At 72.6% G+C, this 115,343-nt stretch carries 97 protein-coding genes and 1 tRNA gene (2 of these 98 cut by a window edge); 50 read left to right on the top strand and 48 right to left on the bottom strand.

Annotated elements, in window-relative coordinates; genetic code table 11:
* The 3 genes in view from efeU to LQK89_RS12720 are tightly spaced (each overlapping or abutting the next) and all read left to right on the top strand, a layout consistent with a single transcriptional unit that may run on beyond the window.
* On the top strand, positions 1-355 hold the 3' end of the coding sequence (efeU, locus tag LQK89_RS12730; RefSeq protein ID WP_231049305.1) for an iron uptake transporter permease EfeU. Its footprint begins 1,238 nt before the window's first position; only the last 355 of its 1,593 coding nucleotides appear in the window; its start codon lies beyond the left edge, outside the window; it ends in the stop codon at positions 353-355.
* Positions 342-1,577, top strand: coding sequence for an iron uptake system protein EfeO (efeO, locus tag LQK89_RS12725; RefSeq protein ID WP_175325712.1), 1,236 nt, complete (start codon positions 342-344; stop codon positions 1,575-1,577). Before efeU ends, efeO begins: the two co-directional genes overlap by 14 nt.
* A complete protein-coding gene (locus LQK89_RS12720) occupies positions 1,574-2,854 on the top strand; it encodes a Dyp-type peroxidase (protein ID WP_231049304.1) in 1,281 nt (426 codons plus the stop codon). Before efeO ends, LQK89_RS12720 begins: the two co-directional genes overlap by 4 nt.
* Positions 2,855-3,130: 276 nt before the next feature.
* Here LQK89_RS12720 and LQK89_RS12715 read toward each other — a convergent pair whose 3' ends face one another.
* From LQK89_RS12715 to LQK89_RS12700, 4 genes are all read right to left on the bottom strand, one after another.
* Positions 3,131-5,455: a bifunctional metallophosphatase/5'-nucleotidase gene (locus LQK89_RS12715; RefSeq protein ID WP_231049303.1), complete on the bottom strand. Its 2,325-nt coding sequence runs from the start codon at positions 5,453-5,455 to the stop codon at positions 3,131-3,133.
* A gap of 105 nt (positions 5,456-5,560) precedes the next feature.
* A complete protein-coding gene (locus LQK89_RS12710; protein WP_231049302.1) occupies positions 5,561-7,375 on the bottom strand; it encodes a thiamine pyrophosphate-requiring protein in 1,815 nt (604 codons plus the stop codon).
* Between the two features lie 138 nt (positions 7,376-7,513).
* Positions 7,514-8,428, bottom strand: a complete 915-nt coding sequence (locus LQK89_RS12705; RefSeq protein ID WP_231049301.1) for a sugar phosphate isomerase/epimerase family protein — start codon at positions 8,426-8,428, stop codon at positions 7,514-7,516.
* A gap of 8 nt (positions 8,429-8,436) precedes the next feature.
* The gene (locus tag LQK89_RS12700) at positions 8,437-9,606 is read right to left on the bottom strand and encodes a Gfo/Idh/MocA family protein (protein WP_144804631.1); all 1,170 of its coding nucleotides are present in this window, start codon (positions 9,604-9,606) and stop codon (positions 8,437-8,439) included.
* A gap of 81 nt (positions 9,607-9,687) precedes the next feature.
* Between LQK89_RS12700 and LQK89_RS12695 the strand changes: the two genes are divergently transcribed.
* The 9 genes from LQK89_RS12695 to LQK89_RS12655 all read left to right on the top strand — a co-directional run bounded on the left by LQK89_RS12695 (position 9,688) and on the right by LQK89_RS12655 (position 20,525).
* A complete protein-coding gene (locus LQK89_RS12695) occupies positions 9,688-11,112 on the top strand; it encodes a glucose-6-phosphate dehydrogenase (protein ID WP_175325716.1) in 1,425 nt (474 codons plus the stop codon).
* A gap of 92 nt (positions 11,113-11,204) precedes the next feature.
* Positions 11,205-11,990, top strand: a complete 786-nt coding sequence (locus LQK89_RS12690) for a dienelactone hydrolase family protein (RefSeq protein WP_141862509.1) — start codon at positions 11,205-11,207, stop codon at positions 11,988-11,990.
* A 111-nt stretch (positions 11,991-12,101) separates the two neighbouring features.
* Positions 12,102-12,177: transfer RNA gene (locus LQK89_RS12685), tRNA-Arg, on the top strand.
* 327 nt (positions 12,178-12,504) lie between these two features.
* Positions 12,505-13,878: a purine-cytosine permease family protein gene (locus LQK89_RS12680; RefSeq protein WP_231049300.1), complete on the top strand. Its 1,374-nt coding sequence runs from the start codon at positions 12,505-12,507 to the stop codon at positions 13,876-13,878.
* A 127-nt stretch (positions 13,879-14,005) separates the two neighbouring features.
* On the top strand, positions 14,006-15,562 hold the full coding sequence (locus tag LQK89_RS12675; RefSeq protein WP_231049299.1) for a hydantoinase/oxoprolinase family protein: 1,557 nt from the start codon (positions 14,006-14,008) through the stop codon (positions 15,560-15,562).
* Complete coding sequence (locus tag LQK89_RS12670) at positions 15,559-16,686, top strand: DUF917 domain-containing protein (RefSeq protein WP_231049298.1); 1,128 nt, start codon at positions 15,559-15,561, stop codon at positions 16,684-16,686. The genes LQK89_RS12675 and LQK89_RS12670 overlap by 4 nt, the downstream gene beginning before the upstream one ends.
* Positions 16,683-17,798, top strand: coding sequence for a DUF917 domain-containing protein (locus tag LQK89_RS12665; RefSeq protein WP_231049297.1), 1,116 nt, complete (start codon positions 16,683-16,685; stop codon positions 17,796-17,798). The genes LQK89_RS12670 and LQK89_RS12665 overlap by 4 nt, the downstream gene beginning before the upstream one ends.
* Before the next feature lie 28 nt (positions 17,799-17,826).
* On the top strand, positions 17,827-18,903 hold the full coding sequence (locus LQK89_RS12660; RefSeq protein ID WP_231049296.1) for a DUF917 domain-containing protein: 1,077 nt from the start codon (positions 17,827-17,829) through the stop codon (positions 18,901-18,903).
* Positions 18,900-20,525: a PucR family transcriptional regulator gene (locus LQK89_RS12655; protein WP_231049295.1), complete on the top strand. Its 1,626-nt coding sequence runs from the start codon at positions 18,900-18,902 to the stop codon at positions 20,523-20,525. The genes LQK89_RS12660 and LQK89_RS12655 overlap by 4 nt, the downstream gene beginning before the upstream one ends.
* A gap of 139 nt (positions 20,526-20,664) precedes the next feature.
* Here LQK89_RS12655 and LQK89_RS12650 read toward each other — a convergent pair whose 3' ends face one another.
* From LQK89_RS12650 to LQK89_RS12620, 7 genes are all read right to left on the bottom strand, one after another.
* Positions 20,665-21,303 (bottom strand): pyridoxine/pyridoxamine 5'-phosphate oxidase, encoded by a 639-nt coding sequence (locus LQK89_RS12650; protein ID WP_231049294.1) that lies wholly within the window; start codon positions 21,301-21,303, stop codon positions 20,665-20,667.
* Complete coding sequence (locus LQK89_RS12645) at positions 21,300-22,205, bottom strand: creatininase family protein (protein WP_231049293.1); 906 nt, start codon at positions 22,203-22,205, stop codon at positions 21,300-21,302. Before LQK89_RS12645 ends, LQK89_RS12650 begins: the two co-directional genes overlap by 4 nt.
* Complete coding sequence (locus LQK89_RS12640) at positions 22,202-23,587, bottom strand: FAD-binding oxidoreductase (RefSeq protein WP_231049292.1); 1,386 nt, start codon at positions 23,585-23,587, stop codon at positions 22,202-22,204. The genes LQK89_RS12645 and LQK89_RS12640 overlap by 4 nt, the downstream gene beginning before the upstream one ends.
* 119 nt (positions 23,588-23,706) lie before the next feature.
* Positions 23,707-24,894: an ABC transporter substrate-binding protein gene (locus LQK89_RS12635; protein WP_231049291.1), complete on the bottom strand. Its 1,188-nt coding sequence runs from the start codon at positions 24,892-24,894 to the stop codon at positions 23,707-23,709.
* 111 nt (positions 24,895-25,005) lie between these two features.
* Complete coding sequence (locus tag LQK89_RS12630; protein ID WP_231049290.1) at positions 25,006-25,875, bottom strand: ABC transporter permease; 870 nt, start codon at positions 25,873-25,875, stop codon at positions 25,006-25,008.
* Positions 25,875-26,648 (bottom strand): ABC transporter ATP-binding protein, encoded by a 774-nt coding sequence (locus LQK89_RS12625; RefSeq protein ID WP_231049289.1) that lies wholly within the window; start codon positions 26,646-26,648, stop codon positions 25,875-25,877. Before LQK89_RS12625 ends, LQK89_RS12630 begins: the two co-directional genes overlap by 1 nt.
* 45 nt (positions 26,649-26,693) lie before the next feature.
* Positions 26,694-27,980 carry an amidohydrolase family protein gene (locus tag LQK89_RS12620; protein ID WP_231049288.1) on the bottom strand — a complete coding sequence of 429 codons (1,287 nt, stop codon included), beginning with the start codon at positions 27,978-27,980 and terminating at the stop codon, positions 26,694-26,696.
* A 139-nt stretch (positions 27,981-28,119) separates the two neighbouring features.
* Between LQK89_RS12620 and LQK89_RS12615 the strand changes: the two genes are divergently transcribed.
* Positions 28,120-28,737: a helix-turn-helix domain-containing protein gene (locus LQK89_RS12615; RefSeq protein WP_141862490.1), complete on the top strand. Its 618-nt coding sequence runs from the start codon at positions 28,120-28,122 to the stop codon at positions 28,735-28,737.
* Complete coding sequence (locus tag LQK89_RS12610; protein ID WP_231049287.1) at positions 28,734-29,687, top strand: PDR/VanB family oxidoreductase; 954 nt, start codon at positions 28,734-28,736, stop codon at positions 29,685-29,687. The genes LQK89_RS12615 and LQK89_RS12610 overlap by 4 nt, the downstream gene beginning before the upstream one ends.
* Positions 29,688-29,780: 93 nt before the next feature.
* Here the strand turns inward: LQK89_RS12610 and LQK89_RS12605 are convergent, their stop codons facing one another.
* From LQK89_RS12605 to LQK89_RS12590, 3 genes are all read right to left on the bottom strand, one after another.
* Positions 29,781-31,178, bottom strand: a complete 1,398-nt coding sequence (locus LQK89_RS12605) for an amidohydrolase family protein (protein WP_231049286.1) — start codon at positions 31,176-31,178, stop codon at positions 29,781-29,783.
* Positions 31,179-31,314: 136 nt separating this feature from the next.
* A complete protein-coding gene (locus LQK89_RS18045; RefSeq protein ID WP_331000547.1) occupies positions 31,315-32,757 on the bottom strand; it encodes a GNAT family N-acetyltransferase in 1,443 nt (480 codons plus the stop codon).
* A gap of 30 nt (positions 32,758-32,787) precedes the next feature.
* Positions 32,788-33,372 (bottom strand): hypothetical protein, encoded by a 585-nt coding sequence (locus LQK89_RS12590; RefSeq protein WP_231049285.1) that lies wholly within the window; start codon positions 33,370-33,372, stop codon positions 32,788-32,790.
* A gap of 95 nt (positions 33,373-33,467) precedes the next feature.
* Here LQK89_RS12590 and LQK89_RS12585 point away from each other — a divergent pair, with 95 nt between their 5' ends.
* Positions 33,468-34,763, top strand: coding sequence for an amidohydrolase family protein (locus tag LQK89_RS12585; RefSeq protein ID WP_231049284.1), 1,296 nt, complete (start codon positions 33,468-33,470; stop codon positions 34,761-34,763).
* 140 nt (positions 34,764-34,903) lie between these two features.
* Here LQK89_RS12585 and LQK89_RS12580 read toward each other — a convergent pair whose 3' ends face one another.
* Genes LQK89_RS12580 through LQK89_RS12570 form a run of 3 tightly spaced genes read right to left on the bottom strand, consistent with a single transcriptional unit; the run spans position 34,904 to position 39,632 of the window.
* Positions 34,904-35,899: an XdhC family protein gene (locus tag LQK89_RS12580; RefSeq protein ID WP_231049283.1), complete on the bottom strand. Its 996-nt coding sequence runs from the start codon at positions 35,897-35,899 to the stop codon at positions 34,904-34,906.
* Positions 35,899-38,688 carry a molybdopterin-dependent oxidoreductase gene (locus LQK89_RS12575; protein ID WP_231049282.1) on the bottom strand — a complete coding sequence of 930 codons (2,790 nt, stop codon included), beginning with the start codon at positions 38,686-38,688 and terminating at the stop codon, positions 35,899-35,901. The genes LQK89_RS12580 and LQK89_RS12575 overlap by 1 nt, the downstream gene beginning before the upstream one ends.
* On the bottom strand, positions 38,685-39,632 hold the full coding sequence (locus LQK89_RS12570; RefSeq protein ID WP_175325794.1) for an FAD binding domain-containing protein: 948 nt from the start codon (positions 39,630-39,632) through the stop codon (positions 38,685-38,687). The genes LQK89_RS12575 and LQK89_RS12570 overlap by 4 nt, the downstream gene beginning before the upstream one ends.
* Before the next feature lie 288 nt (positions 39,633-39,920).
* Between LQK89_RS12570 and pucL the strand changes: the two genes are divergently transcribed.
* Positions 39,921-40,862 carry a factor-independent urate hydroxylase gene (gene pucL, locus LQK89_RS12565; RefSeq protein WP_231049281.1) on the top strand — a complete coding sequence of 314 codons (942 nt, stop codon included), beginning with the start codon at positions 39,921-39,923 and terminating at the stop codon, positions 40,860-40,862.
* Positions 40,859-41,479 carry a nucleotidyltransferase family protein gene (locus tag LQK89_RS12560; protein ID WP_231049280.1) on the top strand — a complete coding sequence of 207 codons (621 nt, stop codon included), beginning with the start codon at positions 40,859-40,861 and terminating at the stop codon, positions 41,477-41,479. The genes pucL and LQK89_RS12560 overlap by 4 nt, the downstream gene beginning before the upstream one ends.
* Before the next feature lie 191 nt (positions 41,480-41,670).
* Here LQK89_RS12560 and LQK89_RS12555 read toward each other — a convergent pair whose 3' ends face one another.
* The 5 genes from LQK89_RS12555 to LQK89_RS12535 all read right to left on the bottom strand — a co-directional run bounded on the left by LQK89_RS12555 (position 41,671) and on the right by LQK89_RS12535 (position 47,062).
* Entirely contained in the window at positions 41,671-42,765 is a 1,095-nt protein-coding gene (locus LQK89_RS12555) for an alkene reductase (RefSeq protein ID WP_174777795.1), read from the bottom strand.
* Between the two features lie 53 nt (positions 42,766-42,818).
* Positions 42,819-43,031 carry a hypothetical protein gene (locus tag LQK89_RS12550; protein WP_114850449.1) on the bottom strand — a complete coding sequence of 71 codons (213 nt, stop codon included), beginning with the start codon at positions 43,029-43,031 and terminating at the stop codon, positions 42,819-42,821.
* A 49-nt stretch (positions 43,032-43,080) separates the two neighbouring features.
* Positions 43,081-43,527: a MarR family winged helix-turn-helix transcriptional regulator gene (locus LQK89_RS12545; RefSeq protein WP_231049279.1), complete on the bottom strand. Its 447-nt coding sequence runs from the start codon at positions 43,525-43,527 to the stop codon at positions 43,081-43,083.
* 178 nt (positions 43,528-43,705) lie between these two features.
* Entirely contained in the window at positions 43,706-46,348 is a 2,643-nt protein-coding gene (locus LQK89_RS12540) for an MMPL family transporter (protein WP_231049278.1), read from the bottom strand.
* A 75-nt stretch (positions 46,349-46,423) separates the two neighbouring features.
* Positions 46,424-47,062: a TetR/AcrR family transcriptional regulator gene (locus LQK89_RS12535; RefSeq protein ID WP_231049277.1), complete on the bottom strand. Its 639-nt coding sequence runs from the start codon at positions 47,060-47,062 to the stop codon at positions 46,424-46,426.
* Between the two features lie 194 nt (positions 47,063-47,256).
* On the opposite strand from LQK89_RS12535, the gene LQK89_RS12530 reads away from it, so the two are divergent.
* The 4 genes from LQK89_RS12530 (at position 47,257) to LQK89_RS12515 (ending at position 51,728) form a co-directional block, all read left to right on the top strand.
* Entirely contained in the window at positions 47,257-47,952 is a 696-nt protein-coding gene (locus tag LQK89_RS12530) for a helix-turn-helix transcriptional regulator (protein ID WP_058740548.1), read from the top strand.
* Between the two features lie 90 nt (positions 47,953-48,042).
* The gene (locus LQK89_RS12525) at positions 48,043-48,420 is read left to right on the top strand and encodes a VOC family protein (RefSeq protein WP_231049276.1); all 378 of its coding nucleotides are present in this window, start codon (positions 48,043-48,045) and stop codon (positions 48,418-48,420) included.
* 56 nt (positions 48,421-48,476) lie between these two features.
* Positions 48,477-49,499 (top strand): class A beta-lactamase, encoded by a 1,023-nt coding sequence (gene bla / locus LQK89_RS12520; protein ID WP_231049275.1) that lies wholly within the window; start codon positions 48,477-48,479, stop codon positions 49,497-49,499.
* Between the two features lie 171 nt (positions 49,500-49,670).
* The gene (locus LQK89_RS12515; RefSeq protein ID WP_231049274.1) at positions 49,671-51,728 is read left to right on the top strand and encodes a transglycosylase domain-containing protein; all 2,058 of its coding nucleotides are present in this window, start codon (positions 49,671-49,673) and stop codon (positions 51,726-51,728) included.
* Positions 51,729-51,839: 111 nt separating this feature from the next.
* Here LQK89_RS12515 and LQK89_RS12510 read toward each other — a convergent pair whose 3' ends face one another.
* From LQK89_RS12510 to LQK89_RS12495, 4 genes are all read right to left on the bottom strand, one after another.
* Positions 51,840-52,877 (bottom strand): ABC transporter substrate-binding protein, encoded by a 1,038-nt coding sequence (locus tag LQK89_RS12510; RefSeq protein WP_231049273.1) that lies wholly within the window; start codon positions 52,875-52,877, stop codon positions 51,840-51,842.
* A gap of 91 nt (positions 52,878-52,968) precedes the next feature.
* Positions 52,969-53,895 (bottom strand): ABC transporter ATP-binding protein, encoded by a 927-nt coding sequence (locus tag LQK89_RS12505; RefSeq protein ID WP_231049272.1) that lies wholly within the window; start codon positions 53,893-53,895, stop codon positions 52,969-52,971.
* Complete coding sequence (locus LQK89_RS12500; protein WP_231049271.1) at positions 53,892-55,013, bottom strand: FecCD family ABC transporter permease; 1,122 nt, start codon at positions 55,011-55,013, stop codon at positions 53,892-53,894. Before LQK89_RS12500 ends, LQK89_RS12505 begins: the two co-directional genes overlap by 4 nt.
* A complete protein-coding gene (locus tag LQK89_RS12495) occupies positions 55,010-56,080 on the bottom strand; it encodes a FecCD family ABC transporter permease (protein ID WP_231049270.1) in 1,071 nt (356 codons plus the stop codon). The genes LQK89_RS12500 and LQK89_RS12495 overlap by 4 nt, the downstream gene beginning before the upstream one ends.
* Before the next feature lie 28 nt (positions 56,081-56,108).
* Between LQK89_RS12495 and LQK89_RS12490 the strand changes: the two genes are divergently transcribed.
* Positions 56,109-56,948 carry a siderophore-interacting protein gene (locus tag LQK89_RS12490; RefSeq protein ID WP_231049269.1) on the top strand — a complete coding sequence of 280 codons (840 nt, stop codon included), beginning with the start codon at positions 56,109-56,111 and terminating at the stop codon, positions 56,946-56,948.
* Between the two features lie 42 nt (positions 56,949-56,990).
* On the top strand, positions 56,991-57,368 hold the full coding sequence (locus LQK89_RS12485; protein ID WP_058740502.1) for a VOC family protein: 378 nt from the start codon (positions 56,991-56,993) through the stop codon (positions 57,366-57,368).
* A gap of 254 nt (positions 57,369-57,622) precedes the next feature.
* Here LQK89_RS12485 and LQK89_RS12480 read toward each other — a convergent pair whose 3' ends face one another.
* From LQK89_RS12480 to LQK89_RS12470, 3 genes are all read right to left on the bottom strand, one after another.
* The gene (locus tag LQK89_RS12480; protein WP_114849850.1) at positions 57,623-58,537 is read right to left on the bottom strand and encodes a carbohydrate ABC transporter permease; all 915 of its coding nucleotides are present in this window, start codon (positions 58,535-58,537) and stop codon (positions 57,623-57,625) included.
* 1 nt (position 58,538) lies between these two features.
* Positions 58,539-59,426 carry a carbohydrate ABC transporter permease gene (locus tag LQK89_RS12475; RefSeq protein ID WP_167510197.1) on the bottom strand — a complete coding sequence of 296 codons (888 nt, stop codon included), beginning with the start codon at positions 59,424-59,426 and terminating at the stop codon, positions 58,539-58,541.
* Positions 59,427-59,558: 132 nt separating this feature from the next.
* The gene (locus tag LQK89_RS12470) at positions 59,559-60,926 is read right to left on the bottom strand and encodes an extracellular solute-binding protein (protein ID WP_231049268.1); all 1,368 of its coding nucleotides are present in this window, start codon (positions 60,924-60,926) and stop codon (positions 59,559-59,561) included.
* A gap of 262 nt (positions 60,927-61,188) precedes the next feature.
* On the opposite strand from LQK89_RS12470, the gene arfA reads away from it, so the two are divergent.
* Complete coding sequence (arfA, locus tag LQK89_RS12465) at positions 61,189-62,691, top strand: arabinosylfuranosidase ArfA (RefSeq protein WP_231049267.1); 1,503 nt, start codon at positions 61,189-61,191, stop codon at positions 62,689-62,691.
* 418 nt (positions 62,692-63,109) lie between these two features.
* Here arfA and LQK89_RS18115 read toward each other — a convergent pair whose 3' ends face one another.
* Positions 63,110-64,177 carry a GNAT family N-acetyltransferase gene (locus LQK89_RS18115; RefSeq protein WP_331000546.1) on the bottom strand — a complete coding sequence of 356 codons (1,068 nt, stop codon included), beginning with the start codon at positions 64,175-64,177 and terminating at the stop codon, positions 63,110-63,112.
* Between the two features lie 71 nt (positions 64,178-64,248).
* Positions 64,249-65,274 carry a LacI family DNA-binding transcriptional regulator gene (locus LQK89_RS12450; protein WP_231049266.1) on the bottom strand — a complete coding sequence of 342 codons (1,026 nt, stop codon included), beginning with the start codon at positions 65,272-65,274 and terminating at the stop codon, positions 64,249-64,251.
* A 144-nt stretch (positions 65,275-65,418) separates the two neighbouring features.
* On the opposite strand from LQK89_RS12450, the gene LQK89_RS12445 reads away from it, so the two are divergent.
* The 4 genes from LQK89_RS12445 to LQK89_RS12430 all read left to right on the top strand — a co-directional run bounded on the left by LQK89_RS12445 (position 65,419) and on the right by LQK89_RS12430 (position 70,617).
* Entirely contained in the window at positions 65,419-66,354 is a 936-nt protein-coding gene (locus LQK89_RS12445; protein ID WP_114849845.1) for a carbohydrate ABC transporter permease, read from the top strand.
* Positions 66,351-67,316 carry a carbohydrate ABC transporter permease gene (locus LQK89_RS12440; protein ID WP_058740512.1) on the top strand — a complete coding sequence of 322 codons (966 nt, stop codon included), beginning with the start codon at positions 66,351-66,353 and terminating at the stop codon, positions 67,314-67,316. Before LQK89_RS12445 ends, LQK89_RS12440 begins: the two co-directional genes overlap by 4 nt.
* 65 nt (positions 67,317-67,381) lie before the next feature.
* The gene (locus LQK89_RS12435; protein WP_174777809.1) at positions 67,382-68,722 is read left to right on the top strand and encodes an ABC transporter substrate-binding protein; all 1,341 of its coding nucleotides are present in this window, start codon (positions 67,382-67,384) and stop codon (positions 68,720-68,722) included.
* A 71-nt stretch (positions 68,723-68,793) separates the two neighbouring features.
* Positions 68,794-70,617, top strand: a complete 1,824-nt coding sequence (locus LQK89_RS12430; protein ID WP_231049265.1) for a glycoside hydrolase family 35 protein — start codon at positions 68,794-68,796, stop codon at positions 70,615-70,617.
* 165 nt (positions 70,618-70,782) lie between these two features.
* Here the strand turns inward: LQK89_RS12430 and LQK89_RS12425 are convergent, their stop codons facing one another.
* Positions 70,783-71,085: a hypothetical protein gene (locus tag LQK89_RS12425; RefSeq protein ID WP_058740515.1), complete on the bottom strand. Its 303-nt coding sequence runs from the start codon at positions 71,083-71,085 to the stop codon at positions 70,783-70,785.
* Between the two features lie 44 nt (positions 71,086-71,129).
* Here LQK89_RS12425 and LQK89_RS12420 point away from each other — a divergent pair, with 44 nt between their 5' ends.
* Positions 71,130-72,203, top strand: a complete 1,074-nt coding sequence (locus tag LQK89_RS12420) for a spore photoproduct lyase family protein (RefSeq protein ID WP_231049264.1) — start codon at positions 71,130-71,132, stop codon at positions 72,201-72,203.
* 78 nt (positions 72,204-72,281) lie between these two features.
* Here the strand turns inward: LQK89_RS12420 and LQK89_RS12415 are convergent, their stop codons facing one another.
* The 3 genes from LQK89_RS12415 to LQK89_RS12405 all read right to left on the bottom strand — a co-directional run bounded on the left by LQK89_RS12415 (position 72,282) and on the right by LQK89_RS12405 (position 74,118).
* On the bottom strand, positions 72,282-72,458 hold the full coding sequence (locus LQK89_RS12415; protein WP_174777812.1) for a CsbD family protein: 177 nt from the start codon (positions 72,456-72,458) through the stop codon (positions 72,282-72,284).
* Positions 72,459-72,589: 131 nt separating this feature from the next.
* Positions 72,590-73,684 (bottom strand): SDR family oxidoreductase, encoded by a 1,095-nt coding sequence (locus LQK89_RS12410; RefSeq protein ID WP_231049263.1) that lies wholly within the window; start codon positions 73,682-73,684, stop codon positions 72,590-72,592.
* 35 nt (positions 73,685-73,719) lie between these two features.
* Positions 73,720-74,118, bottom strand: a complete 399-nt coding sequence (locus LQK89_RS12405) for a DUF3253 domain-containing protein (RefSeq protein ID WP_231049262.1) — start codon at positions 74,116-74,118, stop codon at positions 73,720-73,722.
* Between the two features lie 131 nt (positions 74,119-74,249).
* Between LQK89_RS12405 and LQK89_RS12400 the strand changes: the two genes are divergently transcribed.
* Positions 74,250-75,530 carry an alpha-amylase family glycosyl hydrolase gene (locus LQK89_RS12400; RefSeq protein ID WP_231050798.1) on the top strand — a complete coding sequence of 427 codons (1,281 nt, stop codon included), beginning with the start codon at positions 74,250-74,252 and terminating at the stop codon, positions 75,528-75,530.
* A 106-nt stretch (positions 75,531-75,636) separates the two neighbouring features.
* Here LQK89_RS12400 and mmsB read toward each other — a convergent pair whose 3' ends face one another.
* The 3 genes from mmsB to chvE all read right to left on the bottom strand — a co-directional run bounded on the left by mmsB (position 75,637) and on the right by chvE (position 79,591).
* Positions 75,637-76,818: a multiple monosaccharide ABC transporter permease gene (gene mmsB / locus LQK89_RS12395; RefSeq protein ID WP_058740518.1), complete on the bottom strand. Its 1,182-nt coding sequence runs from the start codon at positions 76,816-76,818 to the stop codon at positions 75,637-75,639.
* Positions 76,805-78,358: a multiple monosaccharide ABC transporter ATP-binding protein gene (mmsA, locus tag LQK89_RS12390; protein WP_058740519.1), complete on the bottom strand. Its 1,554-nt coding sequence runs from the start codon at positions 78,356-78,358 to the stop codon at positions 76,805-76,807. Before mmsA ends, mmsB begins: the two co-directional genes overlap by 14 nt.
* A 102-nt stretch (positions 78,359-78,460) precedes the next feature.
* Positions 78,461-79,591 (bottom strand): multiple monosaccharide ABC transporter substrate-binding protein, encoded by a 1,131-nt coding sequence (chvE, locus tag LQK89_RS12385; RefSeq protein ID WP_231049261.1) that lies wholly within the window; start codon positions 79,589-79,591, stop codon positions 78,461-78,463.
* 180 nt (positions 79,592-79,771) lie between these two features.
* Between chvE and LQK89_RS12380 the strand changes: the two genes are divergently transcribed.
* On the top strand, positions 79,772-80,818 hold the full coding sequence (locus tag LQK89_RS12380) for a LacI family DNA-binding transcriptional regulator (protein ID WP_083519745.1): 1,047 nt from the start codon (positions 79,772-79,774) through the stop codon (positions 80,816-80,818).
* A 160-nt stretch (positions 80,819-80,978) separates the two neighbouring features.
* On the opposite strand, the gene LQK89_RS12375 is transcribed toward LQK89_RS12380, so the two are convergent.
* Entirely contained in the window at positions 80,979-82,955 is a 1,977-nt protein-coding gene (locus LQK89_RS12375) for a glycoside hydrolase family 127 protein (RefSeq protein ID WP_231049260.1), read from the bottom strand.
* A 242-nt stretch (positions 82,956-83,197) separates the two neighbouring features.
* Between LQK89_RS12375 and LQK89_RS12370 the strand changes: the two genes are divergently transcribed.
* From LQK89_RS12370 to LQK89_RS12345, 6 genes are all read left to right on the top strand, one after another.
* Positions 83,198-84,184 carry a LacI family DNA-binding transcriptional regulator gene (locus LQK89_RS12370; RefSeq protein ID WP_231049259.1) on the top strand — a complete coding sequence of 329 codons (987 nt, stop codon included), beginning with the start codon at positions 83,198-83,200 and terminating at the stop codon, positions 84,182-84,184.
* 565 nt (positions 84,185-84,749) lie between these two features.
* Complete coding sequence (locus tag LQK89_RS12365) at positions 84,750-86,498, top strand: xylulokinase (RefSeq protein WP_231049258.1); 1,749 nt, start codon at positions 84,750-84,752, stop codon at positions 86,496-86,498.
* Positions 86,495-87,205 (top strand): L-ribulose-5-phosphate 4-epimerase, encoded by a 711-nt coding sequence (locus tag LQK89_RS12360; RefSeq protein ID WP_175325820.1) that lies wholly within the window; start codon positions 86,495-86,497, stop codon positions 87,203-87,205. Before LQK89_RS12365 ends, LQK89_RS12360 begins: the two co-directional genes overlap by 4 nt.
* A complete protein-coding gene (araA, locus tag LQK89_RS12355; RefSeq protein ID WP_231049257.1) occupies positions 87,202-88,725 on the top strand; it encodes an L-arabinose isomerase in 1,524 nt (507 codons plus the stop codon). Before LQK89_RS12360 ends, araA begins: the two co-directional genes overlap by 4 nt.
* 10 nt (positions 88,726-88,735) lie before the next feature.
* Positions 88,736-89,995: a D-arabinono-1,4-lactone oxidase gene (locus tag LQK89_RS12350; RefSeq protein ID WP_231049256.1), complete on the top strand. Its 1,260-nt coding sequence runs from the start codon at positions 88,736-88,738 to the stop codon at positions 89,993-89,995.
* Between the two features lie 244 nt (positions 89,996-90,239).
* The gene (locus LQK89_RS12345; RefSeq protein ID WP_231049255.1) at positions 90,240-91,106 is read left to right on the top strand and encodes a cation-transporting ATPase; all 867 of its coding nucleotides are present in this window, start codon (positions 90,240-90,242) and stop codon (positions 91,104-91,106) included.
* Positions 91,107-91,127: 21 nt separating this feature from the next.
* On the opposite strand, the gene LQK89_RS12340 is transcribed toward LQK89_RS12345, so the two are convergent.
* Entirely contained in the window at positions 91,128-92,084 is a 957-nt protein-coding gene (locus LQK89_RS12340) for an ArsR/SmtB family transcription factor (RefSeq protein WP_175325069.1), read from the bottom strand.
* Between the two features lie 55 nt (positions 92,085-92,139).
* Here LQK89_RS12340 and LQK89_RS12335 point away from each other — a divergent pair, with 55 nt between their 5' ends.
* The 6 genes from LQK89_RS12335 to LQK89_RS12310 all read left to right on the top strand — a co-directional run bounded on the left by LQK89_RS12335 (position 92,140) and on the right by LQK89_RS12310 (position 100,789).
* Entirely contained in the window at positions 92,140-93,420 is a 1,281-nt protein-coding gene (locus LQK89_RS12335; RefSeq protein WP_058743318.1) for an MFS transporter, read from the top strand.
* Between the two features lie 311 nt (positions 93,421-93,731).
* Positions 93,732-95,399: an ABC transporter substrate-binding protein gene (locus LQK89_RS12330; protein ID WP_231049254.1), complete on the top strand. Its 1,668-nt coding sequence runs from the start codon at positions 93,732-93,734 to the stop codon at positions 95,397-95,399.
* Positions 95,396-97,168 (top strand): dipeptide ABC transporter ATP-binding protein, encoded by a 1,773-nt coding sequence (locus tag LQK89_RS12325; RefSeq protein WP_231049253.1) that lies wholly within the window; start codon positions 95,396-95,398, stop codon positions 97,166-97,168. Before LQK89_RS12330 ends, LQK89_RS12325 begins: the two co-directional genes overlap by 4 nt.
* Positions 97,165-98,103, top strand: a complete 939-nt coding sequence (locus tag LQK89_RS12320) for an ABC transporter permease (RefSeq protein ID WP_175325071.1) — start codon at positions 97,165-97,167, stop codon at positions 98,101-98,103. The genes LQK89_RS12325 and LQK89_RS12320 overlap by 4 nt, the downstream gene beginning before the upstream one ends.
* Positions 98,100-99,098: an ABC transporter permease gene (locus LQK89_RS12315; protein ID WP_058742326.1), complete on the top strand. Its 999-nt coding sequence runs from the start codon at positions 98,100-98,102 to the stop codon at positions 99,096-99,098. Before LQK89_RS12320 ends, LQK89_RS12315 begins: the two co-directional genes overlap by 4 nt.
* Before the next feature lie 182 nt (positions 99,099-99,280).
* The gene (locus LQK89_RS12310) at positions 99,281-100,789 is read left to right on the top strand and encodes a C40 family peptidase (RefSeq protein ID WP_058742325.1); all 1,509 of its coding nucleotides are present in this window, start codon (positions 99,281-99,283) and stop codon (positions 100,787-100,789) included.
* A 184-nt stretch (positions 100,790-100,973) separates the two neighbouring features.
* Here LQK89_RS12310 and LQK89_RS12305 read toward each other — a convergent pair whose 3' ends face one another.
* The 3 genes from LQK89_RS12305 to LQK89_RS12295 form a co-directional block, all read right to left on the bottom strand.
* A complete protein-coding gene (locus tag LQK89_RS12305) occupies positions 100,974-102,305 on the bottom strand; it encodes a GNAT family N-acetyltransferase (protein WP_231049252.1) in 1,332 nt (443 codons plus the stop codon).
* 195 nt (positions 102,306-102,500) lie between these two features.
* A complete protein-coding gene (locus LQK89_RS12300) occupies positions 102,501-103,976 on the bottom strand; it encodes a cryptochrome/photolyase family protein (RefSeq protein ID WP_231049251.1) in 1,476 nt (491 codons plus the stop codon).
* Between the two features lie 145 nt (positions 103,977-104,121).
* Positions 104,122-105,891: a hypothetical protein gene (locus tag LQK89_RS12295; RefSeq protein ID WP_231049250.1), complete on the bottom strand. Its 1,770-nt coding sequence runs from the start codon at positions 105,889-105,891 to the stop codon at positions 104,122-104,124.
* A gap of 191 nt (positions 105,892-106,082) precedes the next feature.
* On the opposite strand from LQK89_RS12295, the gene LQK89_RS12290 reads away from it, so the two are divergent.
* Positions 106,083-106,967: an aminoglycoside phosphotransferase family protein gene (locus LQK89_RS12290; RefSeq protein WP_231049249.1), complete on the top strand. Its 885-nt coding sequence runs from the start codon at positions 106,083-106,085 to the stop codon at positions 106,965-106,967.
* A 12-nt stretch (positions 106,968-106,979) separates the two neighbouring features.
* Here the strand turns inward: LQK89_RS12290 and LQK89_RS12285 are convergent, their stop codons facing one another.
* On the bottom strand, positions 106,980-107,534 hold the full coding sequence (locus LQK89_RS12285; RefSeq protein WP_152999532.1) for a TetR/AcrR family transcriptional regulator: 555 nt from the start codon (positions 107,532-107,534) through the stop codon (positions 106,980-106,982).
* Positions 107,535-107,602: 68 nt separating this feature from the next.
* On the opposite strand from LQK89_RS12285, the gene LQK89_RS12280 reads away from it, so the two are divergent.
* Together LQK89_RS12280 and LQK89_RS12275 are read left to right on the top strand one after the other, a co-directional pair.
* The gene (locus LQK89_RS12280) at positions 107,603-108,331 is read left to right on the top strand and encodes a 3-beta hydroxysteroid dehydrogenase (RefSeq protein ID WP_231049248.1); all 729 of its coding nucleotides are present in this window, start codon (positions 107,603-107,605) and stop codon (positions 108,329-108,331) included.
* Between the two features lie 130 nt (positions 108,332-108,461).
* Complete coding sequence (locus LQK89_RS12275; RefSeq protein ID WP_174777829.1) at positions 108,462-108,968, top strand: hypothetical protein; 507 nt, start codon at positions 108,462-108,464, stop codon at positions 108,966-108,968.
* 10 nt (positions 108,969-108,978) lie between these two features.
* On the opposite strand, the gene LQK89_RS12270 is transcribed toward LQK89_RS12275, so the two are convergent.
* Positions 108,979-109,518 carry a hypothetical protein gene (locus tag LQK89_RS12270; RefSeq protein ID WP_231049247.1) on the bottom strand — a complete coding sequence of 180 codons (540 nt, stop codon included), beginning with the start codon at positions 109,516-109,518 and terminating at the stop codon, positions 108,979-108,981.
* Between the two features lie 83 nt (positions 109,519-109,601).
* On the opposite strand from LQK89_RS12270, the gene pnuC reads away from it, so the two are divergent.
* Positions 109,602-110,267: a nicotinamide riboside transporter PnuC gene (gene pnuC, locus LQK89_RS12265; protein ID WP_231049246.1), complete on the top strand. Its 666-nt coding sequence runs from the start codon at positions 109,602-109,604 to the stop codon at positions 110,265-110,267.
* A 111-nt stretch (positions 110,268-110,378) separates the two neighbouring features.
* Positions 110,379-111,002 (top strand): TetR family transcriptional regulator C-terminal domain-containing protein, encoded by a 624-nt coding sequence (locus LQK89_RS12260; RefSeq protein WP_175325077.1) that lies wholly within the window; start codon positions 110,379-110,381, stop codon positions 111,000-111,002.
* An 84-nt stretch (positions 111,003-111,086) separates the two neighbouring features.
* On the opposite strand, the gene LQK89_RS12255 is transcribed toward LQK89_RS12260, so the two are convergent.
* Complete coding sequence (locus LQK89_RS12255) at positions 111,087-112,319, bottom strand: ABC transporter permease (RefSeq protein WP_231049245.1); 1,233 nt, start codon at positions 112,317-112,319, stop codon at positions 111,087-111,089.
* On the bottom strand, positions 112,316-113,293 hold the full coding sequence (locus LQK89_RS12250; protein ID WP_231049244.1) for an ABC transporter ATP-binding protein: 978 nt from the start codon (positions 113,291-113,293) through the stop codon (positions 112,316-112,318). The genes LQK89_RS12255 and LQK89_RS12250 overlap by 4 nt, the downstream gene beginning before the upstream one ends.
* Positions 113,294-113,411: 118 nt before the next feature.
* On the opposite strand from LQK89_RS12250, the gene LQK89_RS12245 reads away from it, so the two are divergent.
* Together LQK89_RS12245 and LQK89_RS12240 are read left to right on the top strand one after the other, a co-directional pair.
* Positions 113,412-113,834: a chemotaxis protein CheY gene (locus LQK89_RS12245; protein WP_174777838.1), complete on the top strand. Its 423-nt coding sequence runs from the start codon at positions 113,412-113,414 to the stop codon at positions 113,832-113,834.
* Complete coding sequence (locus LQK89_RS12240; RefSeq protein WP_175325081.1) at positions 113,831-114,142, top strand: winged helix-turn-helix domain-containing protein; 312 nt, start codon at positions 113,831-113,833, stop codon at positions 114,140-114,142. The genes LQK89_RS12245 and LQK89_RS12240 overlap by 4 nt, the downstream gene beginning before the upstream one ends.
* A 231-nt stretch (positions 114,143-114,373) precedes the next feature.
* Here LQK89_RS12240 and LQK89_RS12235 read toward each other — a convergent pair whose 3' ends face one another.
* On the bottom strand, positions 114,374-115,343 hold the 3' portion of the coding sequence (locus LQK89_RS12235; RefSeq protein WP_231049243.1) for a glycoside hydrolase family 13 protein. Its footprint extends 692 nt past the window's final position; the window shows 970 of its 1,662 coding nt (coding positions 693-1,662); its start codon lies beyond the right edge, outside the window — the gene reads right to left on this strand; it ends in the stop codon at positions 114,374-114,376.

Below are 115,343 nucleotides of genomic sequence, written 5' to 3'. Positions count from 1 at the left end.
CGGCGGCGTCCTCGAGGCGAGCCGCTCGGAACGCGACGTGCTCACGCTGCGCGGTGGGGGCCTCCCGGCCGCTCGGACGACCACGCTGGGACGCGACGTCTGGGCCGTCCCGACCGCCGACGCGGACCGTGCGGCGACCGCCGTCGCCGCCGCGCAGACGCGCGCCGCCGAGCTCCGACTCTGGAACGCCTGGCTGCCCCTCGTGCTGCTCGTCGCGGCGGCCGCCCAGGCCGCGCTCGCGGTCCGCGACCGGCGCCGCGTCTCCGTCCCCACGACCACCACCCCCGGAACCGACCCGTCGCGCGGACCGCCCGCCGACGTCCCTGCAAGGAGCCTCGACCATGCCGTTCGGTAGTGCCGCCCGCCCCCTGGCCGCCCGACCCCTGATCGCCCTCGGTGCCCTCGGCGCTGTCGCCGCCCTCACCCTGACCGCCTGCTCCGCCGGCACCCCCGCGGACGACGCGTCGTCCGGGTCGGGGAAGGTCTCCCGCGTCACCATCACCCTGACGAACGACGGCTCCGACGCCTGCGCCGTGTCGACCACGAAGGTCCCCGCAGGGCCCGTCACCTTCCGGGTGCAGAACGAGTCGTCGACCGCGATCACCGAGGTCGAACTGCTGCAGGACCAGCGGATCCTCGGCGAGAAGGAGAACCTCGCGCCCGGGCTCGCCCCGGTGACGTTCACCGCCACGCTGACCGGCGGCAGCTACCAGGTCTACTGCCCCGGTGCGACGAAGGAGCTCACCGACTTCACCGTCACGGGGAAGGCGGCCTCGACCGCGAACAGCAGCGCCGCGACCCTGCTCGCGGACGGAGCGACCGGCTACGCGACCTACGTCGACGGCCAGGTCGACGACATGGTGAGCGCCGTGCAGCAGCTGCAGAAGGACGTCGACGCCGGCGACCTCGACGCCGCGAAGCGGGACTACGCCGCCGCCCGCCCGTTCTACGAGCACATCGAGAGCGACGTCGACGGGTTCGTCAAGCAGGGCTTCTCGGCCACGGACAACAAGGGCAACCTCGACTACCTGGTCGACATGCGCCAGTCGAACCTCGACGACGCCGTCGGCTGGAGCGGGTTCCACGCGGTCGAGAAGGACCTGTTCCAGGCCGGTGCGATCACCGCGACGACGAAGCAGACCGCGGCCGACCTGACGAGCAACGTGCAGCTCCTCGCGAAGCTCGTGCCGACGCTCGAGTACAAGCCCGAGGACCTGGCGAACGGCGCCGCCGGGCTCCTCGAGGAGGTCCAGTCGAACAAGATCACCGGGGAAGAGGAGGCGTACAGCCACATCGACCTCGTCGACCTGGCCGCGAACGTCGAGGGCGCCCGGCAGGCCTTCGCATACCTCAAGCCAGGCCTGACCAAGGTCGACCCGGCCCTGACGAAGCAGATCGCCGCGCAGTTCGACGCGACGAACACGATGATGGACGGCTTCCGCGACGCGAACGCCCTCGGCGGGTTCAGCACGTGGGACGACGCCGCGAAGGCGAAGGACGCGAACCGCATCTCGCAGCAGGTCCAGGCGCTCCAGGACCCGCTGTCCCGCCTGGCCGAGAAGGTCGCGACGGCGTGACCGCGTCCCGCTTCTCCCGTCGCGGACTGCTCGGCGCCGGGCTCGCCGCAGCCGGTGCCGGGGTCGGCGCGGTCGCCGGCGTCGCCGGGGCCACGGCCGCGACCGGCGTCGACCCCTTCGCGGCGGCCGCGAACGCCGACGAGTCGATCGACCTGTCGCAGCAGGTGCCGTTCTACGCGACGGCCGCGCGGCAGCCCCAGGGCGGGATCCGCACGACCCCGCAGCGGCACTGCGTGTTCATGGTGTTCGACCTCACCGCCTCGACCGCGACCGAGCTGCAGGTGCTCCTCGCCCGCTGGTCCGCGGCGATCGCGCAGCTGCAGGCCGGCCGGACGATCGGCAGCGTCGAGCCGGCCCACGGCGAGGGCGTCGGCGCGGACACCGGCGAGGCGCTCGACCTCGGCCCCGCGTCCCTGACCGTGACGGTGGGCCTCGGCCCCGGGGTCTTCGACGAGCGCTTCGGCCTCGCCGCGAAGCGTCCGGCGCACCTGGCGGCGATCCCCACCCTGCCGAGCGACGCGCTCGAGGACGGCCTGACCGGCGGCGACCTGTCGCTGCAGGCCTGCGCCGACGACCCGCAGGTGGCGTACCACGCCGTCCGCGACCTCGCGCGGATGGCGCGGGGCACCGCGACCGTGCGGTGGACGGTGATCGGCTTCGGCCGCGCGTCCGCGGGTCCCTCGCAGTCGACGCCGCGCAACTTGATGGGCTTCAAGGACGGCACGCGGAACGTCACCTCGGACCAGGAGTACGAGCGCTTCGTGTGGCTCGACTCCGACGCCGGGTGGATGGCCGGCGGCACCTACCAGGTGGTCCGGAAGATCCGGATGAACCTGGAGACGTGGGACGCCGACGTCGTCAGCGACCAGCAGCGGGTGTTCGGCCGCACCAAGGTCGAGGGTGCGCCGCTGTCCGGCGGCAGCGAGCACACCACGCCGGACTTCCACGCGGCCGCGCACGGCGCCCACGCGGACGGTGCGACGGCGATCGACCCGCGCTCGCACATCGCCCTCGCCGCGCACGAGGCCAACGGGGGCGTGAAGATCCTGCGTCGCGGGTACAACTACACGGACGGGCTGAACCAGTACGGCCAGCTCGACGCCGGGTTGCTCTTCGCGGCGTACATGACGGACCCCGACCACTTCACCCGGTTGCAGCGGAAGCTCGGCGCGTCCGACCGGCTGAACGAGTACGTGTCGCACATCGGGTCCGGGGTGTTCGCCGTGCCGCCGGCACCGCGGAAGGGCTCGTACATCGGGGAGCAGCTGTTCCGCTGAACCCCGGTGGTCGATGGTGGGTGCCCTCCGCCGTTTCCCTGGAGACGGAGAGCACCCGCGCCGCGGAGTCCGCGGACGGAACCACCGTCCGGCCCTGGGGGGCGACCCGGCGCGGCGCATCGCTGTGCGACAGGCTGAGCGTACCCCTCCTCGCGGTTGTTGCGCGGGCCGTAACGGAAGTCGGACGGGCCGCCGCCCCTCGTTCGCCGGACGGCGGACGGGCCGTCTCACCTGGGTGAGACGGCCCGTCCTCGGATCCAGCCGGGAGGCGCGGTGTCAGTCGGTCTCGACCGTAGCGCCGCGCAGGGCCCGGTTCCGACGCACGAGCACCATCGTCACCAGCCCGGCGAGGAGCAGGGCACCGGCCGCGCTGCCCGCAGGCAGGAGCTCGGCGCCGGTCCAGGCGAGGGCGCCCGTGCCGGGGCGCTGCGCTCCGTCCGCGACGCCGTTGCCCGTGCCCGTTCCGTTGCCGCCGCCGATCGAGCCGCCGCCCGTGCCGGGTGCGCTCGGGTCACCGGTGCCCGGCGTGCCGGGGTCGGTGGGATCGGTCGGGTCGGTCGGGTCGACGGCGGCCTCGATCGGCACGGTCACCGCGAGGGTGATCGTCTGGCCGTTCGGCAGCGTCACGACGAGGGGCTCGTCGGTGGTCGCGGCCGGGGCGACCGCGCGGAGCGCCGTGCCCGTCGCCGCCGCACGGGCGGTCGGCTGGTCGCCGCCGACCCCGGGCACCGTGAAGGTCAGCGTGGCGCGGCCCTGCTCGTCGGTGGTGTCCACGACCGACGTGTCGATCGGCGACGAGGCCAGCTCCTGGCCGCCGGCGCTCACCGACACCGAACCGGCCTGGTCCGCCGCGTTGCTGAAGGTCAGCGACGACAGGTCGATCCGGACCTCGTCGCCGGGGCCGAAGCCGCCCTCGGGAGCGTCGCTGACACGGACGCCGACGGCGCGCTGGTCCTCCTGCACCGCGACCGACGGGTTCGCCTTGAAGTACTCGACCTGGGCTTCGAGGTCGACCATGCCGCTGTCCTGCTTCGCCGCGGCCTGCTTGAACGCGGCGAAGTTGTCGCCGCCGGTCGCCAGGAAGGAGTTCACGGTCACCTTGTACGTGCGGTCCGCGTCGACCGGAGCGCCGTCGAGGGTCATCGAGGTGATGCGGGACCCGGCGTCCGCGAGCGGGTCGTAGGTGTACGAGAACCCGGAGGACGTGCCGAGCTTGAGGAACGGACGGCTCGCGCTCGCGGGCTGCCACTGCTGCTCGAGCGCCTGGCGGACCTGGTCACCGGTGAGGTCGAGCACGACGAGCGTGTTCGCGAACGGCTGGACGACCGCTGCCTCCTTGTAGGTCACCGGGCCGGACGCGATGTCCGCACGGAGCCCGCCCGGGTTCATGAACGCGATCTGGGCGCCCTGGCGCTGCGTCTGCGAGCGCTGGACCTCGGCCACGAAGTTGCCGAGCGTGGACTCGCCCCCGCGGTTCTCGGAGCCGTTCGACTGCACGGCGCGCTTGAGGTCGCGGTCGACGGCACCGAGCTCGACGGCACCGAGCCGGTCCGCCTCGGCGACCGCGGTGTCCACCGTGGCCTGGACCGCGGCGTCCTTCGGGAAGGTGCTGCCGGCGAGCCGGATGTTCTCGTTCTTCGTCGGGGTCACGGTGCCGTCCGCGGCGACCGTGAGCTGCACGTGCCCGAGGTTGAACCCGTACGAGCCGGTCTGGATCACCGGACGGGGGACCGTGCCGCCCTTCGGGACCACCGAGTACGTGTAGGTCTGGTGCGTGTGCGCCGAGAGGATCGCGGACACCTTCGGGGTGACCCCGTAGACCGCGCGGGCGAAGTCGGACCCGCCGTCGGCGGTGACCGGCGTGGGGGACTCCGCACCGTCGTGCACGAGCAGCACGAGCACGTCGGCCTCGCCGTTGCCCTCGTCGCCGTCGGTGAGCTGCGCGGCGACCTTGTTCACCTCGGTGGTGATGTCGCCCATCTCGAGGCCCGCGATGCCGTCGGGGCTGACGAGCCCTTGTCCGACCAGGTCGACGGTCGCGCCGATGAACCCGACGCGCTTGCCGCTGATCTCCTGGATCGCGTAGGGGTCGAACGCGGGCTTGCCCGTCGCCGAGTCGAGGATGTTCGCGGAGACGTAGTCCCATTTCGCGTTGCGGGCACCGTCGGCCCCGATCACGCGGTCTCGCAGGTCGGTCTGTCCACGGTCGAGCTCGTGGTTGCCGATCGCGCTCACCGTCAGGTCCATCTGGTTGAGCACGTCGATCGTCGGCTGGTCCTCCTGGATGAAGGACTCGAACGTCGATCCGCCGATGTTGTCACCGGAGCTGACGAAGGCGGAGGTCGACGGGTCGCTGCCACGGAGCTGTTCGAGCGCACCGGCGAGGACGGCGGCACCGGCAGCGTCGCCGTCGCGCGGCGGCGAGGAGAGCGACTGGGCGATGCGCCCGTGGAAGTCGTTCACGTTGTAGAGGTCGATCGTCGCGTCGCCCTCGGCGGCGAGGGCGGCGGACGGGACGGACAGCGCCACGAGGACGCCGGCGGTCGCGAGCGCCGCACCGGCGGCGGCGCGACGCGTTCGGGTGTGGGAGGTGGTGTTCATCGGCGACGAACCTAGGAGAACCCACAGGGGACGCGCCAGGGGTTGCCGCGATGTGTCACGAGGTGTTCACATCGGCAACACGTGACGGGCGTCCCCGTCCGGCGGTCAGTCCCGGCCGAACGCCCCCTTCACCCGCTCGACGGCCTCGGCCGCCATGGCCTTCGCCGAGTCCTTGACCACCCCGAGCTCGGCCGGGTCGCCCTTGAGCAGGCTCTTCGCGGTGTTGATCGCGTACTCCGCGGTGATGTGCGGCGGCAGGGGCGGCACGTTGCGGCTGACGTAGGCGTCGATGAGCGTGACGCCGGGGTTCGCGAAGGCCCGATCCACCGCCGCCTCGACCTCGTCGTCCCGGTGCACCGCGATGCCCGTGAAGCCGAGCAGCTGCGCGTACCCGGCGTAGTCCATGGTCTCGACGTCCTGCGAGCCGGACCACATCGGGTTGCCGTCCTCGGTGCGCATCTCCCACGAGACCTGGCCGAGGTCGTCGTTGTGCATCACGACGATGACGAGCTGCTGGTCCGGCCACTGCGCCATGTACTTCTTGACGGTGATGAGCTCGTTCATGCCGAGCATCTGGAACGCACCGTCGCCGATCGTGCAGACCGCCGGGGCGTCCGGGAAGGCGAACTTCGCGGCCACGGCGTACGGCATCGCCGCGAGCATCGTCGCGAGGCGTCCGGACATGTCGCCGTGCATGCCGCGTCGCAGACGGATGTGGTGGCCGTACCAGTCCGCGGTGGTCCCGGCGTCGCAGGTGACGGTGACACGCTCGGGCAGGCGTTCGTTGACGGCGCGGATGACCCGGCGCGGGTTGACACCGTCGTCGTAGTGCACCTCGGCCTGGCGGTCCATCTCCGCCTCCCACTCGCGCATCTCACCGGCGAGCTTGTCCTGCCACGCGGTGTCCTGCTTGTCGTGCAGGAGCGGGAGCACCGCCTCGAGCGTCGCGCCGACGTCGCCCCACAGGTTGAGCTCGGTCGGGTAGCGCAGCCCCATCTGCTCCGGCTTGATGTCCACCTGCACGCCGCGGGCCTGGCCGCTCGCCGGCAGGTACTCGCCGTACGGGTAGTTCGAGCCGAGGAGCACGATGGTGTCGCACTCCTTGATCTGCGTGAGGCTCGGGCGTGACCCCAGCAGGCCGACCTGCTGCGTGTGGTACGGCACGTCGGAGGGGACGACGTCCTTGCCTCGGAGGGCCGTGATGATCCCGGCGCCGGTCTTCTCGGCGGCGGCGAGCACCAGGTCGGTCGCACCGCGGGCACCGGCACCGACGAGGAACGTGACCCGTTCACCGGCGTTGAGGATCTCGGCGAACCGGGCGATCTCGTCCTGCGGCGGGGTGATCCGGATCGACGGCGCGACGTCGCTCGACCGGGACACCCAGTGCTCGGCGGCGGGGGCCTCGTACGCCATGGCCTGGACGTCGTGGGGGAGGACCACCACGGCGGGCTGCTTGCGGAGCATCGCGGTGCGGAAGGCGGTGTCGACGACGACCCCGACCGCGTCCGGCGTCGCGACGGTCTCGACGTAGCAGGCGACGTCGGCGAACACGCGCTCGAGGTTCGACTCCTGCTGGGTGAACGACCCGATCGACGCCAGGCCCTGCTGGCCGACGATCGCGACGACGGGTTGGTTGTCCATCTGCGCGTCGTACAGGCCGTTGAGCAGGTGGAACGCCCCGGGGCTCGACGTCGCGACGCAGACGCCGACCTCGCCGGTGAACTTCGCGTGCGCGGTCGCCATGAGGGCCGCGATCTCCTCGTGCGTCGGGCGGACGTACTCGAGCGTCCGCTCGCTGCCGTCGGCCTTGCCGAGCGCACCGTCGAACGCGCCGATGCCGTCCCCGGGGTACCCGAACACGCGGGAGACCCCCCACGCCTTGATGCGGTCGATGACGAAGTCGCTCACGGTCTGGCCCATGCGCTCCACCGTGCTCGCCGCTTCCTGTACGCGCTCAGGACTCTGGCACTCGCGAAACGCAACGTGGGCGATTCCTCGCAGCGAGATGTCGCTGCGAGAAACCGCCGACGTTGCGTCTTGCGAACGACGCGGACGCGCTCAGGACTCCCGTGCGATCAGGGGGCGCAGGGTGCGGTGCGCGATCCGGAGGCCCTCGAGCACCTTGTCGTCGGTGCCGCCCCACAGCGGGTCCTCGTGCTCGACGCTCAGCGTGCCGGTGAACCCCGCCTCGTACAGTCGGTCGACCACGTGCGGCCAGTCCACGACCCCGCGGCCCGGGACGCGGAAGCGCCACCAGCCCATGTCCCACGGGTCGTCGCCCTTGTCGACCTTCCCGAAGAAGCCGTACTGGTCCCGCTTCCGGGGGAACAGCTCGACGTCCTTCGCCTGCGCGTGCACGATGTGCTCGGCGAACGGCAGGATCGTCCCGACCGGGTCGATGCCGATCCAGGTCAGGTGCGACGGGTCCCAGTTCAGGCCGAAGCCGAGTTCGGTGACCCAGTGCCAGAGCTCGGGGGAGTACGCGAGGTTGCCCGGGTACCCGTCGGGGTGCCAGCCCTCCATCACGCAGTTCTCGACGATCAGCCGGACGCCCCGCTCGCCGGCGTACTCGACGAGCTCGGGGAGCACGCGGTCGCCGAGCGCCATGTTCTCGCGGACGGACAGCGTGTTGTCCCGACCGACGAACGTGCCGACGGACGGCACGCCGAGCATCGCAGCGGCGTCGACCGCGTGGAACAGGTGCTCCTTGACCGCGGCCCGGTGGTCGGTGTCGTGGTGCAGGTTGTTCTCGTAGTACGCCAGCGCGGAGATCTCGAGCCCGTACCGGTCGAGCACCTCCCGCGTCGCGGCGGCGTCGGACTCGGTGAACGTGGCGACGGGCAGGTGCGCCGCCTCGAAGTCGCGCGACCCGGTGTCCGGCCACACCGCGACCTCGAGCCGCTCGTAGCCCTGCTCGGCCGCGAACGCCGCGATCCGCTCGAGCGACCACCCGGGCAGGCATGCCGTGAGCATCCCGAGCTTCACCGGATCCCCCGCCACGATCCGTCGGCCGCGCTGCCGATGACCGCCTCGATGATCGACGCCGCACGGGCGCCGTCCGCGAACGTCGGCAGCCCGTCGGGCCACGCCGACCGGTCGCCCTCGCTGCGGACCGCCGCGTAGGTGTCGGCGACGAAGGCCCCGAACGCGTCGAGGTACCCCTGCGGGTGGCCGGCCGGCACGACGGCCAGCCTCCGTTGGTCCGGGAAGCCGAGCGACGGGTCGCGGACGACGATCTGGGCGCCCCGCTCGTTGCCGAACCACGCCGACTCGGGCTGCTCCTGGTCGAACGCCGCCGAGCCGAGGGTGCCGTCGACCTCGAACCACAGCCGGTTCTTGCGTCCGGCGGCGACCTGCGAGATGACGACGTTCCCGATGCGGCCGGAGGCGGTGCGGAAGGTCGCGACCGCGGTGTCCTCGGTGGTCACCTCGGCGCGCTGCCCGGCGTCCGCGACCGGGTCGGGGTCGGGGGAGCCGGAGAACGACGGACCCGAGGCCGCCGGTCGGGTCGGGTAGACGATGTCGGTCGCGGCGGAGACGGACGCGAACGGCTCACCCGTGACGAACTCGACCAGGTCGCACCAGTGCGAACCGATGTCGGCGAAGGCCCGCGACACCCCGCCGGCCCCTGCGTCGACCCGCCACGACGAGGCGTCCTCGTCGAGCATCCAGTCCTGCAGGTAGTGCCCGTGCACGGCCAGCATCCGCCCGAGCTCGCCGGCCGCGATCCGACCGCGGATCTCCCGGACCACGGGGTGGTACCGGTACACGAACGGCACGGTGGCGACGACGCCCGCACGGTCCGCGGCGTCGACCAGCTCGGCGGCCTGCGCGGCACTGATCGCGAGTGGCTTCTCGCACACGACGTTGATCCCGGCGCGGATGACCGCGAGGGCCTGAGGGTGGTGCTGGTCGTTCGGCGTGCAGACGTGCACGACGTCGGGCGCGTCCGCGATCACGTCGTCGAGCGAGGCGTACCCGCGAGGGACGTCGAGCTGCGCGGCGACCTGCTCGGAGCGGGACGGCGTCCGGCCGAGCACTCCGACCACCTCGGCCCCGGCGGCACGCGCCGCCCGCGCGTGGACGCCGGCGATCATGCCGGTCCCGACCACGGCGACGCGGATGCGTCGCCCTCCGTACCCACTGCTCATGGTGCTCCCTCGCGCCGGACTGGGACCACCGTACCGACGCAGCCCGGCCACGCGCCGGAACGCGTGAGTACCGTCTGGGGCATGTCGAGCCTCCAGACCAGCCTGCTCATCCTCGGAGCCAGCGGCGACCTGTCCAAGCGACTGCTGCTGCCCGGCCTCGCGACCCTGCTGGAGGTGAAGGAGGACTGGGACGTGCAGCTCGTCGGCGCCGGCGTCGAGGACCTCTCCGACGCCGACTGGAAGGCGCAGGTGAAGACCTCGTTCGAGAACGCCCAGGCGTCGAAGAACGAGGAGGACGAGGGTGCCCACGACGGCGGGGAACGGCTCAGCAAGCGGCTGCTCGACGTCGTTGCCGCCTCGACGTACCGCAAGGCCGACGTCACCGACGCCGACGACCTCCGGGCACTCCTCGCCGCGTGCGACCACGACCCGGCGGTCTACTTCGCGCTGCCGCCGGCGGTCACCGAGAAGAGCTGCGCGGTCCTGAAGGACCTCGACCTGCCGTCGGGCACGCGCCTGGCGCTCGAGAAGCCCTTCGGCACCGACGCCGCGAGCGCCGAGCACCTCAACGACCTGCTGCACTCCTTCCTGCCCGAGGAGCGGATCCACCGCGTCGACCACTTCCTCGGCCGCTCGACCGTGCTCAACCTGCTCGGCCTGCGCTTCGCGAACCGCATCGTCGAGCCGCTGCTGTCGTCGCAGCACGTCGCCCGCGTCGACATCGTCTACGACGAGACCCTCGGGCTCGAGGGTCGCGCGCGCTACTACGACAAGGCGGGCGCCCTGGTCGACATGATCCAGAGCCACCTGCTGCAGGTGATGGCGGTCGTCGCGATGGAGGCCCCGGCGTCGATCGACGCGGACGACCTGCGCACCCAGAAGGAGCTCGTCCTGCGCGCCGTCCGGCCGTGGGGCGGGGACGTGGTGGCCGCGGGCAGGCGGGCCCGCTACACGGCCGGCACGATCGGGGACCGGTCGCTGCCGTCCTACGTCGACGAGGACGGCGTGGACCCGTCGCTCGGCACCGAGACGCTCGCGCAGCTCACCCTCGAGGTCGCGAACTGGCGGTGGGCCGGCGTGCCCTTCACGCTCCGCTCGGGCAAGGCGCTCGAACAGCAGCGCCGCGAGATCGTCATCACGTTCAAGGACTCGCCGCACGTGCCGAACGGGCTCACCGGCGCCGAACGTCCAGACAAGCTGCGGATCTGGATCGCGCCGGACGAGATGCAGCTCGAGCTCAACGTGAACGGCCCCGGCGACCCGTACACGATCGACCACACCTCGTTGACGACCACGTTCAACCCTGGGCGGCTGAGCGCCTACGGCGAGGTCCTCGCCGGGGTGCTCGAGGGCGACGCCACGCTGTCGGTGCGCGGCGACAGCGCGGTGCAGGGATGGAGGGTCGTCGAGCCGTTCCTGCAGGCCTGGCGCGCGGGAGACACCCCGCTCGACGAGTACGCGGCGGGATCCGTCGGCCCCGACTCCTGGGACAACATCGACTGCTGACGCGGTGCGCGCGGACGGACGGGAGGATCGTGGCGGGCCCCGCCACGATCCTCCCGTCCGTCTCCTGGTCGCGCGGCGTAGCGTCGCGGATCGTGAAGACCACCGACGACGTCCTGTCCACCGTCCCCGCTCCCGCCGGCTCCGACGTCCGCGTCGAGCCCGTCCGCTACGACCACGAGGGGACCGCGCTCCTCGGCGTCCTGGCGAAGGACCACGCCGAGTCCGGCCCGCGCCCCGCCGTCCTCGTCGTGCACGACTGGCACGGGGTGAACGAGCACGTCGAGGCCCGCGTCGCGATGCTCGCCCGCCTGGGCTACGTCGCGTTCGGAGCCGACGTCTACGGCGAGGGCGTGCGCCCGGGCGACGACACCGCCTCCGAGGTCGCCGGCTCGTTCTACCAGGACCTGCCGCTCTTCCGCGCCCGGCTGACCGCGGGGCTCGACCGGCTCCGCGAGGACCCCGACGTCGACCACTCGCGCATCGTCGTGATGGGCTACTGCTTCGGCGGGTCCGGCGCGCTCGAACTCGCCCGCACCGGGGCTGACCTGGTCGGGGCCGTCTCCTTCCACGGTGGACTCATCGCGCACGACCCGTCGGACGCCGCCGCGATCCGGGCGAAGCTGCTCGTGCTCACCGGCGGCTCGGACCCGGTCGTCCCGGACAGTGCGGTCACCGCGTGGCAGGACGAGATGCGGGGCGCCCCGGAGGTCGACTGGCAGGTCGTGACGTACGCGGGTGCGATGCACGCGTTCGCGGTGCCGGGGACCGACGCCCCCGACCACGGCGCGCAGTACCAGGAGCGGGCGGACCGTCGGTCGTGGCAGGCGCTGCAGGTGTTCCTCGCCGAGGTGTTCGACGAGGAGCCGACCATCGTGTGAGTCCTGCGACACGCCGAGAGCTCGGGTCGGCGCGGCTCGATTCGCGTTCCGCGCCGCACCTGTTGTAGAGTCTTCCACGGCCGCAAGGCCGGTTCGGCTGGAAAGCCGGATGCGCTCGTAGCTCAATGGATAGAGCATCTGACTACGGATCAGAAGGTTGGGGGTTCGAGTCCCTTCGAGCGCACCACACGAGAAGGCCCCGTCGCACTGCGGCGGGGCCTTCGTCGTTCCCGGGCGTCGTCGCTGCGTCGGGCGGGTCGGGTCGAGTCGGGTCGGGCCGGGGGGGGCGCACGCCCTCGATGGAGCAGACGATGTCGCCCGCCGGGAGCCCACCCGACGCCTTCTGCTCCACTGATGCCGCACGCGCACCGAGACGGCTCCGCAGCGGGGTGTGCAGTGTGCACGGATTCACGTGCCCGTAACGACGACCTGCACGTTCTGCCGCTCCTGCCCCGTCACTACGGTTGCCCCAACCCGGTCGCCCGACCGGCACCCCTTCCCCAGGAGCATCCCGATGGCCAGTGCAGCGTCAGCACCACCAGCCCCGTCCGTCGTCGTCGACGACTACTCCCTGTCCCGCGTCCCCACCACCGCCCGCTACGGCTGGTTCCAGGTGGCCGTCCAGCGGTTCGGCCAGATCTCCGCCCTGTCCCAGTTCCTCCTCGGCGCCACGCTCGGCTTCGGGATGGGGTTCTGGCAGGCGTTCTGGGCGATCACCCTCGGCGCCGTGATCCTCGAGATCGTGTCGGTCTTCGTCGGCATCATCGGCATGCGCGAGGGACTGAACACCTCGGTCATCGCGCGCTGGACCGGGTTCGGCAAGGCCGGGTCCGCCCTCGTCGGCCTGGCGATCGGCCTGAGCCTGATCGGCTGGTTCGGCATCCAGTCCGGTGTCTCCGCCGCCGGGCTCGTCGCGATCCTGCCCGTGCTGCCGGCGTGGGCGTGGTCGCTCGTCTTCGGGCTGCTCGTCACGGCGATCGTGCTCCGCGGGTTCCACTCGATGCAGTGGCTCGCGAACGTCACCGTGCCGCTGTTCCTCATCCTGGTCGGGTGGGCGGTGGTCGTCGAGCTGAGCAAGCACTCGATCGCCGAGCTCGCCGCCAAGGCCCCCGCCGGCCCCGAACTGAGCTTCGTCGCCGGCACCACGCTGGTCGCGGGCGGCTTCATCGTCGGCGCCGTGATCACCCCGGACATGACCCGCTTCAACCGGTCGGTCGGCGACGTCGTCAAGCAGACCGCGCTCGGCGTCACCCTCGGCGAGTACGTCATCGGGCTCGCGGGGGTCCTGCTCGCCCACGCGGTCGGCTCGTCCGACATCACCCGCGTGATCACGTCGAGCGTCGGCTGGGTCGGCATCCTCGTGATCCTGCTCGGCACGTTCAAGATCAACGACTGGAACATCTACAGCTCGAGCCTCGGCGTCACGAACTTCATCGACGTCGTCTTCGGCAAGCAGGTCAACCGTGGTGTCGTCACCCTCGTGCTCGGTGTCGTCGGCTCCGTGCTCGCCGCGGTCGGCTTCCTCGGCGCGTTCACCCCGTTCCTCATCGTCCTGGGCGTCGTCTTCCCGCCGATCGCCGGCATCATGGTCGCCGAGTACTTCGTCGTGAAGCGCTGGCGTCGTGAGCTCAGCGACAGCGAGTCGCTGCCGGCGACGAGCCCGACGTGGGTCCCCGCCACGCTCGTCATCTGGGTGATCGCCTCGGTCGTCGGCTACTTCGTCACCGTGGGCATCCCGTCGATCAACTCGGTCGTGATCGCCTTCGTCCTGTACGTGGTCGCCGGCAAGGCGGGCTGGGTCCGCGGCGTCGGTGTCAGCCGCACCGAGCAGGCGCCCACCGTCGCGGCGGCGGCCCCGGCCACGCCCGCGCCCGCCCCGGCGCCCTGAGACCGACGGTCGGCGTTCCCCCCACGTCGACCGTCGCCGACGTCGACCGTGCCGCGGCCTCCTGATCCGGCCGCGGCACGGCCGACGCCACCCGCTCCACCATCCGCACCACCCCGAGAGGACCCCCATGCGCATCGGCATCGACGTCGGCGGCACGAACACGGACGCCGTCCTGATGGACGGCAGCACGGTCGCCGCGGCCGTGAAGCGATCGACGAGCCAGGACGTGACCTCCGGCATCGTCGCGGCGCTCGCCGGGCTCCGCGAGCAGCGAGACTTCGGGTCCGCCGACGTCGACGGCGTGATGATCGGCACGACGCACTTCATCAACGCGCTCATCGAGGCCCGCGGGCTCGCCCCGACAGCAGCCGTCCGGCTCGGGCTCCCGGCCACCGCCTCGCTGCCGCCGTACACCGACTGGCCGGAGCGGCTCGTCGGCGCCGTGCAGGGCCGGGCGTTCCTCGCGCACGGCGGGCACGAGTTCGACGGCCGGGTGATCTCGCCGCTCGACCCCGAGGAGCTCAAGCGGCACGCCGCCGCGATCGCCGCCGCCGGCATCCGTTCGGTCGCGATCTCGTCGGTGTTCTCGCCGATCAACGACGAGTTCGAGCAGCGCGCGCAGGAGATCCTGGCCGCCGAGCTCGGGCCGGACGTCGCGTTCTCGCTGTCGAGCGAGATCGGCCGCATCGGCCTGCTCGAGCGGGAGAACGCCACGATCATCAACGCCGCGCTCCGGGAGCTCGCCGACACCATCGTCGACGGGCTGTCCGGCTCGGTGGCGTCGAGCGGCATCGAGGCGCCGCTCTTCCTCAGCCAGAACGACGGCACCCTGATGGACGTCGAGTACGCCCGGCGCTACCCGGTCGCGACGTTCGCCTCCGGCCCGACGAACTCCATGCGCGGCGCCGCGGTGCTGTCCGGCTTCGACACGTGCGCGGTCGTCGACGTCGGCGGGACCACGAGCGACGTCGGCGTCCTGACCGGCGGGTTCCCGCGCGAGGCCACCGGCGAGGTCGCCGTCGCCGGGATCCGCACCAACTTCCGGATGCCCGACGTGCTGTCGATCGGCATCGGCGGCGGCTCCCGCATCCGCGAGGACGGCGCGGTCGTCGGACCGGACTCGGTCGGGTACCGACTGGTCGACGAGGCACTCGTCTTCGGCGGGGACACCCTCACCGCCACCGACGTCGCGGTCCGCGGCGGCCGGGGCACGGTGGGCGACGCCGCACGGGTCGCCGGAGTGAGCGCCGAGGTCGCCGAGCGGGCCCTCGCGGTGATCGCCGAACGCGTCGCCGACGTCGTCGAGCGCATGCGCACCTCGTCCGCGCCGCTGCCCGTGGTCGCGGTCGGCGGGGGATCGGTGCTGCTGCCGGACACCCTGCCCGGGCTCGGGACGGTACACCGGCCGGAGCACTACTCGGTCGCGAACGCGATCGGCGCCGCCATCGCGCAGGTGTCCGGCGAGGTCGACAAGGTCTACGCGATCAGCGACGGCAAGCGGTCCGCGGTCGTCGACGAGGCCCGGCAGGAGGCCGTCGACCGCGCCGTCGCGGCCGGAGCGGACCCGTCGAGCGTCGCGATCGTCGACTTCGACGAGGTCCCGATCCCGTACCTGCCCGGCAACGCCACCCGCATCCGCGCGAAGGCCGTCGGGGACCTCGCACTCGGGGCCCTCGTCCGATGAGCACGATCGAGACGCTCGCGGGCACCCGGCCGCTCACCACGATCGACGGTGACTGCTCCGCGCTCGCCCGGGGCGCCGCGATCCTCGGCACCGGCGGCGGCGGCGACCCGTACATCGGCCGGCTGCTCGCCGAGGCCGCCGTCCGTGCGCACGGCCCGGTGCCGGTGGTGCAGGTCGAGGACCTGCCCGACGACGCCGTCGTGCTCAACGTCGCGATGATCGGCGCACCGACCGTGATGGTCGAGAAGACCCCGTGCGCCGGGCAGTTCGCCGAGGCGGTCCGCAGCCTGGCCGCGCACCTCGGGGTCACGCCGACGCACATCGCGTGCATCGAGGTCGGCGGGGTCAACTCGACGAGTCCGATCGTCGCGGCGGCCGAGCTCGGCCTGCCGCTCGTCGACGGCGACGCCATGGGCCGCGCCTTCCCCGAGGTCCAGATGGTCCTGCCGACGCTCGCCGGGGTCCGTGCGACGCCGATGGCGCTCGCGGACGAGAAGGGCAACTCGGTCGTGTTCGACACCGTCGACAACCGATGGGCGGAGCGGCTCGCCCGCACCGCGACCGTCGAGATGGGCTGCTCCGCGATCACCGCGAACTACGCCATGAGCGGTGCACAGGTCCGCGACTCGTACGTCCGCGGCAGCCTGTCGCTGTGCGTCCGGCTCGGGGAGGCCCTGGTCGACGCGCGCGCCGCGAACGAGGACCCCGTCGACGCGGTCGCGTCGGTCCTGGGTGGTCGGGTCGTCTTCACCGGCAAGGTCACGGACGTCGAGCGGAAGACCGTCACGGGGTTCGCCCGCGGGACCGCCCACCTGACCGGGTCGGGCAGCGACACCGGCCGGGAGGCACTGCTCCGGTTCCAGAACGAGCACCTGCTGGTCGAGGTGGCCGGGTCGGTGCGCACCACAGCACCGGACCTCATCGTCACCCTGGACGCCGACACCGGCGAACCGATCACCACCGAGGGCCTGCGGTTCGGCGCGCGCGTCCGGATCGTCACCGCGCCGGCCGACCCGCGCTGGCACACCCCGGCGGGCCTCGCGCTCGCCGGCCCGAGGTACTTCGGCTACGACACCCCGGCGGTCCGCCACGACGGCACCGTCAGCGAGGGAGAGCACGCATGAGCTGGACGATCGACGTCGACGACCTGCCCGACCTGGCCCGGGGCGCGGCGATCCTGGGCACCGGCGGCGGCGGCGACCCGACGGTGGGGATGCTGCTCGTCCGCTCGGCGATCACGGAGCACGGCCCCGTCACGATCCTCGACCCCGACGAGGTCCCCGACGACGCCCTCGTCATCCCGACGGCGCAGATGGGTGCCCCGACCGTCGTGCTCGAACGACTCCCGGCGGGCCCGGAGCCGCTCGGTGCCCTCCGGCGGCTCGAGCAGCACCTCGGCCGCACCGCGACCGCGACCATGCCCATCGAGTGCGGCGGCATCAACTCGATGATCCCGCTCCTCGTGGGGGCCACCGGGGGACTGCCGGTGGTCGACGCGGACGGCATGGGCCGCGCGTTCCCGGAGCTGCAGATGGAGACGTTCTCGGTGTACGGCGTCCCCGGGTCGCCGCTCGCGATCAGCGACGAGAACGGTCACGGCGTCGTCATCGACACCGGGCACGACAACCGCCAGATGGAGTGGCTCGCCCGCGGCGTCACGATCCGGCTCGGCGGCGTCGCGTACATCGCCGAGTACGCCATGACCGGACGCCAGGTCCGCGAGACCGCCGTGCCGCGCACGCTGTCCCTCGCGCTCGCCGTCGGTCGTGCCGTGCGGGTCGCCCGCGAGGAGCACCGCGACCCCGTCGAGGGCCTCGCCGAGGCGTTCTCGCAGACGATCTACACGCACCTGCGCGAGCTGTTCGACGGCAAGGTCGTCGACGTCGAGCGCCGCACGGTGGACGGGTTCGCGAAGGGCCGCGCGACCGTGCAGGGCGCCGACGGGTCCGAGCTCGAGATCGCCTTCCAGAACGAGAACCTCGTGGCGCGACGCGACGGCCGACTCGTCGCCGTCGTGCCGGACCTGATCTGCGTCCTCGACGCGGAGACCGCCGAGCCGATCACGACCGAGCGGCTCCGGTACGGGCAGCGCGTCCGGGTGGTCGGGGTCTCGACCCCCGACCTCATGCGCACCCCGGAGGCACTCGCCGTCTTCGGACCCTCGTGCTTCGGGCTCGACGACGCCTTCGTGCCCGTCGAGGACCTGCACGAACGGGTGCCGGTGGGGGCGCGCTGAGCCGCGCCGATGCGCGAGGATCGACGGTGTGCACCAGGGCGAGCAGCGTGACGGAGCCGTGACGAGCCTCCAGGCCCTCGACGTCGACGACCTCGGACGCGGTACCGCGCTCCTGGGGTGCGGTGGCGGCGGTCAGGTCGACCACATGCTGCACGCGCTGCGGACCGCGCTCGGCGCGGCCGCGGTGCCCGTCGTGCCGCTGGACGGCGCCCTCGGGTCGGTGGTGGCGGTCGGGCTGATCGGGTCCACGACCGTGCTCGAGGAGAAGACCCCGAGCGGTCGTGAGCTGCCGGACGCGCTCGCGGCCGTCGAGCGCTGGACCGGTCGGCGGGCGGACGCCGTCGTCGCGGCGCAGATCGGCGGGGTCACCGGACCCGCGGCCGCGCTGACGGCCGTGGCGGCCGGGCTGCCGCTCGTCGACGCCGACCTGGTCGGTCGGGTGACGCCACGGATCGACCAGCTGTCCCTGTTCGTCGACCCGGTCCCGGTCACCGCGGCCGCCGTCACGTCGAGCGGGCTCCGCATCGTCGTCGACGCCCCCGACCCGAGCGACCTCGAGACGGTGTGGCGCGAGGCGGTGTCGCACAGCGGCGGGTGGGCGGCGTTCGCGATCGGCCCCGTCGACGCCGCGACGCTCGCGGACCGCGCCGTCGTGGGCAGTGTCAGCCGCGCGCTCCGTGCCGGACGGGCCGCTGCCGGGGCGCGCGACGTCGGCGCGCTCGCGGCCGCGGTCGGTGGTCGGCTGGTCGCCCACGGTCGGGTGCTCGACGTGCAGCGCGGGGGCGACGCCGTGGCCTTCGTGCACGGGTCGATGGCACTGCAGGACCTCGGGTCGGGGGCCGTCGTCCGGGTCGAGGCCGGGAGCGAGTGGGTGCACTGCCTGGTCGACGGTGAGCCGGTCGCGGCCACCCCGAGCTGCATCGTCGTCGTCGACGCACGGTCCCTGCGGCCCGTGGCGACCGACCGCGCCCGCGTCGGCGACGAGCTCGCCGTGCTCGTGCTCCCGGGGGCCCCGTGGTGGTGGGCGGACCCGCGCCGGACGGAACGGGTGTCGCCGCGGGCGTTCGGCATCGACGCCGACCCCGTGCCGGAGGTCGCCGCGTGATCCCCGTCGCGGAGTTCCTGCCGCTGCTGCCGACCGGCACCGAGGTGCTCGTGGGACCGGTGACCGGCACCGTCGCAGCGGTCCGCGGGGTCGTCGGCACGCCGGAGCAGGTCGGCCGGACGCTCACCCCGCAGGACGACGCGGTCGTGCTGCTCACCCCCGTGGCCCGCTTCGACGCCCGGTTCGACGTGCTGCTCCGTCGTGCCGCGTCCGCCCGGGTCGCGGTCCTCGTCGTCGTCGTGGCCGAGGACACCCCGCTGCCCGGGCCGGGGACCGCGGCGCTCGCCGACCGGCTCGGGGTCGGGGTGCTCGCGACGCCCGACCCGTGGACGACGTCAGTGCGGGTGCACGAGCTGATCGGCACCGGCGATGCCCCGGCCGCACGGGCCGCGGTCGTCGCCGCGCGCGCCGGGCTCGACGCCGGCCCCGAGCTCGAGGACCTGTTCACCCGGCTCGAGGCGGACCTCGGGCACCCGGTGCGGTTCCTCGACGCCTCCGGTCGACCACTCCGCGGGGCAGGGGTCGCGCCGTCGACGGCCGCGCTGCTCGCCCGGACGGTCGGCACGAGCGAGCCGGTGTGGGCGACGGACCCCGGCGACGGCGCCTCGTCCGGCGGTGCTGGCTCGTCGGGCGACGCTGCGTCGTCGGGCGGCGCTGCGTCGTCCGGTGGTGCTGGCTCGTCGGGCGGCGCTGCCGAGACGGTCGTCGCCGTGCCGGTGCCGACCGGCATCGGGCCGCGCGCCTGGCTGGCCGTCGGGCTGACCGCGCCGCTCCGCGCCGAGCGGGCCACGCTCGCCGCGGCGCTGCGGGTCGCGGCGGTCGCGGCCGGGCACCGCCTCGTGCTCACCCGGCTCGACGACGAACGCGACGCCCGCTACCGGATGGCGATGCTCGACGACCTCCGCACGGCCGACGGGGCACCCGCGCCGCCGCTCGTACAGCGCACCATCGCCGCGGGGTGGCAGCTCGACGCGTGGCACGTCGGCATCCGGCTGGTCGCCCGCGGACCCGTCGACGCCGTCGCCCTGCGCCGCGAGGTCGAGATGGCCTTCGACGGCGAGGGCCTGGACGTCGTCGTGGTCGAGCAGACCGACGGCTGGGCGCTCTGGTGCTCCGTGCCGCACGAGCCGGACCGGGCCGCCGTGGCCGCCCTCGCCGCCTCCGTCCGGTCCGCCCAGAACGCGCTGCGGTCGGCCGTCGACACGAACGCCGGCGTCGGGAGCGTGCACGCCGGTCCCGCCGGACTCGTCCGGACCCTCGGCGAGGCCGGCGACGCCGTCCGCCTGGCCGCCGCCCGGCCCGAGTCGGGGTGGTTCGTGCACGTCGACCGCCTGGGGCTGGCGCAGTTGCTGCTCGCGTGGACGCAGACCGACACGTTCCTGCCGGCGGCCGAGCAGCTCCTCGCCCCGCTCGAGCGCGGCGGGGGAGCGCTCCGCTCGACCCTGGCGGCGTACCTCGACGCGGAGTCGTCCGTCGCCGAGACCGCGGCCGTGCTCGGGGTGCACCGGAACACCGTGGCGGACCGGATCGACCGGGTGCAGCGGTTGCTCGGCGTCGACCTCGGCGACCCGGAGACCCGGCTCGCGCTGCACCTGGCGACGCGGGCGCTCGGCGGGGCGTAGCGCGCGGCGCCCTCGGCGCGCGGCGCCCGGCGTCGCGTGCGCGGGTCGAACCACGTTCCCGACGTCGAACCGCATCGTGCCGCTGGTTCGACGTCGGGGACGTGGTTCGACACCGCCGAGTGCGGGCACAGCACGCCGGTCAGCCCGGCCAGGACGCCTGCGACCACGAGCCGTCCGGGCCCCGCTCGTAGGCCGTCCGGTGGCTCGCGGCGTCGACGGCACCGCGCCAGAACACCATCCGCCGCGGGGTCAGCGCGTACCCGGCCCACGTCGACGGCGGGTCGAGCGCAGCACCACCGCGCGATGCCGTGAAGTCCGCCCAGACCCGTCGCCGGTGCTCGGGGTCACGCTCCGCGGCCTCGCGGTCGTTCACCCACGCGAGCACCTGCAGGTACCGCGTGCGGGCGGTGTAGGCGGCTCGGGCCTCGGCGTCCGTCACGGGTGCGACGTCGCCGACGACGACGAGCTGCCGAGCTGCCTCCGGCCAGACGAGGGTCACCGCCGCACGAGGGAGCGCCGCGAGCTCGGCGGCCTTCCGGCTCCTCGCGTCGGTGTGGAAGTGCAGGCGCTCCCCGTCGAACCGCGACAGCAGCACGGTCCGGGCGTCGGGGTAGCCGTCGAGCCCGACCGTCGACAGCGTCATCGTCGGACCCGGACCGTTCTCGGCCGACGGCAGCCAGGCCGCCGCCAGGACGAGCGGGTCGACCAGGGCGGCCGGGTCGGCCGGGGCAGCGGCCTCGCCGGTCGCGGCCGCCGCCTGCCCCGGCAGCACGGTCACGACACCGCCACCACAGCGGGAACGGCGGCACCACCGACCCCGGCGGCACCACCGACCCCGGCGGCACCACCCGCGCCGGCACCACCCGCGACGGCGCCGGCGCCCGCCGCCGGCCGCGCCACGGCCGGGTCGAAGCGCGCGATCTCGTGCAGCGACGCCACCGCCTCGTCGAGCGACACGTCCCACAGCGCCTGCCCGTACGCCGCCGTGGCCCGGCTCGCGTCGCCGACGACCCCGGGCGTCCCGAAGTCGTTCGACAGCCAGCCGAACGACACCGGCCCGCCGTTGAACCGGATCCGCTCGAACTCGGCCAGGTGGTCGGGCACCCACCGCTCGGCGAGCGACATGTCGACCAGGTCCGGCCGCAGGTGCAGGATCATCGACGTCTCGGCCGCACCGCCGTGGATCCCGAGGCCGCGCTCGTCGGCGTCCTCGCCCGAGGGGCCGGGGACCCGCGCGAGCGTCGGCATGAGGAACGTCTTCAGCCCGTAGCGCTTCCGGATCTCCCGCAGCGCGACCTGCAGGAGCGCGACGTTCCCGCCGTGTCCGTTCGCGAACACGAGCGAGCCGGCGCCCATCAGCGCGACCGCCCGTCCGACCTGGACCGCGGTGTCGAACATCGTCGACTCGTCGAGCCACACGGTCCCCGGCGCCCAGCTGTGCTCGTCGGACTTCGTGAACGCGATGGTGGGGAGCTGCCAGACGTCCAGGCCCTCGGCGGCGGCCCGTTCGACGGCGGCGCCCCCGATCCGGTCGGCGAGCAGGAAGTCGGTGACGAGCGGCAGGTGCGGGCCGTGGTGCTCGACGGCACCGGTCGGCTGCACGACGATCGAGTCGTGACCGAGCCCCGCGGCCACCGCCGGGCCGGACAGCTCGGCGAGCAGCCGCGAGCCGGCGGTCACTTGCCGAACCCCGGGACGACCGGCTGCGCCGACGCCGTCGAGCCACCGCTGACCACGAGCGACGGGTCGATCACGTGCCCCGGGTTGAGCAGCCCCTCGGGGTCGGTGCGCTGCTTGAGCGCCACGAGCTCCTCGACGCCGTGGTCGACGTAGTACTGGTGCGGACTGTGCACCCGGACCCCCAGGTCGCGGAGCAGCGGGTACCCGGCGTAGACGTCCTCGGCCCCGGTGTACGGCGCGGTGAGCATCCCGATCGGGCCGACGTGCGCCGCCTCGATGTGCAGCATCCCGCCCGGGTACACGGCCTCGACCTCGGCGATCCGGTCGATCAGGGCCTCGCCGCCGACCTCGACGTGGAACCACTCGGTGTCCGGGGTGTTCCGCTTGAGCCACCAGATCGGGTGGTTGTAGGACAGCATCGACACCTTGGTGGTCTGCTGCAGGCCCTCGCGGACGTCCAGCACGCTCCCGCCGGCCTGCTCGATCAGCGCCCGTGCCTCGTCGAGCACGGCGTCGTCGACGATCGCCCGCAGACTGGCCCGGTCGTCCGGGATCGCGGCGTCCGAGGGCAGCGTCGCGGCGACCTCGGCGCGATCGGCGCTGACGAGCCGGGGCACGGGGTCGAGTCCGCGGAGCGTCCGCACGGCGACGAGGGCCTCCTCGAACGTCGGGAACGACGCGTACACGGCGCGCCACTCCTGCAGCGGTTCGAGCCGGACGGTGGCGCGGGCGATGATCCCCGCGGTGCCGTAGGTGTGCACGAACGGCTGCGCCTCGTCGCCCTCGACGTGCAGCAGTCCGTCGGCGCCGGGCAGCGCCACGTCGAGCGCCGTGACGAAGCCCTGCCAGTTCGACCCGTGCGCGATGGATCCGGTGCCCCCGGACCCGCCGGACAGGAACCCGCCGATCGTGGACTGCGCGGTGGACGGGTACATCCAGAGCTGCTGGCCGGTGGCGGCGGCGGCCTGCTCGAGCGCGACCATCGAGGCGCCGGCCTCGGCCGTGAGCCAGCCCTCGCCGACCTCGACGACGGCGCGCGCCCGCGAGGTGTCGAGCACGAGTCCGCCGTGCAGCGGGATGCCCTGGCCGTAGTTGCCGGTGCCCTTCCCCCGCGTGGTGACGGGGACGCCGTGCCGGACGGCGGCGCGCAGGGTGGCCGCGACGTCGTCGGCCGACGCGGGGTAGGCGACGAGGTCGGCGAGGCCGAGGGGCAGCTGCGCGCTGAGGATGGGGCTCATGGTCGCCTCGTCGACGGAGGCGCGGGCGCGGGTGCGCTCGTCGGCGCTCACGCCGCGCTCGCCGAGGAGCGTGACGAGGTCGCTGCGGAGCGCCGCCAGGGCGGCGGGGGTGACGGTGGTGGCGGCGGGGGTGACGGTGGTCATGCTCACTCCTGTGGGGTGGGTGGTGCGGGAACGGCGGACGGGAGGCGCGGGGCGGGCGTGCCCCGCGCCTCCCGTCCGGTGGTGGGTCGGCTCAGTGCGGTCGGCTCAGCCGACCCGGGTCACTTGCCGAGCCCGATCTGCTTGTCGAGGAACTCGTTCGTGTACAGGTCCGAGGCCTTGAGGTCGCTCTTCACGTCGCCGGAGCCGGCGAAGACGGGCTTCGCCTTCTCGATGAAGTCCTGCATGCGCTGGTCGTCGACGGAACCGATGTACCCGTCGGTGTCCTTCGCGATGCCGAGCTTCACCATCTGCGCGGCGGCGAACGCACCGACCTTCGAGTCGTACGTCCAGCCGTTGTTGTACTGCTGCACGAGCTTCGTGATCAGGTCGTTCGTCGCCTGGGGTGCCTTCAGGTAGTCGACGTCGGCCTGCTGCATCACGGGGACGAGCTTCTGCAGGCACGGGGTGAGCTTCGTCAGGTCGCCGCTGCGCACGGACATCGCCTCGGGGTAGGGGTTCCACCCGGTGCTCGAGATGAGCGCGTAGTCGACCTTCTTGCCCCAGGCCGCGACCTGGTTCTGGTAGATGTACGGCTCGGCGGTCGCGAAGCCCTGCTGCGCGTCCTTGCCGCCGGCCGACACGAACTTCGACGGGGTGCCGTCGTAGCTGCCGTCGAGGACGCTCTTCGGCAGGGTGCCGGACTGCTCGAGGTAGGTCATGTACGCGGCGCCGTTGAAGTAGCGGACGACACCGCCGTCCTTCGCCAGGGCCTTGCCGAGGCTCGCGATGCTGTCGACCTTCGGGTAGGTCTTCGGGTCCCACATGATCGCCATCGGGGACGTGTCGTTCTCGGCGAAGACGGACGTGGTCGGCAGGTTGCCGGAGAACTGCACGGCCTCGTCGGTGGAGACGTAACCGAGGGTGATCGACTTGTCCTGGTACATCTGCGACGAGACCTTCGAGTAGCCGATCGCGGGGCCGCCGGCGCGGATCTCGAGCTTGACGCCCGTGCTCTTGCCGTTCGCGTACAGGTCGCCGGTGACGGTCTTGCCCGAGGCGTCGATCTGCGGGTCCGGCCCGAGCATCTGGTACAGGTGGCCGTGCTCGCCCTCGGGGTTCCAGTCGGTCTGGACGACGACGGTCGCGGGGCAGACCCCGGACAGGTCGACCTTCGGGCCGGAGGCGGACTGCGCGGTCGCGGCGGTCGTGCTCGATCCGGAGGACGAGCCGGCGGCACATCCGGTGAGGGCGAGCGCGGTCGCGGCGAGGGCGGCGGTCGCGACGCCGAGTCGGGTGATGGTGCGCATGGAGGCTCCGTTCGTGGTGCGGGTCTCGTGGTGCTGTCGGGAAGGGGTGGTGCGGGGAGGGGTGGTGGGGGACGGGTGTGCTGTGGGGGTGGAGCGGGACCGGCGGGCCGGTCAGCTGAAGTCGTGCCAGCGCCCGACGGCCAGGCGGCCGACGAGTCCGAACACGAGGAAGACGGCGACGCCGTAGAGCGAGGCGATGATGATCGTCGCGTAGAGCTCCGGACCCATCAGGCGCGAGGCGGTGACCTGGATGAGGACGCCGAGGCCGGGGTTGCCGCGCTGGAAGAACTGGTCGCCGACGATCGCGCCGATGACGCTCAGGCCGGCCGAGGTGCGCAGGCCGACGAAGATCGACGGCAGGGCGGCGGGGAACTGCAGCTTCACGAGCCGGGCGAACCGGCTCGCCCGCTGCAGCCGGAACAGTTCGCGCTGCGCCCGGTCCGCGGACTGCAGGCCGAACAGGGTGTTCGACACCATCGGGAACAGGGCGATCATCACGGTGACGATGACCCGGCTGGCGAACTCGTAGCCGAACAGGGCGCCGATGAGCGGCACGAGCGCCAGGATCGGCACGCACTGCAGCACGACGGCGTACGGGTAGAGCGAGCGCTCGAGCCACTTCGCCTGCGACATCGCCATCGCCCAGGCGACGCCGATCACGATCGCGAAGGCGAGTCCGACGAGCGACACCACGGTGGTGCGGCCGAGGGCGGACCACAGGTCGGTGCCGAAGGTGGAGGGCGACCCGTCCGGCATCGTCGGCGCGACGATCGCCTTGAGCACGAGGTGCGGGTACGGCACCAGGAACGCGAGCCCGCGGACGTGGTCGTAGTACGCCGCCGCCGCGTACCAGATGCCGACGAGCACGGCGAGGACGACGAGCGGCGGCCACCACGTGACGGCACGACGGGGACGGCCGGCGGTGCGGCGCGCGGCGGTCCGGACGGCCCGGGCCTCGGAGACCTCCTGCAGGGTGACCATCAGCGGTGTCCTTCCCGGAGTGCGTGCGAGACCTCGCCGACCAGTTCGGCGAACTCGGGGGTGAAGCGGATGTCGGGGTCGCGGGGCATCGGGAACGGCACGTCGAACCGGCCGACGATGCTGCCCGGACGGCCGGACATCACGATGACCTCGGTGGACAGGTACACGGCCTCGGACACCGAGTGCGTGATGAACAGGCCGGCGAAGCGCTGCTCGACGAACAGGCGCAGGAGTTCGTCGTTGAGGCGCTCGCGGGTGATCTCGTCGAGGGCGCCGAACGGCTCGTCGAACAGGAACAGCTCCGGGTCGAGCGTCAGCGACCGGGCGAGCGAGACGCGCATCCGCATGCCGCCGGAGAGCTGCTTCGGCAGGTTCGTCTCGAAGCCGGTCAGCCCGACGAGGTCGATGGCGCGCGCGGCCCCGGCGGCCCGCTCGGCCTTCGGGACGTGGCCGAGCTCGGCGAGCAGCTCGACGTTGCCCTGCACCGAGCGCCATGGAAGCAGGGTGGCGTCCTGGAACACGTAGCCGATCCGGTCGGTCGCGACTCCGGCGGTGCCGTGCGACGCGGACTCGAGCCCGGAGGCGATGCGGAGCAGGGTCGACTTGCCGCAGCCGGAGGGGCCGACGACGGACACGAACTGTCCGCGGTCGACGGTCAGGTCGACGCCCTGCAGGGCGACGGTCCCGTTCGGGAAGGTCATCTCGACGTCGCGGAAGTCGAGCAGGGTGTCCGTCGCGGTGACGGGCGGTGGGGCGGTGGTGGTCACGGTCACCTCGGGTCCTCGGTGGGTGTGCGGATCGGGTCGGGGGTGTCGGGGTCAGGCGGGCACGGGCGCCGCGGTCGCGGCGACGGTGGTGCGCACCTCGGTGCGGGCGACGAGCCGCCCGCGGGACAGGACGATGCGGTCGGCCGGGGCGTTCGCGACGGCGTCGGTGACGCTGGTCGCGGCGATCGCGAGCAGGTCGGCTCGCCGTCCGGGGACGGGACCGGCGGCCGGGAGGCCCATCACGCTCCGGGCGGTGTCGCTCACCATCGCGTACGCCTGGTCCGGCGTCACGTGGCCGGCCGTCACGAGCAGGGACGCGGTCTCGAGCGCGTCGCTGCGGCCGACCGGGTTGAACGGGTCGCGGACGTTGTCGGCGCCGGCGGCCACGCGGACGCCGGCCGCCGTGAGCGCCTGGATCGCGGTGAGTCCCCGGGGCGTGGACACCGGGTGCTGCCAGCCCTGCAGGTACAGGTTCGTGATCGGCAGCGTGACGATGCCGAGGTCCGCCGCGGCGACGTCGGCGACGACCTCTGCGCGGCGCTCGGGCCCGAGGGTGCCGAGTCGGACGCAGTGCCCGGCGGTCCAGGTCCGGCCGTCCGTGCCCGGATCACGGCGAGCACCGACGGCGCGGGCGAAGTGGTCGAGCGTGACCGGTCCGTCGAGGTTCTCGTCGGTGTGCAGGTCGACGCCGACCCCGTGCCGGTCGGCCAGGGCCAGCAGCCGGTCGACGTCGGCGAGCGGGTCCTCGGCCAGGTGCGGGGCGCCGCCGACCAGGTCGACGCCGCACGCCAGCACGGCCTCGACGTGGTGGTCGGGGGCGAGCGGTCCGGCCAGGGCCACGAGCTCGAGGTCCATCAGCCCGGCGAGCTCGTCACGGACCCGCACGAGGGCCTGCGCACCGCGCACGGCGGACTCGACGGGGGCCGGGGCGTCGTCGGCACTGCGGCGACCGCTCAGGACGTCGACGTGGCTGCGGACCGCGGTGGTGCCGGCGGCGAGCATGGTCAGCGCTGCGGTACGGGCGCGGTCGGCGATCTCGTCGACGGTCATGGTCGTGGCGTGGGCGGACCAGGACGCGATCGCGGCACCGAGGTCGCCGAGCGGCGGGCGGATCGCGTCGGCGCTCAGGGCCTTGTCGAGGTGCGCGTGCGGCTCCGCCGGGGCGGTCAGGAGCAGTCGTCCGGCGAGGTCGAGTGTGCCGTCGACCGAGCCGCGGAGCGTGCCGGCCGGGGCGACCTCGGTCACGGTGTCACCCGAGATCGCGACGTCGACGAGCCGTCCGTCGGGCAGCAGCGCCCCGCGCAGCAGGTCGACCGGACGCGGTGCTGACGAGTCCATGGCGGCCTCCCGGGTTGTGTGAGAATGTTGATCGCATCAACATCTCCGATGCTAGGGCGGGTGTGTTTCCCCCTCGTTTCACGGCGGTTGCCGTGTGTGACACCCGCTCAGACCCGGAACGACACCGAGAGGAGTCCGCGTGAGCACCGCGACCCCCACCGAGAACGACCGCGTCGTCGACGAGCAGACGCAGCGCATCGGCGAGCACATCCGCGCCCGTCGTCGCGCCGCCCGGTTGACGCTCGTGCAGGTGGCCGAGACCACCGGCCTGTCCCACCCGTTCCTCAGCCAGGTCGAACGCGGGCACTCCCGCGCGAGCATGGTGTCGCTCGAGAAGATCGCCGCCGCGCTCGGCACCACCCAGGTCGAACTGCTCGCCGCCGGCGCCCCCGAGCGCCCGGAGCAGGACGACCGCGCCCCCGAGGTGATCCGGGCGGGTGAGGGCGCCCGCGGGCCGTTCTCGAGCGGCGAGGCGCGGCTGCTCGTGCACGCCGGCCCGCACGCCTTCGAACCGCTCGAGTGGACCGGGGACAACACCGACCTCGGCGAGTACTTCGAGCACCGCGAGGACGAGTTCCTCACCGTGCTCGCCGGCGACGTCCTGCTCGACCTCCGCGGACAGGAGCCGCTCCGCCTGGGGCCGGGCGACTCCGCCTACTACCGCGGCGGCACCGGCCACCGGTGGTGCAGCGCGGACGGCAGCCGCTTCCACATGATCGTGGTCAAGGAGACCCCGCGCGCCGGAGTGGTCGCGTGACCGGGGCGCCCGAGCGCCGGCGGCTGCGCGTCGCCGCCCGCCGGACGGTCGCGACCGACGTCGTCGCGCTCGACCTCGCGCCCCTCGACGACCCCGCGCTGCCGGACTGGGAGCCGGGCGCGCACGTCGACCTCGAGGTCGCGCCGGGCACGGAGCGGCAGTACTCCCTGGTCGGCACGACCCCCGAGGGGCACTGGCGGATCGCGGTGCTCCGGGAACCGGACGGTCGCGGCGGCTCGGCGGCCGTGCACGACGGCCTGGCGGTCGGCACCGAGGTCGCGGTCGCCGGTCCCCGCAACCACTTCGGCTTCGATCCGTCCCGCCCCGCGGTCTTCGTCGCCGGCGGCATCGGGATCACCCCGATCGCCGCGATGATCGCCGCAGCGGAGCGTGCCGGGACGCCGTGGGAGCTCCACTACGCCGGGCGCACCCGCGACCGGATGGCCTTCGTCGACGACCTCGTCGCGGCGCACCCCGACCGGGTCGCCCTCGCCGTCGCCGACGAGCACCCGCGGCTCGACGTGGTCGGGCTCCTCGCCGAGCCGCGCGACGCCGTCGTGTACTGCTGCGGTCCGCGCGGCCTGATGGACGCGGTCGAGGCCGCGGCCGCGCACTGGCCGGCCGGCAGCGTCCGGGTCGAGCGCTTCGAGCCGGCGGCCGACGTGGACGCCCCCGGCGAGCCGTTCGAGGTCGAGCTCGCCGTCACCGGCGTCACCGTCACGGTCCCCGCCGACCGGACCCTGCTCGAGGTCGCCGAGGAGGCCGGCGCGTTCGTGCTGTCCTCCTGCCGCGAGGGCACGTGCGGCACGTGCGAGACCCCGGTGCTCGAGGGTGCGGTGGAGCACCGCGACACCGTCCTCAGTCCCGAGGAGCAGGCCGACGACCGCAGCATGATGGTCTGCGTCTCGCGCGCGCGGCGCGGCTGTCCGCGCCTGGTCCTGGAACTCTGACTGGGCCGGGGACGGACGGACGGGAGGCGGTGCACACGACGTGCGTACCGCCTCCCGTCCGTCCGCGTCCCCGACCCGGGTCGGGGACCGCCCCTACGGACGCTCGGTGTCGTCGAGTGCGCCGCCGGTGAGCGCCGAGAGGCGTTCCAGCCCCGCCTCGGCGACCAGCTGACGGGCGAGGGGGCGGGCGCGGGCGACCGCCTCGCGCACGTCCACCCGCGTGACGTCGTGGTCGGCGACGCTCAGCTCGCCGTCGACCCAGACGTCGCGGACCTCACGGCTGCCGGCGACGAAGACGACCGCCTGGTACGGGTCGTGCACGTTCGCCAGCGTGGGGGAGTCGCCGTCGAACACGACCAGGTCGGCGCGCTTGCCCGGCTCGAGCGAGCCGATCTCGGCGTCCATCCGCAGCGCGCGGGCGCCGCCGATGGTCCCCATCTCGAACGCCTCGCGCGCACTCATCGCCGTGGCTTGCAGGTCACGGACGCGCGCCAGGAGCGCCGCCGTCTTCATCGCCTGCAGGAAGTCCTGCGAGTCGTTCGACGCCGGCCCGTCCACGCCGATGCCGACCGGGACGCCGAGGGCCCGGAGCTCCGCGACCGGGGCGATGCCGCTCGCCATGATGCCGTTCGCGACCGGGTTGTGCGCGACGCCGACGCCGTTCGACGCGTAGCGCTCGCGGTCCTCCCGGTCGACCCAGACGCTGTGCGCCGCGATCACCGGCACCTGGAACATGCCCGTCGCCTCGGCGTGCCCGATGGCCGTGCGGCCGGTGCGCTGCCGGGCGGCGGTGACCTCCTCGCGGACCTCGTGGAAGTGCACGTGCACGCCGTGGCCACCGGCGACCGCGTAGTCGACGTGCTCCTGCCAGGTGTCGTCGGTGTACCGCCCGATCGACGACACCCCGACCCGGAACGTGCTGTACCGGCTGGCGTCGGCGGCCTCGCGCAGGGCCTCGAACTCCTCGAGGATCGGCGTCGCGCCGAAGTCCCGGTCGACGTCCCCGGAGCCGAACGACACCACGCCGCGCAAGCCCAGGTCCTCGAGCGCCGCGACGACCCCGGGGGTCGCCGGCTCGTCGGGCATCGGGTCTGCGCAGAACATGTCGTTCGCGGTCGTGACACCGCTCCGGAGCAGCTGGATGCCCTGCAGCACGGTGCCGGCGTAGGCCTTCTCGCGGGTCATCACCGGGTTGACGCGGCCGATCAGAGCCGTGAGCCACTCCCACAGGGTGTACTGCGAGCCGATGCCCGTGATGAGCCCCTCGCTGAAGTGCCCGTGCGTGTTCACGAAGCCCGGGGTCACGACGTCGTACGCACCGCCGCGGACCGGGGCGTCCGGGTGGGCGGCGGACAGCTCCGCGAAGGTGCCCACGGCGGCGATGCGGTCTCCGTCGAGCAGGACGGCGCCGTCGCGGATCGCGGCAGGGGTAGCGGCGTCGTCCGGTGCTGCGGTCAGCACCCAGCCGGCGCGGATCAGGGTCTGTGACATGGGGCGAACCTAGGGTGCGCGTGTTTCGCGGGTGTCACCGCGGGGTTTCCCGGAGGGCGCGGAGCGGGCGGTCGGAACGAGGTCGCCCGGGGACCGGGGCGACCGGGGTCAGGACGGCGCGCGTCGGTGGGGCCGGTCAGTCCTGATCTGCCGACCGCTCCCGCACGAGCGGCCGGACGAGGATGAGGGTCGGGCCGGACCAGTCGAGGCCGTCGTGCTCCTCCAGGGGCGTGAACCCCGTGCTCCGGTAGAAGGCGCGGGTCTCGGCGTACGGCACGTGCTCGAAGGACGGGCCGACGGTGTGCACGGTCAGGAACGAACAGTCGTCCGCCGCCAGCTCCGCCGCGACGTGGTCGACCAGGGCACGGCCGACGCCCTTCCTGCGCACCGCAGGGTCGACCGCGAGCAGGTGCAGCTCCGTCGACTCGGCGAAGTGTCGGTGGGTCAGGGCGACACCGACGACCTCGTCGCGCACGACGGCGAGCCAGCTGTCGTACATCGGGTCGGCGGCCGCGGCGGCGTAGTTCTCGATCGCGATCGGATCGCCGAACCAGTCCGGGAGCGCCTCGAGGATCCGACGCACGTCCCGACTGCTCCGACGACGGACGACGGCGGGCACCGCGCGCTCGGCGACGACCAGCGCCTGTTCCGCCGACGCGAGGAGGGTCGGCTCCCCCGCGCGCCGCAGTGCGACGACCCGAAGGAAGTCCGCGACGGCTCGCGGAGCGTCACCCCGAGCGAGCAGGGCCTTGCCGCGGTGCTGTCGGAGCACGGCCTCGCGGGGCGTGCCGCGGTGCTCGTCGACCAGCCGGTCGTACTCCTGCACGGCCGACGCGGTGTCGCCGAGGTCCCGGTGGCAGTCTGCGCTGAGTGCTCGGACCCGCGGGTCCTGCGGTCGTGCGGCCAGCCGGAGCAGCGCTGCCTCGGGCTGCCCGGTCCAGAGCAGTTCGAGTTCGACGGCGAGCGGGTCGTCACCGAGACCGGCGCGGAACGCTCCGACGTCGGTGATCACCGGACGGAGATCGGTACCGCGGATGTGCCAGCCGGGACCGCCGTGGACGTCGGCCGGCGCGGTGCGGATCGGCAGCACCGCGGTCATCTGGACGCGGCGGCCGTACCGGTCGATCCCGAGCCGCGCCTCGGTGGCCACGAGCGACCGGTGGAACGGGCTGGCGGGGGTGTCCTCGACGAAACCCGCGGAGGCGTAGAAGGGTGCGTTCCACGGGACGTCGGCGTACGTCCGGAGCGACATGCGCTCGTGGCCCCGAGTCCGGGCGTGCAGGAGGGCGGCCTCGAGGAGCGTCCGACCGATGCCGCGGCGGCCGTGGTCCGGGTCCACCGAGAGCTGTTCGAGGTGGCAGAGGCCGTCCGGTTCGAGGACGTGGGCGAACCCGACGACCGTGCCCCCGTGCTCGGCGACGAGCAGGAACCCCGGTTCGGCTGCTCGATCCGCACCGGTGGGTGCAGCCTCCCACGAGGTCGGGTGGAGGCGGTCGACGAGCAGTCGGTCCGCGTCGTTCTCGATGCGCTCGATGCACCCGAGGTCGCGCTGTTCCGCGAGGCGGACGGAGGCTGTCACGTGGTCAGGGTAACGAAGCGGTCGGCCGGATCAGGGGGTCGGCGAGGGCGAGCTCGTGGCGAGTTCGTCGAAGTCGCCGTCCGCGCACGCTGACTCGCCGTCGATGCTGTAGCCACCCTCGGTGGACGCGAGGAAGTCGATGCTGGTGACCGGACCGCCCCGTCCGGACACCCCGAGGTCCGGGTCGTCGCCGCCGCTGCGGTACCGCTTCGTCGTGATCCCGAGGCTCTGCCAGAACGACTCGACCTTGCGGAGATCGTCCCTCGGGTCATCCGCGCCGGGCCGCTGCTCGACGTACACCCAGGTGACACCGCCCGGGTCCTCGGCATCGCCGGACCCGTCCGAGCCCTTGCACAGACCGAGCCGCGGCCCGCTGAGGACCTTCCAGTCCCCGTCGACGATCGCCGCGGTGCGGTCGACCACGTCGGTGATCGACTGCTTCGCGGCGTCCGACGAGACGGCGCGGTGCGGGGACACCCCGGACTCCACGGGTTCCCCTGCGCAAGCGGTCAACAGGGACACGGCCAGAGCTGCCACGACCGCCGAGCCGAGGCGCTCCGGGCGGAGGCCGTGCACCGACCGCGCGGCGACACCGTCCGACCCGAGACCAGCCATGTCGTCCCCCTCCGACCTGGTGCGAGCGTACACAGTCACGAGCCCGGGGCGTCCGCCGTCACGCCCCGGAAACAGGCGGCTGCTAGAACCGTCGCATGCTGACCGTCACCGGTGCCCGCCGTGTCCTCGTCGACCCCCGCACCGAACAGGACGGTGACGTCGTCGTCGTCGACGACGGGAGCCACCTCGAGACCACGCTCGACGCGTCCGGGTGCGTCGTGACGCCCGGGCTCGTCAACGCGCACCACCACCTGTTGCAGACGGCGTTCCGGACGCTGCCGGGCACGCGCGGTGTCCCGATGGCGGACTGGCTCCCGACGATGGCCGCGGCGTACGCCCGGGCGGGACACGATCCCGAGCTGTACGGACTGGCCGCGTCCGCCGGAGCTGCGGAGGGCCTCCTGTCCGGCGTCACGACGATCGCCGACCACCACCTGAACTGGCCCCTGGACGCGACCACCGACGACACCGTGGAGCTCGCGGGCGCGACGGTCGACGCCGTCCGCGGGCTCGGCGGGCGGCTCGTGTTCGTCCGGGGGTCGGCGCGCGACGACCCGGAGCGCGCCGCCGCGTCGGCGGACGCGATCGCCGGGCGGCTGCTCCACGAGCGCGCCGTCGGCGGGGTGGACCCGGACGGGCGGCTCCAGGTCGCGGTGGGGCCGGCCGGGGTGCACTCGGACGGCGAGGCGACCTTCCGGGCGCTCGGCGAGGTCGCGGCCCAGCACGGGCTGCGGCGGAGGACACAGGCGAACGAGCAGGTGGACACCGCCATCGCCCTCGAGCGGTACGGGCGGCGGCCGCTCGACCTGCTCGAGGAGTGGGGGTGGCTCGCACCGGACGTGACGATCGCGCACCTGTGCGACGTCACCGTCGACGAGGTCGCCCGGCTCGCGGCAGCCGGGGTGAGCGCGACGCACGCGCCGGGGTGCGACGTGCCGATGGGGTGGGGGATCGCCCCGGTCGCGGCGCTCGCCGACGCGGGGATCCCGGTGGGCCTCGGGACGAGCGGGGGCGGCAGCAACGACGCGGGGCACCTGCTCGCCGACGGCCGGCTGGCGCTGCAGGTGTCGGCGCTCGTCGGGCCGCAGCTCCCGGCACGGCAGGTGCTCGGGATGATGACCGAGGGGTCGGCGGCGGGACTCGGACGCCCGGAGCTCGGACACCTCGGTGCGGGATCCGCGGGCGACCTGTGCGTGTGGGACGTCTCGGGCGTCGCCGACGCGGGCGTTGCCGACCCGGTCGCCGGGCTGCTCTGGGCGTCCCCGGGGCGGCGGCCGAAGCACGTGGTGGTCGGCGGGCGCGTGGTCGTCCGGGACCACCGGCTCGTGACGGGGGACGAGCGCGAGATCGCGGCGCGGCTCACGGAGCGGCTTGCGCGCACGCCGGTGTGACGGCGGCGGGCCGGGTTCGAACTCGGGAGCACGGATCGAGGTCGAGGGTGCGGATCGAACCACGTTCCCGACGTCGAACCAGCAGCAGCGCCTGGTTCGACGTCGGATTCCTGGTTCAGAACGGCAACCCGCCCGCCCGCTCAGCCGGATGCCGCCGCCACCGCCCGCCGGTGGATCGGCCCCGCCCCGCCGGCGAGCGCGCCACCCGGAGCACCCCGACGCACGGCGATCACCTCGGCCATGATCGCGACCGCCATCTCGGCCGGGGTCTCCGCGCCGATGTCGAGCCCAATCGGGGACCGCAGCCGCCCGAGGTCCGGCGTGCCGAGCGCGCGCAGCTCCGCCGTCCGCCGTTCGTGCGTCGCACGGGAGCCCATCGCCCCCACGTACCCGGCACCGCGGCGGAGCGCGAGGTCGATCACCGCGGCGTCGAACCGCTCGTCGTGGGACAGGACGACGACCACCGTCGACGCGTCGATCGGCAGCCCCTCGAGCACCCGCGTCGGCCACCCCACGATGCGCTCGTCCGCGGCGGGGAAGCGCTCGTCGGTCAGGAACACCGGCCGCGGGTCGACCACGGTCACGGCGTGCCCGAGCACCGCCGCGGCGTTCGTCACGGCGACGGCGAACTCCACGGCCCCGACGACGATGCACCGCGGCCGGGCGTCGGCGCGCTCGACGAACACCCGGCCGCGGCACCCGTCCGGCGCGGTGACGACCGCACCGAGCGTCTCCGGCTCGAGCGAGACCGTGAGCGACGTCGGCACGCCCGACGCCACCCGGCGCAGGACGTCCACGACGGGGTCGCCGGGGACGATCCGGCGCACCAGGACCTCGACCCGGCCCCCGCAGCGGAGCGCCGGCGCCCACAGAGCGTCGTGGTCGTCCGGGTCGTCGTCGAAGCCGAAGCGCTCGAGCACGGGCACGCCGTCCGCGAGCACCTGCTCGGCCGTCACGAACAGCGACCCCTCGACGCAGCCCCCGGAGATCGTCCCGACGACCTGGCCGCCCGGCAGGACGGCCATCGACGTCCCGACCCCGCTGGGCGCGCTGCCGGACATCGCGACGGCCGTCGCGACGACGACGGGGTCGCCGGCGTCGAGCACGGCCAGGAGGCGCGGTGCCAGTTCGAACATCACGCACCCCCGGCGTCGTTCACGTCGTCGGCCGCGTCCTGGAGGAGCGCCCAGACCCGGTCACGCGTCATCGGCAGGCGGTACGGCCGGACGCCGACGGCGTCCCGCACGGCGTTCGCGACCGCCGGCGCGACGGGGTTGTACGGCGCCTCGCTCATGGACTTCGCGCCGAGCGGTCCGAGCGGGTCCGAGGTGACGGCGAACCGGACCTCGGTGCGCGGCACGTCGGAGATCTTCGGCACCCGGTAGGAGCGGAACGCGTCGGTCGTCACCCGACCGTCGTCGTCGAGCACGACCTCCTCGTACAGCGTCGAGCCGATGGCCTGCGCGGCACCACCCTCTACCTGTCCGCGCAGCTGCTCGGGGTTCAGGACCGTGCCGGCGTCGACGGCCTGCACGCTGTGGAGCACGCGGACCTCACCGGTCGGCCGGTGCACCGCCACCCGGGCGCCGTGCACCGTGAAGGCCAGGGACCGCGGGGTGCCGTCGTGGCTGCCGTGGGCGACGAGCGGTCCCTCGGCGAGCAGTTCGGCGTGCCCGACGAACTCGTCGCCGACCCGCACCCCGTCGGGCAGCACGGCGACCGCGGGGCCGAGCGGACCGACGGCGGCGCGTGGCGTCCGGGCCGCGACGAGCGTGAGCGCCCTGCCGGTCATCTGCTCGTGCAGGTCGAGCGCGGCGGCGTACAGCGCCTTGCCCGCGACGACCACCCCCGCCGACCCGAACGCACCCGTGTCGTACCGGGCGGCGTCGGTGTCGGACTGGTGCACGTCGACCCGGTCGGGCGTGGTGCCGAGCGCCGTCGCGACGAGCTGGGTGTGCACGGTCGTGGTCCCGTTGCCGAACTCCGCCGTGCCGACCCCGATCCGGTAACGGCCGTCGGCGGTGGCCTCGACGGACGCGTGGGCGTGGTGCCCGCGGGGCGGCATCGTGGCGATCGCGGCGAGGGCGATCCCGGTGCCGTGCGCCCAGTCGCCGGAGTCGTCGAGCACGGGCCCGTCCATCGCGGGGACCTCGGGCAGGGGTGCGCGGAGGGCGTCCTCGACCAGGTCCAGGCACTGGTCGAGGCCGTAGCTGCCCTCCCAGCGCAGGTCGTCCTGTTCGTCGGGGTCGGTGACGACGAGCGGGTCACCCGGCACCACGACGTTCCGGCGGCGCAGCTCGAACGGGTCCAGGTCGAGGCGGCGCGCGAGCTCGTCCATCGCCGACTCGATCGCGAAGACGACCTGCCCGAGGCCGTACCCGCGGAACGCCCCGGACGGCAGGTTGTTCGTGTAGACGGACTCGGCGTCGACCCGCTTGACCGGGCAGCGGTACACGGCGACCGACTCGCTGACCGAGTGGAACATCACGCCGACGCCGTGGTTGCCGTACGCCCCCGTGTCCATCGTCTGGTCGACGTGCATCGCGGTGAGCCGACCGGACGCGTCGGCCCCCAGCCGTACCCGTACGCGCATCGGGTGCCGGGTCGGCGCGATCGTGAACTCGTCGCGTCGGCTGAACTCGTACTGCACGGTCCGTCCGGTGCGGAGCACCGCGAGCGTCACGAGGTCCTCGGTCAGCATCTCCTGCTTGCCGCCGAACCCGCCGCCGACCCGCTTGGCGACCACGCGCACCCGGGCCGGGTCGAGACCGAAGACGTGCGCGATCTCGTCCCGCACCAGGAACGGGACCTGCGTGGCGGTCCGCAGCACGAGCCTCCCGTCCCGGTCCAGCGATCCGCGGGTCGCGTGCGTCTCGAGCGCGGCGTGCGAGACGCGACCCGTCGACCACGTGCCCTCGACCGTCGCCGCGGACGCGGCGAGGGCACCCTCCAGGTCCCCGGTCCCACCGTGCAGGGCGGCGACGACGTTCCGGTCCGGCTCGGCGATGCGGTGTTCGGCGGTGGTCTTGTCACCGTGCAGCAGCGGTGCACCGGGGAGCCGCGCGGCGTCCACGTCGTGCACGCTCGGCAGCACCTCGTACGTGACCCGGAGCAGGGCGCAGGCCTGTTCCGCGATCCGGACGCTCTCCGCGACGACGGCCGCGACGCGCTGTCCGCGGAAGCGCAGGACGGGGTCGAACACGCGGGTGTCGTCGGGGTCGTCGAGCCGGGAGTCGTGCCGCCCGGTGGAGAACAGCACACCGGGGTCGTCCCGGTGGGTGAGCACGGCGTGCACGCCCGGCAGCGCCTCGGCCGCGCTCGTGTCGATCGCGGTGACGCGGGCGTGCGGGTGCGGGCTGCCGAGGACCGCGAGGTGCAGGAGCGCCTCGGTCCGGCGGACGTCGAGCGTGTACTCCTCGTCCCCGGTGACGATGCGCATCGCCGCGGGTGCCGCGACCGAGGTCCCCACGGCGTCCCCGGCCGTGGCGCAGGCGGTGTTGCGGACCCCGTCGAGGGCGTCCTCGATCGCGCGGTACCCCGTGCACCGGCACAGGTTCCCCTTGAGCGCCCGGTGCCGGTCGGCCAGCTGGTCGTCGTCGAGCGTCGACGCCGTGACGACGTACCCGGCGGTGCAGAACCCGCACTGGAAGCCGGGCGCCTCGGCGAACGCGCGCTGCACGGGGTGCGGGTCGGTGGCCGTGCCGAGGCCGGCGGCGGTGGTGACCGTGCGGCCCTCGAGCCGGTGGGCGGGCGTGATGCAGGAGTGCACCGGGACGCCGTCGAGCAGGACCGAGCAGGCACCGCAGTCGCCCGCGTCGCAGCCCTTCTTCACCGCGGTCACGCCGTGCTCGCGGAGCAGGGTGCGGAGGACCTGGCCGGGCTGCGGGGTCGCCTCGAGGGCGGTGCCGTCGACGGTGAGCCTCATCGGACACCACCGGTCCACCGGCTGCCGCTGTGTCCGGTCGCGCCGGCCTCGGCGACGAGCTCCGCGGCGAAGCGGCGCGAGACCCCGCGTCGCCAGGTGGGGGAGCCGTGCGGGTCGTCGTACCAGTCGTCGTGGTCGGCGAGGGCGGCGTCCACGGCGTCTGCGCTCGGGACGGTGTCCCAGCGCAGCACGAGCGGGCGCGGGACGCCGCCGGTGACGACCAGGACGAAGCCGGGGTCGGTGCCGGTGCCGGTGCCCGTGCCGGTGCCGGGGGCCGTGCCCGTGCCGGTGCCGGGGGCCGTGCCCGTGCCGGTGCCGGTGTCGGTGTCGGTGTCGCGGTCGGTGCTGCTCCACCGTGCGGTGACGAGCGTTCCGGTCCGGCCGTGCGGGCTGAGCGACACCCGGCGGAACCCGGTCTCCTGTCGCAGCGCCGCGGCCGGCACGTCGAACGCACGGACGACCTCGCCCGGGGCGAGCGTGGTCGTTCGCGGTCCCGTCACGAGCTCGGCGACCGGCACCCGGCGCTCCCCGCCGTCCGTCGTCCACACCACGGCCGTCGCGTCGAGCGTGACGAGCAGCGCCGTCACCGCCCCCGCCGGCAGCGCCGTCGCGACGTTCCCGCCGACGGTCGCCGCGTTCCACACCTTGAAGGACGCGAGCAGGGCGTTCACGCAGCGGTCGACGAGCGGCCAGGCGCGCCAGTCCGGCTCCGGGGTCAGCCGCAGCAGCGCCGCGAGCGTGCACGTCGCGCCGAGCCGCAGCCCGTCCGGGGTGCGCTCGGCGTCCGGCCAGCCGAGGCCCGTCAGGTCGACGAGGCCGGTCGTGTCCGGCTGCTCCTCGGAGTACAGCCAGGTGCCGCCCGCGAGGGGCTGCTCACCGGGGGCGAGCGCGAGGTCGTCGCGGTGCGACGGTGTCCGCACGGTGCGGACGGAGACGAGGTCCATGAGGGGTTCCGATCGGGGTGACGGTCGACGGGTCGGGTGTCGTCGCCGGCCGTCGACCGTGCGCGATCATGCCGCGGTTCCACGCCCCACGGGCAGACCGGGACGCCGCTCGGGGTGCGGACGTGCGCGCCACGGGGCCTCCTCGGGTCGGATCGGATCGTGGCGGCAACGCTAGGGAACCGGTGTTTCAGCGTCGTTACGGGCCAGCGACGCCCGGGTCACGTCCGGTGCCGGAACCCGTGACCTGATCGACGCACCCCCGAAACAACCGGGTGTCATCGTCGCCGCATGGACACCACCGCCACCGCAGCCCCCGTCACGACCTCCGTCCGCCTCGGCGCGAACCAGTACGGCAAGGCCGAGGTCCGACTCGTCCGGGTGACCCGCGACACCGACCGGCACGAGATCGAGGACCTCACCGTCACGACGCAGCTGCGGGGCGCGGCGCTCGCCGAGTCCTACACCGAGGGCGACAACGCGAAGGTCGTCGCCACGGACACGCAGAAGAACACCGTCTACGCCTTCGCGAAGGAGCACGGCGTCGGCGCCCCCGAGGACTTCCTGCTCCGCCTCGGTCGGCACTTCGCCACGGCGTTCGACTGGTACGACGGCTCGACGCTGTCCGCCGAGCAGCACGCCTGGGAGCGCATCGCGGTCGACGGCCGTGAGCACGACCACTCCTTCGTCCGCTCGGGTCGGGGCACCCGCACCGCCGTGGTGCAGGTCGACGGCGACGACGTGCACGTGCTCGCCGGTGTCACCGACCTGACCGTCCTGAAGTCGACCGGCAGTGAGTTCCACGGCTTCCCCCGCGACGGCTACACGACCCTGGCGGAGACCGACGACCGGATCCTCGCGACCTCGGTGACCGCCCGCTGGCGGTACACACCCGAGGCGGTCGCCGCCGGCATCGACTACGACGCCCTGTACGCCGGGGTCCTCGACCGGATGCTCGCGACCTTCGCGGACCTGCACTCGCTCGCGCTCCAGCAGACCCTGTTCGCGATGGGCCGCACCGCGATCGAGGCGTTCCCCGAGATCGCCGAGGTGCGCTTCTCGATGCCGAACAAGCACCACTTCCTCGTCGACCTCGCGCCGTTCGGCCTCGAGAACCCGGGCGAGGTGTTCTTCGCCGCCGACCGCCCCTACGGCCTGATCTCCGGCACGGTCGTGCGGGACGGGGTCGCCGAGGCCCCGGCCGCGTGGGCGTCGGTGCCCGCCTTCGTGTGACCGGCGAACCCGTGCCGGAGCGGCGCCGCGTGGTCGGGGTCGTCCTCGCCGCGGGCGCCGGCACGCGGATGGGCAGGCCGAAGGCGCTCGTGCGGCGCCCGGACGGTGTGCCCTGGCCGACGCTCGCGGTGGAGACCCTGCGCGCGGGCGGCTGCGCCGAGGTGGTCGTGGTTCTCGGTGCCGCCGCCGACCGTGCAGGGCCGCACGTCCCGACCGCTCCCGACGTGCGGGTCGTCGTCGCCGAGGACTGGGCAGCCGGGCCGGGGGCGTCGCTCGCCGCGGGGCTGCGCGCCCTCGGCGACGAGGACACGGCCTGCATCACCCTCGTCGACCTGCCGACGCTGCCCGCCGCGGTCGTCCGGCGCGTGCTCGGGCCGGGGTCGGACCGCGACGCCCTGCGGCGGGCGGTGTTCGGGGAGCGGCCGGGTCACCCGGTGCTCGCCGGTCCTGCACACCGTGCGGCGCTGCTCGCCGCGGTCACGGCGGACCCGGGGGACCGGAGCGCGGGCGCCTGGCTGCAGCGGGCCGGCGTGACGGGCGTCGACTGCGCCGACCTGTGGGACGGCACGGACCGGGACCGCGATCGTGATGGTTCCGAGCGCTCCGTCCCGTCGTAGCTGCCGTAGGAAGCCGAACCGCGCATGGTCGGTCGTTCCTCCGGGCCTGCGACGCGCGGATCGGCACCCGATGCGCGGATCGTCATCCTTCGCGCGGTTCGGCAGGGCCGGCGGCGGAAGCGACCGCGAGACGGACGGGAGGCGCGGTGCCAGCTGGCTCCGCGCCTCCCGTCCGTCGCTGGTCCCGTCGACTACGCGACGGGCTCGCGGACCTGGTCGAGCGTCGGGTAGTCCGTGTACCCCTCGGCGGTCGCGCCGTAGAAGAGCTCCGGGCGCGGCTCGTTGAGCGCCGCGTCCTGCTCCCAGCGCTCGGCGAGGTCCGGGTTCGCGATCGCGGCACGGCCCACGGCGACGGCGTCCGCGAGGCCGCCGTCGAGCAGGGTGATCGCCTCGTCGCGGGTGGTCATGGAGGAGAAGCCCGAGTTGGCGATGAACGGCGCGCCCGCGGTGCGGCGGACGTGCTGCACGAGCTCGCTGCCCGGCTCCGCGTTCAGGACGTCCACGAAGGCGAGCCCGAGCGGCGCCAGGCCCTCGGCGACCGCGGTGTACGTGGCCAGCGCGTCGGCGTCGTCCTCCTCGAGCACCCCCTGGATGTTGTGCTGCGGGGACAGGCGGATGCCGACGCGGTCCGCGCCGATCGCCTCGGCGACCGCCGCCGTGACCTCGACGGCGAAACGCGCGCGGTTCTCCGGGGAGCCGCCATACTCGTCGGTGCGGGTGTTCGACACGGGGGAGAGGAACTCGTGGACCAGGTACCCGTTCGCGCCGTGCACCTCGACCCCGTCGAGCCCCGCCGCGATCGCGTTGCGGGCGGCGCGGACGAAGCCCTGCACGGCCTCGCGGACCTCGTCGGTGGTGAGCTCGTGCGGGACCGGCATGTCGGCCTTCGAGCCGTCGGCCAGGTGCGTCTGGCCCGGGGCGGCGATCGCGGACGGGCCGACGATGCGCGGGGTGCCGGAGATGTCGGTGTGCGACACACGGCCACCGTGCATGAGCTGCATGACGATGGTGCCGCCGCGCTCGTGGACGGCGTCGGCGACGCGGCGCCAGCCGGCGACCTGCTCGTCGGTCTCGATGCCGGGCTGGCCGGGGTAGGAGCGGCCCTCCTGCACGGGCCAGGTGCCCTCGGTGATGATCATGCCGAGCGAGGCGCGCTGGGCGTAGTGCTCGACGAGCAGGTCGTTCGGGACACCATGGGCCCCGGCGCGCGTCCGGGTCAGGGGCGCCATGACGATGCGGTTGCGGAGGTGGAGTGCGCCGAGGTCGGCGGGTTCGAAGAGCTTCACGGCTCCGTTGAACCACGTGTTGCCGGGTGCAATTCCCCGGGCACGGCAGATGCTCAGCGACCGGGGCACACGAGCGTGCTCGAGCGGACCTGTCCCTCGGGGCGGATCACCGTGTGCTGTGACAGCGGCTGGTGGCAGATCGGGCACGGACGGTCCACCGAGCGGTCGTCGACGCCCTCGGCGTGCCCGGCGCCGATCTGCGACGGGCCCATCTTCTCGATGAGCGTGCGGTTCCAGCGGTCGTACCAGCTCCCGAAGCGACCCACGGTCCGTCCTTTCGTTCGTGCACCAACCATTGTGGCACGAAGGAGTTCGTCAGTCGAGGGTGTCGACCCGACCGAGCAGCTCGGTCAGGTCGTCCTTGAGGCGTTCCAGCCGTTCGAGCGGCCAGCCCAGCCGGTCGGCCACGGCGAGGGGGACCGTGCGCGCCTGCTCCCGGAGGGCACGGCCGGCGGTGGTGAGCGACACCTCGAGCTGTCGTTCGTCCGCGGTGCTGCGGGCCCGGCGGACGTACCCGGAGACCTCGAGCCGCTTGAGCAACGGGCTGAGGGTGGCCGAGTCGAGGCGGAGCTCCCCGGCGATCTCGCGCACCGAGCGGGGGTCGTGCTCCCACAGGGCGAGCATCACGAGGTACTGCGGGTGCGTCAGGCCCATCGGGTCGAGCAGGTCGCGGTAGAGCCCGATCACGCTCCGGCTCGTCGCCGCGAGGGCGAAGCAGAGCTGGCGGTCGAGCGCGAGCGGGTCGACGTCGGTCGAGGTCATGCCTCCACGGTACTTCGTGCGCGAACGGTCAGCGAGGTTCGAGCCCATCGCAGCCGACGTGGGATGACGAACCGCGCGAGGGAGGCCGGAACTCCCTGCCTCCCTCGCGCGGATCGGTCACCCACGCGCGGATCGGTTACCCGTGCGCGGAACGGTCACCCACGCGCATCGCGGCGCCCTACGCGCGGTGCGTCGGCGTGTGCCCCTCGTGCGGGTTCGCGTCCGGGGCGACGTCCGCCGCGTGCGACCCGCGGTGCTCGGCGTCGCCGTGTCCGCGGCCGTCCGCGGGGTGCGAGCGCTCCAGGCTCGCGCCCTCGACGTCGACGTCCGGCAGGATCCGGTCGAGCCACTTCGGGATCCACCAGGCGCTCTTCCCGAGCAGGTGCATCACCGCCGGGATGAGGAGCATCCGGACCACGAAGGCGTCGATCAGCACGCCGAACGCGAGCCCGAAGCCGATCGGCTTGATGGTGGAGGAGTCCGAGAAGATGAAGCCCGCGAACACCGAGATCATGATGATCGCCGCGGCCGTGACCACCGCGCGGCCGGCGTGCAGCCCGCGCTGGACCGCGACCTTCGCCGAGGCGCCGTGGGCGTAGGCCTCGCGCATGCCGGACACCAGGAACAGCTGGTAGTCCATCGCCAGACCGAACAGGATGCCGATCTCGATGATGGGCAGGAAGCTCAGGATCGGCGCCGGGTCGTGCACGCCGAACACGGAGCCGAGCCAGCCGAACTGGTAGATCGCGGTGAGGCCACCGAAGGAGGCGAGCACGGACAGGATGAACCCGGCCGTCGCGGTGATCGGCACGAGGAACGACCGGAACACCACGATCAGGATGATCAGCGACAGGCCGACGACGACCGCCAGGTACAGCGGCAGCACGTTCGAGAGCTTCTCGGACACGTCGATGTTCGCGCTCGCGTTGCCCGCGACGCCGAGGGTGACCTTGCCGTCGTCGGTCGACACCGTCTGCTCGCGCAGATCGTTGACGAGCCGCTCGGTCGAGATGCTGTCCGGGCCGCCGGCGGGCTTCACCTGGAACGCGATGATGTCGCGGTCCTTCGAGGCGCCGATCGGCAGCACGGCCTGCACGTCGGAGTTCTTCGCCATCGCTTGGCCGATGGTGACCTCGCGTGCGGTGACGTCGTCCTCCGACACGGACTTCGGCAGGTCGGCGACGACGAGCAGCGGGCCGTTCTGTCCGGCACCGAAGTCGCGGTCGAGCGCCTTGTACGCCTTGTACTGGCTCGAGTCGACGGACTCGGACGCACCCGTGGGCAGGCCGAGGCGCATCTGCGTCGCCGGGATCGCGACCACGCCGAGCACGAGGACGCCGGCGACGAGCGTGACGACCGCGCGCCAGGTCGACATCGGCTTGTTCGGCACCCGGATCGAGCCCGTGTCGCCGATCCGCTGCCGCTCCTTCTTGCGCAGGATCCGCATGCCGAGCAGCGAGAGCAGCGCCGGGGTGAACGACGTCGCGATGAGGATGGCGAACAGGACCGCGACCGCGCCGACGGTGCCCATCAGGCCGAGGAACGGGATCCCGGTGATGTTCAGCGCGAGCAGGGCGACGATGACCGTCGTGCCCGCGAACACCACGGCGTTGCCGGAGGTGCCGTTCGCGAGCCCGATGGACTCGTGGACGTCCATTCCGGCCTTCAGCTGTGTCCGGTGCCGGTTCAGGATGAACAACGAGTAGTCGATGCCGACCGCCAGGCCCAGCATCACCCCCAGCACGGGCGTGACCGAGATGAACTCGACCAGGCTCGAGAACGACAGCGAGGCGAGCGACGCGATGCCGACGCCGAGCACGGCGGAGAGCAGCGGGATCGCGGCGCCGATGATCGTGCGGAGCATGAGGAACAGCACGAGCGCCGCGATGATGACGCCGACGATCTCACCCGGGCCGAGGATGGACGGCACGCCCTGCGCGATGTCGTTCGAGACGTACACGGCGACGCCGTCGATCTTCGCCGACTCGGCCTTGTCCGAGATCGCCTGCTTGGTCTCCTGCGGCACCTCGTAGGTCGACTTCGTGAACTGCACGGTGCCGATCGACGCCTGACCGTTCGACGACACGAAGCGGATGTCCTTCGACAGGTCGAGCAGGTCGGAGCCCTGCTCGAGCTCCTGCTCGCTCGTGTCGAGCTTCTTCGTGTTCTCGTCGATCTGCTTCTGGGCCTGCGTGATCTGCTGCTCGCCCGCGGTGATCTGCTGCTGCTGTGCGTCGATCTGCGCCTGCGCCTGGGTGAGCTGCGCCTGGGCCGCGGTGGCTGCGGCACCACCGGCCGCGGCGGCCTGGGCCTTCTTCGCGTCGAGCTCCTGCTGGGCGGTCGCGATCTGCTGCTTGCCGGACTCCAGCTGCGCCTTCTGCTGGTCGAGCTGCTGCTGTCCGCTCGTGATCTGCGCGCGGCCGTCCTCGATCTGCTTCCGGCCGTCGGTGATCTTCTGGCGCTGCTCGTCGAGCTGGTCCTGCGTCGCGAACCCGTCGCGGACGCCCTTGACGCCGTCGAGGTCCTTCAACCCGTCCAGGAACGACTTCACGTCGGCCTTCTGGGTGTCCGTGAAGGCCTTGCCGTCGGTGGTCTGGAACACGATCGTCCCGTTGCCGCCGTTCGCCGACGGGAACTTGTCGGCGAGCTCGTCCTGCACCTGGCTGGTCTTGGTGTTCGGGATCGTGATCGACGACGAGATCGACCCCTGGAACAGGCTGAAGGTGAGCCCGGCGATGCCCATGATGACGATCCAGGCGATGATCACCAGCCAGTGCCGTCGTGCGGAGAACCGTCCGAGACGGTAGAGGAGACCGGCCATGCGGCTGCCCCGTCCTTTCGTGTCAGGTGCTGTTGCGGTGCGGGGTGCGCCGGTGGACCCCGGGGGAGGGAGGTGTCAGTGCGCCGGCATGTAGCCGGAGCGGACGCTGTGCACGAGGCGGCTCAGCAGCTCGTCCCAGGCGCGCAGGGTCGCCGGGGTGAGCTCGGGGCCGTGGTGGTCGAGCCAGTGCTCGGCGATCACGACGATGCCGCTCATCAGGGAGTCGACGAGCAGGGCGGTGTCCAGGACGTCCGCGCCGGGGTGCCGCCTCGCGACCTCGTCGCGCAGGCGTTCGGTGACCCGGCCGAACGCGGTCTGCGTGAGCACCGCGGCCTTCGGGTCCTCTTTCCCGGGGTCGCCCAGGATGTTGTACATCCCGGCGATCGCGGGGGCGAGGTCGGCGCCGCGCGCGGCGGACTCGAGCTCGTCGAACATCGAGGCCCGGCTGCCGTCGCCGATCGGCGTGCGCGACATGTCCGCCAGGAACCGGTCGATGATCACCGACAGCTCCTGCTCGCACACCGCGAGCAGGACCTCGTCCAGGGAGGCGAAGTGGTTGAACACCGTGCGCCGGGCGATGTCGGCCCGGGCGGCGAGGTCGTCGACGCTGAACCCGCGTCCACCCTGCTCGTCGACCAGGTCGCGTGCGGCCTGCAGGATCGCCGCACGGTGCTTCGCCTTGAGGGCGGCACGGCGGTCGGTCGAGATGGTCACGGTTGTGAACACTAGGTGCATCGATGCACTCGGTGCAACGACTCCGAGGGCTTGCCCAGTTTCGTCCCCCGATCCTGAGACGACGAGCGGGACGACGGCGCGCGGGTCGCGCGCGGTGCGCGCCGGACCGGCGGTCGGACGGGAGGCACGGGGCGGGCCCGCCACGCGCCTCCAGGCCGTACCGTGGTCGCGTCGTGAACCGCACTGATCGTCTCTACGCGCTCGTCGAGGAGCTGCGCGCGGCCGCGCCCGCGCTGCGGAGTGCGCGGACGCTCGCCGCGCGGTACGGCGTGAGCGTCCGGACCGTCGAGCGCGACCTGCGCTCGCTGCAGGAGGCGGGCGTGCCGATCTGGGCGGAACCCGGCCGGACCGGCGGCTACACGCTCGACCCCCGCGCGACGCTGCCGCCGCTCGGGCTGACCGCAGAGGAGGCGCTCGCCGTCGCCGTCGGACTCGGCGCCCTCGCGACGAGCCCGTTCCGCGACGCCGCGCGCGGTGCCGCGCAGAAGGTGCGGGCGGTCCTGGCGGAGGACGACGCGCGGCGCAGCGCCTCGCTCGCCCGACGGGTGCACCTGCTCGAGACCGGTGACCGGGTGCCGGGACCGACCGCGCTCCTGCCTGCTCTGGCCGGCGGCCGGGTCGTCCGGCTGCGGTACCGGGACGCGCAGGGGAACGAGACCGAGCGGGCGGTCGAGCCGCTCGGGTACGTCGGCAAGGGCGAGGACTGGTACCTCGTCGCGTGGTGTCGGCTGCGCGACGGGGTCCGTGCCTTCCGCGGCGACCGGGTGCTCGGGGTGGAGCCGACGGACGAGCGGGTGCCGCGGCGGGCCGTGCGGTTCGACGAGCTCGACATCCCGCACGGGGTGCTCCGGTCCGTGCTCGCGGACTGAACGGATCCAGGGAACACCGACAGGACGCTGTCGCGGGGCTGCGTGAACCTGGTGCCGGGCGGCCACCGCAGGCCGCAGGGAGAGGACAGCGTGGAGTTCACGTCGATCAGGATCATCGCCGCCGACCTGGCGGGCACGACCGCCTTCTACGAGGCGGTCACCGGCACCACCGCACACCGACCGGCGCCGGTCTTCGCCGAGGTCCGTGCCGGCGGGCTCGTGCTCGCGCTCGCGGCGCCGGAGACCGTCGCGGGGCTCGGTGCGGGCGCGCCGGTGCCCGGGCCGAACCCGGGGCTCGTCGTGGAGTTCTCGGTCCCGGGCGTCGACGCGGCCTTCGACCGGCTGCAGGGGTCTGGCGTGCTCGGCGAGGTCGTGCTGCCGCCGACGACGATGCCGTGGGGCAACCGCTCGACCCTGTTCCGGGACCCGGAGGGGAACCTCGTCAACCTGTTCAGCCGGCCGGCCTGAGCCGCAGCCCCGCCGTTCCCAGCACTGCGTCGGTCGGGTGCGGCAGGCTCCGACGCGTGGGAGCGACGAGGACGACGGGCGCGCGGACGACGGGCGTGCGGAAGGCCGGCGTGCGGACGGTGGCGGTCGGGACGGTGGCGGTGGGGATGGTGGCGCTGACGGCGGTGCTGCTGACGGGGTGCACCGCGGGGGACGGCCCGGGCGGGCCGGCGTCGGCAGGATCCGCCACGTCCGCTGATGCACCCACCGCGACGCCGACCGCCGCCGTGCCGACCGCGACTGTGCCGATCATCGATGGCACGACCCGGCAGGCGTTCGCGGACCTCGAGCGTCGGGACGGTGCCCGGGTCGGGGTCGTCGCCGTGGACACCGGCACCGGCCGGTCGCTCGGGTACCGCGCGGACGAGCGGTTCGCCTTCGCCTCGACGAACAAGGTGCAGATCGCCGCCGCGGCGCTCGCCGCCTCGTCCCCGGCGGACCTCGACGAGGTCGTGCACTACGACCGCGGCGACCTGCTGTCCTACGCTCCGGTGACGACCCCGGCCGTCGACACCGGCCTGACCGTGCGGCAGCTCGTCGACGCGGCCGTCCGGCAGAGCGACAACACCGCGGCGAACCTGCTCGTCGAGCGGGTCGGCGGCGTCGCCGGGGTGACGCGGTGGCTGCGCGGCCTCGGTGACACGACGACGGACGTCTCGCGCACCGAACCGGACCTCAACACCGCCCTCCCGGGGGACCGTCGTGACACCACGACCCCGGCGCAGTCCGCCGCGGACCTCCGCGCCGTGCTGCTCGGGGACGCGCTCGGCGCCGACGACCGATCGCTGCTCCGCGACGCGATGCTCGGCACGACGACCGGGGCGACGACGATCCGCGCCGGCGTCGACCCGTCGTGGACCGTGGCGGACAAGACCGGGACCGCGTCCTACGGCGTGCGGAACGACGTCGCGGTCGTGACCCCGCCGGGACGGGACCCGATCGTGCTCGTCGTGATGACGGCGCACGGCACGGCGGACGCCGAGCCCTCGGACGCGCTCGTCGCCGAGGCCACCCGGATCGCGATCGCGCACCTCGGCTGACTCCCGCCGTCGGTCACGACGGGGTCACGACGGGCCCCGCGGGGTAACGATCCGTACCGACTCGGTCCTTTCCCAGCGCGCGTGCCGGTGTCACCCCGGGAAACCCGGGCGGACGTCCGAACAGCGCTGGGAGGGTCGCCCCCGGACGCCATCGATCGACGAGGGGGAATCATGACCGGACGACGGGTGACGGGGGCCGCTGCCGGCTTCGTGGGCGGCAGCGTGCTCGCCGGGCTGCTGGTGGGGATCGGGGTGACGCCCGTGCTGGCGGTCGCGGGTGTGGGGACGACCTCGGCGATCGACCTGTTCGACTCGATGCCGGAGTACATCGAGATCGGTGACCTGCCGACCCGGAACGAGGTCTGGGCGTACCAGGGCGGGCAGCCGGTGCACCTCGCGGACGTGTGGGACCAGAACCGCCAGGAGCTCGCGCTGGACCAGATCAGCGACACGCTCGAGCACGCCGCGATCGACGGCGAGGACAAGCGCTTCCGGGAGACCGGCGGCGTCGACCCGACGAGTCTCGTGCGCTCGCTCGTCAGCGTCGTCGCGTCGGGCGGGGACGGCGGGACGGGCGGGTCGACCCTGACGATGCAGCTCGTCCGGAACATCAAGATCCAGCGGGCGAGCGAGCTGCCGACCGAGCAGGAGCGCGAGGCCGCGACCGCCGAGGCGACGAAGCGCTCGCTCGACCGGAAGCTCGCCGAGGTGAAGCTCGCGATCGGGCTCGCGAAGGAGTACTCGAAGGACGAGATCCTCGCCGCCTACCTGAACATCGCGTACTTCGGCGACCAGACCTACGGCGTGCAGGCGGCCTCGCAGCGGTACTACGGCAAGGACGCCGGCGACCTGTCCCCGGCCGAGGCGGCGTCGCTCATCGCGATCGTGCAGTGGCCGGACGCACGCGACCTCTCCTCGCCGGAGCACTACGCCGACAACCAGGCGCGCCGAGACGTCATCCTCCGCTCGATGCACCAGCAGGGGCACCTCAGCGACGCCGACCTGCAGGCCGCGTTGGCATCCACCCCCGCTGACTACGTCCGCCTGACGGCACCGAGGCAGGGGTGCGAGTCGGCCGTCCGCGGCGCGGAGTTCTTCTGCGCGTACGCCGTGCAGGTGGCGCAGTCCCTCCCGCAGCTCGGCGCCGACACCGCCGCGCGGGAGCAGGCCTGGCGCACCGGCGGCTACCGGGTCCAGACGACGCTCGACCTCGACCTGAACACGCAGCAGAAGGACCTGCTCGACCGGTACGACCGCGCGGGGGAGACCCGGTTCGCCCTCGGCGCGACGCTCGACACCGTCGAGGCCGGCACCGGGCGCGTGCTCACCATGGCGCAGAACACCGACTACGACCGGTCGTCCGCGGCACCGCCGACCGCGACCTCGCTGAACTACGCGACCGACGAGTCGAACGGCGGCTCGAAGGGGTTCCAGGTCGGGTCGACGTACAAGATGTTCACGCTCCTGCAGTGGCTCGAGTCCGGCCGCAGCCCCGACGCCGTGGTCGACGGCACCCGCAAGGCCCGCAGCGTCTGGACGCAGTGCGGGCAACGCGTCACGACGAAGGCGTGGAACCCGAAGAACGACTCGGCGGGCCAGACCGGGCCGTACTCGGTGCGGGCGGCGACGGCGCAGTCGGTGAACGCCGCCTACGCGGACATGGCGTCGAAGCTCGACCTGTGCGACATCCGCGACACCGCCGCCCGCCTCGGCGTGCACCCCGCGACGGGCGGCGAGCTCCCCGCGAACCCGGCCTCGGTGCTCGGGACGACGAGCATCGCGCCGCTGACGATGGCGGCCGCGTACGCCGGGATCGCGAACGGCGGCGTGTACTGCGCGCCGGTCGTCATCGACCAGGTGACCGGTCGCGACGGCACGCAGATCGGTGGACAGCCCGCCGCGTGCTCCCGGGCGGTCTCCGCCTCGGTCGCCCGGACGGCTTTCCAGGTGATGCAGGGCGCCTTCCGCGGCGGCACCGCGAGCGGCGGGCAGACGCCGGACGGCACGACCCTGTTCGGCAAGACGGGCACGACCGACTCGGCGGACCAGATCTGGCTCGTCGGGGGCAGCGAACGGGCGGTCACGGCGTACTGGCAGGGCAACACCGACGGTGGCCAGGCGAACCTGCGGCACTACGCGAACGGGCAGGGCGGCACGTACGCCGGGTCCCGCGCAGCCGTGTGGCGGCAGGCGCAGACGGCCGTCAACGCCGCCCTGCCCGTCGGCTGACCCCCCCCGCCGTCCGACATCGGGACGTGTCGCGTCCGGACGCGACCCGGGAACGGACGGGAGGCGCGGTGCCAGCCGGCACCGCGCCTCCCGTCCGTGGGGTGGTGGGGTCTACGAGACCTTCTTGCTCTCGCCCAGCCAGCCCGCGAGCTTCGTCATGTAGTCGGCCTGCGACGCGTAGTCGAGCGCCGGGAAGGTCCAGCTGTGCACCTGGCCGGCCCGCAGGGCGGCGTTGTCGGCGAACGTCGGCTGCTTCTCGAGGTCGGACACCTGGTAGCCCTGCTGCGACAGCAGGAGCACGTCACCGGAGATCTGGCCGGCGTTCTCCCACGAGTAGATGCCCCAGTAGAAGCCCTTCGGCTTCGGGGTCACGAAGTCGACGCCGAACGACGAGTACATCTGCAGCGTGGGCTCGTCGGAGGGACGCGTGACGTACGCGCCGTCGCCGTCCGCGTACATCGAGACGACCGAGACGTCGCTCGCCTTCGCGGCCTTCTCGAGCTCGTCCTCGGCCTTGTCGAAGCGGTCCTCGGCGGCCTCGACCGTCGACTCCGGGGCGCCGAGCGACTCGGCGAGGTCGGCGATCTTCTCGATGACGTCCTCGCCCTTGCCGCCCCACTCGACCTGGACGACGGGCGCGATGGCCTCGACCTGCTGCTGCTGTTCCTTGTCCTTGAAGCCGTAGCCCGGCTGCGTGGTGTCGAGCGTGCCCTTGTCGTCGGTGGGGTAGACCGAGGTGACGACGAGGTCCGGCTTGAGTGCCGCGAGCTGCTCGAGGTCGATGTCGCCGTAGCCGGTGCCGAGCTGCGCGATGCCCTTGGTGTCCAGGCCCTCGAAGCGCTGGTCCTTCGCCATGGTGAGCTGCCCGAAGGTGCCGACCGGGCGGAGGCCGTACTCGATGAACGAGATGGCGATGTCGTTGAGGACCACGACGCGCTTCGGGGCGCTGTCGAGCTTGACGGTCTTCCCGGTGGCGTCCTCGTACGACCAGGGTCCCTTCGCGGCGGCGCTCGAGCCGGAGCCGGCGGCGCTGCCGTCGCCGGAGCGGCCGGAGCCGTTCGCGCCGGTGCAGCCGGCGAGCAGGAGGGCCGAGAGGGCCACGGAGGTCACGAGGGCGGCGCGCAGGGAGCCGCGGCGGGGGATCTTCACGTTAGGAGAGCCTAACCTAAGTCTGTATGGCCTGCCAGCCCCTGCTCCTCCGGCTGGTCCTGCTCCGCCATGCCGGTCCCGCTCGCCCGGTTCAGTCCTGCTCGTCCGCCTCGGGAACGATCATCGGGGCGCCGGTCACCGGGTCGGGGACGACACGGGCGTGCAGGCCGAAGGCCCGCTCGAGCACCTCGGGCGTCAGGACCTCGTGCGGGGTGCCGTCCGCGACGACCCCGCCGTCGTGCAGCACCACGAGCCGGTCGGAGTACCGCGCGGCGAGCGACAGGTCGTGCAGGACCATCACGACGGTGGAGCCCTGCTCCCGGTTGAGCCGTCGCACGAGCCGCAGGACGTCGAGCTGGTGCGCGAGGTCGAGGTACGTCGTCGGTTCGTCGAGCAGGAGCGTCTCGGCCTGCTGCGCGACCACGAGCGCGATCCACGCCCGCTGGCGCTGCCCGCCGGACAGGCTCGCCACGTCGCGGTGCGCCACCTCGGTCAGCCCGGTCGCGGCGATGGCCTGCTCGGCGACGTCGGCGTCCTCGGCGGTCCAGGGGCGGGCCCAGGACTGGTGCGGGTTCCGGCCCCGCATCACGAGGTCGAGCACGCTCGTGCCGGCCGGGGCCACGGGGGTCTGGGGCAGGATCGCGAGCTTCCGCGCGACCGCACGGTTCGGCTCGCGCCGGATCGGGGTGCCGTCGAGCAGGATCTCGCCGGCCTGCGGCCGCAGCACCCGGCCGAAGGCCTTCAGCAGGGTCGACTTCCCGCAGCCGTTCGCTCCGAGGAAGGTCGTCACGGTGCCGCGTTCGATGCGCAGGTCCAGGTCGCGGAGCACCGGTTCGCGGTCGTAGCCGACGGACAGGCCGCGGGCCTGCAGCACGGGCACTCCGACTGGAGGCGCGGTGCGGGTCGGTCCATCGGCCGGCGTCGTCGGGGTGGTCGCGGCTGCGTCCGTGGTGGCGGACGTGGCGGCCGTCGCTGCCGTGGTGTCTGCGGTGGTCGCGGGTGCGGTGCGTGCGGTCATCGGGACATCTCCTTGCGGTGCCGGACGAGGAGCCAGATCAGGTAGGGGGCGCCGACGACGGTCGTGACGATGCCGACGGGGACCTGCCAGGGGAAGGCGGACCGGGCGAGCAGGTCTGCGCCGAGCACGAGCACGGCCCCGAGGGCGCCGGCGAGCAGCAGCGGCGGCCGGTTCGTCCCGGCGAGCCGCAGCGCGACCTGCGGCACGACGAACGCGACGAACCCGACGGGTCCCGCGGCGGCGACGGCGGCGGCGGTCAGGACCACGGCCAGCGCGACGACGAGCAGCCGGTGCCGCTGGACCCCGAGTCCGACGCCCGTCGCGACCTCGTCACCGAGCTGCCCGATGCCGAGCGCCGCACTCGTCGCGAGGGCCAGCGGGACGGCGACGGCGGCCACCACGAGCAGGGGCCACACGGACGACCAGGACGTGCTCGACAGGCTGCCCACGAGCCACTGCGAGGCGGCGGTCGCCACGGTGATCTTCGCGCGGACGAGCAGGTAGCTCGTCATCGCGTCGAGGGTCGCGCTGACGCCGATGCCGACGAGCACGAGCCGGTAGCTCTGCACACCGCCGCGCCACCCGAAGCCGTACACGGCGGCGGCCGCGACGAGGGCGCCGATCGTCGCGGCGACCGGGATGCCACCGCTGGTGACGACGCTCGACACCGAGTACGAGCCGCCGCCGAGGACGATGGCCGCCACCGCACCGACGCTCGCGCCGGAGGTGACGCCGATGATGTCCGGAGTGCCGAGCGGGTTGCGCGTGACGGTCTGGGTCAAGGCGCCCGCGACGCCGAGGACGAGCCCGACGAGCGCGCCCGTCAACACCCGGGGCAGTCGGAGCGTCGTGACGATGAAGCCCTCCGGGCCGTCCTCGGCGCCGACCAGGGCGCGGACGACGGTGCCCGGAGCGATCCAGGTGCTGCCGACCGCGACGCCGAGGACGACGAGCACGACGGCGAGGGCGAGCGCGGCGACCGTGTACCCGAGCACCCGCGGGCGCCAGGCCAGGCCGACGGGGCCGACACGGACGCCGCGGCGGACCGGGGCGGCGGCGCTGCGCGGTGCTGCGGCGCTGCGCGGTGCTGCGGCGTTGCGCGGTGCGGCGGCGCTCACAGGGACACCAGCGATCGACGGCGGGCGACGGCGACGAACACCGGGCCGCCGATGACGGCGAGGACGATGCCGACCTCGACCTCGGAGAACCCGCCGACGAGTCGCCCGACGACGTCCGCGACGAGCACGAGCGACGCCCCGACGAGCGCCGAGACGGGCAGGGTCCACCGGTGCGCGGTCCCGACGAGGGCGCGGGCGACGTGCGGCACCGTGAGTCCGACGAACCCGATCGGACCGGCGGCCGCGGTCGCGCCGGCGGCGAGCAGGGTGATGCCGCCGAGGCCCACGAGCCGGGCGACGAGGACGTTCTCGCCCAGGCCGCGCGCGAGCTCCGCGCCGAGGCCGAGCGCGTCGAGCGGCCGGACGTTCCAGATCGCGAGCGCGAGTCCGACGAGCAGGAACGGCGCCGCGGCCGTCAGCACGTCGAGCTGCCGTGCCGCCAGGGAACCGACCACCCAGAGCCGGTACGCGTCGAGCGACTGCTGGTCGGTCAGGACGATGAAGGACGTGACCGCGCCGAGCAACGCCGAGACCGCGGCGCCGGCCAGGGCGAGGGGCACCGGGCTGGCCGTCCCGCTGCCGGCGATCGTCACCGAGAACACCACGACGCTCGCGACCACCGCGCCGGCCAGGGCGAACCAGACCGTCGCGCCGGTGCTCGTGACGCCGAAGACGTAGACGCCGAGGACGACCGCGAGCCCGGCGCCCGACGAGACGCCGAACAGGCCCGGGTCGGCGAGGGGGTTCCGCGTGTGCCCCTGCATGAGCAGGCCCGCGATGCCGAGGGCCGCGCCGACCGCGGCGCCGATGAACGTCCGGGGGATGCGCGAGCCCCACACCACGGCCTCGGTCGTCCCGGACCCCGAGCGCGTCAGGCCCGCGAGCACCTGGTCGACGCCCAGGCGGTTGCTGCCGAACAGCATGCTGGCGACGGCGGCGAGTGCGAGGACCACGACCAGGCCGAGGACGACGGTCGTCCGACGGCGGACCGCGGTGCGGTGGACGCCCGTGGCGCTCGGCGGAGCGGGCGGTCGCGCGGGGGTCACGACGAGATCGGGGGATGGCACGCGGACCATCTTAGGTTAGCCTTGCCTCATGGCGAAGATCCCGCGGCTCATGCCCGAGAGCCCCCGGCTCTTCCGTGCCCGCGTGCTCCGCTCCGCCCGGGTCACGCCGTCGATGCACCGGGTGACGGTCACCGGGGACGACCTGCACGAGTTCCCCTTCGCCGGGTACGACCACTGGTTCCGGCTGTTCCTGCCGCTCCCGCACCAGCAGCACCTGACGCTGCCCGAGATCGACGGCAACCGCTGGTACCCGCAGTACCTCGCCATCCCGCAGGAGACCCGACCGCACCTGGCGAACTACACCGTCGCGGGCTTCCGACGACTGCCGGACGGCACCGCCGAGCTCGACGTCGACTTCGTCGTGCACGCCGACGCCGACGGCGCGCTCGAGGGGCGTGCCGCGATCTGGGCGTGCGCGGCCCGACCCGGTGACGAACTCGCGATGCTCGACCAGGGGCGCATCTTCGACTGCCCGGACGACGTCAGCCAGGTCCTGGTCGCCGCCGAGGAGACCGGGCTGCCCGCGGTCGTCGGCATCGCCGCGTCCCTGCCGCGGGACACCGTCGGCCGCATCGTGCAGGAGGTCCCGACGGCCGCCGACGTCCGCGTGCTCGACGCCCCGGCCGGCGTCGAGGTCACCTGGATCGTCCGCGAGCACGTCGACCCGCACGAGGTCCCCGGTCGTGCCGCGCTCGCCGAGCTCCAGCGGCACGTGCCGTGCGACGACCGGGTGTACGCCTTCGTCGTGGGGGAGTCCCGGCTCGCCACCGAGGGGCGCCGACACCTGCACCGCGCGGGGGTCCCGAAGTCCCGGATCACCTTCTCCGGGTTCTGGAAGCACGACGCCCGGCAGGCCGTCCCCGCGTGAGCCGGGCCGTCCCCGCCTGACCCGCCCGGGTAGCGTGCGGGCATGAGCGTCCGACTGAGCGAACTCGTGCTGAACTGCGACGACCCCGAGGTGCTGTCGCGCTTCTGGTGCGCCGTCCTGGACTACGTCGAACTCGGCAAGGACGAGGACGGCATCGAGATCGGCCCGGCGTCCGGCTTCGGCGGGGCGACCCCCACGATCATCCTGTCGAGGAACCCGCAGCCGAAGCACCAGCCGCTCCGCCTGCACCTCGACGTCTCACCGGTCGACCAGGACCAGGACGCCGAACTCGAGCGACTGCTGGCCCTCGGGGCGCGCCCGGCCGACGTCGGGCAGACCGGGGAGGAGTCGTGGCACGTGCTCCAGGACCCCGAGGGCAACGAGTTCTGTCTCCTCCGGACCCGCCTCGACCCGCTCTGAGCCGCTCCCGACGCGGACGTTCCTTCCCATCGCGCGTGCAATCGGAAGACGTTCCGCGCATGGGACGTCGTTCCACCGGGCCTCCAATGCGCGATTCGGCCTCCGACGCGCGGATCGGACTCCGACGCGCGGATCGGCCTCCGACGCGCGGATCGGCAACCGGCGACCGGCGAGCGTGGGCGCCGCGCCGCGCCGTACGAACGGGAGGCGCGGTGCCAGCCGGCACCGCGCCTCCCGTCCGTCGTGGGGTGGCGTCAGCCCTTGAGACCGGACCCGGTCACGCCCTCGACGATCTGCCGCTGGAAGACCAGGTAAAGGATGATCAGCGGCAGGGCCGCCAGGATCGCCCCGGCCTGGATGTCGGCGTACCGCTGGCCGAAGCTGCCCTGGACCGTGGCGAGCCCGACCGGGATCGTCATGAGGTCCGGGTTCGACAGCACGAACAGGGGCAGCAGCAGGTTGTTCCACACCCCGACGAACGTCAGGATCGCCACCGCGGCGATGACCGGACGCGACAGGGGCAGGATGACCGACCAGTAGATCTTCCACATGCCGGCTCCGTCGATGCGCGCGGCCTCCTCGAGCTCCTTCGGGATGCCGTCGAAGAACTGCTTGAAGATGAACACCGCGATCACGGCGGGCACCTGCGGGAAGATCACCGACCAGTAGGTGTTCAGCAGGTTGACGGCGTTGAGCTCCTGGAAGATCGGGATGATCAGGACCTGCGTCGGGATCATGATGCCCAGGATGATGAGCAGGAATGCAACGTTCCGCCCGCGGAAGGCCAGCCGGGACAGTGCGAACGCCGCCATCGAGGCGAACAGCACCGTGAGGGCCGTGGTGAGCAGGCTCGTGATGCCGCTCGCCAGGTACCAGTTCCAGATGTCGCCGGCCTGGAACAGCGACGCGTAGGAGTGCAGCGTCGGGTTCCAGTTCGACAGGATCGCGTTCGCGCCGAGCGCGGCGACGCCGTTGTCGGACAGCGACGTCTTCAGGGCGAACAGGCTCGGGATGAGCCAGATGATCGCGAACACGGTCAGGATGATCGCGGCCGTGATGTTGAAGCCCTTGCCGGAGACGCCGATCTTCGCGGCGTTGGCGGGAGCGGCGGCCGAGACGCCCGTGCGGACGCGCCGACGGCCGGTGGTGATGCTCTCGGTGGCGGTCATGTCAGGCACCGATCTCTCGCTTGGCGGCAGCGCGCTCGACGAGCTGCCGGATGACCGCGATCGCGACGATCACGATGAACAGGAGCACCGAGGCCGCGGACGCCGCACCGAGGCGGTTGTCCGTGAAGCCGACGCCGGTGATGAGCTGCAGCGAGACCTGGGTCGAGATGCCCGGGCCGCCGTTCGTCATCAGGTACACCTGGTCGAAGATCTTCAGGCTCGCGATGATCTGCAGCAGGATGACGAGCGTCGTGGTGCGGGCGAGCAGCGGCAGCGTGATCGACTTGATCTGCTGCCAGCTCGACGCCCCGTCGACGGCCGCGGCCTCGTACAGCTCGCGGGGGATCTCCTGCAGGCCGGCCAGGTACAGCACGAAGTTGAAGCCGAGCGTCCACCAGACCGTGGCGATCGCGACGCCGATCATGGCGGTGTTCGGGCTCGCCAGGACGCCCGCGCCCGGGGTCAGCCCGATCGCCTGCTGGACCGAGGCGAACAGACCGGTGGCCGGGGTGAAGATGAACACCCAGATCAGCGAGATCGTCGCCGACGGCAGGATGAACGGCAGGAAGAACGCCAGGCGGAAGAACCACTGCCCGCGGTTCATCCGGTTGGTCAGCACGGCGAACACGAACGCCAGGATCACGAGCGGTGGGGTCGTGTAGAGGGTGAACTGCAGCGTGTGCCAGAGCGACGACCAGAAGTCGGCGCGTCCGAGCATCTCGGCGTAGTTCGCGAACCCGGCGAAGCTGCCGAGTCCGGTGCGGACGGTCGAGGTGTTGAAGAAGCTCGTGACGAGCATCCACACCGTCGGGCCGAGCAGGAAGGCCAGGTAGAACAGGCCGAAGGGGGCGAGGAAGAGCCAGCCGGAGCGTCCCTGGCCCCGGCTCATGGCGTTCACGCGGGGACGCGAGCGGCCGGTGACGGCCCTGGCGTCCGTGGGTCGGGTGAGAACTGGTGCAGCGGTCACGTCATCGTGCCTCTCGTGCGGGGTCCACGTGGATCGAAGGGGTCGCGCGCCGGATCACAGCGGGCTCGGGGTGTTGAGGTACGTGGCGAGCTGGTCCTTGATCGCCGAGAGCGCCTGGGCCGGTGAACTGCTGCCCTGCTGCACCAGGGCGAGCTGTGCCCCGACGGTGTTCTCGAAGGTGGACCCGGAGCCGCCGTACCAGGCCGGGTCGTCGAACACGGCGGTCTCGGCGGCCGACGCGTAGTTCGACTGCGGCGTGAGCTCCTTGAACGCCGTGCTGTCGAACGTCGGCATGTAGGCCGGCACGTGCCCGCCCTGCGCCCACGTCAGGCTCTGCTCGAGCATCTGCTTGATGAACAGCATGTGGGCCTTGCGCTGCTCGGGCGTCCGGGCCTTGCGCGGCAGGACGAACGTGTGCGAGTCCGCCTGGGTGGCCGGCTTGTCGTACAGCTGCGGCACGGGCACCATGCCGAACTTCAGGCCCTTGATCGACTGGGCGGTGCTGATCTCCCACTCGCCCTGCATGAAGAAGCCCGCCTTGCCCGTGAACATCAGTGTCTGGGCGGTGGCGTAGTCGAGGCCCTTGTTCAGCCAGCCGTTCTTCACCCACTTCTGGGTCATGTCGGTGACCTTCGTGTAGGCGTCCTCGTTGACGGTGAGCTTGGCGCCGCCGTCGCTGATGAACGGCGTCGCCCCGTTGATCTGGTTGTACATCGTCCAGAAGAAGCGCCACGGGGTCGCGACCTCGCTGACGTTCGCGACGTTCAGCGCGGTGCCGCCGGTGACCTTCGCGACCGCGGCGAGCGCGGCCTCGAAGTTCTCGAGCCCGTTCAGGTCCTTGAGCTTGCCGTCCGAGTCGATCAGACCCGCCTTCTGGCACACGTCAACGTTGTAGAAGAGCACGAAGGGGTGCGTGTCGAGCGGGATGCAGATGTTCTTGCCGTCGGTCTTCTGCGCCGTCCACGCCTTCTGGTTGAAGTCGCTCGCGCTCAGGCCGACGCTGGCCAGGTCGTCCGCGGAGATCGGGTCGAGCAGGTCGCCGTCCCAGAGCGGCTTCGCCCGGGTCAGGTGCGCGATCGCGACGTCCGGCGGCTTGTTCCCGACGGTCGCCAGTGTGAGCTTCGAGTAGTACGGGTTGCCCCACGCGAACGTGGTCGCCTGCAGGGACGACGAGCCGCCGTGCTGCTTGGCGTAGCCCGCCTCCATCGCCTGCATGCGGAGGCCGTCGCCGCCCCCGAACAGGTTCCAGAAGACGAGCGTCTCAGGGTTGAGGGGAGCGCCGGCGACACCGGCGGCGAGCGGGCTGGAACACGCCGCGAGGGGCAGGACCGCGGCTCCGGCGGCTGCACCGGCGAGCAGGCTCCGCCGGGTGAAGGCGCCGCCGCGCGGGGGCGGGTTGGGGACTACGGATCGGATCGGCATGGCATCACTCCATCGGGACGGGCCGAGCGGAGCAGGGTCGGTGCTCCGTGAGCGCTCACACTAGTGCTGAGCGAGTCACCTCGCCACCCCTTCCGTGAACGTCACGACGAGGGCGCGTCCCCGCTTCCGCACGGGGCCGGAACCCGCTAGCGTTCATGGAGACGTGAGCGCTCACTTTCGTGTCGGGCCGCGCACGTCCACCCGCAGCACCACGCACGAACCGCACACGGCACCGCCGCCGCCAGCAGATCGAAGGAGATCCATGCCCCGCACACACCTCGTCCTCGACAGCGCGTTCACCGTGGGGCCGGTGCGCCGTCGCCTGTTCGGCGGGTTCGTCGAGCACCTCGGACGCCACGTCTACGACGGCATCCACGAGCCCGCGCACGAGACCGCCGACGAGCACGGCTTCCGGAAGGACGTCGTCGAGCTCGTCAAGGAGCTCGGTGTCTCCGCCATCCGCTACCCGGGCGGCAACTTCGTCTCGGGCTACAAGTGGGAGGACGGTGTCGGCCCGGTCGAGCAGCGCCCCCGCCGCCTCGACCTGGCGTGGCACTCGACCGAGACGAACGAGGTCGGCCTGCACGAGTTCCAGCACTGGCTCGACGCCGTCGGCTCCGAGCTCATGCTCGCCGTGAACCTCGGCACCCGCGGCACGCAGGAGGCCATCGAGCTCCTCGAGTACGCGAACATCGACGCCGGCACCGCCCTCAGCGAGTACCGCCGCTCGAACGGCCGCCAGGAGCCCTTCGCCATCAAGATGTGGTGCCTCGGCAACGAGATGGACGGACCGTGGCAGCTCGGCCACAAGAACGCCGAGGACTACGGCAAGCTCGCCGCGATGACCGCCAAGGCGATGCGCCAGATCCAGCCCGACCTCGAGCTCGTGGCCTGCGGATCGTCCGGTGCGTCGATGCCCACCTTCGGCGAGTGGGAGCGCACGGTCCTCGAACACGCCTACGACGACGTCGACTACATCTCCGCCCACGCGTACTACGAGGAAGAGGGCGACCTGTCCTCGTTCCTGGCCTCCGGCGTGAACATGGACCACTTCATCGACACCGTGACGACCGCGGCCGACCACGTCAAGGCGCACAAGAAGTCCGACAAGCGGATCGACATCTCGTTCGACGAGTGGAACGTCTGGTCGCTCAGCAAGTGGAACGAGCAGCAGAAGACGTTCGAGCTGCAGGACTGGCCGGTCGCGCCGCGCCTCCTCGAGGACGTCTACACCGTCGCGGACGCGGTCGTCGTCGGTGGCCTCCTCATCACGCTGCTCCGCCACGCCGACCGCGTCGCGTCGGCGAGCCTCGCGCAGCTCGTCAACGTGATCGGCCCGATCATGACCGAGCCCGGCGGGCCGGCCTGGCGCCAGACCACGTTCTTCCCGTTCTCGCTCACGTCGCGCCTGGCGAACGGCACGTCGCTGCAGGTCAAGGCCTCCGGTGACACCGTCGACGGCGGCAAGTACGGCGAGGTCCCGGTCGTCGACTCGGCCGCCACGGTCGAGGACGGCAAGGCGGCGGTGTTCCTCGTGAACCGCCACCAGACCGAGACCACCACGGTCACGATCGACCTGGCCGGCCTGCAGGTCGACGATGACGTCCGTGCCGAGGGCGTCTGGGACGACGACGTGCACGCCGTCAACGACCTCGGAAACCGCGAGCGCGTCGGGCTGCGGACGAACGACACGGTCCGCCGCGACGGCGACACGATCAGCATCGAGCTGCCGCCGGTCTCCTGGACCGCGGTCTCGATCGGCTGAGCTCCGCCGGCTGCGGCCGGCGGTCGAGCGCCTCGGCGAGCGCCACGGTGAGCGTCGAGTGAGCACGGGAGGGCGTCGGTCCGCGTGAGCGGGTCGGCGCCCTCCCGCTGTCCGCCGGTCGGCTCGCGACGCGGCGCGGATCGGACGGGAGGATCGTGGCGGGCCCGCCACGATCCTCCCGTCCGGCGGTGGGCACCGGAACGACCGCCGGTGGTCCGCTGGACGCGACGACCCGCCCGCGGGCTTGACCGCGACGGGTCCGCCGGAGCATCCTCGGTGCAGGCAGCGTCGCGGCGGAGGATCAGGTCCCCGAGACGCTTCAGGTGCCGGGGAACGTGTTCGGGTCACGCCGGCACCCGGTGGTCGCGACCGTTGGTCGCGACCACCGCCAGTCCCGACCCGGCCGGTGCGGACCGGATCAGTCGGCTGCGCGGCGCGCGCGGTCCTTGACCGCCTCGATGACCTCGGTCTTGGCGTCGGCGTACGCGTTCATGTCGTCCCAGCTCCGGGTCATCAGCGCCCGCTTGACGTCCTCGTACCGCTGGCGGTCCGCGGCGTCCCGGCGGAGGTGGTCCCGGAGCAGCAGGTACGCGTCGAGGGCGGGTGCGCCGTGCTCGTACACGTGGACGTGCACGTCCCGCTCCGGGGTCCGGACGAGCCGGTGCCCGGGCTCGCGGACGCGCAGCTCGTAGCCGGCTGCCAGGAGCGGCTCCAGGTACGCGGCCTCGTCGGTGACGTCCGGTACGGCGACCGCGACGTCGACGATCGGTTTGGCGGCGAGCCCGGGCACCGCCGTCGACCCGATGTGCTCGACCACGACGTGCTGGCCGGCGAGCGCGGCCGTGATCCGGTCGCGGTGCGCCGCGAAGCGCTCCGCCCAGGCGGGGTCGTGCTCGTGCAGCCCGACGGTCAGCGCCTCGGGGCCGCCCACGATCTCGACCGTGTCGACGTCCGGGGCGTGGTGGGCGCCGGTGCGGATCCAGAAGCGCAGCAGGGTGTGGCCGTCCGGGGTGACGACGCTCCGCTCGTACCGGCCGCCGTTCCGTTCGATGACCCGGCGGGACGCGGGGTTCGTCGCGTCGCAGGTCAGGAGCACCTCGGGCATCCCGCGCTCGGCGGCCGTGTCGAGCGTGGCCGCGAGGGCCGCCGACGCCAGGCCGCGCCCGCGCGCGGACGGGCGGATGCCGTACCCGACGTGGCCGCCGTACTCGCGGAGCCAGTCGTTCAGCTCGTGCCGCAGAGCGATGCTGCCGAGGTACTCGTCGCCCTCGACGACCCAGCGGTAGGTGCAGGTCACGTGGCCGAGCTCGACCGCGGCCGTGGTCTCCTCGGCGAGCAGCTGGTCGACCCAGCGGCCGAAGCCCTCCGGGTCGCGCAGTGCCGCGGCGTCCCGGACGCCCGCGCCGTCCTGGTGGGCGTCGCCCCACTCCGCGAGGGCGCGGACGAACGAGGGGAAGAAGGCGCGGGACGGCGGGACGAGTTCCATCACGGGAGCCTAGGGCCTTGCCGGGCGGCCGGCGGCCGGGCGGCCGGCGCGCGCAGCGCTGTCCGGCGTGGTCAGGCCGGTGGTGCCGCCGTGCTCGCCCGCTCGACGAGCCGCACGGGGACCAGGTCCGTCGCGGTGTGGACCGGGTCGCCCTCGATCTGCGCGAGCAGGTTCGCGACCGCACGGCGGCCGACCTCGTCGAAGGACTGGTGCACGGTCGTCAACGGCGGCCAGAAGGAGTCGGACTCGGGGGAGTCGTCGAAGCCCACGACGCTGAGCGAGTCCGGGACGCTCCGGCCGGACTCGTGCGCCGCGCGCAGGACCCCGAGCGCGGTCTGGTCGTTCGCGGCGAACACGGCCGTGATCTCCGGTCGGCCGGCGATCTCGAGCCCGGCGGAGTAGCCGTGCTCGGTCGTCCACCCGCCGTGGAACACGGGCGGGACGGGCCGTCCGGCGCGCTCGAGGGTGTCCTGCCACGCGGCCAGCCGGCGGGCGGCGGAGTAGGACGACTCCGGGCCGGCGACGTGCCAGACGGTCTCGTGCCCGAGGTCGAGCAGATGCTGCGTCGCCTGGCGGGCACCGTCGGCCTGGTCGGTGTCGATCGCGGGGTGCTCGGTCGTGCCGGTCGAGTCGACGACGACCATCGGTACGCCGTCGGGCAGGGCGACCTCGGCCGTGTCGATGATGTGCGACTCGATGATGATGACGACCCCGTCGACGGCCTGCTCGTGCAGCCGGGAGAACGCCGACCGCACGCCCTCCTCGGTCCGGGAGGCCATCGGCAGCAGCGTGATCGTGAAGTCCGCGGCGCCGGCCGCGTCGGCGATCGCCTCGAGCGTGCGCATGTTGCCGAAGGACGCGAGCGTGAACATGATCACGCCGATCGTGCGGAAGCGGCCGGAACGCAGGGCCCGGGCGGCGCGGTTGGGGCGGTAGCCGAGGGCGTCCATGGCGCGCTGGACCCGTTCGCGGGTGTCGGGGCTGACGTTGTCGAACCCGCGGGACACGCGGGAGACGGTCTGCATCGAGACCCCGGCGGCCTCGGCCACGGCGGCCAGCGAGGGCGCGCGGCGCGTGGCGGCGATCTCGGTCGACACGAGCGCTCCTTCCCCCTCGGGCGGCTCCCGCGGTGGTGCCGTCCCCGAACGGTAGCGCATGTTGACGTTGCCATGCTACGGTTCCCAAGTTCGATGTTGACGTCAACATCGACGCACCCGAACGCAGCACGACAAGGGAGTCACATGACCACGCTCGAAGCGCGTGCGCCAGGAGCCGCAGCTCCGGCGACGCCGCCGCGGCGCCGGAACCGGCAGCGCGGCCGCTGGACCGGCTGGATGTTCGTCGGTCCGTTCGTCGTGGTCCTCGTGGCCATGCTCGTCGTCCCGATCGGCTACGCGCTCTGGCTCAGCCTGTTCCGCGACCAGCTGATCGGCGGCAACCAGTTCGTCTGGTTCGCCAACTACGTGCAGCTGTTCCAGGACGCCAAGTTCTGGACCGGGTTCGGCCGCGTCGTGCTGTTCCTCGTCGTCCAGGTGCCGATCATGCTCGTCGTCGCGCTGATCGCGGCGCTCGCGCTCGACAGCGCCCGCCTGTGGGCGGCGTCCTTCTTCCGGATCGCGATCTTCCTGCCCTACGCGGTGCCCGGCGTGGTCGCGGCGCTCATCTGGGGCTTCATCTACGGCAACCAGTTCGGTCTCACCGGCACGATCAACTCGGCGCTCGGCATCGACCTGCTGCAGCCGTTCAGCCCGGACTGGATGCTCGCGTCGATCGGCAACATCGTCACGTGGGAGTTCGTCGGCTACAACATGCTGATCTTCTACGCGGCCCTGCGCGTCGTGCCCGGTGAGCTCTACGAGGCCGCCGAGATCGACGGTGCCGGCCCGATCCGCACGATCTGGTCGATCAAGATCCCGGCGCTCCGCGGCTCGATCGTCATCGCCACGATCTTCTCGATCATCGGCAGCTTCCAGCTCTTCAACGAGCCGAACCTGCTCAAGACGCTCGCCCCGAACGTCATCGGCACCTCGTACACGCCGAACATGTACGCCTACTCGCTGTCCTTCAGCGGCCAGCAGTTCAACTACTCCGCCACCGTCGCGATCGTCATGGGCGTCATCACCGCCGTGATCGCCTACGTCGTGCAGGTGCGCGGGACCCGAGCGGAGAACCGATGAGCACCCTGGACACCCGCACGACGCCGCCCACCGTGACCGAGGCGGTGACCACCCGCGGACGCAGCGGGGCGGGCCGCACCCGTGCCTCCCGTCCGAGCGGCCCGAAGGGCCGTGGACCCCGCGCCCGCAAGTCGACGCTCCTGCTCGTGGTGATGATCGTCATCACCGTCTACTCGCTGCTGCCGCTCTTCTACCTCGTCGTCAACGCGACGAAGTCGCAGGACGACCTGCTCAGCACCTTCGGGCTCTGGTTCGGCAACGGCTTCTCGCTGTTCCAGAACATCGGCGAGACGCTGACCTACAACGGCGGCATCTACCTGCGCTGGCTCGCGAACACCGTGCTCTACGTGGTGGTCGGCGCCGGCGGGGCGACGCTCCTCGCGACGATCGCCGGCTACGGCATGGCGAAGTTCCGGTTCCCGGGCCGCCGTGCGGTGTTCGCCGTCGTGCTCGGCGCGATCGCGATCCCCGGCACCGCGCTCGCCGTCCCGACGTTCCTGCTGTTCTCGTCGGTCGGCCTCACGAACACCCCGTGGGCGATCATCCTGCCGTCGCTCATCAGCCCGTTCGGCATGTACCTCATCTGGACCTACGCGATCGACGCGGTCCCGACCGAGGTCATCGAGGCGGCGCGGATGGACGGCGCGGGCGAGTTCCGGATCTTCTTCACGATCGCCCTCCGCCTGCTCGCCCCCGGCGTCGTGACGGTCCTGCTGTTCGCCGTCGTCGCGACCTGGAACAACTACTTCCTGCCCCTGATCATGCTGAGCGATCCGAACCTCTACCCGCTCACGGTCGGCCTCAACCAGTGGAGCGCGCAGGCGCAGGGCGTCTCCGCACACCCGATCTACAACCTCGTCGTCACCGGATCGCTCCTCACGATCATCCCGATCGTCGTCGCGTTCCTCTTCCTCCAGCGCTCCTGGCAGTCCGGCCTCGCGGCCGGGTCCGTCAAGGCCTGACCTCCCGCACCACCCAGCAGCACCACCCGAAGCACCTGCTTCACGATGAAGTGAAAGGCACCCTCATGCACAAGCGTCTCCGTCGCGGGCTCAGCGCCCTCGCGATCGGCGTCACCGCAGCCGTCGCCATGACGGCCTGCGCCGCCGGCGGCTCGTCCTCCTCCGGTGGATCGGCCGACGACATCACGAAGGCCCTCGAGAAGGGTGGGTCGCTGACCTACTGGTCGTGGACCCCCTCCGCCCAGGCCCAGGTCGCCGCCTTCGAGAAGGCGTACCCGAAGGTCAAGGTCAAGCTCGTCAACGCCGGCACCGGCAACGACCAGTACACCAAGCTGCAGAACACGATCAAGGCCGGCTCCGGCGCCCCCGACGTCGCGCAGATCGAGTACTTCGCGCTGCCGCAGTTCGCCCTGAGCGACTCGCTCGTCGACCTGAAGTCGTACGGCTTCGACAAGCTGGCGGACAAGTACGGTGCGGGCACCTGGCAGTCGGTCGACCTCGACGGCAAGGTCTACGGCCTCCCGCAGGACTCCGGCCCCATGGCGATGTTCTACAACAAGAAGACGTTCGACGACGCCGGCATCACCACGCCGCCGAAGACCTGGGACGAGTACGTCGCGGACGCCGAGAAGATCCACGCGTCCAACCCGAACGCCTACATCGCCGCGGACAGCGGTGACGCGGGCTTCACGACCTCGATGATCTGGCAGGCCGGCGGCCGTCCGTTCGAGGTCAAGGGCACCGACGTCACGGTGAACCTGCAGGACGCGGGTACCAAGAAGTGGACCTCGACCTGGAACCAGCTCGTCGAGAAGGGCCTGCTCTCGCAGACGCCCGGCTGGACCGACGACTGGTACAAGCAGCTCGGCAACGGTGAGATCGCCACGATGGTCACCGGCGCCTGGATGCCCGGCGTGCTCGAGTCGAGCGTGAAGGACGGCAGCGGCAACTGGCGCGTCGCCCCGATCCCGACCTACGACGGCTCCTCCGACGTCACCGCGAACAACGGCGGCTCCGCCGAGGTCGTCATGAAGCAGTCGAAGAACCCGGCGCTCGCGGCCGGCTTCCTGAAGTGGCTGAACTCCTCGCAGGACTCGATCGACGTGTTCCTGAAGTCGGGCGGCTTCCCGTCGACCAAGGCGCAGCTCACCTCGTCGACCTTCACCGCCGAGAAGCCGGAGTACTTCGGTGGCGAGGCGATCAACGAGACCCTGTCGAAGGCGTCCTCCAGCGTCGCCGAGGGCTGGCAGTACCTGCCCTTCCAGGTCTACGCGAACAGCGTCTACGCGGACACCGTCGGCCAGGCGTACCAGGACAAGTCCGACCTGAACGCCGGGCTCGAGGCCTGGCAGAAGGCGATCGTGAAGTACGGCAACGAGCAGGGCTTCAAGGTCACCTCGAAGTAACACCGTTCCACCACCACCTCGGGGCCGTGCGGATCCTTCCGCACGGCCCCGATCCCTGAGAGGGTCACACCATGCGCTTCGCCATCGGCGACACCGACTTCCTGCTCGACGGCGAGCCGCACCGGGTCCTGTCCGGCGCGATCCACTACTTCCGCGTGCACCCGGACCTGTGGCAGGACCGGATCCGCAAGGCCAAGCTCATGGGCCTCAACACCGTCGAGACCTACGTCGCCTGGAACGCGCACGCGCCCCGGCCGGGCGAGTTCGACCTGACCGGCGGGCTCGACCTCGGCCGCTTCCTCGACCTGGTCGCCGCCGAGGGCATGCACGCCATCGTCCGCCCCGGGCCGTACATCTGCGCCGAGTGGACGAACGGCGGCCTGCCGTACTGGCTGTTCACCGACGGCACCGTCGGCGTCCGCCGCGACGAGCCGGGGTTCCTCGCCGCCGTGCAGGACTACCTCGAGCAGCTCGCGCCCGTGCTCGTCCCGCGGCAGATCGACCACGGCGGGCCGATCGTGCTCGTGCAGGTCGAGAACGAGTACGGCGCGTACGGCTCCGACCCGGTCTACCTGACGAAGCTCGAGCAGATGCACCGGGACATCGGGCTGACGGTGCCGTTCACGAGCGTCGACCAACCGATGGGCACCATGCTCGAGGACGGCTCACTGCCGTCGCTGCACAAGACCGGCTCGTTCGGGTCCCGCTCGGCCGCGCGGCTCGAGCGACTCCGCCAGGCGCAGCCGACCGGTCCGCTGATGTGCTCGGAGTTCTGGGACGGCTGGTTCGACAGCTGGGGCGAGCACCACCACACCACCCCGGCGGCCGACTCGGCGGCGGACCTGGACGTCCTGCTCGCCGCCGGCGGCTCGGTCAACGTCTACATGTTCCACGGCGGTACGAACTTCGGCTTCACGAACGGCGCGAACGACAAGGGCGTGTACCGGCCGATCGCGACGTCGTACGACTACGACGCCCCGCTCGACGAGGCCGGTCGCCCGACCGACAAGTTCCACGCCTTCCGCGCGGTGATCGAGCGCTACGCGCCCGTCCCGCCGCTCCCCGCCTCGATGCAGCCCGGTGGATCAGGTCGCCTGACCGACGACGACGGCACCGGCCTGGAGGCACGCCCCGCGCCCGCCAGGGACGTCGCCGTCCGGCTCGACCGGGTCGCGTCGCTCCGCTCCCTGCTGCCCGCGCTGACCGGGTGGACGACCCACGACGAGCCGCCGACCTTCGACGCGCTCGGGGTGGCCAGCGGCTTCGTGCTCTACCGGACCGAGGTCGACCTGCCGACCGGCGGTGTCCTGACCGTCGGTGACGAGGTCCGCGACCGCGCCGTCGTCACCGTGGACGGTGTCGTCGTCGGCGTGCTCGAACGCGAGCACCACGACCGTGCGATCGCGCTCCCGCCGGTCACCGGCACGCTCGAGCTGCTCGTCGAGGACCAGGGCCGGGTCGACTACGGCCCCCGGATCGGCGAGCCGAAGGGCCTGCTCGGCGGGGTCGCCGTGGACGGGGTCCCGGTCGCGCGGTGGAGCGCCTCGCCGCTCGCCCTCGACCCGATCGCGCCCGCAGCGCTGGCGCAGCTCGCCGGGACCGCGCCCACCGACGGCGACGTGCTCGCCGGCCCGGTGTTCGCCGCGGGGTCGTTCGACCTGACCGAGCCGGGGGACCGGTACCTGTCGCTCGACGGCTTCCGGAAGGGCGTCGCCTGGGTGAACGGCTTCTGCCTGGGGCGCTACTGGTCGCGGGGGCCGCAGCGGACCCTGGCCGTGCCGGGTCCGGTGCTCCGGGCCGGCCGGAACGAGGTCGTCGTGTTCGAGGTGCACGCCGCGGCCTCCCGCCGGGTGTGCCTGCTCGTCGAGCCGGACCTCGGCCACACCGAGGGCTGACCCGCCCCCGTCGTGCCGATCCGCGCGTGGTGTGTCGATCCGCGCGTGGTGTGTCGATCCGCGCGTGGTATGCCGATCCGCGCGTCGGAAGGCGGGGATTCCGACCTCCGACGCGCGGATCGGCATCCCATGTCACGCGCGATGGGACGGACCGCTCGCCCGGCGTCACGCGTCGAGGGCGTCGAGCTCCTCGAGCGCGCGTCGGGCATCGGCGACCCGGTCGGCCTCCGGGCGGGTCCACCACTCGGGGCCGCGCTCGCCGAGGCCGTGCTTCGCCAGACCGTTCCGCCGCCGCGCGGCAGCCAGGGCCTCGTCGTCGCCGTCGCGCTTCGCCCGGCGCACGGCGTTCCGCCCGCGACCGAGGTGCGACCGGAGCGCGGCGGCGAGGTCCTCGGGCAGCGCCGGGTCGGTGCGCCGCCACCGTCGGCCGTCGACGACGAAGTGGTGGTCGTCGGGCTCCGTGCTCATGCCCCGAGTCTGCTCCGTCGGTGGTCGGCGGTAGACAGGGATCGATGACGGATCCCCGCGCCCACCCCCTGCTCGACGTCCGACGGATCTACACCGAGCCCGCCGCGCTCGACCTCCCGCGTGGGCAGGACGTCGTCGCGCGGTGGCCGGACGCCGAGATCGTGCCCGTCGCCTCGCACTGGAACATCCCCGAGGTCCACGGCGACGAACGCAACGTCCGGCGCTGGGTGCGGATCAAGACCGAGGCGCTCGTCCTCGGCGTGAAGAAGTCGCTCGTCACCCGGCCGAACGGCCGCTCCGCCGACTTCATCGCCCCCTCGACCGCGAACGGGTGCGCGATGGCGTGCGCGTACTGCTACGTGCCGCGACGCAAGGGCTACTCGAACCCCGTGACCGTGTTCGCGAACATCGAGCAGATCACGAAGCACGTCGCGCGGAACATCGCGAAGCAGGGGCCGAAGACCGAACCGAACCAGTGCGACCCCGACGCGTGGGTCTACGACATCGGCGAGAACAGCGACTGCTCGGTCGACGCGCAGCTCAGCGAGAACGTCCGCGACCTCTGCGACCTGTTCCGGATGAGTCCCACCGCCAAGGCGTCCTTCGCGACGAAGTACGTCAACCGGGACCTGCTCGACTGGGACCCGATGGGCCGCACGCGCGTCCGGTTCTCGCTCATGCCGCACGAGACCGCGAAGGTCACGGACATCCGGACCTCGCCGATGGCGGAGCGGATCGCGGCGGTGAACGACTTCGTCGATGCTGGGTACGAGGTCCACCTGAACTTCTCGCCGGTGATCCTGACGCCGACGTGGGAGTCCGACTGGGCCGACCTCCTGCGGCAGGTGGACGACGTCCTCTCGCCCGCGGCCAAGGCACAGCTCGCGGCCGAGGTCATCTTCCTCACCCACAACCAGGGCCTGCACGAGGTCAACCTCGGCTGGCACCCGAAGGCCGAGGACCTACTCTGGCGCCCGGACCTGCAGGAGCAGAAGGTGTCGCAGAACGGCGCCGTCAACGTCCGTTACCGGGCGGCGACGAAGGGGCAGCTCGTCGAGCGCTTCCGGGAGCTCGTGGCGGAGCACCTGCCGAGCTGCCGCATCCGCTACGCGTTCTAGCGGCAGAGCGGCAGGGCCCCGGAACGGAGGACGCCCGCACCGCCTGGGGGCGGTGCGGGCGTCAGCGGTGCTCGAGGCTCACTTGCCCTCGAGGTGGTCCTTCGCCTTCTCCTTCTCGAGACGCGCCTCGCCCATGACCTGGTCCTTCTGGCCCTGGTGCGTCAGTTCGGCGTCGTCCGTGTGCTTGCCGACGGCCTCCTCGACCTTGCCGACGATCTTCTGGGTGGCGTCCTTCGCCTTGTCTCCGAGCGACATGGTGTCGTCCTTCCTCCGGGGATCCCGCCGAGGGTCCCCGGCGCCTGTGCACCCGACTGAACCACGAGCCTCCCGTCCCTTCGCGGCGCAGCCGGAGGTTCACGTACCCCGATCTCGCCGACGGGGTACGACTACGGGACCAGACGGTCCGCCCGGTAGCGGTCGAACAGCTCGGCGAACGCGCGGTCGGTGCGCCGGTACCCGGTGAACCCGGCCTCGCGGCTCTTCCCCATGTCGGTCACGACCTCCATCTCGCGGCCGAGGTCGGCGTCAGTGTGCCACCACGAGGCCAGCCGCGTGACGTCGGGCTCGATCAGGCCGTACCGCTCGGCGATGCCGGCCCACGCGTGCTCGTGCGGCGCCATCTGCTCCTCGAGCGGGCGCGGACGGTCGGCAAACCCGACGACGCGCGCCGGGTCGACGCCCAGGTGTGCGGCGAGTCGCGGCCACATCCACCGCCAGCGGAAGACGTCGCCGTCCACGACGTTGAACGCCTCGTCGGCACCCTCGGGGCTCGTCGCCGCCCACACCATGTGCTCGGCGAGGAGCCCGGCGTCGGTCATGTCCGTGAGCCCGTCCCACTGCGCGGCGCTCCCCGGGAACACGAAGTCCAGGTCGAGCTCCTTGGCGAGCGTGGCCTGCACGGCGAGCGTCAGGCCCATGTTCATCGCGTTGCCGACGGCGTGGCCGATCACGGTGTGCGAACGGTGCACCGACCACGTGAAGCCCTGGCGCTCGGCGGCGGCGAAGAGCTCGTCCTCCTGCGCGTAGTAGAAGTTCGGGACGTCGAGCCGCGGCTCCTCCTCGTGGAAGGGCGTGTCCGGCACGACCCCGGCGGCGTAGGCCTCGAACGGACCGAGGTAGTGCTTCAGGCCGGTGACGAGCGCGACGTGCTCGAGCGGCGCGTGCGACAGGGCGGCGAGCAGGTCGCGGACCATGCCGCCGTTGACGCGGATGTTCTCCGCCTCGGTCTCCTGGCGCTGCCACGCGGTGAAGAACACGTGGGTCGGTCGTTCGTCGGCGAGGGCCGCGGCGAGGGAATTCGGCTCGCGGAGGTCGGCGGCGACGGTGCGGACGCCCTCGCGGGCGAGTGGTCGGCGGGACAGCGCGGTGACCCGCCAGCCCAGGGAGAGCAGGTGGTCGACGAGGGCGGAGCCGGTGATGCCGCTGGCGCCCACGACGAGGGCTTCGGGACGGACGGGGGTCGCTTCGGTGGTGGTCGTCATCCCCGGGTGCAACGCGGTCGGGCGACAGGTGTTCCCTACCGGGGACGTCGGATCCGGATCGGTCCCTTGGCGGTGGACGGGTCGACGACGCTGCCGTGCTGGGTGATCTCGACCTCGCCCCGCGCCACCATCCGGCGCGCGGCCCGACGTGCGGGCTCCATGAGGGGGTGCCAGTCGTCCGGCTCGAGCGAGCGGGCGGCGTCGGACGGGCAGATGCTCGCCGTGCGGGGACGGGCGGCGAGCAGCTCGTCGATCCGCTGCTCGAGCGCCCGGTCGGTGGCGTCGACGCCGTGCTTCCGGCACGCGGCGGAGCACCACTTCGCGTCCGGGGTGGCGGACGACGGCATCCGGCGGCCGCACGAGGCGCACGTCCGCTCGGCCTGCGCCTCGGCCGATGCCGACGCGTCCGCAGCGGTCCTGATCGCTCGTCCCATGCCGACCATCCTGGTCCCGCTGTCCGGTCCCGCACACAGCCCAGGCTCGGGCTGGCAGCATCGGGTCGGTGAACGCCGCCGACGAAGCCGCCCCCGCCCGCCCGGAGGAGCCCGCGTGGGTCGAGCACGCGATGTGGTGGCACGTCTACCCGCTCGGAGCCGTCGGGGCCGAGATCCGTCCGACGACGCCGGTCGACGAGCGGCAGGTCGAGCACCGGCTGACCCGGCTCGTGCCGTGGCTCGACCACGTGGTCGACCTCGGGCTGAACGGGCTGCTCCTCGGTCCGGTGTCCGCGAGCAGCACCCACGGCTACGACGTCGTCGACCACTTCCGCGTCGACCCGCGCCTCGGCGACGACGCCGACCTCGACGCCCTGCTCGCGGCCGCGCACGACCGCGGCGTGCGGGTGCTGTTCGACGGGGTCTTCAACCACGTCGGACGGGACCACCCCGCGTTCCGCGCGCTCGAGGAGCACGGACCGGACGCCCCGACCGCCGACCTGTTCGCGGTGGACTGGACGGGCTGGCAGCCGGGCGCCCCGGTGCCGGTGGGGGACTTCGAGGGGCACGACATCCTCGTCGCACTCGACCACGACTCCCCGGCGGTGCAGGACCTGGTGGTCGAGGTGATGACGCACTGGCTCGCCCGGGGGATCGACGGCTGGCGGCTCGACGCGGCGTACGCGGTGCCGCCGGCCTTCTGGGCGGCCGTGCTGCCCCGCGTGCGGGAGCGGTTCCCGGAAGCGTGGTGCAGCGGCGAGGTGATCCACGGCGACGCGGCCGCGATCGTGACGGCGTCGACGATGGACTCGACCACGCAGTACGAGCTCTGGCAGGGCACCTGGCACGGGATCGCCGACCGGAACTGCTTCGAGCTGGCGCACGCGGTCGAGCGCCACGACGCCCTGCTCGGCACGTTCGTCCCCACCACGTTCGTCGGCAACCACGACGTCACCCGCATCGCCAGCGCGGTGGGGGAGCGGTTCGCCGGGCACGCGGCCGCCGTCCTGTTCACGGTCGCCGGGACCCCCGTGGTCTACGCCTGTGACGAGTACGGCTGGACCGCCGTCAAGGAGGAGCGTCTGGGCGGGGACGACGCCGTGCGTCCGGAGCTGCCCTCGGCGCCGCCGAGCCCGACCGACCTGACCCGCACGTACCAGGCCCTGGTCGCCCTCCGCCGGCGGATGCCGTGGCTGCACCGCGCCCACACCGACGTCGTGCACCTGACGAACACTGCGCTGGTGCTGCGGACGGCGACCGCGGACGCGGCCGTGGTGACCGCCCTGAACCTGGCAGACGACCCGGTCGAGGTGCCCGCAGCCGACGCGACGCGGGTCGAGGCGGGCGGTGGGGACCTGTGGGACGGGACCCTGCGCCTCCCGGCCGGTGGGTGGGCGGTCCTGACCGCCTGACCCGACCCGCACAACGAGGCGGTGGAGCAGAAGACGTCGGGCGCCACACGGCGACCCGACGTCTTCTGCTCCACCACAGGGGTGAGGGGAACGGGGGTGGGACCCCCTACTTGCGCGCAGACGCCGCCCGACGCTTGTTGAACACGTCGAACGCGACGGCCGCGAGCAGCACCAGGCCCTTGATGAGCGACTGGTACTCGGTGCCGACACCGAGGATCGACATGCCGTTGTTCAGGATCCCGATGATGAGACCACCGATGATCGCGCCCGGCACCGTGCCGATGCCGCCGGTGACCGCTGCGCCACCGATGAACACGGCCGCGATGGCGTCGAGCTCGAAGCCGTTGCCGGCACCCGGGGCGGCGAGGTTGAGCTGGCCGGTGAAGACCACGCCCGCCAGCGCCGCGATGACGCCCATGTTCACGAACAGCAGGAACGTGACACGCTTCGTCTTCACGCCGGACAGCTGCGCGGCGAGGGCGTTGCCGCCGATCGCGTAGACGTGGCGACCGAACACCGCGCTCCGCATGACCACCGAGTAGACGACCACGAGCAGCCCGAGGACGACGAGGACGATCGGCGTGCCGTTGTAGCTGGCGAGCAGCAGCGCGACGTAGATGACGAGCGCGACGCCGAAGGCGAGCTTGACGAGGAACCAGACGAGCGGCTCGCTCTCGAGCTGGTACTTGCGCCGGGTGGCACGGCCACGGAGCGAGACGACGATCATGATCGCCGCGGCGGCGAAGCCGAGGACCATCGTCAGCGGCTCGTAGCCCGAGGTGCCGAACGAGGGCAGGAAGCCCGAGCCGAGCGAGCGGAAGCCGTCCGGGAAGGGCGAGATCTGCTGGTTCTGCAGGACGATCTGCGCGGCACCGCGGAAGGCGAGCATGCCCGCCAGGGTCACGATGAACGCCGGGATCCCGAAGTAGGCGATCCAGAAGCCCTGCCAGGCGCCGACCAGGCCGCCGAGCACCAGGCAGAGGACGACCGCGATCGGCCACGGGATGCCCCACTGCGTGATCATCACGCCGGCCATGGCACCCGTGAAGGCGACCACCGACCCGACCGACAGGTCGATGTGGCCGGCGATGATGACCATCACCATGCCGATGGCGAGGATGAGGATGTAGCTGTTCTGGACGATCAGGTTCGAGACGTTGATCGGGGCCAGGGTGATGCCGCTCGTCGTCACCTGGAAGAAGATGACGATGACGATCAGCGCGATGAACAGGCCGATCTGTCGGAGCTGCCCGGTGAGGTAGCCGGCGGCGGACTTAAGCGCGTTCATTGACAGGGGTCTCCCGTTCCTGGGTCATGTACTGCATGAGGACCTCGGGTGTGGCCTCGGAGCGGGGCACGTCCGCGGTGATCGTGCCCTCGGAGAGCGTGTAGATGCGGTCGCAGATGCCGAGGAGCTCCGGGAGCTCCGAGGAGATCACGATGACCCCCTTGCCCTGGTCCGCCAGGCTGTTGATGAGCGTGTAGATCTCGTACTTGGCGCCGACGTCGATGCCGCGGGTCGGCTCGTCGAGGATGAGCACGTCGGGGTCGGCGTACATCCACTTCGACAGGACGACCTTCTGCTGGTTGCCGCCGGAGAGCTTGCCCGTGACGGCGTTCACCGACGGGGCCTTGATGTTCATGCTCTTCAGGAACGAGCCCGCGACGGTGGTCTCCTGGGATCCGTTCACGAAGCCCCAGTTGGCGAGCTTCCCGAGCGCCGAGCCGGAGATGTTCCGCTTGATGTCGTCGATCAGGTTCAGGCCGTAGCGCTTCCGGTCCTCGGTCGCGTACGCGATGCCGTTGTCGATCGCCCGCGTGACCGTGTTCGTCTTGATCGGGACGCCGCGCTTGTAGACCGTGCCGCTGATGCCGGTGCCGTACGAGTGCCCGAACACGCTCATCGCGAGCTCGGTCCGCCCGGCGCCCATCAGGCCCGCGATGCCGACGACCTCGCCGGCCCGGACGTTGAGGTTCGCCTGGTGGATGATCTCGCGCGAGCCGTCGAGCGGGTGGTGGACGGTCCAGTCCTCGATGCGCAGGAGCTCCTCGCCGATGACGGGGTTCTCGCGCTCGGGGTAGCGGCTCGACAGGTCGCGGCCGACCATCCCGCGGATGATCCGGTCCTCGGAGACGTCGTCGGCGTGCATGTCGAGCGTCTCGATCGTCTTGCCGTCGCGGATGATCGTGACCTTGTCCGCGATCGCCTTGATCTCGTTGAGCTTGTGGCTGATGATGATCGCCGTCATGCCCTCGGCCTGCAGCGAGCGGATGAGCTCGAGCAGGTGGGCCGAGTCGTCGTCGTTCAGCGCCGCGGTGGGCTCGTCGAGGATGAGCAGCTTGACGTCCTTCGAGAGCGCCTTCGCGATCTCGACGAGCTGCTGCTTCCCGACGCCGATGTCGACGATCTTCGTGACGGGGTTGTCCTTGAGCCCGACGCGCTGCAGGAGCGAGGCGGCCTCGAGGTTCGTCTGGTTCCAGTCGATGAGCCCGCCCTTGACGCGCTCGTTGCCGAGGAAGATGTTCTCGGCGATCGACAGGAAGGGGCTGAGGGCGAGCTCCTGGTGGATGATGACCACGCCCGCGGCCTCGGAGTCGTTGATGGAGCCGAACTTCACCGGCTGGCCGTCGAGCAGGATCTCGCCGTCGAAGGAGCCGTGCGGGTAGACGCCCGACAGCACCTTCATCAGGGTCGACTTGCCCGCGCCGTTCTCGCCGCAGATCGCGTGGACCTGGCCGCGCTCGACCTCGATGGAGACGCCCTGCAGGGCCTTCACACCGGGGAAGGTCTTGGTGATGTCCCGCATCTCGAGGATGGTGTCCGCCATGTGGGACCGCCTTTCCGTCGTCCGCGCGTCGCGCGGGTGGAGACGGACGGGAGGCGCGGTGCGGGGGTGCACCGCGCCTCCAGTCCTGTGGATGGTTGCGTCCTACTTGAGGTCGGCCTCGGTGTAGTACCCGCTGTCGACCAGGACGGACTTGTAGTTGTCCTTCGTGACGACGGTGGGCTGGAACAGGTAGGTCGGGACGACCTTGACCTTGTTGTCGTAGCTCTTGGTGTCGTTCACCTCGGGCTTCTTGCCCGTCAGCAGGTCCTCGGCCATGGTGACCGACTGCTTGGCGAGCTTGCGGGTGTCCTTGTAGATCGTCGAGTACTGCTGGCCGGCGATGATCGACTTGACCGAGGCCTGCTCGGCGTCCTGGCCGGTGACGATCGGGAGCGGGCGGTCCGAGGAGCCGTAGCCGGCGCCCTGCAGGGCCGAGATGATGCCGATCGACATGCCGTCGTAGGGCGAGAGGACGCCGTTCAGCTCGGTGCCGCCGGAGTAGGACTTGGCGATCAGGTTCTGCATGCGGGCCTTGGCGGTCGCCGGGTCCCACTGCTGCGTCGCGGCCTGGGAGAGCTGGTCCTGGCCGGACTGGATCTTCAGCGTGCCGTCCTCGAGGTACGGCTTGAGGGTGTCCATCGCGCCGTTGAAGAAGAAGCCGGCGTTGTTGTCGTCGAGCGATCCGGCGAAGACCTCGATGTTGAACGGACCCTTCTTGTCCGTCTTCTTGCCGTCCGCGTCGACGAGGCCGAGGCCCGTCAGCAGCGAGGTGGCTTGGTCGACGCCGACCTTGTAGTTGTCGAACGAGACGTAGTAGTCGACGTTCTTGTTGCCGGTGAGCAGGCGGTCGTAGGAGATGACCTTGATGCCGGCCTTGGCGGCGGCGTCGAGCTGGTCGGAGAGCGCCCCACCGTCGATCGACGCGATGATCAGGACCTTCGCGCCCTTGGTGATCATGTTGCTGACCTGCTGGGCCTGCTGCTGGACCTTGTTGTCGCCGTACTCGAGATCGACCTTGTAGCCGGCCTTCTCGAGGTCGCTCTTGACGGCGTCGCCGTCCTTGATCCACCGCTCGGAGACCTTGGTGGGCATGGCGACGCCCACGAGCGCGCCCTTGTTGTCGCCGCTGCTGGTGCCGCCCTCGGTCGACGCCCGGCCACCGGCCGAGCACGCCGCCAGGGAGAACGCGATGCCGACTGCTGCGACGCCCGCGATGATCCTGCGCTTCATCATCGAAGTACCTCTGTTCCTCTCGCGTCGTCCTCGACGCGCTCAGGTGCTGGGGCTGCTGTGCCCCGTGGGATTGCTCGGGTGAGCGCTCACATACTGAGGGTTCCGTCACGGGGTGTCAACTCGTCGTGACCGTTTCGGGACCTTGCCTCGTCGGGCGGACTGCGCGGTACGCTCAGCCCCGTGACGACCACGACCGCGCTCGGTGGTGCCGGCGGCAGACGCCGCAAGGCCCCGACGATCTTCGACGTCGCCGAGCGCGCGGGCGTCTCCCACCAGACCGTCTCCCGCGTCATCAACGGCGACCCCACCGTCCGCGAGGCGTACCGCTCGCAGGTGACCGACGCCGTCACGGCGCTCGGCTACCGACCGCGCGCGGCCGCCAGGGCCCTGGCCGGTGGCCGCAGCCGGGCGCTCGGCATCATCACCGCCGGCGACGCCCTGTACGGGCCGTCGAGCACGGCGATCGGCTTCGAGCGCGCCGCCCGGGCCGCCGGGTACCACGTGCTCCTGTCCACGCTGCCGGACGAACCGCGGCCCGTCGACCTCTCCGGCGCGCTCACGACCCTGCTCGCGCAGGACGTCGCCGCGATCGTCCTGGTGGCGGCGGACAACCGGGTGCTCGACGCGCTCGCGTCGCTGACGATCCCGGTCTCGGTGCCGGTCGTCGTCGCGAACGCCGTGCAGCGCGACGCCAGGACCCCCGCGGCGCCGAGCGTGGCCGCGGTCGCCATCGACCAGGCCGCCGGGACGACCCTGGTCATGGAGCACCTGTTCGGGCACGGGTACCGGCGGATCGTGCACATCGCCGGACCGTCGGTGTCGCAGGAGTCCGAGGTGCGCCGCGCCACCTACGAGCGGGTCATGCGCGAGGCCGGGCTCGAACCGGTCGTGCTCGACGGCGACTGGACCCCGGCGAGCGGGTTCGCCGCCGCCCGGCACATCGACGCGACCGTGGTCGACGCGGTCTTCGCGGGGAACGACCAGATGGCGCTCGGGGTGCTGCACGCCTTCGCGGACGAGGGGCTCCGCGTGCCGGACGACATCGCCGTGGTCGGGTTCGACGACGTCCCCGAGGCCGCGCACTTCACGCCGCCGCTCACCACCGTGCGGCAGGACTTCGTCGCGATGGGGCAGCGGGTGCTCGAGACGGTGCGGGCGCTCGTCGAGGGGGAGCCCCGCGACGAGACGCTCCTGGCGCCCGAGCTGGTGGTGCGGCGGAGCACGTAGCGGTCCCGCGCGTGGGAGGCCGATCCGCGCGTGGGATGCCGATCCGCGCACGGGGTGCCGATCCGCGCATGGTCGGTCGTCCGTTCCGACCGAGTACGCGCGGATCGGCTTGCGATGTCAGGTGCGATGGGCAGGAACGTGCGTCGCGCGCCCGCCGGCGTCACCGCGCGAGCGGGATCCAGACGCGCATCGGCTCGGGACCGCGGTTCGCCCAGGCGTAGTACGGCACGGCGGTCGCCGTGACGGACTGGAGGATCGTGGCACGGTCGCCGGACCCGGCCACGTCGTCGACGCTGGTCGCGTCCGCGGGGCGATCCGTGCCTCCCGTCCGGTCCGTGTCGAGCCGCCGGTACGGCCACGCTGCCTGCTCGTGCCGGGACGGGGCGGACCCGGGCACGCGCAGCGTGACGACGCCGTCGAGGAGGTCGTCGCGACGCTCCTCGGTGATCGGCGCCGACGCGTCGACCGTCAGGTCGTCGACCGTGAAGCCCTGCTGGTCCGCCTGCTCGACGGCGTAGACGAGCGGCCCGCGCTCGATCGCGACCTGCCCTCGGGCGGCGTCGATGCGGGGGTCTGCGACGTACCGGTGCGGTGTCGTGTCGAGGACGAGCTCGACGGTGTCGCCCGCCGACCACGTGCGGTCCAGGACGTGCCGCGTGCCCGGGGCGGGGTGTGCCGTGCCGTCCGGCCCGGTGACCGTCGTGATGTCCGACCAGGCGGGGATGCGCAGCCCGAGGGCGAGCGGCCCGTCCTGCGTGACCGTGACGACCACGCGGCCGTCGTGCGGGTACCCGGTCTCGACACGGACCGGGCCGAGGTCGGCGGTGGCGTACTGGTGCACCTGCAGACCGCCGTCGGTCGCGGTGGCCAGGTAGCCGTCCAGGCTCGCGAACGTGCGCATGATGTTCGGCGGGCAGCAGGCGCAGTCGAACCAGCCGCGACGGCCGTGGGCGGGGGAGCGGTTCTCGTCCTGGTGGGCGTGGTCGCGGTGCTGCAGCGGGTTGACGTAGAAGTACTCGGTGCCGGCCAGGCTCACACCGGCGAGGAACGCGTTGTACAGCAGCCGCTCGATCGCGTCGGCGTACACGGGCTCGCCGGTCGCGAGCAGCAGGCGCCAGGCCCACTGGATCCCGCCGATCGCAGCGCAGGTCTCGGCGTAGCCGCGGTCGGTCGGGAGCTCGTACGGGTCGCCGAACGCCTCCCAGTCCCAGCGGGCGCCGAGGCCGCCGGTGATGAACGCCTTCGTCGCCATCATGTCGGCGAACTGCCGCTCGCTCGCCGACAGCAGCTCGGCGTCGCCGGTCTCGATCGCGACGTCGACGGCTCCGGCCGCGAGGTAGACCGCACGGACGGCGTGTCCCTCCACCGTGGTGGCCTCGCGGGCGGGCACCCGGTCGGAGAAGTACGTGGGTTCCCCGCCGGCGCGCTTGATGATGCCGTGCCCGCGGGCGTCGACGAACCAGTGCGCCAGGTCCAGGTAGGCGCGGGTGCCGGTCTCGCGGTACAGCTCGACGAGTCCCATCTCGACGACCGGGTGGCCGTCGATGTCGACCGTCTTCCCGTCGCCGAAGGTGCGGACCAGGTGGTCGGCGTTCTTCACGGCGACCTCGAGCAGCCCGGTGTCGCCCGTCGCCCGGTGCTGCGCGACGGCCGCCTGGTACAGGTGCCCGGCGCAGTACAGCTCGTGGCTCCACTTCAGGTCGACGTACCGCTCGCCCTTGCCGCGGACCTGCTGCACGGAGTCGACGTACCCGTCCGCGGCCTGGGCCCTGGCGTACAGGGCGGTGACCTCGCGCTGCAGGGCGAGGAGGTCCTCGGCGGGGGCGCGGCCGTACTCCCACGCCACCGCCTCGAGCCACTTGGTGACGTCCGAGTCCATGAAGACCGGGCCGACCGCCTCGCCCTGTTCGTCCCCGGCGGCGATGCGTAGGTTCCGGAAGTTCCCGGCGGCGTCGAGCCGGTCGTACCCGCTGCGGATCGCGTCGCGGCCGTTGCGGTCCTGCCGCAGGGCCCAGAAGCCGCCGGTGATCCGGGCGTCGCCGGTCGGGAGCGGCCGCAGCGCGAGGTGCGCACCGGCGGTCGGGAGGACCGGGGTCGCGGTCCGTGTTCGGCTGTCGGTGGGGAGCGTGGTCGTCACGGCGCCTCCTCGCGCTCGGGCGCTCCTGCGTCGGGACCGGGGCGGGGACCGACGCGTCCGACGGGCAGAAAGCGCTTTCCGTGGCGACCGTACGGCAGGTCGGTCCCGGGCGCAAGAGCCGGTTCCCGTAGGCTTCGACGGGGGACGACGGTCCCGGAAAGGACGTTGCCGTGTCGGACGACCCCTCCGGTCACCCAGGCCATCGCGGGCACCCGAGACGTCCCGGGCATCCCGGGCACGCCGTGCGTCCCGCTCGCATCGCGGACGTCGCGGCGCTCGCCGGGGTGTCGATCGGGACCGCCTCGAAGGCGTTGAACGACACCGGGCAGCTCCGTGCCGAGACCCGGGAGCGGGTCAAGGCCGCCGCCGAGCAGCTCGGGTTCGTCGGCGACGCCCGGGCCCGGGCGCTGTCGTCCGGTCGCTCGTACACGGTCGGGATGGTGACGACCGACTCGTTCGGCCGCTTCACGATGCCGGTGCTGCTCGGCGCCGAGGACGCCCTGTCCGCCGGCGAGGTCATGGTCCTGGTCGCCGACACCCGCGACGACCACGTGCGCGAGGCCCACTACCTGCGCTCGCTCGTCTCCCGCGGTGTCGACGGCATCATCGTCACCGGCCGTTCCGCCGACGCCCGGCCGCCGATCGAGGTGCCGGTCCCGGTGCCCGTCGTCTACGCCCTGACGCCGTCCACGTCGGACGCCGACGTGTCGGTCACCCTCGACGACGCCGCGGGTGCCGCTGCCGCCGCGAGGCACGTCCTCGGGCTCGGGCGCCGACGGGTCGCGGTCGTCACCGGGCCGGTCACCGCGCGCTCCGCCGAGCTCCGGGCCGCCGGGGCGCGCTCGGTGCTCGGCGACCGGATGACCGGCGAGCCGCTGTTCGGCGACTGGTCGGAGCGCTGGGGGCGCCGGGCCGTCGACCAGCTCGACCGCACGCACGGCGGGGTGGACGCGGTCGTGTGCGGGAACGACCAGATCGCCCGGGGGGTGTGCGACCGCCTGCGGGAGACCGGGCGGTCGGTACCCGCGGACGTCGCGGTGACGGGGTACGACGACTGGGACGTGGTGGCACTCGCGAGCCGCCCGCCGCTGACCACGGTGGACATGCGCCTCGACGAGCTCGGGAGGATCGCCGGGCGGTCGCTGCTCGAGCTCGTCGCCGGGGGTCGGCCGGCCTCGACCGCGGTCACGCCGACGCTCGTCGTCCGCGAGAGCACCGCCGGCGCGTAGGGGCGGGGCGCGCGTGGTGGGTCGTTTCGCGCATGGTTGGTCGTTCCGCGCATAGGTGGTCGTTCGATCCGCCTAGGTACGCGCGGATCGACTTCCCATGTCGGGTGCGATGGGAAAGAACGTGCACGGGCTGCCCTCGGAGGCTGCTGGGGACGCGGGGAGCGGGGCGTTCCGCGCGTGATTGGTCGATTCGGGCATGGTCGGTCGTTCGTTCCGCCCAGGTACGCGCGGATCGACTTCCCATGTCGGGTGCGATGGGCAGGAACGTGCGTCGCGACCGGCCTGGAGGCGCGGTGCCGGTCCGCCGGGCGTGCGCCGTGCCTCCAGGCTGGTCGCTCCCACACCCGTGGCCGGTCCCGCGGGCATGGCCTGCCACCCGCGCGGCCGGGCGCGCGGGAGCTCACGGGCTGGGCGACACCTCACGCGCGTGGCCGCCCGTGATGTGTCGCTCAGCGCGTGGAGTGCCGCACCGAGCGTGCCCGGCGCGCCGTCGCGTTGCGGGTGTGAGCGCTCACCTGCCATGATGTGAGCGCTCACGCAGGACGACGAGGTCTCGGAGGGACAGATGCGCGACGACCGCCGACAGCAGGTCGAACAGGGCCGGACGACACTCGGCATCGAGCTGGGCTCGACCCGCATCAAGGCGGTGCTCGTCGACGAGGACCTCCGCCCGATCGCGAGCGGCTCCCACGAGTGGGAGAACGAGTACGTCGACGGACGCTGGACGTACTCCCTCGAGTCCGTCGAGACCGGGGTCCGCGCCGCGTACGCCGACCTGGTAGCCGACGTCGAGCGGCAGGTCGGGGTCCGCCCGACGACCTTCCGCGCCGCCGGGGTCTCCGCGATGATGCACGGCTACCTGCCGTTCGACGCGGACGGCGAGCTGCTCGTCCCGTTCCGCACGTGGCGCAACACCTCGACGGGGCCGGCCGCCGAACAGCTCAGCGCCGCGCTGGACTTCAACGTCCCGCAGCGCTGGTCGATCGCACACCTCGCGCAGGCCGTCCTCGACGACGAACCGCACGTGGCGCAGGTCGCAGGGATCACGACCCTCGCCGGGTACGTCCACCGGGTGCTCACCGGCCGGGACGTCCTGGGCGTCGGCGACGCGAGCGGGCTGTTCCCGATCGACTCCGGCCCCGTCGACAGCGCACCGGGTGAGCCCGGCCGCCGCGACTACGACGCCGCCATGCTCGCCACGACGCAGGAGCTGCTCGGCGGACGGGTGCCGGACCTCCGCGCGCTCCTGCCCGAGGTGCTCGTCGCGGGCGAGGACGCCGGTGCGCTCACCCCCGAGGGCGCCGCGTGGCTCGACCCGACGGGCACGCTGCAGCCGGGCGTGGCGTTCTGCCCGCCGGAGGGCGACGCGGGCACGGGCATGGTCGCGACGAACGCCGTCGCACCCCGCACCGGCAACGTCAGCGTCGGCACGAGCATCTTCGCGATGGTCGTGCTCGAGCGCCCGCTGGGCACCCCGCACGAGGAGCTCGACGTCGTCACGACCCCGGCCGGCGACGCCGTCGCGATGGTGCACTGCAACAACGGCGCGAGCGAGATCGCCGCGTGGGCCCGGGTGTTCGGGCGGTTCGCCGAGGCCTCGGGTTCACCGCTGCCCGTCGACGACGTCTACGCGACGCTCCTGACCGAGGCGGCCGACGCCGACCCCGACGCCGGCGGGCTGCTGTCCTTCAACTACCTGGCCGGCGAGCCGGTCACGGGCGTCGAGGACGGCCGGCCGCTGCTCCTCCGCACGCCGGGCGCCCGCTTCACGCTCGGCAACCTGGTCCGTTCCGAGGTGCACGGTGCCTTCGCCACGCTCGCGATCGGCATGGACGTCCTGCACGGCGAGCACGTCGCCGTCGACCGGATGACCGCGCACGGTGGGCTCTTCCGGACGGAGGGTGCGCCGCAGCGCCTGCTCGCCGCGGCGCTCCGCGTGCCGGTCGCGCTCGAGGAGACCGCGGGGGAGGGCGGCGCCTGGGGCATCGCGGTCCTCGCGGCCTACCTGGAGCACACCGACCGGTCGCTCGCGGACTTCCTGGCCGAGACGGTCTTCGGGGGTGACTCGGTGCACGTCGCCGAGCCCGAGGAACGGGACGTCCAGGGCTTCCAGGACTACCTCGCCCGGTACCGCGCGGCGCTGCCGGTGCAGGACGTGGCGGCAGCGGCGACACGCACCAGCCCGACCACCGACCAGGGCGAGCCGACCGACTGGGGCGATCCGCGCCTCCAGGCCGACACGGCCGACGACGACGCGGCCGACGCGGCCGACGCAGCGCCCACCCAGCACACCGAGAAGGAGCCGACCGCATGACGGACCTGACCACCGACGAGACCGAGGCGGCCGTCGCCCGCGCGCGCAAGCGCGTCGCGACCCTGCACGGCGAGCTCGTCCGCTACGGCCTCGTCATCTGGACCGGCGGCAACGTGTCCGAGCGCGTCCCCGGCACGGACCTGTTCGTGATCAAGCCGAGCGGGGTGTCGAGCGACGACCTGACCCCCGAGAACCAGGTCGTCTGCACGCTCGACGGTGTGCCGGCCGACGGTTGGGGCAACGCCCACGGCCCGTCCTCCGACACCGCCGCGCACGCCTTCGTCTACCGGAACATGCCCGAGGTCGGCGGGGTCGTGCACACCCACTCGACCTACGCGACGGCGTGGGCGGCCCGCGCCGAGGAGATCCCGTGCGTCATCACGGCGATGGCGGACGAGTTCGGCGGCCCGATCCCGGTCGGCCCGTTCGCGATCATCGGCGACGACTCGATCGGCCGCGGCATCGTCGACACCCTCGCGGGTCACCGGAGCCGCGCGGTGCTCATGCAGAACCACGGCGTGTTCACGATCGGCAAGGACGCGAAGGACGCCGTCAAGGCCGCGGTGATGTGCGAGGACGTCGCCCGCACCGTGCACATCGCGAAGCAGGGCGGGGAGCTCGTCCCCATCGCCCAGGAGAACGTCGATCGACTCTTCGATCGCTACCAGAACGTCTACGGACAGAACCCCGAAGGAGCCATGCGATGACGCAGGTGAACCCCCAGGCCACCCTCGACAGCTACGAGGTCTGGTTCCTCACCGGGTCGCAGGGCCTGTACGGCGAGGAGACCCTCCGCCAGGTCGAGGAGCAGAGCCGCGCCGTGCACGCGCAGCTCGAGGGCGCGCTCCCGGTCAAGCTCGTCTGGAAGCCCGTCCTCAAGGACGCCGACGGCATCCGCCGCGCCCTCATCGAGGCGAGCGCGGACGACAAGGTCATCGGCGTCACGACGTGGATGCACACGTTCAGCCCGGCGAAGATGTGGATCGGCGGCCTGCAGGCACTGACGAAGCCGCTGCTCCACCTGCACACGCAGGCGAACGTCGCCCTGCCGTGGGGCGACATCGACTTCGACTTCATGAACCTCAACCAGGCCGCGCACGGCGACCGCGAGTTCGGGTACGCCCTGGCGCGCCTGGGCGTCCGGCACGCGACCGCGGTCGGGCACGTGTCCGACGAGCGGGTGCAGCACCGGGTCGCGAACTGGACGCGCGCGGCAGCCGGTGCCGCCGCGGTGCGGGAGCTCAAGCTGACGCGCTTCGGCGACAACATGCGCTACGTCGCCGTCACCGAGGGCGACAAGACCGAGGCCGAGATCGAGCTCGGCGTGCAGGTGAACACCTGGGCCGTCAACGAGCTCGCGGCAGCCGTCGCGGAAGCGGAGGCCGACACCGCGGCGGTCGACGCGCTCGTCGCGACGTACGAGCGTGACTACGACGTGGTCCCGGCGCTGCGGAACGGCGGCGACCGCCACGCCGCGCTCCGCGACGGTGCCGCGATCGAGCTCGGCCTCCGTGCCCTGCTCGAGCAGAACGGCTCCGCCGCGTTCACCACCAACTTCGAGGACCTCGGCACGCTCAAGCAGCTGCCCGGCCTGGCCGTCCAGCGGCTGATGGCCGACGGGTACGGCTTCGGCGCCGAGGGCGACTGGAAGACGGCCGTCCTGGTCCGTGCGATGAACGTCGCCGGTGCGGGGCTGCCCGGTGGTGCCTCGCTGATGGAGGACTACACGTACGACCTCACCCCGGGGGCGGAGAAGATCCTCGGCGCGCACATGCTCGAGGTCTCGCCGACCCTCACCACCTCGAAGCCGACGCTCGAGATCCACCCGCTCGGCATCGGCGGCAAGGACGACCCGGTCCGCCTGGTCTTCACCGCCGACGCGGGTGAGGCCGTCGTGGTCGCGCTCTCCGACACCCGCGACGGCTTCCGCCTCACCGCGAACGTCGTCGACGTGGTGCCCCCGACCGAGGCGCTGCCGAAGCTCCCCGTGGGCCGTGCCGTGTGGGAGCCGCGCCCGTCGTTCCCGGTCGCAGCGGAGGCCTGGCTCACCGCCGGCGCCGCGCACCACACCGTCATGACGACGGCCGTCGGCCTGCAGGTCGTCGAGGACCTCGCGACGATGGTCGGCACCGAGTTCCTGGTCATCGACGAGCACACCACGGCCCGCGGCTTCCGCGACGAGCTGCGCCTGCAGCAGGCGTGGCACCGTCTCGACCGGGGGTTCTAGGACCGTGACCGTGGCTGCGACGACGCGCACGAACTGGGCCGGGAACGTCACCTACGGGGCGTCCGACCTGCTCTCGCCGACCTCCGTCGACGAGGTCCGCCGCGTCGTCGCGGCCACGCCGCGCCTGACGGCGCTCGGCTCCACGCACTCCTTCAACCGGATCGCCGACACGGACGCGGTGCAGGTGACGCTCACCGGGCTGCCGCCCGTGCTCGACGTCGACGCCGACCGCCGGGTCGTCCGGGTCGCCGCCGGCATGACGCACGCCGCGGTCGCGGCCGGCCTGGAGGCTCGTGGCTGGGCCCTCGCGAACCTCGCCTCCCTGCCGCACATCTCCGTGGCCGGGGCGGTCGCCACCGGCACGCACGGTTCCGGCGTGCGCAACCCGTCCCTCGCGCATGCGGCGGTCGGCCTGGAGGTCGTGCGCGCCTTTGGCGACGTCGCGTGGGTGGACGCGTCGACGCCGGACGACGCCCTCGACGCCCATCGGGTGGCGCTCGGCGCGCTCGGGGTCGTGACGGCGGTCGAGCTCGCGATCGAGCCGACGTTCCAGGTCGCCACGACGGTGCACCTCGACCTGCCGTGGGACGCCGTGCTCGAGCACTTCGACGCGGTGGTGTCGGACGCGTACTCGGTGTCGCTGTTCACCTCGTTCGACGACCGCGGTGCCCGCCAGGTCTGGACGAAGCGCCGGACCGACGAGCCGGCCCCGACGGTCGACCTCGTCGCGCTCGGCGCCCGGCCGGCCGACGGCCCCGTGCACCCGGGCGAGAACGACACCGCGGGCGTCACCGAGCAGGGCGGCGTCCCGGGACCCTGGTCCGAGCGGCTGCCGCACTTCCGGTCGACGTTCACGCCGTCCACCGGCGCCGAGATCCAGGCCGAGTACCTGATCCCCGCGTCGCACGCGGTCGCCGCCCTCGAGGCCCTGCGTCCGCTCGAGCCTGTGTTCGCGCCCCTGCTCATCGCGGCCGAGGTCCGGACGATCGCCGCCGACACCGCCTGGCTCGCGCCGTCGTCCGGACGGCAGTCGGTCGGCTTGCACTTCACCTTCCGACGGGACGCCGAGGCCGTGGCAGCGGCGGTCGCGCGGATCGAGGAGGTCCTCGCGCCCTTCGACCCCAGGCCGCACTGGGGCAAGGTGTCCGCGGCGGGTGTCGAGCGGCTGCACGAGGCGTACCCGCGGCTCGACGACTTCGCGGCGCTCGCGCGGGACCTCGACCCGACCGGACGGTTCCGCAACGCGTACTTGGCGCGGCTGCTGGCCTGACGCGCGTGGGGTACCGATCCGCGCGTGGGAGGCCGAACCGCGCGTGGGAGGTCGATCTGCGCATGGTGCGTCGTCCGTTCCGACTGCCGATGCGCGATCCGGCCTCCCATGTCGGCTGTGATGGGCCGGAACGACGGGAGCCCGAGGCCGTCGTGCGACCGGCCCAGCAGATGCGCAGGCGTTGGTCGGGTGCCGCACGGGCGCATCGCTGAGTGCTCACATGTGTGATCACAAAGGTTGTGTCATGGCGAACCTCAACCGGATCCTCGGCATGGCCTCGAAGGTCATCGACAAGCAGATGCAGAAGCAGCGCGGGCAGGGGAGCCCGGACGCCGCGAACCGGCAGTCGTCGGGCGGGACCGACTGGCGGGACATCGTCCGCACGGCGGCGGACAAGCTGACGGGCGACGACCGGCAGCGACCGCAGCAGCCGCAGCCGCAGCAGCCGGCGCCTCAGCAGTACGGGTACCAGAGCCAGCAGCAGCACGACCAGCAGCCGCACGGCCAGCCGCAACAGCGCGGGCAGGGCGACCCGGACGCGGTCGCCCTCGCGAAGTACGACTACCTGCTCCGCACGGCCCCGCCGGAGCGCCTCGAGCAGGTCCACCACGACGCCTTCGCGCGGCTCACGCCCGAGCAGCGCCAGCAGGTCCGGGACCGGCTGAACTCCGAACTCCCGCCGCACGAGCACCTGCGCGACGACTCCGCCGGCGGGATGGCCCGCGCGGCGACCCGGGCCGAGATGTCCCGACCCGGCCTGCTCGGGCGGGCGCTCGGCGGCCGCGGTGGGTCGTTCGCGGGCGGCGCCGCGGTCGGTGCCGGCGCGATGGCGGTCGGCGGCCTCGCGGTCGCGGTCGCCGGTGGCGCGGTGCTGAGCGCCGCGGCGGGGCCGGTGCTCGCCGGTGCCGCGGACCACGGGGTGGACTTCGAAGGCATCGCCGCGGGTGGCGAGGAGTTCCTCGGCGGGCTCGGTGAGCAGGCCGGTGGCCTCGGGGAGCAGGTGTCGGGGCTCGGCGAGCAGGCGAGCGGTCTGGGTGAGCAGGCCAGCGGGCTCGGTGAGCAGGCATCGAACCTCGGTGGCGACTTCCTCGGCGGGTTGTTCGACCGCTGACCCTGGTCGTCGGCGACGCGCTCACTCCCTCCGGACGAGCGCGTCGCCGACGGTGCTCCGGTAGTACAGGACGGCCCGTCCGTACCGGGTGCGGTTGAGCAGCCCGCCCCGCTCCATCACGCGCAGGTGCTGGTTCACCGCCGACGTCGACACCCCGAACCGCATCGCCAGGTCCGTCGACGACGCCGGCTCACCGAGTGCGTCGAGGAGCGCCGCCCGCGTCCGCCCGAGCAGGTCCCGCACGGCGCCCGCATCGGGGTGCGACGCGGTCGACCACATCGCGCCCTGCCCCCGTGCCGGGTACATCACCGTCGGCGGCAGGTCGTCGTCGATCGGGGTCGACGCCCGGACGACGAACACCGACGGCACGAGGGTGAGTCCCTCGCCCTGCACCGGCCGGTCCCGTGCGATCGGGCTGTTCAGGCGGACGTCGACGTGCCGGCCGTCGAACCGCACGCTCTCGGACAGCCCGGCGAGCACCGCGCCGATGCCCTCGTGCGCCGCGACCCGCCCCCGGTGGGCGACGTCGGCCTGCAGCACCCGTCGCATCCGCGGCCAGTACGGCGCGAAGCACAGCTCCCACGTCGTCGCGAGCGCCTGCTGCAGTCGCTCGACCACGCGGTCGTGCCGCCCGGCGAACACCGCGGGGACCGTGCCGTGCACCCGCTCGAGGTCACTCCGGAGCCGCTCCGGCCGGATCCGCCCGAGCGCGCGGAGCTCGTCGTCGAACGACGTCAGCGGCGAGTCCGGTCGCGGGTTCACGAAGTCGGCCACCCAGCGTCGCTCATCGACGAGTCCGGACAGGACCTCGCGGTCGAGCAGCGGCAGCACCCCGGCGATCCGGTCGGTCCACGGCCGCTGCAGCGGATAGCGCTCGGGTGCACGGAAGGCGCGCAGCCCCAGGCCGAGCTCGGACAGCGGCGAGATGCCGAACCGCACGGCGGACACGTCCGACGGCTCGAGTCGGTACCGGATCATGAAGCCCGAACCTACATCCGTTCGTGCAGGACGTCGGCCCTGCCAGAACTGAGGGGTGAGCACCACCGAGCAGCAGGTCCCGATCCGCACCCTCGTCCGTCGGGACACCACGCTCCGACGCCTGCTCACGGTCACGCTCGTCGACACCCTCGGCCGCGGCGCGTTCTTCACGCTGACGTCGCTCTACCTGATCACGATCGTCGGCATCCCCGCCGTGGCGGTCGGCCTCGGACTGACCGTCGCCGGCGCGGTCGGGGTGGCATCGTCCCTGGCGTTCGGACACCTCGCCGACCGGTTCAGTGCCCGCCGGATGCTCATCTGGCTGCACGTCGTCCAGGGGAGTGCCCTCGTCGCCTACGTGCTCGTCCACGACGTCGCGACGCTCATCGTCACCGCGTCGGTGGTCACGCTCGCGCAGCAGGGCGGCGGCTCGGTCCGGAGCGCCGCGATCGGTCGGGCCTTCCCGGGGTCGGAGCGTGTCCGGGTCCGGGCGACGATGCGCACCGTGACGAACGTCGGGATCGGCGTGGGGACGGCGCTCGCCGCGATCCCGCTCGCGATCGGCACGGGCGAGGCGTACCGCGTGACGATGGTCGTGTCCGGGCTGCTCTTCGTGTCCTCGGCGTTCCTCGTCACGGGGCTGTCGTCGGCGCGGGTCGACCCGACCCCGGCCGACCGGACGGACACCGGCACGATCGTCCGTCGGGAGCCCGCGGGTCGCAGTCCGTACCGGGACGTCCGGTTCCTCGCGGTCGCGGCGCTGACCGGGGTCTTCGGCATGCAGTTCGGCCTGTTCGAGGTCGCCGTGCCGCTGTGGGTCGTGCAGCACACCGTCGCGCCGGACGTCCTGGTCTCGCCGCTCCTGCTCGTGAACACCGTGTGCGTGGTCCTGCTCCAGGTCCGGATGAGCCGGGGGACCGACACCGTGGCCGGTGCCGCGCGGGTGATGCGGCACGCGGGCTGGGTGATGGCGCTGGCCTGCGGGCTCTGGGCGGCCGCGGGGTGGGTCCGCGGGGACGACTGGGTGCCCGCGGCGACCGCCACGGCCGTGCTCGTCGCGGCCGCGGTCGCGCACTCGCTCGCCGAGATCACGTCGAGTGCAGCGGGGTGGGCGCTGTCCTTCGAGCTCGCACCCGCCGACCGCATCGGGGCGTACCAGGGCGTGTACGGGACCGGCTACGCCGTCGCCGCGATGGTCGCACCGGCCGTGGTGACGCTGACCGCGATCGACCTCGGGACGCCGGGGTGGGCGATCCTCGCGGTGGTGTTCCTGGCGGCGGCGCTCGGTGTGGCCGCGATCGCCGGGCGGGTGGCGCGCACGACCGCACCGGCCTGACGGCGTCGCGCCGAGCCTCCAGGCCGTGCAGCGCAACGCGACGGACGCAACCGCACAACGCGACGGACCGTGCCGGCGCGACGGACGCAACCGAGCCGGCGCGACCACCCGCCGCGCGCGCCGGACCACCCGGGAATACGCTCGGGCCACACGCGTTGTGGTGTTGCGTCATGCAATGTTGCGTTGCGTGTCATCCGGACCCCGCGAGGGTTCGGACCCCGACCCGGCCCGGTGCCAGGATGGACCGCCCGCCGGCCCACCGCGCGGGCGCAGCGACACCCCCACCCCCCCCCGACGAGGAGCAGGACGCCATGCACCGCCCCAAGCGCTTGACCATCACCGCGGCCGTCGCCGCCGCCGCAGCCCTCGTGCTGACCGGCTGCTCGGGTGGCGGGGCATCGGACGACGCATCGTCCGGCACCACCAAGGGCGGCACGCTGAACATCCTCACGCCCCAGACCGCGCTGCACTTCGACCCGGCCACGAGCCAGAGCCTCGGCATCACGTCGATGGGCCTCGTTGCACGCCGCCTCACCACGTGGGACGTCGAGCCGGGCAAGACCGCGAAGGTCGTCCCGGACCTCGCCACCACGACCGGTGAGTCGAGCGACGGCGGCAAGACCTGGACGTACACGCTCAAGGACGGCCTGAAGTTCCAGGACGGCACCCCGATCACCACCAAGGACATCAAGTGGGGGATCGAGCGCTCGTTCGCCCCGAACCTGACCGGTGGCCTGAGCTACCACAAGTCGCTCCTGGTCGGCGGCAGCCAGTACCAGGGTCCGTTCGAGGGCAAGACCCTCGACAGCATCGAGACCCCGGACGACAAGACCATCGTCTTCAAGCTCGACAGCGCGTACGGCGACTGGCCGTGGCTCGCGTCGATGCCGGCGTTCGCCCCGGTCCCCGAGGGCGACGGCAAGGACACCGGCGCCTACGACGCGAAGCCCGTGTCGTCCGGCCCGTACCAGATCGAGTCGAACACGCAGGGCTCGCAGGTCACGCTCGTCCGCAACAAGGAGTGGAGCGCGAAGACCGACAGCATCCGCACCGCGGGCCCGTCGAAGATCGTGTTCAAGGAGTCGCAGGACGCCTCCACCACCACGCAGAGCCTGATCGCCGACAACGGTGACGCGAAGGACTCGTTCGGCGCGATCTACCTCGGCGCCGCCGAGCTCAACCAGGTCCGCGCGAACCCGTCGGCCCAGGACCGCCTCGCGACGAGCAAGGCCGGCCCGATCACCTACATGGCGATCAACACGCAGCGCGGCAAGCTCCAGGACCTCAAGGTGCGCCAGGCGCTGCAGTACGCAGTGGACCGCAAGTCGTTCCGGATCGCCGCGGGTGGCGCGCTCGCGGGCGAGTACGCCTCGACGCTCATCACGCCGGGCATCGCCGGCCGCAAGGACTACGACCTGTACAAGACGAGCGCCACGGGTGACGTCGACAAGGCGAAGGAGCTCCTCAAGGAGGCCGGCGCCGAGGACCTGAAGCTCACCCTCGTGTCGCAGAACGACCCGACCTACCTCGCCCAGGCGCAGGCACTGCAGGCCGGGCTCAAGCGCGCCGGGATCCAGGTGACGCTGAAGCCGCTCGACTACGACTCCTTCACGCAGGCGACCACGAACGGCACCGACTTCGACCTCTCCCTGTCGAGCTGGCAGCCGGACTTCCCGAGCGCGAACGCCAACCTGCAGCCGCTGTACGACTCGTCGCAGATCGGCGGGGGCGGCTACAACGTCTCGAAGTACTCGAACCCCGAGGTCGACGCGCTCATCGCGAAGGCCACCGGCACGATCGACCAGTCCGACGCCCAGAAGATCTGGGCCGAGGCCGACCAGAAGATCATGGCGGACGCCCCCGTCGTCCCGCTGATCTACGCGAAGCAGTCCTTCCTGGCCGGCTCGAACGTCGAGAACTTCCGCATCGCGGACTTCCCGGCGTACCCGAACTACCTCAGGGTCTCGCTCGCCAAGTGAGTGCACCGCTGCTCGAGGTCGAGGGGCTCCGCGTCGCGTTCGGCGACGCGGAGCCCGTCGTCCGTGACGTCTCCTTCACGCTGACGCCCGGCCGGGTCCTCGCGCTCGTCGGCGAGTCCGGGTCGGGCAAGTCCGTGAGCGCGATGAGCGTGCTCGGGCTGCTCCCGCCCGAGGCACGGGTGACCGGCAGCGTCCGCTTCCGCGGCGACGAGCTCGTCGGTGCGTCGGCGGAGCGGCTCCGGGCGGTCCGCGGTGCCGGCATCGGCGTGGTGTTCCAGGAACCGATGAACTCGTTCACGCCGGTGCTGTCGATCGGCACACAGATCGCCGAGGCCGTCCGGGCGCACCCGACCGACCTCGACCGCGCGGGCGTCTCGGCCCGGGTGGACGAGCTGCTCCGGTCAGCCGGGCTCCGTGATCCGCGGCGGATCCGGAAGGCGTACCCGCACGAGCTCTCGGGCGGGCAGCTGCAGCGCGCGATGATCGCGATGGCGCTCGCGGGCGACCCGGTCGCGCTCATCGCCGATGAGCCGACGACCGCGCTCGACGTCACGGTGCAGGCGGGCATCCTCGACCTGCTCCGCACGCTCGGCCGGGAGCGCTCGCTCGCCGTCCTGCTCATCACCCACGACATGGGCGTGGTCGCGGACGTCGCGGACGAGGTGCTCGTCATGCGCCGGGGCGACCCCGTCGAGACGGGCACGGTCGCGGAGGTCTTCGCCCACCCCGCCGCCGCGTACACGCGGCAGCTCCTCGACGCGGTCCCGGCCCTCGAGTCGGACCCCGGCCGGGAGGCCCGTGGCGCGTCCGCCCCGTCGGCTGCGACAGGCGCAGTGGCCGAGTCTCGGCCTGAGCGACAAGTCTCGGGCTCCGGACCGCGAGACACGTCGCCGAGCGCGAGTCTCGCGAACGCTGGCGACGGGACGGACACGACCCGTGCCTCCCGTCCCGAGGGGGTGGTCGCGCAGCTGCGCGACGTGGCGGTGCGCTACGCGCGCCGCGGCGACCCGACCGTCTCCGGGATCGACCTGGAGCTCCACGCCGGGCGGACGCTCGGGCTCGTGGGGGAGTCCGGCTCCGGGAAGTCGACGATCGGTCGTGCGCTCGCGGGGCTCGTCCCCGTCGTGCACGGCAGCGTCGCGGTCGAGGGCGCCGACCTGCGCACCGCGCGGGGGAGGCGGCTCCGCGACCTCCGCAGCCGGGTCGGCATCGTGTTCCAGGACCCGGCGTCCTCGCTCAACCCGCGGCAGACCGTCGGGTGGAGCATCGCCGAGCCGCTCCTCGTGCACGGGGCCGGCTCCGCCGCCGACCGTGCCGCGCGCGTGGGCGAACTGCTCGCCGCCGTGCAGCTCGACCCGACGTGGGCCGAACGGTTCCCGCACCAGCTGTCCGGCGGGCAGCGGCAGCGCGTCGCCGTCGCGCGCGCGCTCGCCCTGCGCCCGGCCCTCGTGATCGCCGACGAGCCGACCAGTGCCCTCGACGTCACCGTGCAGGCCGCCGTGCTCGACCTGCTCGCGCGACTGCAGCGCGAGTTCGGGTTCGGCATGCTGCTCGTCAGCCACGACCTCGCGGTCGTCCGGCAGCTCGCGGACGACGTCGTCGTGCTGCACGAGGGGCGGATCGTCGAGCGGGGCACCACCGAACGGGTCCTCGACGACCCGCAGCAGGACTACACGCGCATGCTGCTCGCGGCGGCGCCGGTCGCCGACCCCGTGCGGCAGGCCGAGCGCCGGCAGGCCTGGCGTGCGTGGGAAGGAGCAGCACCGTGACCGCGAACGTCGTCGACAGCCCGGTCTCCGCGGCCGCCGGACGTTCGACCGGGTTCCGCGCCGTCGTCCGCCGCGTCCGGCGTGACCGGTGGGCCGTCGGCGCAGCGGTCGTCATCGTGGTGTTCGTCGTCGTCGCCCTGGCGGCGCCGCTCATCGCGCTCGTCAGCGGCCAGGACCCCTACGCGTACCACGTCGACGCGCTGAACGACTTCGGCGCACCCCGCGGTGCCCTCGGCGGGGTGAGCGGCGAGCACTGGTTCGGTGTCGAGCCGCTGACCGGCCGCGACCTCTTCGCGATCGTCACCTACGGCGCGCGGACGTCGCTCGGCATCGGGCTCGCCGCGACCGCGATGTCGATCGTGATCGGCGTGCTCGTCGGCGTGACCACGGGGTTCCTCGGCGGTTGGTACGACCGGGTGCTGTCCCGCGTGGTGGACGTCATCTTCGGCTTCCCGTCGCTCGTGTTCATGATCGCGCTGACCGCGGTCGTGCCCACCTCGTTCCCGAAGCCGCTGCTCGTGGTGCTCGTGATCGGGTTCTTCGGCTGGCCCGCCGTCGCCCGCGTGGTCCGGGGGCAGACGCTCTCGCTCGTCACCCGGGACTACGTCGTGGCGTCGACCGCGATGGGCGCCGGGCGCTGGCACGTCATCCGGACGCAGCTGCTGCCGAACCTCGCCGCCACGATCACCGTCTACGCCACGATCTCGATCCCGTCGATGATCGGTGCCGAGGCCGCGCTGTCGTTCCTCGCCGTCGGGGTCACGCCGCCGACGCCCTCGTGGGGCCGGAGCATCGGTGACGCGATCGGCTGGGTGCAGACCGACCCGATGTACCTCGTCTTCCCCGGAGCCGCACTGTTCCTCATCACGCTGGCCTTCAACGTGCTCGGCGACGCCCTGCGCGACGCCCTCGACCCCCGAGGGGGTGCCCGGTGAACGCCGCCCGGTTCCTGGCCGTCCGGATCCTCGGTGCGGTCGTCGTGCTGCTCGTCGTCGCGGCGATCACGTACGCGCTCTTCATGCTGCTGCCGACGAACCCCGCGCGGGCGATCTGCGACAAGCCGTGCACACCCGAGCGCCTGGCCGACGTGCAGGCGTTCCTCGGCACCGACAAGCCGTGGTTCGCGCAGTTCGCGGCGTACCTCGGCGGCATCTTCACGGGCCGCACGTTCGGCTCCGGCGCCTCGACGATCTCGTGCGCGGCGCCGTGCTTCGGGTACTCGTTCCAGCTGCACGACTCGGTGACGAACCTCATCACGTCGCGCCTGCCCGTCACCGCGTCGATCGCGATCGGCGCCGCGGTGCTCTGGCTCGTCGCCGGGGTCGCCGGCGGGACCGTCTCGGCGCTCCGCCGCGGGACGATCGCCGACCGTGCGGTCATGACCGTCGCGGTCGCCGGGGTGTCCTCGCCCGCGTACCTCATCGGGCTGCTCGCGATCCTGCTCTTCGGCTTCACCCTCGGATGGCTGCCGACGAGCGGGTACGTGCCCTTCGCCGAGGACCCGGTCGGGTGGGTCACGCACCTCGTGCTGCCGTGGTGCGTGCTCGCGTTCATCAGCGCGGCGATCTACGCCAGGCTGACCCGGGGCGAGATGCTCGAGTCGATGTCGCAGGACTTCGTCCGGACCGCCCGTGCGAAGGGTCTGCGCGAGCGCCAGGTCGTCGTCCGGCACGGCCTGCGCACGGCGATCCTGCCCGTGGTGACCCTGTTCGGGCTCGACCTCGGGTCGCTGCTCGGCGGTGCGGTCATCACCGAGAAGGTGTTCTCGATGCAGGGGCTCGGCGCGCTCCTGATCGACGCCGTGCACACGCTCGACCTGCAGGTCGTCGTCGGCTTCACGGTGTTCTCGGCGCTGCTGATCGTCACGGCGAACCTTGTCGTCGACGTGGTCTACGCGTTCGTCGACCCCCGGGTGCGACGCCGAGCCTGAGCCCCCTCACACGCCCGGGGCGCGGATCTCGGGCGTGTCGCTGAGACTCCCCACACGTGCGCGCAGGTCCGGCCGCGCAGGTGCTGGAGACGTCCCCCGACGGTCCCCCCATCGCCGGACTTGTCGGTCGACGGGGGCGGGTCGAGCATTCGGTCGTGATCAACTCTCAAGGGGATCCCGCGGTGACACCGACGACGGTGCGCTCGCGGGCGAAGAAGACGTTCATCGGGATCGCGGTTGCCGCGGTCGCCATCGCTGGGACGGTCGGCCTCGCGGCTCCGGCCCTCGCGAGCCAACCGGGCCTGAACACCGGGGGAGGGCCCTCCGCCGCGGCGAACAGCGCCATCGCGTACGCGGAGAGCATGTGGAGTTCCGGCGACGGTGGACCGAACACGAGCACGTACTACCAACTCGGTGGCAACGGCCCGAGCGCGTGGGACTGCTCGGGGCTGGTGTGGAAGGCGTACCTCCAGGCGGGCGTCGACCTGTCGAACGGGGCCTCGCGTCCCGTCGTCGGCGACGAGTTCGACGCGCTCAAGGGGAACCTCGTGTCCCGGGCGGACGCCGAGCCCGGTGACGTGCTGTTCTGGACGTCGACCGGCACCACGTCGGGGAACTTCCTGCACGACGGCATCTACCTGGGCAACGGGTACATGGTCGCGGCGGCTGCTCCGGGTGAGGGCGTCAAGGAGCAGACGCTCTGGTCTGAGCCCGGGGAACAGCTGCTGGACGTGGTCGGTCGGCCGACCGGTTCGCTGTCCGGCTCCGGTTCCGGGGCGGGCACGGTCCACACCACCTCGTACGTGACGGCCGAGCAGGTCAACACCGGCAAGCTCTGGAGCGTCACCGCGAGCAAGGCAGCGACCGCCTACCCGGTCGGCGTGGCCTCGGGGACGAGCCCTGCGATCGCCACGCTCGGCGGCGGCAAGTACGTCACCGCGTTCCAGGCCGCCGGTGGCGCGCTCTGGACGATCACGTCCGACGGCGCAGCGACGTCCTTCCCGGTCGGCATGAAGGCCGGGACGAGCCCGTCGATCATCCCGACGTCGGGCGGCGGCTACGTGGTCGCCGTGCAGACGAACACCGGCGCGCTCTGGACCATCACGAACACGAAGGCGGCGACGGCCTTCCCGGTCGGGATGGCCGCGGGCACCAGTCCGTCGATCACAGCGACCGCGGGCGGGCACTACGTGGTGGCGGTCCAGACGAACTCCGGGGACCTCTGGAGCATCACCGACACGAAGGCCGCGACGGACTTCGGCGTGGGCATGAAGACCGGCACCAGCCCGTCCGTGACGACGACCGCGAACGGCGGCTACGTCATCGCGGTGCAGACGAACACCGGCGCGCTGTGGAGCGTCACGAACACCAAGGCGGCGACGGCGTTCCCCGTCGGCATGCTCGCCGGCACGAGCCCGTCGATCCTGGCGCAGCCGTCCGGTGGGTACGTCATCGCGGTGCAGACGAACACGGGCAAGCTGTGGACGATCACCGACGGCAAGGCGGCGACCGCGTTCGACATCGGGATGGCTGCGGGCACGAGCCCGGCGATCGCCACGGTCGGAAGCGGGTACGTCGTGGCCGTCCAGACGAACAGCAGCGACCTCTGGTCGGTCACGAACGACGACGCGGCCACGTCGTTCGGCGTCGGGATGCAGCCGGGCACCAGCCCCGCGATCCTGGCGCAGTGACGCCCGGGAGGTCGGGGTCTCGTCCCCGGCCTCCGTCGCCCCGGTTCCTCTCTCAAAACGCAACGTGGGCGGGTTCTCGCAGCGGTACTTCGCTGCGGGGACCCGCCCACGTTGCGTCTTGCGGACGGCGTCGCGGACGGCGTCGCGGTCGGCGTCGCGGACTGGGCGCCGCCCCGCCGCGCCCCTAGAAGTACGTGATGCCGTGCGGCGCCCGCGCCGGGGTCAGCATCGCGCGCAGGAGCACCGTCGCCGCCGGGTCCGTCGCCCGCACGAGCCCCGCGGCCGCGAGCGTCACCGGGGACACCGAGCCGATCAGCAGCGCGCCGAGGTCGGCCACGTCGAGCCGCACGTCGGCGTCGCCGGAGTCGTCCGCGGCCGTGCGGGTCACGGTGCCCCGGCCGTCGACGACGTCCAGCCGGTAGGTGCCCGCCGCGAAGCCCATCGCGTCGGAGACGGCGAGCACGATCGACCCGTCGACCGCGTACGGCCGCGAGGCCAGCACCGCGGGCACGTCGAGCACCCGCAGCCAGACGTGGTCCTCCTCGTGGTCGACGTCGTACGCCCGGTTGTCCCCGAGCGCGGCGACGATCGGGTCGTCGAGGCGCGAGCGCTTGTACGAGACCACGTCGTTCAGGTCGATCGAGAGCAGGAACTCCCACAGCGACAGGTACGCCTCGTCGGTCGCGTAGACCAGGTCGACGACCTCGAGCACGGTGTCCTGGTCGCGGCCGGAGCCCTCCTTGACGCGCCAGGTCACGTAGCCGTCGACGGCGTCCGCGTCGGTGGCGCCGTCCGGGCGGTGCACGGCGGCGCGGACGTCCTTCGCCGGCTCGCCGTCGCCGTTCCGCAGCCCGGTGACGATCGGCCAGGTGCTCGTGTTCCGCTTCATGGAGCCCGGCGTGCGCGCGTCGAACCGGTCGAACACGGCGCGGGCGTTCCCGTCCGCGAGCCACTCGGGCGTGACGACGGTCACGGTGCCGGTCGTCGGCGCGAGGAACGGCAGCGCCCGGGCGCGACGGACGCGGACGGCCCGCTCGCGGATCGCGCAGCCGAACCCGAAACGCCGGTAGATGGTGCCCTCGGACGCGGTCAGCGAGGCCACCGCGTAGCCCTCGGCGACGCCACGCTCGAGTGCGTGGGTCATCATCCGGCGCAGGATGCCCCGTCGGCGTTCGGTCGGCCGGACGGTCACGGCGGAGATCGCCTGGGTCTCGACGGTCCGGCCGTCGCCCCAGCTCAGGGACTTCGGGAACCACGCGAAGGTGCCGGCCGGCCAGGTCTCGTCGACGGACCCCGGGAGCGGATGACGGACGTGCACGCCCAGCCAGGTCTCGCGGTCGGCGACGAACGCCTCGGCCATCAGCGCGGCGACCTCGGCGTTCGGGTGCGGTTCGTGGAAGCCGAGGCCGACGGCGTGCATCCACGCGTCGGTCGCGGCGTCCGGCGCCCCCTGCTCGTCCGTGCCCGGCGCGAACTCGCGCAGCTCGTAGCGGTCGTCGAATGCCTCGTTGCTCACGTTCCCGACCCTACCGGCGCCGCTCGCGCGGCCGCCTCCCTCTGTCGGTGGAGCAGGAACCGTCGGGTGGCAGCACCGGACCCGACGTCGTCTGCTCCGTCGACGACGGGGCCGGGTCCGGACCGGACGGGAGGCGCGGGGCGGGCCCGCCACGCGCCTCCCGTCCGGTGTGTGGCCACGCTGGGATCGTGACCCTCACGGGATGGTGCGCCGCGCCTCCTGGGCCACCACCTGGTCGAGGTCCGCCAGCTTCCGCATCTGCTGGAGCGGACGCGCCATCCGGTTGTTGTTGCGGAGGGCGGGTTCCGTCCGCGACAGGAACGCCCAGTACCCCGCGGTGAAGGGGCAGGCGTCCTCGCCGACCCGTTTCGTCGGGTCGTACCGGCAGCCACCGCAGTGGTCCGACATCCGGTCGATGTAGCGGCCGCCCGACGCGTAGGGCTTCGTCGCGACCATGCCGCCGTCGGCGTGCTGCGACATCCCGATGATGTTCGCCGGCATCACCCAGTCGGTGCCGTCGACGAAGACGTCCGTGAACCACTCGGTCAGGTGCACCGGGTCGTACCCGCGCTGGAGCGCCCAGTTGCCGAGGACCATCAGGCGCTGGATGTGGTGCAGCCAGCCGTGGTCGTGCAGGCCCTCGATCGCGGTGCTCAGGCAGACCGCGTCGATCTCCGACGCGTCGAGCTCCCGCCACCAGCGGGGGAGGTGCTCGTGCGCGTCGAGGGTGTTCTCCTCGGCGCCGTAGTCGTCGCCGAACCACCAGTAGAGGTGCCAGACGTAGTCGCGCCACCCGGCGACCTGGCGCACGAACCCCTCGACGCTGGCGAGCGGGGCGTCGTGGTCGCGGTGCGCGGCGAGTGCGGCCTCGACGACCTCGAACGGGTCGAGCACGCCGAGGTTCATCGGCACGCTGAGGAGCGAGTGCGCCATCGTCCAGTCGTTCGTCAGCGTGGCGTCCTCGAACGGGCCGAAGTCGCCCAGGCGCACCTGGACGAAGTCGTCGAGCGCCTGCCGGGCCTCGTCCGCCGTGACCGCGAAGCGCCGGGTGTCGTCCCTGCCGACGAAGCGCACGGTGCCGTCGCGCTCCCACCGGTCCAGGTCGCGACGGACCTCGTCGTCGATCTCGTCCTCGGTCGGCCACCACGGTTCGGGCAGCCCGAGCGTCGTCGCACCCTTCGGTGGCGGCTCGCGGTTCTGGTCGTCCAGGCTGAACTTCCCGCCGATCGGCTTCTCCGAGCGCATCAGCCAGCCCTCGCGGCGGCGGACCCGCTCGTAGTGGGTCTCCATGCGGAACCGGCCGGTGCGCTGCGCTGCCCACTCGGCGAACTCGGCCTCGTCGGTGATGAACCCGCGGCTCGGCAGGATCTCGGTGCCCTTGCCCCAGTGCCGGACCTGCGCGCGGAGGGTCCGGGACGGCGGGTCGACCACCTCGAGGTCGTCGCGACCGACGAGGGCGTCCTTGAGCCGGTCGACCTGCACGTGCTCGGCGCGGTCGCCGAGCTCCCGGACGCGGTGGCGCAGGGCGCTCAGCCACAGGTGCGCCTTCGCGCGGTGCATCGGCCGCGCGTCGAAGAACTCGCGGGCCTCGATGACGAGCACCGGACCGCCGTCGTCGAACAGCGGCCCGTACTGCCCGGGGAGGACCAGGCGTCGTCGTTCGGTCGTCATGCCCGGACGCTACCGGCGGTGCGTGACGACCGCCTGACGGCGCGTGTGCCCCGACCGCCGGGCGTTGCCCGCGACCGGGGCCGCCGGCGACCGGGGCTGCCGGCGACCGGTGTCGTCGACGGCCCCGGTCGGTCGGATGGCCCGCTCAGTTGTAGGACGCGAGCCGGTTCGGCGCCGTGTTGCCCACCGGCGTCGGAACCGCCCCGCCGACGCCGTTGATGACGCTCGAGATCGTGCCCGTGTCCCCGAGCGACACCGTCACGAGCCCGTGCGCCCGGATGCCCGAGCCCGTCGGGGTCTCGAACGCCCGGTCGGCGTGCACGGACGGGTTCGTGTTGAAGAAGCAGTACACGCCGCCGCCCCAGATCTCGTGGTTCGTCACCCCGGACGCGACCTTGTACGCCGCGTACCCGGCACCGGTCGGGCTCTGCCACGAGGCGTTGTCCGGCACGTCGTACGGCATCTCGTTCTGGAAGAAGATCGTCCGACCGCGGTTGCCGTTCCAGAGCACCTCGTATTTCTGGTAGTGCTCGACGAACAGCCCGGTGGCGAGCACGTCGTCCCCGTTCACCTCGACGCCCGTCGCGCCGGTGTTGACGTTCCAGCCCGTCGCGGCGCCGCCGTGGTCGGCCCGCCACGCCCAGATGTGGTCGACGAGCGTGTCGTCGGCGTCGACCTGCAGCGTCGTCGACGCCTTGCCCTGGATGCTCGACCCGACGCGGAAGAACACGTCCTGGATGCTCTGCGGGTCCGAGGCATGGTCGACGTGCGAGCCGCTGGTGCCGAGTCGGACGAGCTGCGCGCTGTTCTGTGTGCCTGCGTCGACGACCAGGTTCGACACGTTCACGCCGGAGACGTCAGCGGTGGTGAGCACCGCGTTGCCGGCGGTCGGCACGAGCGTCGGGAACCCGATGCCCGTGACGACGGTGTCCGGACGGGTGACGTTCAGCGCGGCGTTCAACTGGTACGTGCCCGGGGTGAAGAACAGGTTCAGCCCCTGCGCCAGCGCGGTGTTGATCGTCGCCGCGCTGTCACCGGGGTGCGCGACGTAGAAGTTGCGCATCGGGATGTCCGTCCCCGGCGTGTTCGGCCACGTCACCCCGGCGGAGTTCGTCCGCAGCGACGGGACGAACACGTGGTACTTGTTCGACGAGTCGACGTACAGGTACGGCTTCTCCCGCGTGACCGGGGTGCTCGAGAGGGTGGTGTAGCTCTTCGAGAAGTTGTTCGCCGGCGCGCCCTGCACCCCCGAGAACACCATGTTCCAGTTGCCGCCCTGCCAGCTGCCGAGTGTCGAGTTCCGCGTGTACCACTGCTGCTGCGACCCGCTCGTGACGGTGCCGTCGACCTTCGAGTCGGCGATGTAGCCGCCCGACGAGTACCCCTGCCCGCCGTCCTGGTTCGACGGCCCCATGGTCAGGTTGCCCTTGATGTGCACCCGCCGCATCGGAGCGGCCTGCGACACCGCCCACCGGTCGGTCCCGCCCTCGGGCACCACGGAGAGGTTCTCCGCCGACCGCCAGAAGTTCTGTGTGGCGTTCTTCTCGTCGCCGGCGTTCCAACCGGAGTCGACGTTGAGCGCGCCGGAGATCGTCACGTCGTCGGGGTTCTTCCCGAGACCGGCCACCGAGGTGTAGAAGCCCAGGTTCGCCCAGACCCGCCCGTAGCTGCCGGGCTTGAACAGGAAGGCGTACCGCTGCGAGCCGAACTGTGCCGTGCTGCTGCGGAGCTGCGCGTTGAAGGCCGCGTCGACGTCGGCCTGGATCGTCGACGCGGGAGTGGACTGGTCGTAGACCTTGACGTTGCCCCCGAAGTCCGGGACGTCGCTGGTCGGGACAGCGGCCTGCGCCTGCAGGGCCGGCGCCAGGGCGCCGACCAGGCTGACCGCCGTGATCGTCGCGAGGAGCGTGCTCATCCGTCGTTGCATGATGCTCGATTCGTCGTCGAGCGGCCCCGTTGCCGCCCGCAACAGACGGTAGACCCGCCCGGTCGCCGCGGCAGTCGGTGCTGCGGCGGACAAGGACGTACCCCGTTCGGGGGTCGGGCAGGAGGCGCGGGGTGCGCCCGCCCGGTCGCTCACGGTCCGGCGGTGGGTACCATGCGCGCATGTGGCCGACCGAGCAGGACTGGCGTGCGTCCGTCCCGCGCAGGCTCGCACGAGCGGTCGAGCGCTGGGACCTGCGTCCCGGCGAGCCGTACGCCGGCGGGAGCGTCTCGCACGTCGTGCCCGTGCGGTTGCCCGACGGTGGCGATGCCGTCCTCAAGCTGTCCCTGCCGCACCGCGAGGCCGAGCAAGAAGCCGCGGCACTCGCCTGGTGGGACGGAGCCGGAGCGGTCCGCCTGCTCGACGTCGACCCGGACGATCCCTTCGTGCTGCTGCTCGAGCACTGCGACCCCGGCACCCGGCTCGGGGAGCGCGACGGCTTGTCGGTCGAACACCGCCTGCGCACCGCCGGGGGTCTGCTCACCCGGCTCTGGGCCGCCGGGGTCCCCGACGAGGACACCTTCGTGTCCGTCACCGACGTCGCCACCGGGTGGGCGTCGCTCGCCGAGGACCGGATGCGTGAGCTCACGCCGCCCTTCGACCCGGGACTCGTGCGCCGCGGCGCAGACCTGCTCCGCACGCTGCCGAGCGGTGCCGTGCCGTCGGTGGTCGTGCACGGCGACGCGAACCCCGGCAACGTGCTCGCGGCGGGGCGGGAGCCATGGCTCGTCATCGACCCGAAGCCGATGGTCGGCGACCCCGCCTACGACCTGTGCCCGCTGCTCGTGCAGGTCGACGACCCGTTCCGCGCGGAGGATCCCCTACACGCTGTGCGGCATCGGGTCGCCGTCCTCGCGGACACGACCGGCGAGCCCGCCGACCGGATCGCCGCCTGGTGCACGGCACGGCTGGTCGAGTCGGCCCTGTGGTCCGTCAGCCGCGGCGCGCTCGACGACGGCCGCAGTGCGATGGTGCGAGCAGCGGTGGTCGACCTCCTCGCTGGGTGAGCGTGGTGGGCGTCAGCGGCGCGGGAGCCCGGTGACGTAGGCCGTGAGCACCGCGGTGGGGTCGACCGGGCCGACTGCACCGATGCGGTAGAGCAGCAGGGCGTCGACAATCCCGACCAGGTCCGGTGCGGCCGCATCCGGATCGACCACGCCGATGCCGTCGAGCAGGGTCCGAGCTGCGCGGACGAGCTCGTCGCGCACCGGATCCGCCCCGGTCAGGGGTGCACGGAGCTCGGCGTCGTCGCGCAGCTCGACGAGGAGTGCGAGCCGGGCGGCCTGCGCATCGTTTCGGGCGGCGAGCGTGTCGAGGAACCCGGTGGCGACGGTCACGACCGTCATGTCGTCCGGGGCCTCCGGAAGTCGGAGCCCGGCGACGTCCGAGGCCAGCTGCTCGGTGATCCGTGCCGCGACGAGCGCGACCAGGGCACGGCGGGTGGAGGCGTAGTACGTCGTCGACCCGGGCGGGACGCCGGCCTCGGCGTCGACGCCGCGATGCGTGAGCGACCGTGCGCCGCTGCGCGCGACGAGGCGGACCGCCGCGTCGGCGAGGTCCTCGCGTCGTCCCATGGGTTTCCTTCCCCGCTCCGACATCGTACTGTTCTCTACATCTGTAGAGGAACGATCGGGAGGGTGTCGTGCGCGCAGTCGTCGTCGGCGGAGGAGCATCGGGTCGAGCCATCGGGGCGGCGATCGCAGCGCGCGGATGGACGGTGCAGGTGTCATCCCGCCGGACCGGCCTCGACGTCCTGCGCGACGACGTGGCAGCCGCGCTCGAGGGCGCAGACGTCGTGGTCGAGGCCACGGGGCGGTTCACGACGAGCCGCAGACGAGCGACCGGATTCTTCGTCCGGTCGACGACCGCGATCGGGTCCGCCGCGGCAGCAGTCGGCGCACGACACGTCCTGCTCTCGATCGTCGGGTGCGAGCGGTCGGAGGTGCAGGGGTACGGCTACTTCGCCGGGAAGGCGGCGCAGGAGCGGGCCGCCGCGGCGACGGGGGCAGCGCTGACCGTCGTGCGCTCGACGCAGTGGCACGAGTTCGCGGCGCAGAACGCCGAGCGGTTCCGGCTCGGGCGGATGGCCCTCGTTCCCGGGATGGCGGTGGCTCCGGTCGCGCTGGACTCGGTCGCCGGTGTCGTGGGCGAGGTCGTCACGGGGACGCGCCGAGGATCGCGCTTCGAGGTCGCCGGCCCGCAGGTCACGACGCTCCGGGCGATGACCGAGGCGCTCCCCGCCCTCGCGCGGCACGTCGTGCCGATGCGGATCCCGGGGGCGCTCGGGCGGGCGTTCCGCGACGGGGCGCTCCTGCCCGGGCCGGACGTCGAGATCGTCGGGCCGTCCTTCGACGAATGGGCCGCCCTGTAGTGCTCGGCTCAACTCGGTTCGCGGCGGCGCTCCGGGCGGCACGGCGAGCCGGGTCACGATCGTGCATCGACGACGTCTCGAACCGGTCACCTCGACCGATCCCGTCGCGCCGGTCCGACAGGATCGACTCATGGGGAACCCGAACACCGTCCGTCCGTTCGCCGCCGTGGTCGTCCTGCTCGTCGGGGGACTGCTGTCCGGCTGCAGCGTCGGCTCCACCGACAGCGCTGCGCCCGCGACGGAGACGATGGCGACGCCGAGCGCGGCGCAGACGCAGCAACCGAGTGACCCGATGCAGCAGGACCTGTCCGCGGCCCACGTCTGCGGGACCGTGAGCGCGCTGAGCACCGTCCTCCTGAACGCGGTCGCCGGGCAGCAGGTGGGCGAGGTCAGCGAGTCCGACCGGCTGGCCCTCGTCCGCTCGGCCCGGTTCGGGTACGAGCACCTGCAGTCGTCGGACACGCGCATGACCCGGGCGATCGACTCCGTCCAGCGGTACCTCGACGCGCACCCGGCGCCGGCAGCGGGCCCCGCGATCGAGGACGGCCCGGAGTGGGAGCTCCAGCAGAAGCTCCTCACCACCGCGTGCCGCGAGTCCGGCTCGAACGTCGTGGCGACGGCCCAGTACGGCGGCTGACCGGGCGTCGTCAGTCGGTCGCACCCCGCGGCGGATCGACCAGCAGCGACACCCGGTCGCGCAGGTACCCCTCGAGCGGCACCGTGCCGGCGGTGGGCGACCACCGGACGACCGGCTCGCCGTCGACGACCGCGAGCACACCGTCGGCGTCGAGCAGCGTGTCGTCGAGGGGGATGGGCACCGCACCGTGGTTCACGGTGTCGTTCTCGCGGAAGTGCCCCTTCGCCGCGGCGGCCCGGTAGGCGCGGCGCACCTCGGCGGACACCGACACGAACTGCGTCCGGCCGGGGTCGGTCACGCGGGTGATGCGCGCGGTGGCCCAGACCCGGCCCGTCGTCTCCGGCGAAGCACCGAGCAGCAGGGCCCCGACGCGCCAGACGCGGCCGAGCGGGCGCATCGTCGGGTCGCGGCGGATCCCGAGCACGGCGCGCGACTCGACGTACTCGGCGAGGGCCTCGTCCCGCACCCCGGCGTCCCGGAGCCGATCGGCCGCGGCGTCGAGCAGGTCGCGCGTGCGCCGCACCCCCTCCGTGCCGCCCTGGTCCACCACGTCCTCGAGCGTAGCCCGGCCCGGCGCCCGCGGAATGCACGCCTGGCCCCGACCGTTGCACCGTCCCGGAACGAGGAGGGCCCATGGGCATCGTGGGGTGGCTGTTCGACGCGCAGCTCGTCATCGGCGACCAGACCGTGCTCTGGCGCGAGGTGGTCGGCAACGTGTTCGGGCTCCTCAGCGCCCTCGGCGGGATGCGCCGCAGGGTCTGGGCGTGGCCGGTCGGCATCGTCGGGAACGCCCTGCTCTTCACCGTCTTCATGGGCGCCCTGTTCGACACCCCGAACCCCGTCAACCTGCTCGGGCAGGCCGGCCGCCAGGTGATGTTCATCGCCGTGAGCGTCTACGGCTGGTACCGCTGGAGGCACCGCGCGGACGACAGCGTCACCGTCGTCGAGCCCCGCTGGGCCTCGTGGCGGACACGCGGCCTGCTCGTCCTGGCGATGGTCGGCGGCACCGCGCTCCTGACCCCGGTGTTCCGCGCCCTCGGCTCGTACGAGCCGGTGTGGAGCGACGCGTGGATCTTCGTCGGCTCGCTCCTGGCAACCTACGGCATGGCGAAGGGTTGGGTCGAGTTCTGGCTGATCTGGGTCGCGGTGGACCTGGTCGGCGTGCCGTTGCTGTTCTCCGCCGGGTACTACGCCTCCGGCCTGATGTACGTCTTCTACGGCGTCTTCACGCTGACCGGCTTCTTCGTCTGGATGCGCCAGCGCGTCCGGCCGTCGGCAGCGCCGGTCACCGTCGGCTGAGGCACCACCGGGCCGCGGGCAGGACGGCCAGGCGGCCGGGATGACCGTGCAGCGCGGTACCCCCCGAACGAGGATGTGACAGGAACGAGCGGTCTCCTGTGGACTGTCCGGATGACGGACCCCGACGTGCACCTCGTCGACGAGGAGGCACTCGCCGAACGCATCGTGCGCGGCGCGATCCGCGCCTACCGGCTGTACGCCTTCGAGATGGTCGACGCGGTCGTGGTCGCGGACACCTGCGGGGTCCGGCCCGAGGACGTCGACCGCCTGTTCCCGTCGTGGGACGGCCTGCTGCTCGTGACCTACGACCGGTGGATCCAGCTCCGGGGGACCGGACGCTCGACCCCGGCGACGACGGTCGACCACGTCCGGACGACCCTGGCCGAGGACGTCGCCGACCCGGGTCTCGTCCGGCTGATGGCGGGCGTGCTGACGATCGCGGCCGCGGACGGGGACTTCGCGGAGCTGTTCCGCAAGCGCTTCGAGGAGTTCGTCGAGGAGCTCACCCGTGGCCTCGAGGCCGACGTGCGCGCGGGCACCGAGCGACTCGGGATCCCCGCGCACCAGGCGGCGACGCAGCTCCTGGCGGTCTACGAGGGGCTGCAGATCCAGATGCTCGTGCGGCCCTACCTGGACGTGCTGGTCGAGTACGACCGGTCGGTGCGCACCCTGCGGCTCGGGTGGCGGGAGCAGGAGACCGCGGCCTGGGACCTCGACGAGGTCGCGGTCCGGTAGACGGGCGCGACCGGCGACGGCCTGGAGGCACGTGGCGGGCCCGCCCCGCGCCTCCAGGCCGACGTCGACCCGGCCACGGGACGGTCAGCGACCGGTGCGCGGGGCGCGGCGACGCCGCCAGGCGGCGATCTGCCGCAGCGTGACCTTCGAGCCGTACTGGGCGACCGAGTGGCGGAACAGGTACTCGGCGAACCAGAGCAGGAGCGCCGCGGTGGCGAACACCTCGACGACGCACACCACGGACTCGGTGACGGTGAGCGTCCCGACGGCGTTCCGGACCATCGCGGTGATCGGGGTGAAGGTCGGGAAGTACGTGAAGAACGCCGCGATCGGGGACCCCGGGGTGGTCATCACGAAGAACGCCGCGTACAGCGGGATGATCAGCGCGAAGATCGCCGCGGACTGCAGCGTCGAGGCGTCCTTGATCGACGGGACGGCGGCGCCGACGGCCACGAACAGCCCGGACGCGAGCAGGACCCCGCCGACGAGCAGCAGCGCGCCGACGACCATCCGCCACGGGTCCACGGTCAGGCCGCCGAGCCGAGCGGCCACGAGCGGCAGCCCGACGAGCGCGACGGCGAGACCCGGCACGACGAACACCCCGACCTGCACGAAGCCGACGAGCAGCATCGCGACGACCTTGCCGCGGATCAGGTCACCCGCCGTGACCGTCGTCAGGATCATCTCGGAGATGCGGTTCTCCTTCTCCTCGACGACCACCGTGACCATCCGGGTGGCGAGCAGCACGACGATGCCGAAGAACGCCGCGACGTACAGGAAGGGCGGCACGATCGACAGCCAGCCGGGCGCGACGTGTCCGTCGGACCAGGTGCGGAGGTCGGTGTCGGGGGGTGAGCGCAGGATCGACACCGACTCCGGGTCGTCCACCGACGCGGCGACGCTCTGCTCGAGGACCCGCTCGGCCAGGGTCGAGTAGCCGCCGTTCTCGAAGAGCCCGCGGTCAGCGGCCTCGATGCGGATCGGGGTGCTCGACGGGGTCCTGGGGTAGACGACGAACAGGTCGAGTCGCCCCGCACGGACAGCCGCCTGGTCGGCCTCGGGGTCGGTGGACGGTGAGCCGCCCCACTTCGCCGCGACCGAGCGGTCGACGAGCCCGGAGTGGTCGACGTAGTGGAACGGGGTCTTCGCGGCCGAGGAGCTCGAGCTGACCGAGTCCGCACCGGCGGCCTGGCCGACCCCGACGAGCAGCGACACGACGACCACGACCAGGGGGAGTGCGAGCGTGCCGATCCAGAACGCGGGCTTCTTGACGGCGCGGACGAACTCGAACCGGACGACCGTCCCGAGGCGGCTCACGCGGCTGCTCCTCTTGTGCCGGTGCCGGTGCTGGTCTTCTCGTGATCGCTCGCGGCGGCCACGTCGTCGTGTCCGGCGTCGTGGCCGTAGACCTGCACGAAGATCTCGTCGAGGGGGATCCGCCGCATCGTGAACCCGGTCACGTGCACCCCGGCGGACACGAGCGCGGCGAGGACGTCCGACCCGTCCGGCACGGCGGCGTCGGTCAGGGCGAGGTACGCCACGTGCCCCTCGTGCCGGACCACCCGGTACAGCGGCGACTCCGGCACGGTCCCGTCGAGCGTCACGTGCGCGACCGCACCGCCGAAGGCGTCCTGCACCTCGGGGATGCTGCCGTACGCGGCGGCGCACCCGTCCTTGAGCAGGAGGATCCGGTCGCACAACCGCTCGACCTCGTCCATGTGGTGCGTCACGAGCACGACCGTGGCGCCGTCGGCCTTCCGCTCGGCGACCAGGTCGAGGAGCAGCCGGCGGTTGACCGGGTCGAGGCCCTTCGTCGGCTCGTCGAGGATGAGCAGGCGCGGGCGGTCCATGATCGTGATGCCGAGCTGCACCTTCTGCTGCTGGCCACCGCTGAGCTTGTCCACGCGGAGCTTCGCGCGGTCCGCGAGCCTGACGCGCTCCAGGTAGGCGGTGCTCCACGCGGTCGCCTCGGGACGGCGCAGGCCCCGGAGCATGCCGAAGTACGTCATCACGTCGATGACGGACTCCTTGCGGTAGAGCCCGCGCTCCTCGGGCAGGTAGCCGATGCCGCCGGTCGCCGGACGGTAGGGGACGCCGTCGACCGTCAGGGTGCCGGCGGTCGGGGTCGTGATGCCGAGCAGGGCCCGGATCGTGGTGGTCTTGCCCGAGCCGTTGCTGCCGAGCAGACCGAACGTCTCGCCGGGTGCCACGTCGAAGGACAGGCCGTCGACCACGTCCCGGTCGCCGAAGCGCATCACGAAGTCCCGCACGCTGATGTCCGCCCCGCTCATGGTGCTGACCCTACCGGCGGCGGGGCGGGGGTCACCGGGTACCGGCACTTGCCACATCGGAAAGTAGTTGCCATGATGGGAACACTTCCCGGGGTGGGGAGGGACCAGAGGGGGAACCATGACCGATCCGCAACCGTCCGAGGCTCGCGCGCTCCTCGCGCACGCCGACCGTCTCGCCCGTCGCACGCACGACGCCGTCCGGTGGCCGTACGTCGCCTTCATCGTCGCCCTCGGCGCGACGACGTCCCTCGGGACCTTCGCGATGGGGATGTCGGCGGGCCGTGCCTTCGCGGCGGCGTACGTCGGCACGATCGTCGTCGTGCTCGCGCTCGTCCTGTGGTTCAGCGCCGCGATCCGTGGTCGTGCCGCCTTCGCCCGCGGCCGGCGGTGGATCACCTACGTCGCCGCGTGGGGGCTGAGCTACTGCGCCGCGATCGCCGTCGTGGGCTGGGCGCACGGCTCGGTGCTGTGGTCGGCGGTCACGTCCGGTCTCGTCCTCGTCGTGTCGCTCGCCTGCGCCGCGTGGGAGTCCCGCGGATGAGCAGCTCGCACCCGCGACACCGACTCGACGACCTGCTGCAGAACCCGGTGCGGTTCTCGGTCGTCGCAGCGCTCGACCGGGCCGGGACGCTCTCGTTCCGCGAGGTCCGGGACGCGCTCGAGGTCACCGACTCCGCGCTGAGCAAGCAGGCCAGCGCGCTCGAGGCGGCCGGGTACGTCACGGTGGGCAAGGCGCACGTCGGCAGGACCCCGCGGACGTCGCTGTCCCTGACGCGGGCGGGTCGTCTCGCGTGGCAGGCGCACCTCGCCGCGCTCCGGGAGATCGCGGGGTCGGTGGGCTCGTCCTGAGCGATCTGTCCCATCACTGGTGACGTGGGAGGCGGATCCGCGCATGGCGGGTCGGAAGGGGCGACCTCCCATGCGCGGATCGCCATCCTGCGCGCGGATCGACACCACACGCGCGGATCGGCACGGCACGCCGGGTGCGGGACGCGAACCCGGGACGGACGGGAGGCACGGTGCCTGCCCGCACCGTGCCTCCCGTCCGCCTGCTGGTCCCGTCAGGAACGCGCGGTCCCGTCAGGAACGCAACCAGGCGGTCCCCACACCCGACAGGGCGCCGTCTGCCACCGGCGCGGAGGCGAGCAGGAGCTCGCCGGTGGGGAGTGCGAACGGCTCGTCGCCGAACACCGTCACGCTCGTCCACCCGTTCGGGCGACGGAACGCGAGTACGTCGTCGCGGCCGGTCTCGATCCACTCGAGGTGCTCCTCGGATCGGAGCTGGCCGCGCAGGCCGAGGGCCTTCCGGTACAGGTTGAGCGTCGAGTCCGGGTCGGCGTCCTCGGCCTCGACCGAGAAGTCGGCGAACCAGGCCGGCTGCGGCAGGTGCGAACCGCCCGTGCCGAAGCCGAAGGACGGCCCCGAGCGGGTCCACGGGATCGGCACGCGGCAGCCGTCGCGGCCGACGTCGACGCCCGGGTTCCGGAAGAACGCCGGGTCCTGTCGTTCGGCGTCGGGGATGTCGCCGACCTCGTGCAGGCCGAGCTCCTCGCCCTGGTACAGGTACGCCGAGCCGGGCAGCGCGAGCTCCAGGAGCGTCGCCGCCTGCGCGCGTCGGAGCCCGAGGGCGCGGTCGAGGTCCTCCTGCGCGCCGCCGGCGAGGAGCCACGCGGCGCCCTGCTTCTCCTCGGCGCCGTCGCGGGCGGGGAGCGCGTACCGGGTGGCGTGCCGGACGACGTCGTGGTTCGAGAACACCCACGTCGTCGACGAGCCGGACTGCTCGGCGAGCCCGAGGTTGAACTCGATGATCGTCCGGAACTGCTGCGCGTCGAAGTCGGCCTCGAGCAGGTCGAAGTTGAAGGCCTGCCCGAGCCCGTCGGCGGAGGCGTACCGGGCGCGGCGGTCGGCGGCGACCCAGGCCTCGGCGACCGCGGTGCGGGCGGGGGTGTACTCGTCGAAGACCCGGCGCCACTCGGCGTAGATCTCGTGCACGTCGTCGCGGTCCCAGAGGATGTGCGCGCCGTCCTTCGGGCTCGCGAGCACCTCGGCC

It is taken from the genome of Curtobacterium sp. C1, assembly GCF_021049325.1.
GTDB lineage: Bacteria > Actinomycetota > Actinomycetes > Actinomycetales > Microbacteriaceae > Curtobacterium > Curtobacterium citreum.
This window is presented reverse-complemented; position numbering and strand designations above follow the sequence as displayed.

Excerpts from the sequence above, each read along its gene's own strand:
- efeO (WP_175325712.1), top strand. The coding sequence starts at position 342 with ATGCCGTTCGGTAGTGCCGCCCGCCCCCTGGCCGCCCGACCCCTGATC.
- LQK89_RS12715 (WP_231049303.1), bottom strand. The coding sequence starts at position 5,455 with ATGAACACCACCTCCCACACCCGAACGCGTCGCGCCGCCGCCGGTGCG.
- LQK89_RS12710 (WP_231049302.1), bottom strand. The coding sequence starts at position 7,375 with ATGGGCCAGACCGTGAGCGACTTCGTCATCGACCGCATCAAGGCGTGG.
- LQK89_RS12705 (WP_231049301.1), bottom strand. The coding sequence starts at position 8,428 with ATGCTCACGGCATGCCTGCCCGGGTGGTCGCTCGAGCGGATCGCGGCG.
- LQK89_RS12700 (WP_144804631.1), bottom strand. The coding sequence starts at position 9,606 with ATGAGCAGTGGGTACGGAGGGCGACGCATCCGCGTCGCCGTGGTCGGG.
- LQK89_RS12695 (WP_175325716.1), top strand. The coding sequence starts at position 9,688 with ATGTCGAGCCTCCAGACCAGCCTGCTCATCCTCGGAGCCAGCGGCGAC.
- LQK89_RS12680 (WP_231049300.1), top strand. The coding sequence starts at position 12,505 with ATGGCCAGTGCAGCGTCAGCACCACCAGCCCCGTCCGTCGTCGTCGAC.
- LQK89_RS12675 (WP_231049299.1), top strand. The coding sequence starts at position 14,006 with ATGCGCATCGGCATCGACGTCGGCGGCACGAACACGGACGCCGTCCTG.
- LQK89_RS12670 (WP_231049298.1), top strand. The coding sequence starts at position 15,559 with ATGAGCACGATCGAGACGCTCGCGGGCACCCGGCCGCTCACCACGATC.
- LQK89_RS12665 (WP_231049297.1), top strand. The coding sequence starts at position 16,683 with ATGAGCTGGACGATCGACGTCGACGACCTGCCCGACCTGGCCCGGGGC.
- LQK89_RS12640 (WP_231049292.1), bottom strand. The coding sequence starts at position 23,587 with ATGACCACCGTCACCCCCGCCGCCACCACCGTCACCCCCGCCGCCCTG.
- LQK89_RS12635 (WP_231049291.1), bottom strand. The coding sequence starts at position 24,894 with ATGCGCACCATCACCCGACTCGGCGTCGCGACCGCCGCCCTCGCCGCG.
- LQK89_RS12630 (WP_231049290.1), bottom strand. The coding sequence starts at position 25,875 with ATGGTCACCCTGCAGGAGGTCTCCGAGGCCCGGGCCGTCCGGACCGCC.
- LQK89_RS12620 (WP_231049288.1), bottom strand. The coding sequence starts at position 27,980 with ATGGACTCGTCAGCACCGCGTCCGGTCGACCTGCTGCGCGGGGCGCTG.
- LQK89_RS12605 (WP_231049286.1), bottom strand. The coding sequence starts at position 31,178 with ATGTCACAGACCCTGATCCGCGCCGGCTGGGTGCTGACCGCAGCACCG.
- LQK89_RS12590 (WP_231049285.1), bottom strand. The coding sequence starts at position 33,372 with ATGGCTGGTCTCGGGTCGGACGGTGTCGCCGCGCGGTCGGTGCACGGC.
- LQK89_RS12585 (WP_231049284.1), top strand. The coding sequence starts at position 33,468 with ATGCTGACCGTCACCGGTGCCCGCCGTGTCCTCGTCGACCCCCGCACC.
- LQK89_RS12580 (WP_231049283.1), bottom strand. The coding sequence starts at position 35,899 with ATGTTCGAACTGGCACCGCGCCTCCTGGCCGTGCTCGACGCCGGCGAC.
- LQK89_RS12575 (WP_231049282.1), bottom strand. The coding sequence starts at position 38,688 with ATGAGGCTCACCGTCGACGGCACCGCCCTCGAGGCGACCCCGCAGCCC.
- LQK89_RS12570 (WP_175325794.1), bottom strand. The coding sequence starts at position 39,632 with ATGGACCTCGTCTCCGTCCGCACCGTGCGGACACCGTCGCACCGCGAC.
- pucL (WP_231049281.1), top strand. The coding sequence starts at position 39,921 with ATGGACACCACCGCCACCGCAGCCCCCGTCACGACCTCCGTCCGCCTC.
- LQK89_RS12545 (WP_231049279.1), bottom strand. The coding sequence starts at position 43,527 with ATGACCTCGACCGACGTCGACCCGCTCGCGCTCGACCGCCAGCTCTGC.
- LQK89_RS12540 (WP_231049278.1), bottom strand. The coding sequence starts at position 46,348 with ATGGCCGGTCTCCTCTACCGTCTCGGACGGTTCTCCGCACGACGGCAC.
- LQK89_RS12515 (WP_231049274.1), top strand. The coding sequence starts at position 49,671 with ATGACCGGACGACGGGTGACGGGGGCCGCTGCCGGCTTCGTGGGCGGC.
- LQK89_RS12505 (WP_231049272.1), bottom strand. The coding sequence starts at position 53,895 with ATGACCGCACGCACCGCACCCGCGACCACCGCAGACACCACGGCAGCG.
- LQK89_RS12490 (WP_231049269.1), top strand. The coding sequence starts at position 56,109 with ATGGCGAAGATCCCGCGGCTCATGCCCGAGAGCCCCCGGCTCTTCCGT.
- LQK89_RS12485 (WP_058740502.1), top strand. The coding sequence starts at position 56,991 with ATGAGCGTCCGACTGAGCGAACTCGTGCTGAACTGCGACGACCCCGAG.
- LQK89_RS12480 (WP_114849850.1), bottom strand. The coding sequence starts at position 58,537 with ATGACCGCCACCGAGAGCATCACCACCGGCCGTCGGCGCGTCCGCACG.
- LQK89_RS12475 (WP_167510197.1), bottom strand. The coding sequence starts at position 59,426 with ATGAGCCGGGGCCAGGGACGCTCCGGCTGGCTCTTCCTCGCCCCCTTC.
- LQK89_RS12470 (WP_231049268.1), bottom strand. The coding sequence starts at position 60,926 with ATGCCGATCCGATCCGTAGTCCCCAACCCGCCCCCGCGCGGCGGCGCC.
- arfA (WP_231049267.1), top strand. The coding sequence starts at position 61,189 with ATGCCCCGCACACACCTCGTCCTCGACAGCGCGTTCACCGTGGGGCCG.
- LQK89_RS18115 (WP_331000546.1), bottom strand. The coding sequence starts at position 64,177 with ATGGAACTCGTCCCGCCGTCCCGCGCCTTCTTCCCCTCGTTCGTCCGC.
- LQK89_RS12445 (WP_114849845.1), top strand. The coding sequence starts at position 65,419 with ATGACCACGCTCGAAGCGCGTGCGCCAGGAGCCGCAGCTCCGGCGACG.
- LQK89_RS12440 (WP_058740512.1), top strand. The coding sequence starts at position 66,351 with ATGAGCACCCTGGACACCCGCACGACGCCGCCCACCGTGACCGAGGCG.
- LQK89_RS12435 (WP_174777809.1), top strand. The coding sequence starts at position 67,382 with ATGCACAAGCGTCTCCGTCGCGGGCTCAGCGCCCTCGCGATCGGCGTC.
- LQK89_RS12430 (WP_231049265.1), top strand. The coding sequence starts at position 68,794 with ATGCGCTTCGCCATCGGCGACACCGACTTCCTGCTCGACGGCGAGCCG.
- LQK89_RS12425 (WP_058740515.1), bottom strand. The coding sequence starts at position 71,085 with ATGAGCACGGAGCCCGACGACCACCACTTCGTCGTCGACGGCCGACGG.
- LQK89_RS12420 (WP_231049264.1), top strand. The coding sequence starts at position 71,130 with ATGACGGATCCCCGCGCCCACCCCCTGCTCGACGTCCGACGGATCTAC.
- LQK89_RS12415 (WP_174777812.1), bottom strand. The coding sequence starts at position 72,458 with ATGTCGCTCGGAGACAAGGCGAAGGACGCCACCCAGAAGATCGTCGGC.
- LQK89_RS12410 (WP_231049263.1), bottom strand. The coding sequence starts at position 73,684 with ATGACGACCACCACCGAAGCGACCCCCGTCCGTCCCGAAGCCCTCGTC.
- LQK89_RS12405 (WP_231049262.1), bottom strand. The coding sequence starts at position 74,118 with ATGGGACGAGCGATCAGGACCGCTGCGGACGCGTCGGCATCGGCCGAG.
- LQK89_RS12400 (WP_231050798.1), top strand. The coding sequence starts at position 74,250 with ATGTGGTGGCACGTCTACCCGCTCGGAGCCGTCGGGGCCGAGATCCGT.
- mmsB (WP_058740518.1), bottom strand. The coding sequence starts at position 76,818 with ATGAACGCGCTTAAGTCCGCCGCCGGCTACCTCACCGGGCAGCTCCGA.
- mmsA (WP_058740519.1), bottom strand. The coding sequence starts at position 78,358 with ATGGCGGACACCATCCTCGAGATGCGGGACATCACCAAGACCTTCCCC.
- chvE (WP_231049261.1), bottom strand. The coding sequence starts at position 79,591 with ATGATGAAGCGCAGGATCATCGCGGGCGTCGCAGCAGTCGGCATCGCG.
- LQK89_RS12365 (WP_231049258.1), top strand. The coding sequence starts at position 84,750 with ATGCGCGACGACCGCCGACAGCAGGTCGAACAGGGCCGGACGACACTC.
- LQK89_RS12360 (WP_175325820.1), top strand. The coding sequence starts at position 86,495 with ATGACGGACCTGACCACCGACGAGACCGAGGCGGCCGTCGCCCGCGCG.
- araA (WP_231049257.1), top strand. The coding sequence starts at position 87,202 with ATGACGCAGGTGAACCCCCAGGCCACCCTCGACAGCTACGAGGTCTGG.
- LQK89_RS12345 (WP_231049255.1), top strand. The coding sequence starts at position 90,240 with ATGGCGAACCTCAACCGGATCCTCGGCATGGCCTCGAAGGTCATCGAC.
- LQK89_RS12340 (WP_175325069.1), bottom strand. The coding sequence starts at position 92,084 with ATGATCCGGTACCGACTCGAGCCGTCGGACGTGTCCGCCGTGCGGTTC.
- LQK89_RS12330 (WP_231049254.1), top strand. The coding sequence starts at position 93,732 with ATGCACCGCCCCAAGCGCTTGACCATCACCGCGGCCGTCGCCGCCGCC.
- LQK89_RS12300 (WP_231049251.1), bottom strand. The coding sequence starts at position 103,976 with ATGACGACCGAACGACGACGCCTGGTCCTCCCCGGGCAGTACGGGCCG.
- LQK89_RS12295 (WP_231049250.1), bottom strand. The coding sequence starts at position 105,891 with ATGAGCACGCTCCTCGCGACGATCACGGCGGTCAGCCTGGTCGGCGCC.
- LQK89_RS12290 (WP_231049249.1), top strand. The coding sequence starts at position 106,083 with ATGTGGCCGACCGAGCAGGACTGGCGTGCGTCCGTCCCGCGCAGGCTC.
- LQK89_RS12285 (WP_152999532.1), bottom strand. The coding sequence starts at position 107,534 with ATGGGACGACGCGAGGACCTCGCCGACGCGGCGGTCCGCCTCGTCGCG.
- LQK89_RS12275 (WP_174777829.1), top strand. The coding sequence starts at position 108,462 with ATGGGGAACCCGAACACCGTCCGTCCGTTCGCCGCCGTGGTCGTCCTG.
- pnuC (WP_231049246.1), top strand. The coding sequence starts at position 109,602 with ATGGGCATCGTGGGGTGGCTGTTCGACGCGCAGCTCGTCATCGGCGAC.
- LQK89_RS12260 (WP_175325077.1), top strand. The coding sequence starts at position 110,379 with ATGACGGACCCCGACGTGCACCTCGTCGACGAGGAGGCACTCGCCGAA.
- LQK89_RS12250 (WP_231049244.1), bottom strand. The coding sequence starts at position 113,293 with ATGAGCGGGGCGGACATCAGCGTGCGGGACTTCGTGATGCGCTTCGGC.
- LQK89_RS12245 (WP_174777838.1), top strand. The coding sequence starts at position 113,412 with ATGACCGATCCGCAACCGTCCGAGGCTCGCGCGCTCCTCGCGCACGCC.
- LQK89_RS12240 (WP_175325081.1), top strand. The coding sequence starts at position 113,831 with ATGAGCAGCTCGCACCCGCGACACCGACTCGACGACCTGCTGCAGAAC.